This is a genomic window from Pseudomonas sp. GW822-FHT06B12 (genome assembly GCF_058799675.1).
Genome location: NZ_JBXALR010000007.1, coordinates 114,360 through 226,525 on the forward strand (window position 1 = coordinate 114,360; position 112,166 = coordinate 226,525).

The following is a 112,166-nucleotide window of genomic DNA, read 5'->3' on the forward strand; positions in this document are numbered from 1 at the left end:
CATGGGAAAAGAAGTCGAACCGGCGTGAGTCATCATCCAGATTGGTGCGCGGATCCGGCTTGAAGGCGTGGACCATGTCCGGGAATTTGATCGCATCGCGGATGAAAAAGGTCGGGAAGTTATTGCCGACCAGGTCCCAATTACCGTCTGCAGTGTAGAACTTGGTGGCAAAGCCTCGTGGGTCGCGCAGGGTTTCCGGGGAGTGGTTGCCGTGTACCACCGCGGAAAAACGCACAAACACTGGCGTCGTCTGGCCAGCGGCAAAGACTTTGGCCTTGGTCAGGTCGCTGAGGTCATCAGTCACGGTGAAACTACCGTGAGCACCCGTACCGCGGGCGTGTACAACCCGCTCCGGGATGCGTTCGCGGTCGAAGCGCTGGAGCTTCTGGATCAGTTGCACGTCCTGCAATAGCACCGGGCCAGTGGCCCCTGCGGTCTGTGAGTTCTGGTTGTCGCCCACGGCAGCGCCGTTATCGCGGGTCAAGGTCGTCGCGTGAACGGAGAACGACAGCAGGCTGGCGGTCAAGACGCCGAGTTTACGGCGATGGGGAAAAGCCTCTCGGATAATGGCGGTGGTCATGTCAATTCCTCTGATTTTGTGTAGCGCATCCAGGTGCGCCGAACAGAGGCTAGTGACCAGGCAGTCAAAACATAAATAGAAAGAACGCAATGCGTCGATTGAGAGTTTTTTCTGGTCTATCAGTGGGTTGGTGCGTATTCACGCGCGATTGATGGCACTTTGTAAACTATTTGCCAGTAAGCGGGTCGATAGCTGCGAGCGCTGTAAGCAGTTGTGTCGAGCACGACCCGACTTGCTGATTTACACTGCGCTCACCAACCTCATCTGTAACAAGGAATAACCTATGGGCGTGATAAGTGAGTTCAAGGCCTTCGCGGTCAAAGGTAATGTGGTCGACATGGCCGTCGGTATTATCATCGGCGCCGCGTTCGGCAAGATCGTTTCGTCGTTTGTCGGTGACGTCGTCATGCCGCCAATCGGCCTGCTGATCGGCGGGGTGGACTTCGCGGACCTGGCGGTCACGCTGAAAGCGGCGCAGGGCACTGTCCCGGCCGTGGTGCTGGCCTACGGTAAATTCATCCAGAGCATTATCGACTTCCTGATCGTCGCGTTCGCGATCTTCATGGGCGTGAAAGCCATCAACCGCCTGAAGCGTGAAGAGGCTGTGGCGCCAAGCCTGCCACCGGTTCCGACCAAGGAAGAAGAGCTGCTGAGCGAGATTCGCGACCTGCTCAAAGCGCAGAACAACAAGCCCTGAAGGCTGTACTGCGATAAAAAAACGGCGCCTTGATCAGGCGCCGTTTTTCATTACCAGTAGTTCTCGACGGCCACCTGGCCAGGTCGACGACTCAGGCTCAGTTGCATGTCGCGCTCTTTCAGCAGATTGCGCGTGTCATCGATCATCTGCGGGTTGCCGCAGAGCATTACTCGCGAATGCTCGGCCGTTATGGCGACGCCAGCCACCCGCTCCAGTTCACCATTCTTGATTAACTGGGTGATGCGCCCGCTCAATGCGTGCAGATGCTGCTCGCGGGTAACAGTGGCGATGAATTGCAGTTTATGGTGGTGCTCCGCCAGATAGTCGCGCGCTGCCAACTCGGCAATCAGCGCCTGATAAGCCAGCTCACGCGCTTCGCGCACGCTATACACCAGAATGATTCGCTCGAATTTCTCCCAGACCTCGAAGTCCTGCAGGATCGACAGAAACGGCGCGATACCAGTCCCCGTGGACAACAACCAGAGATCACGCCCATCGACAAAGCGATCAAGGGTCAAAAAGCCGAAGGCCTGACGGTCGACCATCAAGGTATCGCCCACCTCCAGACGACTCAGCTCGCTGGTAAATTCGCCACCCGGTACGACGATGGAAAAGAACTCAAGAAACTCGTCATGGGGTGAAGAGACCATGGAATAGGCGCGCCATACCGTGCTGCCATCGGGTCTGGTGACCCCCAAACGGGCAAATTGCCCGGCACGAAAACGAAAACCGGGATCTCGCGTTGTACGCAAGGTGAACAAGTTGGGCGTCAACGGCTGGACATAGAGCAGGGTTTGACGGGTGAACTTCTCTGCGCTGGCGGTCATGGGGCGCTCCATAGGTCTGGTCGTTCCAGTGTCCCGCAAAGCTGCGCGAAGAAACACCGTCGGTTTGTAGTGGCATTAATGAATGGAAAACTATTAACCAAAACGTTAAACGCTCGGACCGTTGCCCGAATAAAAAAATTTAACACGCTATAAATGACAGTCAAACCCTCGCGCTTTCTACAGAGACTGCCACTCTAAGAACCGGTTATTCATTTAACGGGCCACTCAAGAACAAAAAGATCACTTCATGCGAGTAAGACTTATCCTACAATCGTGACGCGTAAGCTTTGGATCCAATCGGCGTCCACCAAGCAACATAAAGGAGAGGGTTCTATGGATATCTGGAAGGAGGCCCAGCTCAAACAGCTGATTTATGAGTCAAGCATTGAAAATGCTTACAAGATCGCACTCGATTTCTTTAACAACCTTGGTTACGAATACTGCTCGTTTTCGATGTCTTCTCATGCGACAAGCCATTGTTTTAATGACATAAACCTTAATAACTACTCACATGACTGGAACACGCACTATGAACAAAACAACTACTACACGATAGATCCAATAGTGGCGCATTGCTGCCAATCAATGCTGCCCATTCTCTGGGACAGAGACACCTTCGCCAAGGTCCCCGAGCTCTGGCGCGCGCTCGCGGAGCAAGGCTTGCAGTACGGTTGGTCACAGCCGGTACATGACGTTAACAACCACAGCAGCAGCATGCTCAGCGTGGCCCGAAGTCATTGTCGAATCAGCGCTTATGAACTCTATGAAAACCTCGGTTACGCGACGTTCATCAGCCATAAGCTGCACACCCTCGCCACACAAAAGCTGACCAGCAAGAATCCGGGGTGCGTGAGTGTGACTCATTTATCGCCACGAGAAACGGAGGTGCTGAAGTGGTCTGCGGAAGGCAAGACCGCCCTGGACATCGGGATCATCCTCAATCTCAGCCCGCGTACGGTGAATTTCCACATTGGCAGCGCGATCAGAAAACTGGGCGTCACCAACAAGATTTCTGCCGTCGTGCATGCAGCAAAGAGTCATTTGATCTGAACCTCAACCAATACCACGGCGTGTCAGCGCTGAACACGAAGGAAAACCAGCGAGTAATCCAGCGGAAAAAAACGTACCATTTACGTCCCTCTGAGTGATGACGCGAGAGACCTCGCGACGAATTCCGCTCAGGCGGTCCCGCCAGCATTCAATACGTGCAGAACCGCGGGACACCCGTTGATTATCCAGAGTCCCCGCCTCATGCCCCTGCTCGAAAGTCCCTTCGCCCAACTTGACCTGATCCGCCAACCCGAACAGCAGAACGAACCGCTGCAAGCTTTCGATGCGGCCGACGAGTATCTGCTTGATCATCTGGCCGAACAGCAGCCTAACGCCGCTACCCGGGTTCTGGTGCTCAATGACAGTTTTGGTGCGCTGGCGGCGAGCCTCGTCGGCAAGGTTCAGGTCACGAGCAGCAGCGACTCCTTCCTCGCGATCCAGGCCCTCGAAAAGAATCTGGTACGCAATGGCCTTCCCTTTGATGCGGTGTCGGTGCTGCCCGCCAGCGCGCCTCTGGTCGGTCCGTTCGATTGGGTACTGATCCGTGTTCCCAAGACCCTGGCGTTGCTGGAAGAGCAATTGATCCGCCTGCAAACGCAACTGGCACCCGGCGCACAAGTGGTTGCCGCGGCCATGGTCAAACACCTGCCACGGGCTGCCGGTGATCTGCTGGAGCGCTACATCGGCCCGGTGCAAGCTTCGCTTGCGGTCAAGAAAGCCCGCTTGCTGATTGCCGCACCCGACGCCAGACAACCCGCGCAGTCGCCCTACCCGACTCGCTACAAACTCGACGAGCCGGCAATCGAGCTACTCAACCACGCCAACGTGTTCTGTCGCGAAGGTCTGGACATCGGCACCCGGGCATTTCTCCCTCATCTTCCGAAAAACCTCGGCAACGCGCGGGTCGCCGATCTGGGTTGCGGCAACGGTGTGTTGGCAATCGCCAGTGCCCTGCAAAACCCGCAAGCCCATTACACGCTGGTGGACGAGTCGTTCATGGCCGTGCAGTCCGCTGCCGAGAACTGGCAGGCAGCCCTCGGTGAGCGCGATGTCATCGTGCGCGCGGGCGATGGTCTGGCCGGGCAGGAAGCGCAATCGCTGGACGTGGTGCTGTGCAATCCACCCTTCCATCAGCAACAGGTGGTCGGTGATTTCCTCGCCTGGCGGATGTTCCAGCAAGCTCGCGAAGCGCTGGTGGTGGGCGGCGCGCTGTACATCGTCGGCAACCGTCATCTGGGTTATCACAGCAAACTGGCGCGCCTGTTCCGAGGTGTCGAACAGGTTGCGGCAACGCCCAAATTCGTGATCCTCAAAGCCCGTAAATAACGGCCAACGCCCAGGCAAAAAAAACCCTCCAGCGGAGGGTTATAAATCCGTGCCGCAAAGCACGGGATGGGATGTTCGGGTCGATCAGTGAGTGGTCAGGCCTGCAGCATTCATGAACATGCGCATCAGGCTGGCCACGACAAACAGCGCCAGTACGCTGCCGGTCCAGATCATTGCCAACCAGCCAAGACGCTGCCAGAGCGGCTTCTTTTCAGCCTGCTCGATTTCCTGCAAAGAGTGTTTATCCGCCATTGCCCGGGTCCTCGGTCTGGGTTTGATGGCGCCTTTCAAGGCGCCATCGCGAGCAAGCTTTGCTCCTACTAGTGGTAACCGTCTTCGTGGGTCACCTTGCCGCGGAACACGTAGTAGCTCCAGAAGGTGTAGCCCAGAATGAACGGGATGATGAACAAGGTGCCAACCAGCATGAAGCCCTGGCTTTGCGGCGGTGCGGCGGCGTCCCAGATCGAGATCGACGGCGGTACGATGTTCGGCCACAGGCTGATACCCAGACCGCTGTAACCGAGGAAGATCAGCACCAGGGTCAACAGGAACGGCGTGTAGTGAGCGTTACGGGCCACAGCGCGCAGTAAACCGTACATCGTCACCAGCACCAGGATCGGCACCGGCAGGAACCAGAACAGGTTCGGCAGGGTGAACCAGCGCGCAGCAATCTCGGCATGCGCCAGCGGGGTCCAGATGCTGACGATACCGGTCACCGCCAACACCACGAACGCCAGCGGTCGCGCCAGGTTGTGCATCTGCTCCTGCAACTTGCCTTCGGTTTTCATGATCAGCCAAGTGCAGCCGAGCAGCGCATAAGCGACGATCAGCGCCACGCCACAGAACAGCGAGAACGGTGTCAGCCAGTCCAGCGTGCCGCCAGCGAACTGCCGATTGACCACCGGTATGCCGTCGATAAACGCCCCCAGTGCCACGCCCTGAAAGAACGTCGCCGTCAGCGAGCCGCCGATGAAGCACTTGTCCCAGATGTGCCGCTTGTCGTCCTTGGCCTTGAAGCGGAACTCGAAGGCCACACCGCGGAAGATCAAGCCGATCAGCATCAGAATCAGCGGCAAGTACAACGCCGACAGCACCACCGAATACGCCAGCGGGAAGGCGCCGAACAACGCCGCGCCACCCAATACCAGCCAGGTTTCGTTACCGTCCCAGACCGGGGCGACGGTGTTCATCATCACGTCGCGGTCACGGTCGCCCTTGATGAAGGGGAAGAGAATGCCGATCCCCAGGTCAAAGCCATCCATGACCACGTACATCATGATGCCGAAGATGATGATCACGGCCCAGATCAGCGGAAGATCAATACCCATGACTCAATTCCCCTTGTTCAGGCTGTGGTTGTGATCACCGTTATCGTCGGCCGCGGAAAGCGGACGGGCCGGCGTACGTTGCTGACCAGGGCCACCGTGGCTCGTCTCGGCACCTTCGTTGATTTTCGGCCCTTTGCGCACCAGGCGCATCATGTAGCCCAGACCGACACCAAACAGCGAGAAATAGACCACGACGAACAGCGCCAGCGTAATGCTCATCTGCAAGAAACTGTGCATGGATGAAGCGTCGGCAGTGCGCATCAGCCCGTACACCACCCACGGCTGACGCCCGATTTCAGTGGTGAACCAACCGGCGAGTATCGCGATCAGGCCCGATGGCCCCATCCACAAGGCCAGGTAGAGGAACGCACGGTTCGAATACAGCCTGTCACGCTTGCGCAGCCACAGGCTCCACAGCCCGGTGAAGATCATCAGGAAGCCCAGCCCGACCATGATCCGGAACGACCAGAACACGATGGTCGAATTCGGCCGGTCTTCAGGGGCGAACTCCTTGAGCGCCGGAACCTGTTTGTCCAGCGAGTGAGTCAGGATCAGGCTGCCCAGGTAGGGAATCTCTACCGCGAATCTGGTCTTCTCGGCTTTCATGTCCGGCCAGCCGAACAGGATCAGCGGGGTTGGTTCATTGCCGACGTTTTCCCAGTGACCTTCGATCGCGGCGATTTTTGCCGGCTGATGCTCGAGCGTGTTGAGGCCGTGGAAGTCACCGATCACCGCCTGAATCGGCGCAACGATCAGGGCCATCCACATGGCCATCGACAGCATGGTGCGAATCGCCGGGTTATCACGGCCCCGCAACAGGTGCCAGGCGGCCGACGAGCCGACAAAGAATGCAGTGGCCACAAAGGCTGCCGTGGCCATGTGCATCAAGCGGTACGGGAACGACGGGTTGAAAATCACCGCCAGCCAGTCCACCGGAATCACCTGGCCGTTAACGATTTCGTAGCCCTGCGGGGTTTGCATCCAGCTGTTGGAGGCAAGAATCCAGAAGGTCGAGATCAGCGTGCCGATGGCCACCATGACGGTGGCGAAAAAGTGCAGCTTGCGCCCGACCTTGTTCCAGCCGAACAACATGACGCCGAGGAAACCGGCTTCGAGGAAGAATGCCGTGAGCACTTCATAGGTCAGCAACGGTCCGGTGACGGAACCGGCAAAATCCGAAAAGCGGCTCCAGTTGGTGCCAAACTGATAGGCCATGACCAATCCGGAGACCACGCCCATGCCGAAGTTGACGGCAAAGATCTTCGACCAGAAGTGGTACAGATCACGGTAGGTATCGTTGTGGGTCTTCAGCCACAAGCCTTCGAGCACCGCCAGGTAACTCGCCAGGCCGATGGTGATGGCCGGGAACAGGATGTGGAATGAGATGGTGAACGCGAACTGAATTCGGGCGAGATCAAGTGCCTCCAAACCGAACATAAGTCTTCCTCTGTCTGGTAATACGGCTGCTGGCTGGAAGCCTGCACCCACCGCCCCCACGGTTATGGAGTGTGGCGAATTCAAATTCGTTGTTTTTTACAACCATCGCAACGCAGGGAGTCTGGCCATCTGGCCGTCAGAGCAAATCCACCAAGGGTTTTGATCTGGATCAAGTAACGATGAAAGAGTAGTCCCATTTTCGCCGCCGGACTGTGTGGTCTTTTGCCGCGTGACAGGTTGCCTCAGCCCCTCCGTAGGAGCTGGCGAAGCCTGCGATCTTTTCAATCAGGCTATGGGAGCTGCCGACAAGCGAAGATCAAAAGATCGCAGCCTGCGGCAGCTCCTACCCTCCGACCTGCGCACCTTTAGTTACAACTTGGTGATAATCTCGGTTTTTCCTCGTTCAGACCTGCCCGCCGATGCCGACCCAAGCCCCGCTGTTGTTACGCCATCACCGGCCGTTCATTGCGTTCTGGCTGGCGCGGGTATTCACCGCCAGCGGTTTCCAGATGCTCACCGTGGCGATCGGCTGGAACCTCTACCAACTGACCGGCAATGTGCTGGACCTGGGGCTGGTCGGGCTGGTGGAGTTCGCGCCACGAGTGTTGTTCATGCTCCACACCGGGCATGTGGCGGACCGCTATGACCGGCGCAAGGTCGCGGCCATCTGCCAATCGTTGCAGGCGATGATCGCCCTCGCCCTGGCCATCGGCAGTGCTACCGAGCATGTCACCCGCGAGATGATCTTCATCCTCGCGTTCCTGCTCGGCGCCGCCCGCTCGTTCGAAATGCCGACCACCCAGGCGTTGCTGCCGACCATCGTCCCCAGTGCTCTGTTTCCGCGCGCGGTGGCGGCATCCCAGTCGGCGCAGCAATCGGCAACCATTGTCGCGCCAGCGTTGGGCGGTTTGCTGTATGCCTTCGGCAGCGTCTGGGTGTATGGCCCGACGGTGATTCTGTACCTCATCGCCTGCACCCTGATGCTCAACCTGCCCGCGCGGCAAACCCCGCTGAACAAGGGCAAGGCGACCCTCGATTCGTTGCTCGCCGGGATTCGCTTCATTCGCAGTCGCCCGGACATTCTCGGGGCGATCTCACTGGACCTGTTCGCGGTCTTGCTCGGTGGTGCCACCGCGCTGCTGCCGGTATTTGCCAGGGACATCCTGCTGACAGGTCCCTGGGGGCTGGGTCTGCTGCGCTCGGCGCCAGCGGTCGGGGCCTTGTTGATGTCGTTATGGCTGGCGCGATTTGCCGTGGAGCGCAACGTCGGACGCGTCATGTTCACGGCCGTCGGGGTGTTCGGCGTCGCGACCATCGCCTTCGGCCTGTCGACCTCGTTCTGGTTCTCGCTGGCGGTGCTGGTGGTGCTCGGCGCGGCAGACATGATCAGCATGGTGATCCGCGCGTCCTTCGTGCAACTGGAAACCCCGGACGAAATGCGCGGCCGGGTCAGCGCGGTGAACGGTTTGTTCATCGGCGCCTCGAACCAGTTGGGCGAGTTCGAGTCCGGCCTCACCGCCCACTGGTTCGGCACCGTACCGGCGGTGGTCATGGGCGGGATCGGTACGCTGCTGGTCACCGGGACCTGGATCAAACTGTTCCCGACCCTGGCCCAGCGCGACCGCATGCATGTACCGGTGGATGAGCCGAAAGCCTCAGCGGTATCCGCTACACCAGCAACTCCCCCGCCACCGCAGCCCTGACGGCCTTGCCACACAGTCGTTCAACCAGCATCAACGCAAACGCCAGGGCAGCGCTCGAACCTTGGGCGGTGATGCAGTTGCCGTCGACGACCACAGGTTGATCGACGAATGTGCAGCCGAGCAAATGATGGCTGGCCGCGGGAAGACAGGTCATGCGCCGCTGACGCAATACGCCAAAGTCTTGCAGCGCCAGCGCCGGTGACTCGGCGATAGCGGCAAACAGGCGCCCGGCGGCGGATTGATCCTTGACCAGCTGTAACAAGGGTTGATGAGCTGCCAGGCGCTGAGCGCCGACGGCACCGCCGGGTAGAACGACCAGATCGAACGGTTGCGCCAGCACATCGACCAGCATCGCGTCGGCGGTCAGTCGGGTGCCACGGGCGCAGGTGAGCATGCGCCGCGATTCGATGCTCGCCACCACCACTTCGACTTTCGCACGGCGTAACACGTCGATCAGTGTCACGCCTTGCAGGTCGTCGATACCTTCGGCAAGGGTAATCAGGGCTCTAAAGGTCATGGTCTGCGTCCACAGGGTGATCTTTAAAGCGTAGTCAGCTTTGCTGACAGATGTTCGAGCGGTGCTGTTACCCAATAAACGCTACTTGATGTACAGCTGCGTCGACATCGTATTGCCGGGAGCATTGATCGAGGTATTGCTGAAGGTGAACGTACCTTCCTGCTTACCCGCCAGATCAAAGACGTAGAGATTGCCGACGATCTTGCTGGCCATGCCGGAGCATTCCGTCAGATTGCCGTTGCCATAGGCGCAGACAGGGGTCCGTACGCCATCGACTTCAAATCCGTCCAGCGTTGCATTCGCCAGGCGGCCGTAGCCGATCTCCAGCACATAGATCTTGATGTTCGGTCCTGCGTGATCGCACTGCGTCTTCTCCTGCCCTGGCGCAATATTTTCAATGCCGCAGGACGTCGACTGGACCTTGAGGACCTTGACTTCACTCAACGGTGGTGCGGACGCCGCCATTGCGCTTTGCGCGCCGACCAACAAGGTGCCAAACAGGCCAAATGCCAGAATCATCCTGCTCTTTATAGAAGACATATTCCCTCCTGAAACCAGCGCGCAGTATGCCCCACTCCCCCAGACGACAAAACATCGGCGACGATCGCAGCCATAGCCGCACGCTGCTGGTATGATGCGCGGCTTTTTCCGACCGACAGAAAATACTCAGGCGCCTGGCACGGCCTGTGCTTTGCTGTTGAAGTCGATACATTCACGGCGCCGGGCGCGCCACGGGGAGCAGACATGCTGGAAAGGCTGTTTCAACTCAAGGCACACAACACTAACGTGCGTACCGAGATTCTTGCCGGTATCACGACCTTTTTGGCCATGGCCTACATTCTGTTCGTCAACCCGAGCATCCTCGGCGAGACCGGCATGGACAAGGGCGCGGTGTTTGTCGCAACGTGCCTGGCTGCGGCCATCGGCTCGACGACCATGGGCCTGATCGCCAACTACCCGATCGCGCTGGCACCGGGCATGGGCCTGAATGCCTTCTTCACCTACACCGTGGTTCTGCACATGGGCCACACCTGGCAAGTGGCGCTGGGTGCGGTGTTCATCTCGGCGGTCATGTTTTTCCTGTTGTCGATCTTTCGCATCCGCGAATGGATCATCAACAGCATCCCGCTGGCGTTGCGCTCAGCGATTGCCGCCGGTATCGGCCTGTTCCTGGCGCTGATCGCCCTGCACAACGCCGGTATCGTGGTCAGCAACCCGGCGACCATGGTTGGCCTCGGCGACCTGAAACAACCGGCACCGATCCTCGCGACTCTGGGTTTTGCACTGATCGTTGCCCTTGAAGCCCTGAAAGTGCGCGGTGCGGTACTGATCGGCATCCTGGCCGTGACCATCGTTTCCATCGCCCTGGGCTTCACACCGTTCGGCGGCGTGATGGCGATGCCACCTTCGCTGGCGCCGACCTTCCTGCAACTGGACATCAAGGGCGCGTTGGACATCGGTCTGGTCAGCGTGATTTTCGCTTTCCTGTTCGTCGATCTGTTCGACAACTCCGGCACCCTGATCGGCGTCGCCAAGCGCGCCGGCCTGATGGGCAAGGACGGCCACATGCCAAAAATGGGTCGTGCGCTGATCGCCGACAGCACCGCGGCCATGGCCGGTTCCCTGCTGGGCACTTCGACCACCACCAGTTACATCGAATCGGCGGCGGGCGTCAGCGCCGGCGGTCGTACCGGTCTGACGGCTGTAGTCGTGGCGATCCTGTTCCTGCTGGCGCTGTTCTTCGCACCGCTGGCCAGCAGCGTACCGGCGTTCGCCACCGCACCCGCCCTGCTGTTCGTCGCGGTACTGATGACCTCGGGCCTGGCGGAAATAGACTGGGACGACATCACTGTCGCCGCGCCTGTGGTGGTTACCGCGCTGGCCATGCCGTTCACTTACTCCATCGCCAACGGTATCGCGTTCGGTTTCATTTCCTGGACCGCGATCAAGTTGCTGTCCGGCCGTGGCCGTGAACTGAACTCGGCGTTGGTGATTCTGTCGATTCTGTTCGTGATCAAGTTGGGTTGGTTCAACGCATGACTTTCGATTCCCAGGCTTACACTGCTCAGCTCGAAGAAAAGGCCACGCGCTTGCGTGACCTGCTGGCGCCGTTCGATGCACCTGAACCTGCGGTGTTCGACTCGCCATTGAAGAACTTTCGCCTGCGCGCCGAATTCCGTCTGTGGCGCGAAGCCGGCGAGCGTCACTACGCGATGTTCTCCCAGGAAGACAAACGCACGCCGATCCTGATCGAAGAATTCCCGATCGCCAGCCTGCGCATCAACCAGTTGATGCCGCAGCTCAAGGCCGCCTGGCAAGCCAGCGCCGCCTTGAGCCACAAGCTGTTTCAGGTGGAGTTCCTGACCACCCTGGCCGGCGATGCGATGATCACCTTGTGTTATCACCGTCCGCTGGACGAGCACTGGCACACGGCGGCTTCAAAACTGGCCGCGGACCTGAATGTCAGCGTGATCGGTCGTTCCAAGGGCAAACGCGAAGTGATCGGCCATGATTATGTGGTCGAGAAACTTGAAGTCGGTGGTCGCACCTTCAGCTATCGCCAACCTGAAGGCGCGTTCACTCAGCCGAACGGCACGGTGAACCAGAAGATGCTCAACTGGGCGTACGACGCCCTGGGTGATCGTTCCGACGATTTGCTGGAGCTGTATTGCGGCAACGGTAACTTCACCCTGCCGCTGGCGACCCGCGTGCGCAAAGTGCTGGCTACCGAAATCAGCAAGACCTCGGTGAATGCGGCGCTGAGCAACCTCAGTGAAAACGCTGTGGATAACGTCACTCTGGTGCGGTTGTCTGCCGAAGAGCTGACCGAAGCGTTGAATGAAGTTCGCCCGTTCCGCCGTTTGCACGGCATTGATCTGAAGAGCTACGAGTTCGGTAGCGTATTCGTCGACCCGCCGCGCGCCGGCATGGACCCGGACACGTGCGAGCTGACCCGACGCTTCGAGAACATTCTGTACATCTCGTGCAACCCGGAGACGCTGGCGGCCAACATCGCCCAATTGCACGACACCCACCGCATCACCCGCTGCGCGATGTTCGATCAGTTCCCGTGGACGCACCACATGGAATCCGGGGTCTTGCTGACCCGGCGTTGATTGCACACGTTCAATACAAAACAGCCGTCTTGATGACGGCTTTTTTGTCGCTGATCAAAGCGCAATATCAACCTTGCGCGGACGCCCGCCTTTCTTGCCATTGGCACGGGCCGCCTGAGCCTTGGCGGCACTGCTCTGGCGGCCATTGCGGCTGGCGATCACCGAAGCGGCCATGTCCATCAACGGTTTGCTCGCCTGGATCATCCCGGCGATAGAGACCTGCAAGTCCTTGCCCTCATGACAGAGCGCCGTCCCGCCGAAACCGACCTTGAACGGCTCGAAGTCTGCCGCCTCGAAACCGTCGAACTCCGGGTAGTTCTTCACCGGCAACACCACAGCGCTACCATCCTCGAAGCCGATCGACAGACAGAGCTCCTGAAAACTCACACTGATCACATTCAACCCACGACGAGTCGCTTCGCCTCGCTCGATGGCCTCATCCAGAGCGGCCTCTGTCAGCGGTCGATCGAATTGCACTTTTGCCTGTATCGTTTTCATAGCTCTATCTCCACCCCCTCTGGCGCGCCTATCAGCTCCATCAGGGTTTTGTTGTCCTTGACCTCATAACGAGCCGAGGCGATCTGATAGGTCGTACTGGCGATCCGCTTCATCAGCACTACTTCATTGGTCTGCCAATCCCATAACTGATTGCGCAGACAGGTGGTCTGCAATTTCACCCACCAGATACTGCGAGCACGACGTAAATGGGCGGGCTGTTTCAGCGCCTGACGTAATCCCTCCAAAACAGCCAAAGGCGGGCGGCGCGAGTGCGGGAGGACATCCCAGAGCTCGACGCCGTTGTGCCAGAAACTGAAGATGAAACGCGCACTCCATGTGCCTGCATCCACATGCACGTGCGGTGGGCAGTGCTCGTCACGCAGCATGACCACCAGTGCCAGCCCTTTGTAGGTGCATATTTTCATGCTAACCCATCTGTTAGGTTATTGAACTCCGAAGACCCGACATTCCTTTGAGATTCCGACAACTGGCTGTATCCATGCCATCGGTCACTGCAACCTGAGACTAGCGTTCGAGATCACCGCAGGTCCGCAAACCACCGGGCAAAATGGTAAGCAATCCTTTCATTACACCCACAAAAGCCGTCACGAGGACGGCGATTTGGACAGCAATACTCATCCCTGCTGCTGTCGATACTCGGTGGTGGTCATGCCGGCATAACCCCAGTTATCGGTGTCGATTTCTTCGATCACAATGTGGGTCAAGTCTGGCCGTTTACCGAGGACCCGGTGCAAGGTGTCGGTGATTTCGGCAATGACCTGGGCTTTCTGTTCCTTGGTGGCACCGTCGCGGGTAATACGCACGCTTACGAAAGGCATGATGTTTCTCCAGTGATGTGATCAGGAAAATGCAGCCCAATGTTTACCACTTGCCAGCGCTCATTCCGCCATTGACCGCCAATACCTGACCGGTGGTGCTGCCGGTGCTGAACAAGGGTGGCACCTTCAAAATGAGTGTTAGAGGGCACTCGCTGTATTTATCCGACAGCATTTGATAAATACAGACTCAGACACTTCATTTGATCCCCGGTGTAATCAATCATGCAGCGACAGTTCGACGATCTTCAGCTGGGCAGCATCGAGCTGTTTTGTCTGGCGGCCGAAGCCGGCAGTTTTACCGCTGCGGCGTTGGTGGCCGGTGTGACCCCAGCAGCCGTCAGCCGTTCGGTGTCGCGCATGGAGGAGCGCCTGGGGGTGCGGCTGTTCGCCCGTACGACGCGCAGTGTGAAGTTGACCGACAGCGGACGCCGTTATTTCGAGCAATGCCGTCAGGCGGTGGCGCAACTGGTCGAGGCCCAACGCGAAGTGATGGGCCAGCAGCAAGCGCCGTCCGGCAAATTGCGTATCAGTATTCCCACCACTTACGCTCATCACCGCATCCTGCCGTTGCTACCGGCGTTTCGAGCGCGCTTCCCTGACGTGCAGGTCGAAGCACATATCAGCAATCGCAACATTGATTTCGTCGACGAAGGCTATGACCTGGCGATTCGCGTGCGTGCCATCCCCGACTCCGGGTTGATCGCCCGACACCTTGAAGACGCCGCACTCGTGGTGATCGCCAGCCCCGATTACCTGCAACGCGCAGGCACCCCGCAAACCCTCGACGATCTGCACCGGCACGAATGCATCCAGTTCGAATTGCCCAGCAGCGGTCGGCGCATTTCCTGGTTGTTCAACGACAACCGCAAGCAACTGGAGGTACTCGCCGAGAGCGGCTTCAGTTGCTCCGACGACGTATTGGGCGGCGTGACACTGGCCAGGCATGGCGCCGGGCTGTTTCAGACCTATCGCTTCATCGTCGAGAAAGAGCTGGCCGAGGGTTCACTGATTGAAGTGCTTCAGCCTTTTGGCGGGCGTTCGCGGCCCTTCACGTTGCTGTATCCGCAGAGTCGTCATGTGCCGCTTCGGTTACGGGCGTTTATTGATTTTCTGCTTGAACATCAGCCGCACTGGGCAGGATGACGACAGCGACTGTCCGATCATCGAACACTTATTTCAATCCTTTGAGCCTTGGCGCTCAGCTTCAATTGACCAAATTAACCAGCTAGTACAATTTATCTCCACAGGCGGGTCTTCCTCGACCTACGCCCACAATAACAATGGAGATCCCCCCTGATGGCCCCTATCGTTCTGGTGCTCAACGGCCCGAACCTGAACTTGCTCGGCACCCGTGAGCCGGCGACTTATGGTCACGAAACCCTGGCCGACATTTCGGCCTTGTGCGGTCGCGCCGCCGAGGAGTTCGGTCTGGCGGTGGAGTTTCGCCAGACCAACCACGAGGGCGAATTGCTCGACTGGATTCATTCGGCACGCAGTCGTTGTGCCGGGATCGTGATCAATCCGGCGGCCTGGACGCACACCTCGGTAGCAATTCGAGACGCGCTGATCGCCAGCGAGTTACCGGTAATCGAAGTGCACCTGTCCAATGTGCATGCGCGCGAACCGTTCCGTCATCACTCGTTCGTTTCGGCCATTGCCACCGCAGTGTTGTGCGGTTTTGGCAGCCACGGCTATCGCCTGGCGCTGGAGCATTTCAGCCATCGCTTGAAGGGATGAGCCACATGTCGCAGAACAACGCTGTACTCGCAGGACTGATCGGCGCCGGCATCCAGGCGTCCCGAACCCCTGCGCTGCATGAGCACGAGGGCGATGCCCAAGGCCTGCGCTACCTCTATCGGTTGATCGACCTCGATCAGCTGAAACTCGACAGCGGCGCCCTCCCCGACTTGCTGATGGCAGCCGAGCGGATGAACTTCACCGGCCTGAACGTCACCTTTCCGTGCAAACAGGCGATCATCCCGCTGCTCGATGAACTCTCGCCTGAAGCCCGAGGCATTGGCGCAGTGAACACCGTGGTGCTCAAGGATGGAAAACGCATTGGGCACAACACCGACTGCCTGGGTTTTGCCGAAGGTTTTCGGCGTGGCTTGAACGGCACCGCCCGCAAGCGTGTCGTCCAAATGGGTGCTGGCGGTGCCGGTGCCGCAGTCGCCCACGCGCTATTGAGCGAAGGCGTGCAGCAGCTGAGTATTTTCGACGTGGACAGCAGCCGCGCGCAAAGCCTTGCGAACAACCTCAACCAACATTTTGGCAGCGGCCGGGCTTGTGCCGGCAGCGATCTGCCGAGTGCGCTGGCGCAAGCGGATGGACTGGTGAACACCACGCCGATGGGCATGGCCAAACTGCCCGGCATGCCAGTGCCAGTGGAGTTGCTGCGGGCCGAGTTGTGGGTCGCGGAGATTGTTTACTTTCCACTGGAAACCGAATTGCTGCGCAACGCCAAAGCCTTGGGTTGCCGTACTCTGGATGGCGGCAACATGGCAGTGTTCCAGGCGGTGAAGGCCTTCGAACTGTTCAGCGGTGTGGTGCCGGATGCGCAGCGGATGCTCGCGCACTTTCAAAGCATGAATGGTTGAAGATCAAAAGATCGCAGCCTGCGGCAGCTCCTACAGGCGGCGGGGTGTCATGCCGTTCCGCAGCCCGTAGGCGCTGCCGCAGGCTGCGATCTTTTAATTACTGAATTACACCTGTAAATAACGCAACACGGACTCGCAGATCATCTGGCGATGACGTTGCTTGATCGTTTCGTCCGGCAAGTCGATCTGAAAAATCTCACCGAAGGTATGACGGTTCGACACCCGGTAAAAACAGAACGAACTGATCAGTAAATGCACGTCCAGCGGATCCAGCCCGCTGCGGAACACGCCCTCCTCGGCACCGCGACGCAGAATCACGCCCAGCGAATCAAGGATCGTATTGTTCATCGCCTTGATCGCTTCGGACTGCTTCACGTACTCCGCGTTGTGGATGTTCTCGATGCTGACAATGCGCACGAAATCGACGTTGCGGTCATGGTGATCGAAGGTGAACTCCACCAGCCGCCGAATCGCCTCGCGCGGTTCCAGCTCAGCCAGGTGCAAGCGACTTTCAGTGCTGCGGATGTCGCCGTAAAGCTTCTCCAGCACCTCGACGTAGAGCTGTTCCTTGCTACCGAAGTAGTAATAGATCATCCGCTTCGAGGTGTGGATACGCTCGGCGATCGCATCGACACGAGCGCCGGACAAACCCTGCTGAACGAACTCGACAATGGCTTCTTGAAGAATGTTCTCGCGGGTCTTTTCCGGGTTGTTCTTGCGACTCTTGCGCGGCTCGATCAAGGGTTCGTCGGGCGCGACGGTGAGTTCTGTGGTCATTCTCATTCCGGGCTCAAGGCCATCACTGCACAGCTGGCGATTATGGGCCGCACGCTGCAGTGAAGGAAGCTTCGCCACGGCCGTTTACCCCTGCGTTTACGATTCTCCTACAACTTGGCGTGACGCAAGCCGCCGCTGCGCGACTTTGCCATTGCCGCCAGACGCACCGCAACGTTGGCCGCGCCGTACCCCATGTAGCCGTTCTTGCGCTGGATGATTTCGAAGAAAAAGCGCCCTTCAAAGGGTTCGGTGTACACATGAAACAGCTCACCGCCCTGAGCGTCGCGGTCATACAGCACGTTGTAATAGGCGAGCTCGCTGAGGAACTCGTCATCGAAATCAAAGCGTGCGGCGAGGTCATCGTAATAGTTGAGCGGGATGTCCAGCAGCGGAACGCCGGCCGCTTTGGCGCGACTGACTTCAGCAAAAATATCGTCGCAGTCGAAGGCAATGTGGTGCACACCGGAACCGCGATAACTGGACAAGGCGTGAGAGATCGCAGTGTTGCGGTTCTCGGAAATGTTCAGCGGCAAACGGATCGAGCTGCAACGACTGCGCAGCGCGCGACTTTTCACCAGGCCGTAAGGATCAGGCAACACCACTTCATCGTCGGCCTCGAAATCCAGCAGGCTTTTGTAGAACAGCACCCAACTGTCGAGGCTGTCCGCCGGCAGCGCCATCGCCATGTGGTCGATCCTTTTGAGTCCGCCAGCGGAGGCCGCCACCGGCTGCAACCGGAAGTCGGTGCCATAGACATCAGCGTGCTCATCCACCAGATAAATCAGGCTACCATCCGGCGCACGGACCGCCGCCAGTTCCAGCTCATTGGGGCCAACCAGCCCGCGATAAGGTTGCCCCTTGTAGGCCACCGCTCGAGCCAGCGCGCTGGCGCTGTCTTTGACCCGCACCGCAGTCGCGCACAATGACGGCCCGTGCGCTTCGAAAAAGCTGTGAGCAAACGAATAGGGTTCAGAGTTGAGAATCAGATTGATATCGCCCTGACGCAGCAGCGTGACGTTCTTGGAGCGGTGCTCACCGGCCTTGACGAAACCCAGTCGCTCCAGCCAATGGGACAGCTTGGCGCCGAGACTTTCGTCCACCGCGAACTCAAGAAATTCGATGCCGTCGTATTCACTGGCCGGCGGCGTGGCGAACAGAATATCGAGATTAGGCGCAGGCATAGCGTGTTGCTGCTGCAACCGCGCTCGGGTCTTCTCTTCCAGATACAGCAAGGAACGCAGGCCATCTGCGGCGTTGGCGCGTGGCGGCGCGGCGCGGAATCCATCGTTGAAGATCTCCAGCGACAACGGCCCGGTGTAGCCGCTCTGGATGATTGGCGCGAGGAAACCCGGCAAGTCGAATTCGCCCTGTCCGGGGAAGCAGCGAAAATGTCGGCTCCACTCCAGCACGTCCATGGCCAGGATCGGCGCATCGGCCATTTGCACAAAGAAAATCTTCTCGCCGGGAATGTCCGCGATAGCCCGAGGATCGCCCTTGAGCGACAAGGTATGAAAGCTGTCCAGCAATACGCCCAGACTCGGATGGTCCGCCTGGCGGACGATATTCCAGACCTGTTGATAAGTGTTCACATGCCGGCCCCAGGCCAGCGCTTCATAACCGATCCGCAAGCCACGAGCCCCGGCGCGCTCGGCCAGCAGGCGCAGGTCGTCGACCAGAATCTGCTCATCGCCAATGCTGTCGACCGAGGCATTACTGCACACCAGCACCAGGTCGGTGCCCAGTTCCTGCATCAGGTCGAACTTGCGCTCGGCGCGTTCGAGGTTGCGCGGCAAGCGGTCGCGGCGACAGCCTTCGAAATCACGAAAGGGTTGGAACAGGGTGATGGCGATACCCAGGTCTGCGCACATCTGTTTGATTTCACGCGGGCTGCCGTCGTAGTACAGAAGGTCGTTCTCGAAGATTTCCACCCCATCGAAACCCGCGGCGGCGATGGCTTCGAGTTTTTCCGGCAAGGTACCGCTCAAGGAAACGGTGGCAATGGAACGCTGCATGTTTCGACTCCCGGTGGGATGGCTGATCTTGTTAGAGGCACAACACGGCTTTCCGTAGCAGCTGGCGAAGCCTGCGTTCGGCTGCAAAGCAGTCGTAAATCCTGAGTGCGCGGTCCTCCTGACTCACCGCATCGCCTGATTTCACGACTGCTGCGCAGCCGAACGCAGGCTTCTCCAGCTGCTACAAGGGATCGCGTTTAACTTGAGGCAAATTATTGGCTGCATGAATGATCAGAGCAATTCAAAGTGTACCAACCAGTTAGTTTACTGTGCGATTATCGAACACAATGGTTGTTGGTGAATTGACGATTTTTCGCTCGCTGCGCACCATCGACAGCACATTGAGTCCGGTCATGAATCACCGGTCGAAGTGACCAAAGACCCAGAACACACCATAAAAATTTCAAAAATCGGGTACACGCTCATGCTTGCATTCAACGCCTTGCTCCGTTGCTCTCTCCCTCACTCCCTGTGCCTGGCGCCCGACCGCCAACCGCCTTCAAACCTTTCTGGCGCCTGCGACCGAACCCGGCTCGCACGCTGAACAAGCGCTTTGGTTGACTCAGCCAACATTGAGCCAACACAAACACTCAGCCGATCAATCATTGATTTCACTCTGCGCACCTGCGCATCCCGACGATTGATCACGCGCCCATGAAGTCCCGACAAGCCTTGCTTGTCAGTTATTGAACGGATGGCACAGATGATTCCTTCTCAGAGTTCTCACACGGAAAGCGCCCACATGGCTCCGGCCATGGGTGTCGCTGCCGGCGGTATCGGCGACAAAATCCGCGGCGCCATGGCGGTCGGCAAAACCCGTTGGGGCATGCTGGCGCTGGTGTTTTTCGCCACCACCCTGAACTACATCGACCGCGCCGCACTGGGTGTCATGCAGCCGATTCTGGCCAAGGAAATGAGCTGGACGGCGATGGACTACGCCAACATCAACTTCTGGTTTCAGGTCGGCTATGCCGTCGGCTTCGTGCTGCAAGGCCGACTGATCGACCGGGTCGGCGTGAAGCGCGTGTTCTTCTGCGCGGTCTTGCTCTGGAGCCTGGCCACCGGTGCTCATGGTCTGGCAACCTCGGCCGCAGGCTTTATGGTTTGCCGCTTTATCCTCGGGCTGACTGAAGCCGCCAACTACCCGGCCTGCGTGAAAACCACCCGATTGTGGTTCCCTGCCGGTGAACGCGCCGTGGCCACTGGCATCTTCAACGCCGGGACCAACGTCGGCGCGATGTTCACGCCGATGCTGCTGCCGCTGATCCTCCACGTCTGGGGCTGGCAAGCCGCGTTCCTGTGCATGTCGGCGCTGGGCGGGATCTGGTTGCTGTTCTGGGGCCTGAAGTACTTCAACCCGGAAGATCACCCGTCGGTGAAACAATCGGAACTGGACTACATCCAGAAGGAAGTCGAACCGGAACAAACCCGCGTGCCGTTCTCTCGGATCCTGCGGATGCGTGGCACCTGGGCCTTCGCCCTCGCCTACTCGATTACGGCGCCGGTGTTCTGGTTCTACCTGTACTGGCTGCCACCGTTCCTCAACCAGCAATACAACCTGGGGATCAACGTCACGCAGATGGGTATCCCGCTGATCATCATCTACCTGACCGCCGACTTCGGCAGCGTCGGCGGCGGCATTCTGTCCTCGTTCCTGATCGGTCGCGGGATCAACCCGATCAAGGCGCGACTGATGTCGATGCTGCTGTTCGCCTGCTGCATCATCGGCGTGATCATGGCCGCCGGTTCCAGCAACCTGTGGGTCGCGGTGTTTGCCATCTCGCTGGCCATCGGTGCACACCAGGCCTGGACCGCAAACATCTGGAGCCTGGTGATGGACTACACGCCCAAGCACATGATGAGCACGGTGTTCGGTTTCGGCGGGATGTGCGCAGCCATTGGCGGGATGTTCATGACCCAACTGGTCGGACACATTCTGACCATCACCAATAACAACTACACCGTGCTGTTCACCATAATTCCGGCGATGTACTTCATCGCACTGATCTGGCTGTACTTCATGGCACCGCGCAAGATTCCGAACCTCGAAGACTGATCCAGCCTTCTCGCAGGCCTGATCCCAGGCCTGCGTTTTTTCCCCAGCTCAACGACGCCGCTGTTGCCAGGCCGCCGCCAGACCACTGAGGCAAATGATCGCGATACCAATCACCGTGGTCAGGCTCGGCGTGTGGGAAAACAGCAGCCAGCCGAGCAGTCCGGCAAACACGATCTGACAGTATCCAAAGGGTGCCAGCAGGGCCGGTGCGGCATGCCGAAACGCCTGAGTCAGCAGCAGATGCGCCGTCATCCCGCAGCTACCCAGCGCCACCATCAACAGGCCATGAGTCAAACTCGGCACTTGCCAGAACATCGGCACCAGCGCACTCATGACCAGGGTGTTGCACAAACCAGCGAAGAAGTTGCTGGTGGTCGGGCTGTCGATCTCGCTGAGTTTGCGCGTCAACAGTTGGTAAAAGCAGAAGAACAACGCCGAGCAGAACGGCAGCAATACCGCCGGAGTGAACAACTCGCCGCCGGGGTGGACGATGATCAACACGCCGATAAACCCGCACATCACCGCCAGCCATTGCCCGCGCGTCACCCGCTCACCGAGCAATGGCACCGACAATGCGGTCACCAACACCGGCGCAAGAAAGTTGACCGCCGTGGCTTCCGCCAACGGGATGAACAACAGGCCCGTGGTGAACAACAGACTGGTGCCAAGCAAGCACAACGCCCGCAGCAACTGCAGCAACGGGCGTTTCGTGCGCAGGACACGCAAGCCGGATTGCGGCAGAAAAATCCCGGCCATCAGTAGCGTGTGAACCAGATAACGCGCCCACACCACCATGATCACCGGATAGAAGCCCGACAGGTATTTCGACAAGGCGTCGTGAGTGGAAAACAGGAAGGTCGCGACAACGATCAGCAGGATACCTTTGAAGGGTTGATTGATACCGGAGAGCGGCGTGCTGAGCGTCATGGGGTATCCCTTGTGTCTTGCATCAAAGGTCAAAAAGCATCGCGCGCAAGGCACTATGGAATTCCAACAATCTAGAACTTGATTCCAGTTTTCTGAACAGTAAAAAACAAAAAGTGTTCGATCATCGCACAGCTTCTACAGGGGGATGACGATCAGCTGAACAGCTCCGAGGCCTGACTCGCCGACGACAGTTCCTGAGCAAACTGCAACAACAACGGCGCCAGCTCATGCAGTCGTGATTCGGGTAACCGCGCACTCGGCCCGGCGACACTGAGCACGCCCACCACCCGCCCATCCACCGGATGGCGCACCACGGCGGCGATTGCCGAGGTGCCGACCGCCGAGCTCTCTAGAACCCAGGCATAACCGTGTTCGCGAGCCAGCCGCAGGCGTTCGAGCAGTTCGATATTGGAACGTGGCGCATTCGGTCCAAGCTCCAGCGGTACGTCCGCCGCCTGCCGCTCCACCAGCGACAAGGCCTCGGCGTCGCTCAGACACGCCAGCCACGCGTGCCCGGACGCGGTGTAGAACAACGGCGCATCGCGGCCCATGTCCGGGTCATAGCGCAAACCTGAACGCGCGCCCTGAGACTTGGCAATCCAGGTCTGACGCTCGCCTTCAATCACGCCCAATCGCACCAGCTCTCCGGTCTCCCGGGCCAACCGATCCAGCACCGGCTGGACGATATCCGCGCCGCTACTCGACAGGTAACGAAAGCCCATGGCAACCAGTTTGGTCGACAGGTGATAACGCAAGTTGTCCGGGTTCTGTCGCACATAACCCAGCCGGATCAACTCGGCGAGCAAACGGTGCGTCGCACTTTTCGGGATCTCCAGCTGCTCGGCCAACACCTGCATCGGCAGACCTCGCGGATCGCTGGTAAGACTTTCCAGCACACTGAAGACACGTTCGATTTGACTGCCGGCCATGGTGGGATTCCAGACGAAATTTAGCCGATTCTAGAAGACAACCGAAAGAATGCGAAATGTGGAACTGCCGCGTTCAACGACTGCCGGCAAGGGAACCAAACATCCTGCGCGATGCCTGAGATGTTCGCCGAAGCTCGCCTGCAGCCATCGGTTTCGCAGCTGAATGCCATACTGCCTTTCATCCGTCATAGTCTGACGATCGGACTGGCGACTATCTCTCTCACCAGCAACACTCACCACCACGCGCAAACAGAGGACTCTCGCATGCTATGGAAAAAAGGCCGCCGTAGTCAGGCCAATCAATGCGACACCTTCGCGACGAAGAGTCTGTAAATGCACACGCGCTGGCTGCTGGTATTCGCTCTGTTTTTCGGCAGCGCCAACCTCCTGGCTGCCGAGCATGGGGTCAAGGTCATCAGCCCTGGTCGCTTGAACATGGGCAACTCTGAGTTGGCGGTTGGCGTGAGCCAGTCATCACCGCAGATTCAGCGCGTACTGATCGTGATTCACGGGCGCTTGCGCAACGCTGAAACCTACCGCCAGAGCGCGGAAAGAGCCGCTGAGCAGGCCGGACAAAGCACTACTACCCTGGTGATCGCACCGCAGTTTCTCAATGAGACTGACATCGCTCGCCATCAACTGCCCGACAGCCTGCTGCACTGGCGCGGTAATGACTGGATGGCCGGCGAACTGTCCACCGGGCCGAATCCGCTGAGTTCCTTTGCGGTGCTCGACAAGATTCTGGAGCGCCTGAGCGATCGCCAGCAGTTTCCAACCCTGAAGGAAATCGTCATCGCCGGCCACTCCGGTGGTGCGCAAGTGGTGCAACGGTATGCGTTGCTCGGGCACGATCAGCCAGCACTGCAAGCGGCGGGAATTAGTGTGCGCTACGTGATCGCCAACCCGTCTTCGTATGCGTATTTCGATGAGCAGCGACCGGGGCCGTTCAATGCCGCGCATTGCCCCGGTTTCAATGACTGGAAGTACGGACTGCTGAAACTGCCGGACTACGCCAACGGGCAAACGGCACAGCAACTTGAGCAAGGCTACGTCCAGCGCAACATCACTTACTTGCTGGGTCAGCGAGACACCAACCCTCATCATCCGGCACTGGATAGAAGTTGCGCCGCCGAAACACAAGGCGCGTATCGGCTGATTCGTGGGCACAACTATTTCGACTATCTACAGCAGCGCCATCCCGAAGGGCTGAATCAGCGGCTGATCGAAGTGCCCGGGGTCGGGCATAACGGGGACAAAATGTTCACCTCGCCCGAGGGGCAGAAGGCGTTGTTCCAGTAGTTAGAAATATGTCGCCTGGCAGGGCCCTATCGCGAGCAGGCTCGCTCCCACATTTGATCTTCATGCGATCCCGTGTGGGAGCGAGCCTGCTCGCGATAGCGGTTAACCAGACAACAAATCCCTTAAGCCGACAGCATCTGCCTCAGTTCCAAACAATCCTGCGCATGCCAGTCGGCCAACTCGGGCCACGGGTTATCCGGCAGATTCACCAGCACCGTCCGTGCGCCCGCCGCGCGCCCACAATCCAGGTCGAAGCGATAATCACCGACCATCACCAGTTCGCTCGGTGCCACATCCCAAGCCTCGGCCAGTTTCAACAGACCACCCGGATGAGGTTTGGGCGGCGCTTCATCACGGCCCAGCACATCCTCTACCGCAAAGCAGTCAGCCAGGCCGATCGCCTCAAGCGTGACATGGGCCAGCTCGCGAGCATTGCGCGTGAGAATGCCGAGGCGATAGCCGCGCCCGGCCAGCTCACGCACCAGTTCCACCGCGCCGGGTGCCGGTTTGGAGCCCAGCGCCAGGTCCCGTTCATGTTCCAGCAACCAGGCGTGTTTCGCCGCGGCTTCATCGGCCGGCAGAGCCGCGAGGTGGGTGAGGATGTCGTGTTCAGCGGGAATCGCCAGCGCCTGGCGAATCGCCACGAAATCGTGCACGGCAATGGTCAGCGTGCCGTCCATGTCGAACACCCAATGCCGCACCTCGGAGAGACTCATGCCCAATCCTTGCGATGACGGATCAGGCCTTCCTGAGTGACCGAAGCCACCAGTTTGCCTGCGCGGTTAAACACACTGCCACGGGAAAAACCACGGGAGTTACCGGCCCATGGGCTGTCCATGGCGTACAGCAGCCAGTCATCGGCACGCAGATCAGCATGGAACCACAGCGCGTGATCGAGGCTGGCGACTTGCATGTCTTTCTGCCAGACCGACTTGCCGTGCGGCAGCAAGGAGCTGGTCAGCAAACCAAAGTCAGAAGCGTAGGCCAGCAGGTATTTGTGCAGCGCCGGTGAGTCGGCCAATGCACCGTCGGCGCGAAACCAGACGTACTTGATCGGGTCGGCCGGTTGCGGGTTGTACGGGTCTGCTTCCATCACCGGGCGGAACTCGATCGGCTTGGGGCACAGCAGTTTTTCGCGCATGTGCTCCGGAATCAAATGCGCGCGTTGCTGGGTGAGTTCCAGCTCCGACGGCAGGTTTTCCGGGCCGACCACTTGCGGCATCGCGGTCTGGTGTTCGAAGCCTTCTTCGTCGTACTGGAAGGACGCGCTGCACGTGAAGATCGGGTTGCCCTTCTGGATCGCCGTCACACGGCGGGTGCTGAAGCTACCGCCATCGCGAACCCGATCCACCTGGTAGACCACCGGCAAACCGGCGTCGCCCGGACGCAGGAAATAACCATGCATCGAATGCACATGGCGCGCTTCTTCAACCGTCTGGCTGGCCGCGGAAAGGGACTGGCCCAACACCTGGCCGCCGAACAGCTGACGAAAACCCAGGTCCTGGCTGCGACCGCGAAACAGGTTTTCTTCGATCGGTTCCAAGGTCAGCAAGTCGACCAGATCATCCAACACATGGCTCATTCAGACTCTCCTCACACAGAGCAATGCCGCGCAGTCTTGGCTGCGGCGGTCGATTCAGATATTGGCCCGGGCCAACCATGAGCCCATTGTAAACATTTAGCCATGCAAGGTTTCCAACCATTGTTCACGGGTAATGCGGTACAGCACGTGGCGGCGCAACGGATCATCACGCCCGACCTTTGGGTGTTCGAAATCCGCCGAGGGGTCGTAATGCATGCCGATGGCCTGCATGACTTTCTGCGATGGCAGGTTGGCCTCGGTGGTAAACGCCACGACTTCGTCCAGCGCCAAACGATCAAAGCCGCAACGCAGAGCGGTCCAGGCCGCTTCACTGGCGTAACCCAAGCCCCAATGTTCGCGAGCCAGGCGCCAGCCGATTTCGGTGGCCGGCGTGAAAGAAGCCTCGAACCCGACCACCGCCAATCCGGTAAAACCGATGAATGCGCCGGTGTCCTTGCGCTCCAGCGCCCAGAAGCCGAAACCATGCTCAGCGAAATGACCACGGATTCGCCCGATCAATGCAGCGCTTTCCAGACGGCTCAAGGGTGCCGGAAAGTAGCGCATGACCTGCGGGTCCGCGCACATCGCCGCAAACGCCGGCAAATCGTCATCACGCCATTGGCGCATCAGCAGCCGCGCGCTCTCGAGTTGCAGTATCGGCTCCATCGTTCCCCTCCGTTTCCATGCAAACAAGTCTATATCGCTGGTAGGATCCTTCACTCATTCACTCCATGAAATCGCCATGTCGCTGCCGCTGATTTACCACGAAGACTACAGCCCCGAGTTCCCGGCGGAACATCGCTTTCCCATGGACAAATTCCGACTGCTGCGCGATCACCTGGTGGACAGCGGCCTGACCGATGATCAGCAATTGCTGCGCCCGGAAATCTGCCCGAACGAGATTCTCGCCCTCGCCCATGACCCTGCGTACATCGAACGTTACATGGGCGGCGAGTTATCCCGCGAAGACCAGCGGCGTCTCGGCCTGCCGTGGAACGAAGCGCTGGCCCGACGCACGGTGCGCGCGGTCGGCGGCTCATTGCTGGCCGCCGAGCAGGCACTGGAGCACGGCATGGCCTGTCATCTGGCCGGTGGCACCCATCACGCTCATTACGATCACCCGGCGGGTTTCTGCATCTTCAATGACCTGGCGGTGATCAGCCATTACTTGCTGGAAAGCGGCCGCGTCGGTCGGGTATTGATCTTCGACTGCGACGTGCACCAAGGCGATGGAACGGCACGAATACTGGAACATACCCCGGATGCAGTGACGGTTTCCCTGCACTGCGAAAAGAACTTTCCCGCACGCAAGGCCACAAGCGATTGGGACATCCCGCTGCCCATGGGCATGGGCGATCAGGACTACTTGAAAGTGGTCGATGACGCGCTGAATTACCTGCTGCCGCTCTATCAGCCCGATCTGGTGCTGTATGACGCTGGTGTCGATGTGCATAAAGACGACGCGCTGGGCTACCTGAAACTGACCGACGAAGGCGTCGCCGCCCGCGATGAAAGCGTATTACGCCATTGCCTGGGGCGCGATATTCCGGTGGTTGGGGTGATCGGCGGCGGCTACAGCAAGGACCGCCAGGCCCTGGCACGACGCCATGGCATCCTCCATCACAGCGCGCAACGGGTCTGGCAGTCATCAGGTTGTCACTGAGGTGTGGATGCTTTACCCACAATGCCTGTGGAACGGCCTGTGGATAACCTGAGTGAAAGGACCTGCAGCCCATGCTGCATATAGCCTACAAAGCCATGGTTATTTTTTGATCAGATTATTGAGTACACCCGGATCAAATGTGGGAGCGAGCTTGCTCGCGATGATGGCGACACCTCCAACAATGATGTAACTGACAGACCGCTATCGCGAGCAAGCTCGCTCCCACACTGTTTGCTGCTGATAGAATGCCCGCCCTATTCCGCCGAACCGCAGCTCACGCCATGACCCAGCCCTCCGCCAACCGCCCTCACCACGTTGCCATCATCGGCGGCGGCCCCGCCGGCCTGATGGCCGCCGAGGTACTGAGCCAGGCCGGGGTCAAGGTTGATCTGTACGACGGCATGCCCTCGGTGGGGCGAAAATTCCTGCTGGCCGGCGTCGGCGGCATGAACATCACCCACTCCGAAGCCTACCCGGCGTTTCTGGCGCGATATGCCGAGCGCGCCCCGCAAATCGCCCCGCTGCTGCGCGAATTCGGTGCCGAAGCCTTGTGCCAGTGGATTCATGGTTTGGGTATCGAAACCTTTATCGGCAGCTCTGGCCGGGTGTTTCCTACCGACATGAAGGCCGCCCCCCTGCTCCGCGCCTGGCTCAAACGCCTGCGCGATGCCGGCGTAGTTATCCACACCCGCCACCGTTGGCTGGGCTGGAATGCTGATGGCAGCCTGCGTATCGATAGCCCTGACGGTGAGAAGGCGATCAGCGCCGATGCACTGTTATTGGCGCTGGGTGGCGGCAGCTGGTCGCGTTTGGGCTCGGATGGCGCCTGGATGCTGCCGCTTGCGCAACGAGAGGTTGCCCTGGCGCCGCTGCAACCGAGCAATTGTGGTTTCGAGGTGAAGGCCTGGAGCGAGCTGATGGTCAGCAAATTTGCCGGGGCCCCGCTGAAAAATATCGCCATCGGTTTGAACGACGATGTGCCGCGGCTCGGTGAATGCGTGATCACTGCCACCGGCATCGAAGGCAGTTTGATTTACGCGTTGTCGGCGCCGATCCGTGAGGCCATCAATCAGACCGGCTCGGCAACCATTCACCTCGACCTGCTGCCCGGCAGGCCTGCGGATAAAATCCAGACTGCGCTGAGCAAACCCCGTGGTTCACGCTCCATGGCCAAACACCTGCACAGCCAACTCGGCCTCGACGGCGTCAAGGCTGCATTGCTGCGCGAACTGACACCGGCCGAATGCTTCACTGACCCGCTTTTGCTGGCCAACGCGATCAAGGCCTTGCCCCTGACGCTGGTCAACACCCGCCCATTGGACGAAGCCATCAGCAGCGCCGGTGGCGTGACGTTCGAAGCGATGAATGAAAACCTGATGCTCAAGCAATTGCCTGGCGTGTTTTGCGCCGGGGAAATGCTCGACTGGGAAGCGCCAACGGGCGGCTATCTGCTGACCGCGTGTTTTGCCAGTGGGCGAGCGGCGGGGTTGGGGATGGTGGAGTGGCTGCAGCGCCAGGCCTGAAGACCGGGTCGCGCCCTTCGCGAGCAAGCCCGCTCCCACATTTGATCTGAGTTGTACGCAAAATTTGCGTCAAATGAAAATCAGTGTGGGAGCGGGCTTGCTCGCGAAAGCGGTCTAACAGGCGCAGCGTCTAATCAAGGCTTACGCTTACGCGGCCCGGTATTGAACACCGGTACTTTTCGCACAGGCTTGATCGAAGGCTCCGGCGCCGAAGCATCACCGCTCTCCACCCATTTGCCCAGGTTGCGTTTGCCGCCACCGGAGACTTTTGGCTTCTTCGGCTTTTTAGGTTTCTTGACCACTTGGCCGCTGGCATCGGTGTCCGGCACGCGGTGTTCCGGTTCGAAGTCCTGCTCCATGTGACGGGTCAAGGTCTGACGCGTCAGCATCTCGATGGCCGACAGCTGATTCACCTCATCGGCACACACCAGCGAAATCGCCTCACCGGTCGCGCCCGCACGGCCGGTACGACCGATACGGTGGATGTAGTCCTCGGCGACGATCGGCAGGTCGAAGTTCACCACCAGCGGCAAGTCTTCGATATCCAGGCCACGGGCCGCGACGTCAGTGGCGACCAGAATCTGCACTTCACTGGCCTTGAAACGGTCCAGTGCGCGCTGGCGCGTGGCTTGTGGTTTGTCGCCGTGGATGCCGTCGGCATTCACGCTCAGACCCTGGAGCTTTTCCACCAACTGATCAACGCCGTTGCGGGTCTTGGCGAACACCAGCACCTGTTTCCAGCGATTTTTGCGCAGTAAGTGAATGAACAGCTCGGCCTTGCGCTTCTTGTCGACCGTGACCACCCACTGCTTGACGGTGTTGGCGGCAACGTTACGCGGGCTGACTTCGATGCTCAGCGGATCATTGAGCATTTTCCCGGCCAACTCGCGAATCGCATCGGAGAAGGTCGCGGAGAACAGCAGCGTCTGACGCTTTTTCGGCAGTGCCTTGTAAATGTTCGCCAGCTCTTCGGAGAAGCCCAGATCGAGCATGCGGTCGGCTTCGTCCAGCACCAGGGTTTGCAACTGGTTGAACTTCAGCGCGTTCTGGCGGAATAGATCCAGCAGACGGCCAGGCGTGGCCACCAGCAGATCGACGCCTTTGCGCAGCTTCATCATTTGCGGGTTGATGCTGACGCCGCCGTACACCGCGTAGGTGCTCAGCGGCAGGTTTTCAGCGTACTGACGCACGCTTTCATGCACCTGTTCGGCCAACTCGCGGGTTGGCACCAGGATCAGCGCACGTACCGAGTTACTGGTGACTTTCGGCCCTTCCATGGCCAGCAACTGCAACAGCGGCACGGCGAAACCGGCGGTCTTGCCGGTGCCGGTCTGGGCCGCAGCCATCAGGTCGCGACCGGCCAACACCGCCGGAATGGCTTGCGTCTGCACCGGGGTCGGGGTCTGGTAACCGAGCGTCTCAAGGGCGCGCAGCAAGGGTTCGATCAGGCCAAGAGTGGCGAAAGTCATGGGGATACCGTAGGAAAATCAGCGCGAGTGTGCAATGGCGCGCAGTTTACCCTAATTCACACGGGATTCTGTCGGCACCAAAGCGCCAGGCCGCTCAGGAGCACGTCGCCACTGCGGCAGACTGATCAACAGCACGGCACTGATGATCACCGCCATCGCCAAAGCCTCTTCGATACCGATGCTTTCGCCGGCGAAAACGATCCCCAACAATACCGCCACTGCCGGGTTGACGTAGGCATAACTGGTGGCCGCCGCCGGGCGGACGTTTTTCAGCAGGTACATATAGGCGTTGAAGGCGACGATCGAACCGAACACCACCAGGTACATCATTGCGACCCACCCCTCAAGCGGCGGCAAGCTTTGCAGCTGTTCGCCAGTCAGCGCGCTGCCGATCAACAACACCACGCCGCCGACAAGCATTTGCGCCGCGCTGGACATCGCGCCCTGAGGCAATGGCAAATGTTTGCTCCAAACCGAACCAAACGCCCAGGCTGCCGCCGCACCAATCAGCAGTACAGCCCCCAAAGGGCTCGATTGCAGATTGGAGCCCAGATTGAGCATGGCGATACCGATCAGCCCCAGCACAATCCCCGCCCATTCCAGACGGGTATTACGCGTGCCCCAGAAATACCCGCAGAGCAAGGTAAACAATGGCACCGTCGCCACCGCCAATGCCGCAACGCCAGAGGCCACGCCCGTGTGCTCGGCCATGCTGACCGCTCCGTTGCCAAAACTGAGCAGCAAAATCCCGATTATCCCCGCCGCCTTCCACTGCGGCCAGGTCGGCGCTGGCACACCGCGCCAGCGCAGGAAGGCGTACATCAGCGTACCGCCGACAATAAAACGAATGCCGCCAAGCATTAGCGGCGGCCAGTACTGCACACCGATGCGAATCACCAGGTAGGTCGACCCCCAGATCACGTACAGCGCGAAAAAGGCACCTATCAGCGGTAACGGGAAACGGCGTAGACCAGGCATGGGGACGCTCGAAGGCAGGACAAGAAGAGCGTTATTTTAGAAAGCCGACGGACGGAACTTAAGTTACAAAGCCGGTTTATAAGGCCAGTACACTTTTCAAAGCACCATTGAAAAACGCGTGCCGTTGGGGTAACTGGAGGGGAATGGCAAGTAGAAAACATGTGGGAGCGGGCTTGCTCGCGAAAGCGGTCTACCAGCCACCTCTGTTCTGGATGTACCGCCGTCTTCGCGAGCAAGCCCGCTCCCACATTGACCCTGCGGTGTCGTCAGAAGCCGCGATGACGCTTGAGGTGTTCGTTGATCTTCGCCGCCGGCACTTTCTGCAAACTGCACAGCAGATCGTGAGTCAACTCGCGCAACCCGTGTTTCTGCCGCAGCTCCTGCTCCAGATGCGCGGTGAGGTTGGCAGCCATTTCCGCATCGGCCATGGCCCGGTGAGCCTGGCCGGTGTGGGGCAATTGAGCGAATGTGGTGAGGGTGCCGAGTTTGTGGTTCGGCGCAGCCGGCATCAGGCGGCGGGCGAGTAACAGCGAGCAGGCAAAGTTCTGCAAGCGAGTGCGTTTGATCCGCCCAAGCTCAAAGTCCCAGAACTTCTGGTCGAAGGCGGCGTTGTGGGCCAGCAGTGGAGTGATGCCGACAAATTCGTTGACCTCGTTCATCACCTGCTCGGCCGAAGGCGCGGTGCGCAGCATTGCGTTGCTGATACCGGTCAGCTGTTCGATGAAGGCTGGTACTCGTACACCCGCATTCATCAGGCTTTGGTAACGCTCGACGATGCGTCCCTGTTCAAGAATCACCACGGCAATTTCCGTGGCCCGGCAGCTGCTGCTCGGGGAGATCCCGGTGGTTTCAAAGTCGATGACGGCTATGCGTTCCAAACCTGTTCCTTGCGTTCAATAATCAGTTTTTAAGCAGCAATGCGCCTTCGATCGGCACGTAGCGCGTAGCCGCGCGAATCAGCGAATTGGCGGTGAGCCCCGGCACGCCATAGGCAACCGCTTCAACCCCGTGTTTGGCGATGATCCGCTCCAGCAACATGTCGAAATCACCGTCACCCGAGGCCAGCACCACTTCGTCGACGTGATCGGCGGCGTCCATGATGTCGAGGGTGATGCCCACGTCCCAGTCGCCCTTGGCCGAGCCGTCGCTGCGCTGGATATAGGGCTTGAGCTTCACGATGAAACCGAGGTTGCGCAGGATCTGCTGGAATTGCTGCTGCTTGCTGTCGCCGCGATCGATGGCGTAGGCATAGGCCTCGACGATCTGCCCGCGCTGGCTGATGTCAGCCCACAGGGCGGCGTAGTTGAAGTGACAACCGTAGGCCTGGCGCACGGTGTAATAGAGGTTTTGGACATCGGCGAACACCGCGATCTTCTTCACCGCAAATCCTCATGGCGCGCACAAGCGCAGGCGATTGATCAGACCCAAGGTCCGAAAAGTCACCCAGTATGCCAGTCAGAAGGATTTTTCCGCGAATAATCAGTCCGGGGCGCAACAAGGCCCCGGACGAATGGCATATCAGACGAAGGAATCGTCGTCATCGCCAAACAACGATGAGCCGTCATCGCTGTCGTCGGCGTCTGCAAACCCGCCCCGGTCGTTGTTGCTCCAGGAATCGTTGTTGGCCAGACGCTGGTCGTCATTGCCGCTGTCATTCACTTGGGCCGGTTCTTCCTTGATGACCTCAACGATTTGCTGCGGTTGCTGATTGCTGTGGAACAGGCTGCTGATGCCTTCTGCCAGCATCACGCCACCGGCCACGCCGGCTGCGGTTTTCAAGGCACCACCGAGGAAACTGCTGCCGGCTGCCGGAGCCTGTTGCTGGGGTGCGGCGTAGTTCTGTTGTGGGGCACCAAAGTTCTGTTGCGGGGCAGCATAATTTTGTGGCGGTGGCGCAGAAGGTCGCGCCGGTTCACGCCAGCCGCCACTCGACGCTGGAGCGCTTTGGGTCGGTGCGGGCTGCGGATCACGGGAACCACCGAAGATGCTCGACAGGAAACCACCGCCGCTGTTGCTCGGCGCCGGTGCGGCGGCCTGGGCTTGGGCTTGTTGCAGCTCGGCTTGCAGTTGCTGGATTTGCTGGGTGAGCTGTTTGTTCTGCTCGTCGAGGCTCTTGATCGCCGCCTCTTGCACCAGAATCGCCTGAGTCATGAAATAGCCCGCCGCAGGCTGGCGGCTCAAATGTTCCTTGATCCGCGCTTCGGCCAAGGCATCGCGCGGGGCTGAATCCGTCTCGGCCTGTTGCAGCCGGGAAAACAGTCCATCGATCAGGGTTTGTTCTTCGCTGTTCATGGCGACCTCATAGATTGCCGGAAAATCATCGCCCTTTTCCCTTATGGAGAAGGTGCCCACTAGTTATGGGGCTGTTACCGATTGTTTCAATAGCCTTTACCGAACGTTTACGTTTGCTCGACTGCCGGTCGCATCGGTTACAGTGTCGACATATCTCGTAACCTGCGATAGCGACCGATGAATCCGTTAGACGTACTCCGCGACTCCCTGTATTTCTTCCAGCGCAACCTGGGCCGAATCGTGCCGCTGTGTCTGCCATTGGTCGTGCTCGAAGCGTTGCTTCAGCAACTGGTCGACCACTCCCAGGGGCCGGAGGCGTTTCCCGGCTATAGCGTGATCATCGGGCTACTGGTCTACCCCTTGTACACCGCCGCGCTGATCCTGTTTCTCGATGCCCGCAGCCGTGGTGAATCGCCGCGCACCCTGGACCTGCTCTCGGCTTCGCTCAGCCTGTGGCCGCGCTTCGCACTGCTGACGGCGCTCAACACCCTGCTGATTCTGGTGGGTTTGTCGCTGTATTTCCTGCCGGGCATATGGCTGATGGTGATGCTCGCCTTTGCTGAATACCTGCTGGTGCTGCGCAACATGCAACCACTGGAAGCCATCAGGGAAAGCATGCGCCTGGCCCGTGGCAATTTCCTGCGCATCCTGCTGTGCATTCTCTGCGTGATGGGCCCGTTATGGGTGCTCAAGGGCGCGAGCATGGCCATCTACCCGGAGCCGCAGAATCCGGCAGTTTTACTGATCATCGAAAGCACCCATAGCTTTCTGCAACTGTTCACCAGTGTGGTGCTGTTTCGTCTGTTCATGTTGATCAGCGACGCACCTGACAAATCTGAAGGAAGCGCCTGACAGCTCTACCCTTGGGGTCCGGCCCCGCCTCGGTTATGCTCGGGCTCAACTTTGTAACGCCATAAGCCGAGCCATGACCCGTCTACTGCGCTACACCCTGCTGGGCCTGCTGATTCTCATCGGCCTGCTGTTTTCCTTTCTCTACAGCCTGACCTGGCGCCCCGACGCCAAGGAGACATTGCCGGTCAGTTGCAGCACCCGCGCGCCGACGCTGGTGCCGGGACAGGCGTTGAAGGTGATGACCTGGAACGTCCAGTACCTGGCGGGCAAACGCTATGTGTTCTGGAATGACCTGGCCCAAGGCCCCGACGAAAGCCCGACCGCGGAAGACATGGCCTTCAGCCTCGATGAAGTGGCACGGGTGATCCGCGATGAGCAGCCGGACCTGGTCCTGCTGCAGGAACTGAATGACGGCGCCAAGGCCAGTGACTACCAAAACCAGCTCAAACTGCTCCAGGAACGCCTGGCCGACCTCTACCCCTGCAGCACACACGCCTTCGACTGGAAGGCCGACTTCGTTCCCGACGTGCACATTTTCGGTAGCGTTGGCCGACAATTGGCGACCTTGAGCCGCTTCCAGATCGAACATGCCGAACGCCTGCAACTGCCCGAAGCACCGGTCAACTTCATCAGCCGCCAGTTCCAGCCGAAAAATGCCCTGCTGATAAGTTACCTGCCGCTGCGCGACGGCGGGCAAATGGCGGTGCTCAATACTCACCTCGATCGGGCGGTGCAGCCTGATGAAACCCAGCAGACGAAGGTGACGGCAGTTGCCAAGGTACTCGACACGTATGAAGGCCGCGGCACGCCGTGGCTGATCGGCGGCGACTTCAACCTGTTGCCGCTGGGCCAGTATCAACGCCTCGCGCCCGAGCAGCGCACGCCCTACTCCGCCGACAGCGCACTGCATGTGCTGTGGGACAAATACCCGATGATCCCGACCAACAACGAGGCCAGCGGTGTCGATCGAGACCAGTGGTTGACCCATTACCCCAACGACCCCGGCCTCAACGGCCCGGATCGCACCGTCGACTACCTGTTCTACAGCCCACGGATCAAACGACTGGAAGCCGAGGTGCGGCAGGACGATACGCTGCGCATCTCCGATCACTTGCCGGTGATTGCACGGTTTCTGCTCCCGGCCGCCCCGTAACCTGATCGGCTGCCGATATCGGCCCCTACAAGCACTTATCCAGGAACTTCACCACCGTCCCCATGCAGCCGACCCGCTCCTCGACATGCGGCATATGGCTGGAGTTCTCGAACAACGCCCAACGAACATTCGGGATCTGCTCCAGGTAGGGTTTGACCACCGTCGGTGTTGCTTCATCGTAGCGACCCGAAATCACCAGCGTCGGCACGTTGATGTGGCGCAAGCGGTCGACAATGGTCCAGTCTTTCAGACTGCCGATGACATGAAATTCCGTCGGCCCGCTCATGGCATGGTAAACGGTGGGGTCGGCATCGACCTGGGCAAACGTACGCGCGACTTCCTCGGGCCAGGGAATGACGCGACACACATGGTTATCGTAAAAGACCCTCGAAGCTTCCTGATAGGCGGCCGCTTGAAAGGTTCCTGCTTGTTCGTGCTCAAGCAGTGTTTCATGCACACCGTCGGGCAGCAGTTTACGTAAACGGTTGGCCTCCTGAACCCAGACGCGCATATCCGAAGGAGAGTTGGCGACGATCAGGGCTCGTAAACCCGCAGGTTGCATGACGGCGTGTTCGCTGGCGAGCATACCGCCCCAGGATTGCCCAAGAAGCGCGTAATTGTCGCTGATTTGCAGATGATCCAGCAGATTGTCCAGTTCATCGAGAAAGAGCTGGACGTTCCAGAACGAAGGATCCTTGTCCGGCAGATGGGTCGAGTGACCATTCCCCAACTGATCGTAATGGATCACCGGATAGCCACCGGCAGCAACGTCCTTGTAGGCATCTACATAATCGTAGGTGCAGCCCGGGCCGCCGTGCAAAATCACCAGTGGCGTTCGACCACAGGACAGATCACCGGTGATGCGATACCAGGTCCGATAAGCGCCAAAGGGTGCAAAGCCTTCGCGTGTTCCAGTCAATTCCATTGTGTGCCGCCTCCCTGAAAACAGTACGACCACAATATCGGGACTCGGCCTTTCGAATAACTAGCTAAATAGATAGGTTTTGCTCTGCCTCAGTCATCGAGCAACCGATAGTGCACCGCCCGAACCACGGCCTGGACCCGATTCTTGGCGCCGAGCTTGTGCATCGCCGTGGTCAAGTGCAGCGTGACCGTGGCCATCGAGCGATTCAGTTGCGTGGCAATTTCGGTAGCCGTCAGCCCTTCAGCCGCCCATTTAAGGCACTCGCGTTCACGTTTGGTCAGGTGGATCGGTGGCGTGTGAGCCTCCTTGCCAAGCAACGGATAGGCCGCTTCCTGCAAGGCATGGGAAATCAGGCTGAAATCCGCCAGGGTCTGCCGGGCATCGCGCAGGACGCTGATGCTGCTACCGGTACGCAGACCCGTCAAAGAGGCAAAACCGCCTCTGGGCAGATGAATCGGGACCGACACCCCGCAGGTCATCTGCGAGTCTTCCAGATAATTCACCACGGGGGCATGACACTGACCGATGACCGGCTCCAGCAGGGTGTCAGTCCCGGGTTTGTAGGACCAGACAAAAGGTGAAACACAATTGAGTGCTACCTGCTGAACAGGGTCGATCTGGTAGTAACCCTCTGTACACCAACGCGTCTGCCAATCGGCTGGAGTGTTACGCAGTTTGAGCACCGAGGGAGTGATCAACTTGCCTTCATGGTCCAGCGGCACCGGGCTGTAGTCGTACACCAGGGCATCAAAACCCAGCTCCTCGGCCAGTAGCAAGGCGTTGTCCATCTGCTCATCCAGGCTCTTGCCCGACAACAGGCGGGGATTGAGGTCAGACAGTCTGGTCTGCATCCATTGCGCTCCTTAAGTAATTTCAATCCTGAAATTCAGCACGTAGAATGCCACGCCTCGGCGAGGGACTGCCAGATCAAACCTATAACAAATACTAGCTTTTGGGCGTGTGACTTACTCAGTAAGGTTGAGTCATTTGGCCAGCACCCGAGCCGGCCAGCAACATACAGGGAGAGTTGCGATGTGGCGTGAAATCGAACCGGACCATCGGTATAACGTCGAGGTCGATGGCCACAATCTGGTGGTTTACAGCTTTGGCGAGGGTGATGAAGTCCTGCTGTGCCTCAATGGCGGCCCGGGGCTTCCCTGCGACTATCTGCGTGACGCCCATGGCTGGCTCAAGGACAAGGGGCTGCGGGTTGTCGCCTTCGACCAGCTTGGCACCGGCGCCTCGGACAGACCCGAAGACCCGTCCCTGTGGGACATCACCCGTTATGTCGCTGAAGTGGAATCCGTCCGGCAGGCCCTCGACCTGGGCCGGGTGCACTTGATGGGGCACTCCTGGGGCGGCTGGCTGGGGATTGAATATGCCATTCACCACCCGCAGGCGCTGAAAACCCTGATTCTGGAAAACACGGTAGGCGATATCCCGCACCTGTCTCAGGAACTGGAGCGTCTGCGTGGCGCCCTGGGCAGCGAAACCGTGGCCATGATGCAACGCCATGAAGCCCTGGGCACGCTCGATCACCCGCAATACCAGGCCGCCATCACCCTCCTCAACTACCGTCACGTCTGCCGCCTCGACGAGTGGCCGGCACCGGTTACGCGTTCTCTGGGCGACTGGAACATGGGGCCGTACACGACCATGCAGGGGCCAAACGAGTTTCTCTACCTCGGCAACCTGAAAAACTGGAACCGTCTCCAGGAAATGAGCGATTTCACAATGCCGGTGCTGATCACCACCGGCCAGCACGACGAACTGACACCGGCCTGTGCAATGCGCATGAAATTGGCGCTCAAGGACGCCCAATTGCATGTGTTCCCCAACAGCAGCCATATGCCGTTCTACGAAGAACCCCAGGCCTATTTTCCGGTGTTGCTGGATTTCCTCCAGCGGCACCGAGGTTAGTCGATGAATCTGTCGCGTTACCGCTTCATCCTGTCACGGCCCCTGCAACTATTGCCGGTGCTGTTCGGCATCAGCCTCATCACGTTTGTGCTGGTGCGCTCGATTCCCGGCGATCCGGCGCGCGCGCTGCTCGGCTCGCGCAGTACGCCGGAGGGGCTGATCAGGATTCGCGCTCAGTTCGGCCTCGATCAGCCGTTGTGGATGCAGTATTTCTACTTCCTGAAAAACCTCTTCAACGGCGACCTGGGCCAGTCGCTGCTCTACAAAGTCGACGCCTTGAAGCTGATCAGTACGCGAATCGAACCCACGCTGTTTCTGGTGCTTGGCAGCGTGCTGCTGGCGTTGTTGATCGCCGTGCCCCTGGCCACCGTTGCTGCCCGCAACAAGGGTGGCTGGGGCGACAATCTGATCCGCCTGTTTACCACCGCCGGCCTCGGCATGCCGGCGTTCTGGCTGGGGATCATGTTGATCCTGCTGTTCAGCGTGCAGTTGGGCTGGTTCCCGGTTTCCGGCTACGGCCGCAGTTGGCTGGACAAACTTCACCACATGGTCCTGCCCTGTCTGACCATTGCCCTGGCGTTATCGGCGGTGCTGGTGCGCAATCTGCGGGCGAGCATGCTGATGGAGCTGCAAGCCGACCACGTCACGGCGGCCCGAGCTCGCGGCCTGTCTGAAGACGCGGTGTTTCGTCGACACGTGCTACCCAACTCGCTGGTACCCGCGGTCAACTTGCTGGCGGTGAACATCGGCTGGCTGATCAGCGGCACGGTGGTCATCGAGAGCTTGTTCGCCATTCCCGGAATCGGCCAGTTGCTGGTCCGTGGCATCTTCACCCGTGACTACATGGTGGTCCAGGGCGTGGCGATGGTGCTGGCCTGCGCCACCGTCGCAGTGAATTTTCTCGCCGATGTGGTCACAGTAGCGATCGATCCCCGGGTGAAAATCCGATGAGCAGTCAGGCTGCAATTACCCCCCGCCTGAACCTCGGTTTCGGTTTACGCAACCGTCGTTTGGCAATGGGCCTGGGGTTGGCAATCCTGCTCGGCTGGCTGCTGCTGGCGATCTTCGCGCCCTGGATCGCGCCCTTCGATCCAATCGCCCAGAACACTGATATCCGCCTGCTGGGGCCCAGCCTGGCCCACCCGTTCGGTACCGACAATTTTGGCCGTGACGTATTGTCTCGAGTGATCTGGGCAGCCCGCGTCGACTTGCAGCTGGCGGTCATCGGGGTGATCTTCCCGTTTTTGATCGGCACCGGTGTCGGGGCCTTGTCCGGCTACATCGGCGGGCGTTTCGACACCGTCTGCATGCGTCTGATCGATATCATCCTGGCCTTCCCGTTCCTGGTGTTGATGCTGGCGATCATGGCGATCCTCGGCCCCGGCCTGATGAGTTTCTATATCGCCATGGCACTGGTGGGCTGGGTGTCCTATGCACGGTTGATCCGCTCGCAGATCCTGATCCTCAAGGAAAGCGATTTTGCCCTGGCCGCCAAAAGTCTGGGCTTCGGCCATGGGCGCATTCTGTTTCGTCATTTGCTGCCGAACGCAATGTTCGGCTCAATCGTTTTTTCCATGTCCGATGCGGTGCTGGTGCTGCTCAACGGAGCAGCGGTCAGCTACCTCGGCCTGGGGGTTCAACCGCCGACCGCCGAGTGGGGCACGATGGTCGCCGAAGGCCAGAGCTTCATCACTTCCGCCTGGTGGATCTGCACCTTCCCGGGGCTGGCGATCGTCACTCTGGCCATGGGCTTCAGCCTGCTGGCCGACGCTGTCGCCGAACATCTGGGTGAGCGCTCATGAGTACGCCCGTGTTGAAGGTCGAGGAGTTGAGCGTCATTGCCCGTAACGGCGAGCACGAGGTGACGCTGGTGGATCGCCTGTCGTTCGACCTGGCTGAAGGTGAAGTCCTTGGGCTGGTGGGTGAGAGCGGCTCCGGCAAAACCATGGCTTGTCGCGGTTTGATGCGGCTGCTGCCGTCACCGAACCTGCGAGTCGAAGGCGTAACGGTGCAGTTGGCCGGGGAAAACCTGCTGCGCCTGGACGAGGCTGGCATGCGGCGCATGCGCGGGCGTCAGCTGGGAATGATTTTCCAGAACCCCGGCAGCCATCTCGACCCGTTGATGCGCATCGGCGAGCAGATTGGCGAAGGTATTCGTCTGCATCAGGGCGCCAGCAAGCGTGAAGCCCGTGCTCAGGCCATCGAGGTGCTGCGTCAGGTGGGCATTCCCGATCCGCAGCGCCGGGTCGACAGTTACCCTCACGAATTTTCCGGCGGCATGCGCCAGCGAGCGATGATTGCCGTGGCCCTGGGCTGCAACCCGAAAGTCCTGATCGCCGACGAACCGACCACCGCCCTCGACGTCACGGTGCAAGCGCAGATCCTGCGCCTGCTGCTTGATCTGCGCGACCAGCGGGGCTTGTCGATCATCATGATCACCCATGACCTGGGGGTCGTTGCCCAGACCTGCGACTCGATTGCAGTGATGTACGCCGGACGCTTGTGCGAGCACGGCAATAAACACGAGGTGCTGGCCTATCCACGCCACCCTTACACCGCTGGATTGATCGACTGTCAGCCGGCCACCAGTCACGGTCACGCATTGCTCAAAACCATTGCCGGGCAACCGCCCCTGCTCGACGCCCTGCCTCATGGGTGTCGCTTCAATCCACGCTGCCAGCAAACCGGCAGCCAATGCACAACATTGATGCCGGGCTTGCAGCCGGTCACCCATGGACACCGCATCGCTTGCCATTACCCCTTGGTCGCCGGAGGCCGCTCATGACGTTGCTCAACGTCAAGGATCTGCAGGTGCGTTTCGCCGCTGCGGGCAGTGGTCTGCTGGGCATGAACCGGCAATGGCTGACAGCGGTCAACGGTGTTTCGCTGACGCTCTCGGCCGGTGAAACACTCGGGCTGGTCGGCGAGTCGGGCAGCGGTAAAAGCAGCCTGGGACGGGCGATCCTGCACCTCAATGAGATTTTCGCCGGGCAGGTGCTGTTCGATGGTGTCGACATGGCCCACGCCGGGAAGATCGACATCCAGAGGCTGCGCCATGAGACGGCGATGGTTTTCCAGGATCCTTATGCGGCTCTCAACCCACGCCTGAGTATCGGCCAGACCCTCGCGGAAGTGCTCCGGGTCCAACGCAAGGTGCCGGAACCGCTGATTGCCGCCCGCGTCGACGAGCTGCTGACGCTGGTCGGTCTGCGCCCGGAGTTGGCCACCCGCAAACCACGCGCCTTGAGTGGCGGGCAATGCCAGCGTGTCGGAATCGCCCGGGCGCTGGCCGTGGAGCCGCGCTTGATCGTCGCCGATGAGTGCGTGGCCGCACTGGACGTGTCCATCCAGGGGCAGATCATCAACCTGCTGCTGGAGCTGCGCCAGCGCATGAACCTGGCGATTGTGTTCATCGCCCATGATCTGGCGATCGTTCGCCGGCTCTGTGATCGAGTGGCGGTGATGTACCTGGGCAAAATCGTCGAAGAAGGACCGGTGGAAGAAGTGTTCCGCTCCCCGCGACATCCCTATACCGCCGCACTGATCCAGTCGATTCCGGAAATCGACCCGACCCGCGCGCTACCCCGCGACCCTTTGCCCGGTGAACCGCCCAGCCCTTTGCAGCTGCCATCCGGATGCGCCTTTCACCCGCGCTGTCGCTACGTTCGCCCCACCTGTAGCCAGGCGGCGCCCCCTACACGTCAACTCGAAGGACGCCGTTACGACTGTGTGCTCGAGGAACCGCTGCTTTAAAAAAACCGAAACACTCATCAAGAAGGAGTTTGACCATGAGATCCAGGCATTTGACATTGCTTGCCGCAGCCACCTTGACCGCTTGCACCCTTGCCAGCGGTATTGCTCAGGCGGCGGGTGTACTGACCATCGGTTGCCGTGAAGAAAGCACCACGTTCGACCCGATCAAGAGCGCGCAAAACCGTGATACCTGGGTGTTTTCCAATGTCTACGACACGCTGATCCGGGTCAACAAGGCCGGCAGCAAAATGGAGCCCGGCCTGGCTGAAAGCTGGAAGGTCTCCGACGATGGCCTGACCTACACGTTCAAACTGCGCTCGGCGAAATTCTCCGACGGCTCACCGATTACGGCCGATGATGCGGCATTCAGCCTGCTGCGTATTCGCGATAACAAGGCCTCGCTGTGGAGCGATGCGTACAAGCTGATCGACACGGCGAAAGCGGCCGATCCGCATACGCTGGTGGTCACCCTGACAACCCCTTCGGTACCGTTCCTCTCACAACTGGCCTCGCCGACCGTGTCGATTCTCTCGCAACAGGCCATGACCCGCATGGGCGAGGATGCCTACGCTCAGGAACCGGTGGTGTCAGGGGCATTTTTTGTCAAGGAGTGGCTACGCGGCGATCGCGTGAAGCTGGAGAAGAACCCGCACTTCTGGCAGGCCGACAAGGTCAGCCTGGACGGCGTGGAGTGGATTTCCATTCCGGACGACAATACCCGGATGCTCAAGGTGCAGGCAGGTGAACTCGACTCGGCGATTTTCGTACCGTTTTCGCGAGTCGATACGTTGCGCAAGGACCCTGGCGTGACTATCCATGCCGACCCTTCCACGCGCGAAGATCACCTGCTGATCAACCATGAGCACGGACTGCTGGCCAAACCGGAAGTGCGTCAGGCGCTGGACATGGCGATCAACAAGAAATCGCTGGTTGATACCGTCACCTTCGGCCATGGTCAGGAGGCTTACTCCTACATCCCCAAGGGCGCGCTTTACCACTACGCCGACAACCTGAAGCGCCCATTTGACCCGGTGAAAGCCAAGCAGATGCTGACTGATGCCGGCGCCGTGGGCATGAAGCTGAACTACGTGGTCAATGCCGGCAACGAAGCCGATGAACAGATTGCCGTGCTGGTTCAGCAACAACTGGCGGCAGTCGGCGTTTCCGCCACCCTGCAAAAAGTCGACCCGACCCAGAGCTGGCAGATGCTGGTCGACGGTGATTACGACCTGTCCGTGATGTACTGGACCAACGACATCCTCGACCCGGACCAGAAGACCACGTTCGTTCTGGGCCACGACACCAACATGAACTACATGACCCGCTACAGGAACGACAAGGTCAAGAATCTGGTGGCGGCTGGCAGGGTTGAAACAGACCCGATCAAACGTGAACAGATGTACGTCGACTTGCAGAAGATCGCCAAGAATGACGTCAACTGGATCGACCTTTACTACAGCCCGTACATCAACATTTCGCGCAAGAACATCGAAAACTTCCAGCAAAATCCACTGGGACGTTTCTCGCTCGAGGAGACCGTGAAGAACTAAGGAGCGGTTGCCGGTGATTGCACGGTTTCTGCTTCCGGCTGCCCCGTAGATCTGCGGTGATCGGAAAGAGATCGCAGCCTCCTGCAGCTCCTACGGATGTTCGTGATCTCTGTAGGAGCTGCCGAAGGTTCGGGCCGCGTTCGGACGATCTTTTGACCTTCAGCCTTTGCGAGGTTTGGCCCGCGCCGTGGCCTCGGCCACCAGCGGGTCATCCGGCCAATAATGTTTCGGGTAGCGCCCCTTGAGGTCCTTCTTCACCTCGGCATAAGTACTACGCCAGAAGTTCGCCAGATCCTGGGTGACCTGCACCGGCCGCCGCGCGGGTGACAGCAAATGCAGCTTGACCACCTGCCGGCCACCGGCAATGCGTGGGGTTTCGGCCAAGCCGAACAACTCCTGCAAACGCACCGCGAGAATCGGCGGCTGCTCGCTGTAATCCAGACGAATCGACGAACCGGAAGGCACGCTCAGATGATGCGGCGCCTGTTCATCGAGCCGTTGTGGCAAGGGCCATGGCAGCAGGTTATGCACAAAGCTCGACACGTCCAGGTTGGCGAAATGACTGAGTCGCGAAACCCGCCCCAGGTACGGCATCAACCAATGCTCCAGGCTGGCCAGCAACGCCGCATCGCTGACATCCGGCCACTCACTCTCGCCCTGCTTGCTCAGATCCAGCTGACGCAGCAATGCCACTCGCGCCTGCCACTGACGCAACTCCGGGGTCCATGGCAACAGCTCAAGTCCTTTACGGCGGACCAGATTGACCAACGCCTGGCTGCGTGCCGTTTCATCGAGGCCGGTCAGCGGCTCGCGGCTGAGCACCAACTCGCCGACCTTGCGCTGACGCTCGGCCCGCAGCACGCCTTCACGTTCGTCCCAATCGAGCTGATCGACGCAACGCACCTGCTCTGCCAATACCGAATCGAACAACGCCGGATCAAAATCCGCCGCCAGATAAATCCGTTCTTCGCGCTGCCCCTGACGGCTGCCCAGATCGGCGATCACCAGCCAGGGTTGCTTCATCAGGCTGTCGGCCTCGGCGAACAACGCTGCGCGACCGTTGGCCAGCCGATATTCAGCACCACCGGCCCGCCGCTGTTGGGCGACGCGGTCCGGATAGGCCAACGCCAGCAACGCGCCGAGCCAACGCGGATGCTCCGGATCGCTGACCGGCGACTCGGCTTTGCCGCGCAGATAACCACGATATTGCCGGGCCAATTGTCGTGCCCGCTGCACGCCACCTTGAGCACCCCGCGCCGCCCGTTCTTCGCCAGATAAAAGCACCAGACGACTGTGCAAATCCGCACCGGCACCGCGCAAAATATCCCGCTCACCGAGCAATGCAGCGACGTCGCAGGCCATGTTCGCCAGCCCCAACGCTTGCCCACGCAGTAACAGATGCGCGATGCGCGGATGGGCCGGGAGTTCGGCCATGGCCTGACCGTGGCGAGTGAGCTTCCAGTCTTCAGCGGACGAACCTTCCAACGCGCCAAGGCGTTCGAGCAAGTCCTGCGCCTGTGCATAAGCCGCCGCCGGAGGTACATCGAGCCAGACCAACTGCCCAGGCATAACGCCCCAACGTCCGAGCTGCAAGGCCAGCCCGGCAAGGTCCGCCGAGAGAATTTCCGGGCTGGCATAGGCCGCCAGTTGTTCATGCTGATCCTGCGACCACAGCCGATAACACACACCCGGTTCCAGCCTTCCCGCCCGGCCGGCACGCTGAGTGGCGCTGGCGCGGGAGATGCGTTGGGTATCGAGGCGGGTCATGCCGCTGCCGGGGTCGAAGCGCGGCACTCGCGCCAACCCGGCGTCGATGACCACGCGCACGCCATTGATGGTCAAACTGGTTTCGGCGATGTTGGTGGCCAGCACCACTTTGCGTTGGCCGGGTGGCGCTGGATCGATGGCCGCACGTTGCGCCGCCAGATCGAGTTCGCCATGCAACGGGCAGAGCAGCACCTCAGTACGCTCGCCCAATGCATCGGCCAACTGCTGATGCACGCGGCGGATTTCCGCTTGCCCGGGAAGGAATACCAGCAGACTGCCGGTTTCGTCGTTCAAGGCTTCGAGAATGGTCTGCACCAGTCGCGGCTCGATGAATTCGCCCGGCTGAAACGGCCGGCCCCAGCGCATCGTCACCGGGTACATGCGACCTTCGCTGCGCAGGATCGGCGCGTCATTCAGCAGGCCGGCCAGACGCTCGCCTTCGAGGGTTGCCGACATCAACAGAATCTTCAGCGGCTGCTCATCACGAAACAGCTCACGGCCATTCAGGCTCAGGGCCAGCGCGAGGTCGGCATCGAGACTACGCTCGTGGTATTCGTCGAAGATCAGCAGGCCCACGCCTTCAAGCGCCGGGTCCTCCTGCAAGCGGCGCGTGAGGATGCCTTCGGTGACCACTTCAATGCGCGTATTCGGCCCGACTTTACTGTCGAGGCGAATCCGGTATCCGACTGTTTCACCGACTTTCTCGCCGAGTTCGCTGGCCAACCGTTCGGCCGCCGCCCGCGCTGCCAGCCGACGCGGTTCAAGCATGAGGATGGTTTGCCCGGCCAGCCATGGCTCATTCAACATCGCCAATGGCACGCGGGTGGTTTTACCGGCGCCGGGTGGTGCTTCGAGCACGGCTTCGTGGCGTGTCGCCAAGGCTTCACGCAGCGCGGGTAAAACTTCATCAATTGGCAAAGAAATCATGCTGGCTCCAAAACAGAGGCACGAGTATAACGGCGAACTGCCTGGCGTTAATCACGGTCCTAATTCATACCGACGACGTTTCGTTTAATGTTTGCTCAGGAGATTTACCATGCGTGCTCCGTTTCGCCTGATTGGCGGTGTACTGGTTGCAACCCTGCTGACCCAAGTGACCGCTTGCGGTTCGATTTTCTACCCGGATCGCCGTGGCCAGATCGACGGCAAGATCGACCCGGCGATTGCCGCGCTCGACGCCGTGGGCCTGCTGTTCTACATCATCCCCGGACTGGTCGCGTTCGCCGTGGACTTCACCACCGGCGCGATTTACTTCGAACCCGGCAAGACCGCGCAAGTGGCGCCGGAGAAACTCAAACAAGCCATCGATGCCGACGGCAAGGTCGATAATCACAAGTTGCAGGTTATTCTCGAAAGCGAGCTGGGCCGCAGCCTTCCACTGGATGACCCGCGCCTGATCCAGCACAAGGGCAGTGCTCAGCAACTGGCCATGTTCGGTCTGCAACCCGCTGCTTGATGCTCAACACCGAGGAAACGCTCCACCTATGACCAGCAGCCCGGAACACGCTCGCCTGTTACGCCTCGCCACCCGCGCCTCGGTGGCGGTGGCAAGTACCCTGATTGTCGCCAAGGCCATTGCCTGGTGGCTGAGCGGATCGGTGAGCATGCTCGCCGGGCTGACAGACTCGGCACTCGACGGCGTGACGTCGCTGCTCAATCTGTTGGCGGTGCATTACGCGTTGCGCCCGGCCGATGACGATCACCGCTACGGGCACGGCAAGGCGGAATCCTTGTCGGGCATGGCCCAGGCACTGTTCATCGGTGGCAGCGCGGTGTTGATCGCGTATCAGGCCTTTGAGCGCCTGAAACACCCGGAACCGGTGGGCGCGCCGTGGATCAGCATTGGCGTGATTATCTTTTCCCTCGTCCTGACCCTGGCGCTGCTGATGCTGCAACACCGGGTAATCCGCGAAACCGGCTCCAACGCGGTGCGCGCCGACTCGCTGCATTACCGTTCCGACATGATGCTCAACGGCAGCATCCTGGTGGCGTTGGTACTGGCCGGTTTTGGCTGGCATCAAGTCGATGCCTGGTTCGGTCTGGGGATCGCCGTCTACATTCTGTGGAGCGCGATTCAAATCGCCCGGGAAAGTTTTGCGGTGTTGATGGATGAAGAACTGCCGCCAGACGTCAGCCAGCACATGCTCGAACTGGCCTGCGGCGTGCCCGGCGTACTCGGTGCCCACGACTTGCGCACACGGATCTCCGGCAGTCACTGGTTCGTGCAATTGCACCTGGAGTTGCCGGGAGAGCTGACGCTGTCAGTCGCGCACGGCATCAGCGATCAAGCGGCGGACGCCATTCACGCCGTTTACCCGCGAGCCGAAGTGCTGGTGCACGCCGACCCGCAGGAAGTGGTGAAGGCCGCCCAGGTTCAGTAAGTGACCTGATAACCGCGTGAGACCAGGCAATTGCCCTCGGCCTGACGGTAAGTCTGTACCACTTGGGGTGCCGGCTGATAGGTCACGGTCCGTGGATCAAAGCCACTCTGCTGGACCGCCCAACGATAGCAATCGTAGCCGTCCTGAGTGACCTGCTCGGGTGGCTGCCCATTAGCCGGATAAGCCACCACGTCATAGTCATTGCTGGTCGGTTGCGGCTGCGGGTTGCCTACCGGCGGCTCAACCACGACGTAGTCCTGAGTGCTCTCCTCGTAGGCGTAGTAAGCGCCTGCTGCCAGAAACATCAGCGCACCACCGATCCACACCTCCTGAGCGTAATCGGGCAGATACCGCACACGGATCCCGCGAGGCGGTTCGACCACCACATAGCGCGGCCCTTGCGGGCGATACCAATAACCACCGGAGTAGAAATAATCCTGCCCACGGTACGGCACACGGTCGTGGCGCTCAGGGAAGCGGTCGATCATTTGACCTGGCCGATACCGCGGACCATCACCCCAGCCGTTGCCATGCCCTTCCGGACGTCCCGCCCAGCGACGGTCATCCCGATGGTCATCGTGACCACCGGCCTGCCAACGCTGGTTGTAATCGTTGCGCCGCGGAATGTCCTGATAGTAGCCACGCTGTGGCTCCTGGGTCTGGCGAACAGTGTCCGGACGGCCCTGGATCGGCAGGTTGTTCGCAGGCGCAGGTCGGCCTTGAATCTGGTCATTGGCGTCGTGTCGCTGACGGTTCTGCCAGTCGCCTCCCTGATTCTGACCGTTGTGTTCGAACTGCCGGCTGTTGTTGCCGCGAATGATTTCAGGCTGCGGACGTGGCTGGTTATTTTGGGGACGTGGCTGGTTGTACTCGACGCGAGGTTGATTGTTTTGCGGGTGCTGCTGGTTGTTTTCCACGCGAGGCGGATTGTTTTCGGGGCGCGGTTGATTGTTCCCCTGATGACCTTCACCGCCACGCTCGTGCTGACCACCACCATTGTTGTGTTGCTGTTGTCGTTGCTGTTCCTGAAGCTGCTCCTGCGCCCCCTGACCTTCTGCCAGCGATGGCGCGCTGACACTGACACACAACACACCAACACCTGCCATACGCCAGATGCGCGACTTCATGCTATTCCTCACTACGGTGGTGACCTATACATAAGACTGAAAAAGCACAGGCCGGTTCTGCAACAGGTTATCAGTCGCCAGACTTATTTCTTGATTTACGCACAATAAAAAAGGGAGACCCGTCGGCCTCCCCTTGAGAACTTCGTCCGTGCTCGACGCTTTTGACGCCGGCTCACCTCACTCCGTCTTCTGGACAGTGTGTAGCCCGGGGGCCAACTCAACCCCTGTTGGGGGTGGTGGCCGCGGCTGGCCTGATTCGGCGGGCCGCTGTGGACTGTTTGTCCGGGCAGTGATTCTGGTGATAAGAATAGGCTTGGGGCGGCGACAGAGGATTGCGAAGATTGCTCAAATAAACATGACTTGCGCAATTTTTCATCACGGATAGATAATCTACCGCAATAGTTAAGACAAAGGCCTGATTCATGAGCAAACTCGACCGATACGACTTGAGCATTTTGGCGGAATTGCAGCGCGACGCGCGCATCTCCAATCAGGAGCTGGCCGAACGCATCGGCCTGTCGCCATCGCCTTGTTCGCGGCGGGTCAAGCAGCTCGAAGACGACGGCTACATCACCCGTCAGGTGGCCCTGCTCGACCGCAAGAAGCTCGGCCTGAGCCTGACCGCCTACGTATTGATCGGCATGGACCGTCACACGCCCGAACGTTTCGAGAACTTCGAAGCCGCCATCCGCACCCTGCCGCAAGTGCTCGAATGCAGCCTGGTGACCGGAATGGACGCCGACTATCAGCTCAAGGTGGTGGTGCCGGACATGGACCACTACCAGAAACTGCTGCTCGGCCACCTGACCCGCATCGAAGGCGTGACCAGCGTGCGCTCAAGCTTTGTGCTGAATCAGGTACTCAACAGCACCGAATTGCCGTTGACCCACCTGCGTAGCTAAGTACGCCATCGCGAGCAGGCTCGCTCCCACAGTTGATCTCGGATGCTCACAAATAATGTGTTCACTGAAGATCCAATGTGGGAGCGAGCCTGCTCGCGATGGGGCCGGCACAGGCGACGAACAACTGCGGCAGACCGACGCACGTCAATGCACCGCCAATATCCATAGGCGTATACTTCACTGGCCTTTTTTGCCCCGCACGCGCTGGAGATAGTCGATGGATCCTGCAGTATTTGAAGAGTGGATGATGACCGGTCTGGTGAGCATCCTGATCATTTTCATGGGTTTCATCGTCTGGGATCTGGCGAAAAAATCCAAGGCCGGGCGCTTTGGCTCGTTCATCCTGTTCTTTGTGCTGGGCTTGGGCGTGGCGGCGTTCATCATCAAAAGCGTGGTGATCGGCCTGATCGAATCCGGCGCTCTATAAGCGCGCCGGCACTTCTTTCCACTGGCCCTGATCGAGACCTTCAATCGTCCAGTCGCCGATTCGCACCCGCACCAGACGCAGTGTCGGCAAGCCTACCGCAGCAGTCATGCGCCGCACCTGACGATTACGTCCTTCACGAATCACCAATTCCAGCCAACTGGTCGGCACGCTTTTGCGAAAGCGCACGGGCGGGTTACGCGGCCATAGCGCAGGTTCTTCAAGCTGCCGCGCCTGCGCCGGCAAGGTCATGCCGTCATTCAACTCGACGCCCTCGCGCAGACGCTGCAATTGCTCGGCGCTCGGCTCGCCTTCCACTTGCACCCAATAGGTCTTGGCCAACTTGTGCTTCGGGTCGGCGATACGCGCTTGAAGCTGACCGTCGTTGGTCAGTAGCAGCAAGCCTTCGCTGTCACGGTCCAGCCGTCCTGCCGGGTAGATTCCGGGAATCTCGATAAAGTCCTTGAGCGTCGCCCGCCCTTCACCGTCGCTGAACTGCGTCAGTACATCGAAGGGTTTGTTGAACAGAATCAGTTTCGGCTCGGCCGGCGGTGCTTTGGCAACACGTCGCGGAGCTGAAGAGGATTGCGCAGGTTTCACGCCGGGGTGGCGGGAAGCGGGACGAGGAGGACGCGGCATGGCAAAAACAACATCTAACGGTCAGGACCGACAATGCTAGTGGCCTGACCGTTAAATAACCACCCTCCAATCAGCGGAACGGTGGTTCGTCGAAGCTGCGCAGTTTGCGCGAGTGCAACGAATTGAGCTCGGTACGCAACAGATCTACCGCAGCGATGCCGATCTTCAAGTGCTGGCTGACCGCACGCTCATAGAACGCGTTGGCCGAGCCCGGCAACTTGATTTCACTGTGCAACGGTTTGTCCGAAACACACAGCAAGGTGCCGTATGGCACACGCAAACGGTAGCCTTGCGCAGCGATGGTGCCGCTTTCCATGTCCACGGCAACCGCACGAGACAAGTTGATCAACGGTCGTTCCTGAGCCCAGCGTAGTTCCCAGTTACGGTCGTCGTAGGTCAGCACGGTGCCGGTGCGCAGACGTTTTTTCAGGTCATCGCCCTTTTCGCCGGTGACGTTGGCTGCCGCTTGCTGCAAGGCCATCTGCACTTCGGCCAGGGCCGGAATCGGAATGTTCGGTGGCACTACCCGGTCGAGAATCCCGTCGCGGCGCATGTAAGCGTGAGCCAGCACGTAGTCGCCGATGGTCTGCGACTGCCGCAGGCCGCCGCAGTGACCGATCATCAACCAGCAATGCGGACGCAATACAGCCAAGTGGTCAGTGATGTTCTTCGCGTTGGACGGGCCGACGCCAATGTTGACCAGGGTTACGCCGTGGCCGTCAGACGCCTGCAGGTGATAGGCCGGCATCTGATAACGGTGCCAGACCACGCCTGCGGCAATGGCCGACGCTTCGCCGTGATCCATGCTCTTTTCAATGATCACGTTGCCCGGCAAGACCATGCGCACGAAGCGCGGATCGGTGCGCAGTTGCTCCAGACCATGGGTGATGAACTGGTCGACATAACGGTGGTAGTTGGTCAGCAGGATCCACGGCTGCACATGGCGCCAGTCGCTGCCGGTGTAGTGCACCAGACGGCGCAGGGAGAAATCCACCCGTGCGGCGTCGAACAACGCCAACGGCAGCGGATCGGTGTTTTCCCAATCGTACAAACCATCGGCGATGCCATCGGTGGCGGCCGACAAATCGGTACTCGGGAATACCCGCGCCAGCACCGCAGCGGTGACGCCGGAGCCAGCCAGTTCATCGCCCTGCTCGACCACGTACGGGTACGGAATATTCTGCTCACTGACGCCCACTTCCACCGTTACGGTGAAGTCGTGCATCAGCGGCACCAGTTGCTCCAGCAAATACTTACGAAAAGCCGCCGGATGGGTGACGGTGACGCTGTAGGTCCCCGGCAACTGAACCTTGGCATATGCGCGGGTGGTTTGCGGGACTTCGCCCTGGCAAAGGTAGGTCAGACGTAATTCTGGATAACGAAACATCGCACGTTGTTCAGCGTCGGGCTCGACGCGGTCTTTCAGATAACGCTTGAGTGCCTGACTCAACGCAGTGGTGGCCCGCTCGTGCAGAGCGGCAAGCCGATCCACGGCTTGTTCGGCGGTTTGAACGACAATAAAGGCTTCGGTCACGATCAGCTTCCTGTGTTCTGGCTTGCAGGCCTTCATCTTGCCTGCATCGCCGCTTCACGGGAACCATTGCGTGTTGGCTATACACCATTGCTGATGCACTGGAATACCCTGTGGGAGCGAGCCTGCTCGCGATAGCGGTGTAACAGCCAGCATCAATGTTGAATGTTAATTCGTCATCGCGAGCAGGCTCGCTCCCACAGGGGATGATGGTGTTCAGAAACCTTGCGGAGTCGACCGCGCGACAATCGCTTCCACATCCAGCCCGCGCGGCAAGGTGCCATAGACCCGACCGGCCGTTCCCAACCGACTGGCAATGAAGGCATCGCTAACGCTGGCGTTGCCGGCCTCCAGCAATAGTTTGGCCTGCAAGCCCAAAGCAATGTCTTCGGTCAGTTGTCGAGCGCGATACTGAATGTCATCGGTATCCTTGAACGCCGCCTGCAACTGGCGGATGTGTGCGGCCAGGCGCTTGTCGCCATGACCATCGCCCAGTTCGCTGAACAACACATCCAGCACACCCGGTTCTTTCGACAGCGCTCGCAACACGTCAAGGCACTGAACGTTGCCGGAACCTTCCCACGTCGAGTTCACCGGAGCCTCACGGTACAGGCGCGGCAAGATGCTGTCTTCGACGTAACCTGCACCGCCCATGCATTCGGCGGCTTCGTTGATCATGGCCGGCGCACGTTTGCAGATCCAGTATTTGCCCACCGCCGTCACCAGTCGGGCGAATTTGGCTTCCTGAGTGTCATCAAGGTGATCCAGCACCCGGCCCATGCGCAGGCTCAACGCCAGCGCGGCTTCGCTTTCGAGCGCCAGGTCGGCGAGCACGTTTTGCATCAACGGTTGTTCACTGAGCAATTTGCCGCCAACCATCCGGTGGGCGCTGTGATGGCTGGCCTGGGTCAATGCCTGACGCATCAGGGCGCTGGAGCCGACCATGCAATCAAAACGGGTCATGGCCACCATCTCGATAATGGTCGGTACACCGCGCCCTTCTTCGCCGATCATCCACGCCAACGCGCCACGGAACTCGACTTCGCTGGACGCATTGGAGCAATTGCCCAGTTTATTTTTCAGCCGCTGAATGTAGAACTGGTTGCGCGTGTCATCCGGGCGATGGCGCGGCAACAGGAAACAGGTCAGGCCCTTGTCGGTTTGCGCCAGGGTCAGAAAGGCGTCGCACATCGGCGCCGAGCAGAACCATTTGTGCCCCACCAGTTCATAGGCCTGGCCCGGCCCCGCAGCGCCAACCGGGTAAGCCTTGGTGGTGTTGGCCCGAACGTCGGTGCCGCCCTGTTTCTCGGTCATCGCCATGCCGATGGTGACACCCGCCTTGTGGGCCATGCCGACATTGCGCGGGTCATAGTCGGTGGCGAGAATTTTCGGCAGCCACTGCTTGGCGATGTCCGGTTGCAGGCGCAATGCCGGGACGCTGGCGAAGGTCATGGTCAGCGGGCAGCCGCTGCCGGCTTCGGCCTGGCTGTGCAGGTAGCTCATGGCCGCGCGGGCAACATGGGCGCCGGACTGCGGATCGGTCCAGGGCAACGAGGTCAAACCATGCTCGACCGCCGTGCGCATCAGTTCATGGTAAGCCGGGTGAAATTCCACCAGATCGATGCGGTGACCGTAGCGATCATGGCTGGCGAACACCGGCTTGTTCTGGTTGGCCAGGAACCCGGCTTCCATCAACGGACCACCGGCCAAAGCACCATACGCGTCGATCCGCGCATCAGCCCAACCCGCCCCGAAACGCCGCGCCCACTCTTGCAACGGCAGGTCGATGCGATAGAGGTTGGTCCCGTCCAGCGACGGCGGCTGATTGGTGACTTCGTGGGTTTCGGCGAACTGATGCAGGTTCATGGCGGGGCCTCCTTGGGTCAGCTAAGACCTTCAGTTAAGCACCGCCTCCCCAGCGAACAAAGTGGCATATACGCCTAAATATCGGCGCTTTCACCTTGTTTAGGGCAAAGCACCCGACGATAAAGCGCCGCTTGCAACTCTTCGAATTTCACCGGTTTGCTGAGGTAATCGGTCAATCCCCGCTCAAGATCCAGGCCCTGTGCCGAGACCACCGCAGCCAGCACCGGTAACCCGGCGTAACCTGGCAGTGCACGGATCTGGCTGTCGACCGACAGTCCGTCGAGCAGCGGTAACGGACAGTCGATCAACACCGCATCGAACGGCTCTCGACGCAGAAACTCCAGCGCCGCCTGACCGCTGTCGGCGCTGCGAACCCGGTAGCCGAGTTTGAGCAACATGCCACGCACCACCAACTGATTGATGCTGTTGTCGTCGACCAGCAACACTGTGCAGTCCTGCGGCGCGCGCAAGCGGATGCTAGCGTCAGCCTGCTGCGATTGACTGGCGAGCGGTTGCACATTCACCACGTCGAACTCGACATCGAGCTGAAAACGGCTGCCGCGTCCAGGCTCGGAACGGTGGGTCAAACGCCCGCCAAGCAGCTCGACCAATTGCCGACAAATCGCCAGGCCGACACCCAACCCGCCGTATTCGCGAGTCATCGAACCGTCGAGCTGGAAGAAGCGTTGATACAGCGTGGCTTCACCCAAATCGGTGAAACCGATGCCGGTGTCGATCACTGCGAAAGACAGCGCCAGACGCCCCTCTTCGGCAAACTTGCCATTCACCCGAAAGGCCAACCCGCCAACCCGGGTGAACTTGATCGCGTTATCCAGCAAGCACTCCAGACTTTGCGCCAGCTTGGCGCTGTCACCGTACAGACGGTCAGGTAGCCCGGGGGCCAGATCAACCTTGAAGTCCAGCGCCTTGCTCGCAGCATTGGCGGTGAACTGCTGCTGCAAGGTTTCGACCACCGAACGCAAGCTGAATGCTTCGGGGTACACCTTGAGTCGACCGGCCTGCAATTCGGTCAGGGTCAGAATGCCGTTGACCATGCGCATCATGTCCCGCGCCGAACCGGCGGCGGTCTGTTGATACTGCTCAAGCTCCGGGTCGAGTTCGACGGTCTGCATCAACTCCAGCGAACCGATCACGCCATTCATCGGCGTACGCAGTTCGTGGGTCAGCGTCGCGAGGAATTCATCCTTGAGCTGGTTACTGCGGGCCAGTTGCTGGTTCAACACTTCGAGTTTCTGCCCGGCGTCGAACAGCGTCTGCGCCTGCTGCTCGCGCATGGCGTTGATCCGGTCGGCCAGGGCCAGCGACAGCAACGCGACTTCAATCGCCGAGCCGATCTGGCTGGCATACATGGTCAGGAACACGTTGGGCAGATAGCCGAGCACCATCATCGTATTGACGACGCCGCCGAGCAGAAACGCCGACCAGGCAATGATGAAGTAGCGCGCTACCCGCAGACCGCGCCACCAGGCGAAAATCCCCGCCGCGAAAATCACCACGGTAAAGATCAACGCCAATGCCGTCGCCAGGCGCAGCGCCAACGCATAGCTGGTCATCAGAGACAGCCCGACCACCACCGCACTGCAGGCAATCAGCACCCACAGCAGGCGATCGAGCCAGCGACTGTAGCTGGCCATCTGCAGGAAGCTGCGGGCGAACTGGCTACCGAACAGTGCGGCGCAACCAATGAAAAACGGCGTCGAGGCGTTGGCCCACCATGGGTTGTTCGGCCAGAAATATTCGACCGCCGCACCGTTGACCGACAATTGGTAGAGGCCGAACGAGGCGATATAGAAGATGTAATAGAGGTAACTGGTGTCACGCACACTCAGGTAGATGAACAGGTTGTAGACCACCATCCCCAGCAGTACGCCGTAAATCAGACCGAGCACGTAGAGGCGCAAGGGCTGGTCTTCCAGATAGGCGGTACTCGACCAGAGTGTCAGCGGGGCCTGGATCGAGCCCTGACTTTGCAGCCGCAGGTAGACAGTCTTCTGCTCATTCGGCGCGAAATCCAGATTGAACAGGTAGTTGTTTTGCCGGATCTGCCGACTGGCGAAGGGCAAGGTATCGCCGGTACGACTGGCCAATCGATAACCGCCGGCACTGTCCGGCAGATAGAGATCGATATGATCCATGGGCGGATAGGCCAACTCCAGCAGCCAGGTGCGTTGAGCATTCGGGTTGCTCGGGCGGTAGTGCAGATCGACTTTCAGCCAGAACGCCGAATGCGAATAACCGGCGTTCAGCGTGTCTTTGTCGTGGGTCTTGAAGTGACCGGCCGCGGCTTGCGCGCGGACATCGGTGATGGATGCAGAGCCGGCGACATCTTCGTACACCTGCATGGCTCGTCCCAAGGGGAGGCTTTGGGTGAGCTCATCAAAATCGGCTGCGGCCGCCAACATCGGCAAGCTCAACAGCAACATCAGCAAATAGCGCATAAAGCCCCAGCGTGGCCAGTCCGGTTGTGTCAGGAAGCCCCCCATTCCCTTTGAGTAGACGTAAAACCGGCATTACCTGTTATTGGTTTGGATCCACTCTAGCATAGCCGTTGATGGCCATTGAACACCATTGAAAAATTTAGTCTAAAGGCTCTAGAACGGGCCTTTCAGAGCAATGCACAGAACCAGACTTATTGAGTCGGTCAGATTGTGACAATGCCAACAAGGTTGATGCGCACCTGTGGCGAGGGAGCTTGCTCCCGCTCGGCTGCGTAGCAGTCGTAAAGTCAGCCGACGCGGTCTAACTGAAAGATTGTTTTGGGGCGGCTTCGCCGCCCAGCGGGAGCAAGCTCCCTCGCCACAATGTATCGGCAGAACAGGTTGGCACAGCAACCGAAAAAAGATGTTTGGTGGTAAGCTCGCGCACCATGAATATCTACAGCTCTCGCCCCGTTGTCCTCTGTCTCTCCGGCCACGACCCAAGTGGTGGCGCCGGCTTGCAGGCAGATATCGAAGCCCTGCTCGCTCAGGGTTGTCATGCAGCCCCCGCAGTTACCGCGCTGACCGTGCAAGACACGGTCAACGTCAGCGACTTCCGCGTTCTCGACCGTGAGTGGGTGTTGGCACAAGCCAATGCCGTGCTCAACGACTCGACGGTCGCGGCGGTCAAGCTGGGCATGCTCGGCTCACTGGAAATGGTCGACACCGTCGTCGAACTGCTTCAGGCGCACCCGCATTTGCCGGTGGTCTGTGACCCGGTGCTGCGCGCCGGCGGGGGCGGACGTCTGGGCAAGGATGAAGTGGGCTACGCCATGCGCGAGCGCCTGCTGCCACTGGCGATCATCGCCACCCCTAACCTCCCTGAAGCGCGCATCCTCGCCGAACTGCCCGAAGGCACGGCCGATGAATGCGCAGAAAAACTCCTGCCGTACGTCAAACACCTGCTGATCACCGGCGGTCATGGCGACGAACACGAAGTCCATAATCGCCTGTACAGCCGCGACGGTAGCCGCCAGACCTACACTTGCCAGCGTCTGCCCGGCAGTTATCACGGTTCAGGCTGCACCTTGGCCAGCGCTCTGGCCGGACGTCTGGCCCAGGGCGAACACCTCGCCAGCGCGGTGCAGTCGGCGCTCAATTACACCTGGCGCACCCTGCGAGACGCCGAACAGCTGGGCAAAGGCCAGTTTGTGCCACGCCGTCTGCCGCTGGACTTTTGCTCGTAACGCCATGAGGCTTGCCCGATGAAATTACGTGGCCTGTACGCCATTACCGACAGCCAACTGCTGGCCGGCAAGTTCCTGCCTTACGTGGAGGCTGCGCTGGACGGCGGCGTCACGCTGCTGCAGTACCGCGACAAAAGCAGCGACGAGGCCCGCCGACTGCGTGAGGCCGAGGCCCTGCATGACCTGTGCGGACGCTACAAGACCCAGCTGATCATCAATGACGACGCCGAACTGGCTGCGCGCCTGGGCGTCGGCGTACACCTGGGGCAGACCGATGGCCCGTTGACCCCGGCCCGCGCGCTGCTGGGTCGCCAGGCGATCATCGGTTCGACCTGCCACGCGCAACTCGAACTCGCCGAACAAGCGGCAAAAGAAGGCGCCAGCTACGTCGCCTTCGGCCGCTTCTTCAACTCCAACACCAAGCCCGGCGCACCTGCATGCAGTCTCGAACTGCTCGACCAGGCCCGCAGCAAACTGCACCTGCCGATTTGCGCGATCGGTGGCATTACCCTGGACAACGCCGCCCCGCTGGTGACCCACGGGGTCGATCTGCTGGCCGTGGTTCACGGGCTATTTGGTGCCGACACGCCTCAAGAAGTGACGCGCCGTGCTCGCGCCTTCAATGACCTGTTCAATTTCTGACTTCTTAAAGAGCCCGATCATGTCTCGTTCCGAAACCCTGTTTGCCAATGCCCAGAAACACATTCCCGGCGGCGTGAACTCGCCTGTACGTGCCTTCAAGAGCGTCGGCGGCACGCCGTTGTTCTTCAAGCACGCCGAAGGCGCCTATGTCACGGACGAAGACGACAAGCGTTATGTCGACTACGTCGGTTCCTGGGGCCCGATGATTCTCGGCCACAGCCACCCGGACGTGCTGGACGCGGTGCGCAAGCAGCTTGAACACGGCCTGTCCTACGGCGCGCCGACCGCGATGGAAACCGAGATGGCCGACCTGGTCTGCTCGATCGTGCCGTCGATGGAAATGGTGCGCATGGTCAGCTCCGGCACCGAAGCGACCATGAGCGCGATTCGTCTGGCCCGTGGCTTCACCGGCCGCGACAGCATCATCAAGTTCGAAGGTTGCTACCACGGTCACTCCGACAGCCTGCTGGTGAAAGCCGGTTCCGGCCTGCTGACCCAAGGCGTGCCGAGCTCCGCCGGGGTTCCTGCCGCCTTCGCCAAACACACGCTGACGCTGCCATTCAACGACATCGACGCCGTTGAAAAAATGCTCGCCGAAGTTGGCCAGGAAGTGGCGTGCATCATCGTCGAGCCAGTGGCAGGCAACATGAACTGCGTGCCACCGGCGCCAGGTTTCCTCGAAGGCCTGCGCACCCTGTGTGACAAACACGGCGTGGTGCTGATTTTCGACGAAGTGATGACCGGTTTCCGTGTTGCCCTCGGTGGCGCCCAGGCGTACTACGGCGTGACCCCGGACCTGAGCACCTTCGGCAAGATCATCGGTGGCGGCATGCCCGTCGGCTGCTTCGGCGGCAAACGCGAAATCATGTCGCACATCGCACCGCTGGGCCCGGTTTACCAGGCTGGCACTCTGTCGGGTAACCCGCTGGCCATGGCCGCTGGCCTGACCACCCTGCGCCTGATCAGCCGCCCTGGCTTCCACGCCGAACTCAGCGAGTACACCAGTCGCCTGCTCGATGGCCTGCAACAGCGTGCCGACGCGGCCGGCATCCCGTTCGTGACCACCCAGGCCGGCGGCATGTTTGGCCTGTACTTCAGCGGCGCCGACGACATCGTGACCTTCGATGACGTGATGGCCAGTGATGCCAACCTGTTCAAGCGCTTCTTCCACCTGATGCTCGAAGGTGGCGTATATCTGGCACCGAGTGCCTTCGAAGCCGGTTTTACCTCGATCGCTCACGGCGAAGCCGAGCTGAAACTGACGCTGGACGCCGCTGAACGCGCGTTCGCCGCATTGAAGTAAGCAGCGATAGACGCTGACGTCGACGATTGTCGACGTCAGCTTTATCCCACATGCCTACCTTATTTCTTGCGCGACACCGGTAAATCCTTCCAAAAGCGGCAGATATAATCCCCGCGCGGCAGAAAAACGAGTAAAGACTTTGTAAGGTGGGTCCTGCTTATTTCATAATGCGCGCTTATTGGATCCCTCGACGGGTCCGCGCGCCCTTCAGAGGTAAGTCGATTCCCATGAACCGCACCGGCCGCGCCCTTGCACTGGGCTGCCTGTTGCTCCTTCAGCCCCTGCTCGCGCATGCACAAGCAGGCGGCAACTCGTTGTTGATCCCAGCGATGGGTCGTTGCACCCTCAATACCCAGCCTGAAGACCTGAAGGAGGCGCTCGCCGCCTGCCAGAAAGCGTCGGACGCCGGGGATGCGGAAGCGCAATACGAGTTGGGCGAGTTCTACTACGAGGGCAAAAACACGCCGCGCGACCTCAAACAAGCCCTGAGCTACTTCGAAAAAGCCTCTCTGCAAGGCCACGCTCAGGCGCAATTCAAACTTGGCACCATGTTCTTCCACGGCGAAGGCGTGCCGGCCAATAACGTTCAGGCGTATATCGTGCTGAAAATGGCCGCGGTCAACGGCGCAGAAGATGCGCTGGACACCGCCGACGAAGTCGCCGAGCACATGCAACGCGATGAACTGGAAGTCGCCACCCAGGTACTGGGGCAAATTTTCCGTAAATACCTGATGGAACTGCAAAGCGCGGACGGGCGTACACCGTTTTCGCCATTACCCTAAGTTCTGCACTGACTTGACTGGCCCCATCGCGAGCAAGCTCGCTCCCACAATTGAACGCGTTCTTGTTTAGAGACTCGGTCTACTGTGGGAGCGAGCTTGCTCGCGATGGGGACAACTCGGTCTAGAGCTTACTTCTCAGGCATCGGCATCGGAAACGGCATGACATTGCCGACCGCACCACGGGCTTCGCTGATTTTCGGGGTGCCCATGCGCTCGACTTCGTCAATGCGCACAATCGAATGCATCGGCACAAAACTGCGCACCACACCTTCGAACTGAGCCTTTAGCTTCTCTTCGCTCGGATCGACGACCACTTGTGTGCGCTCGCCAAAGACGAACTCTTCCACTTCCAGGAAGCCCCACAGATCACTTTGATAGATCTGCTTGGCGTACATTTCGAACACCTGGCCCTGGTTGAGGAAAATCACCTTGTAGATTGGAGCTTCACGTTTGGTCATGGTGGGCGGGTAACACATCGAGGGATAAAAATGAGGGCGCGAACTATAGCATAGCCGCTGGACGCACGATGGTAGGAACCGGGGGACTTGTTCCCTATAATGCGCGGTTCTTTGAATCACGTGATGATCCCGTCCATGGCCAAGAAGCTTTACATCGAAACCCACGGTTGCCAGATGAACGAGTACGACAGCTCGCGCATGGTCGATCTGCTGGGCGAACATCAGGCCCTGGAAGTGACGGCGCGCGCCGAAGATGCGGATGTCATCCTGCTCAACACCTGCTCGATTCGCGAACGCGCCCAGGACCGGGTGTACTCCCAGCTTGGCCGCTGGCGCGAACTGAAACTCGCCAACCCGGACATGGTCATCGCCGTCGGCGGTTGCGTGGCCAGCCAGGAAGGCGCGGCAATCCGCGACCGGGCCCCGTATGTCGACGTGGTTTTCGGCCCGCAGACCCTGCACCGCTTGCCGGAAATGATCGACGCCGCACGCCTGACCAAGCTGCCGCAAGTCGACGTCTCGTTCCCGGAAATCGAAAAATTCGACCACCTGCCCGAACCGCGCATCGACGGTCCAAGCGCCTATGTGTCGGTGATGGAAGGTTGCAGCAAGTACTGCACGTTCTGCGTAGTGCCGTATACCCGCGGTGAAGAAGTCAGCCGACCGTTCGACGACGTGATCGCCGAGATCATTCACCTGGCCGAGAACGGCGTGCGTGAAGTCACCCTGCTGGGGCAGAACGTCAACGGCTACCGTGGCCTGACCCACGATGGGCGCCTGGCCGATCTGGCCGAGCTGATCCGCGTGGTGGCGGCCGTCGATGGCATCGACCGCATTCGCTACACCACATCGCACCCGCTGGAGTTCTCCGACAGCCTGATCCAGGCCCACGCCGATGTGCCGGAACTGGTCAAACACCTGCATTTGCCGGTGCAGTCGGGCTCTGACCGAATTCTTGCAGCCATGAAGCGCAACCACACGGCGCTTGAATACAAGTCGAAGCTGCGCAAGCTGCGGGCTGCCGTGCCGGGTATCTGCATCAGCTCGGACTTCATCGTCGGCTTCCCTGGTGAGACCGAAAAAGACTTCGAACAAACCATGAAGCTGATTGAAGACGTCGGTTTCGACTTCTCCTACTCGTTCGTCTACAGCCAGCGCCCGGGCACCCCGGCTGCCGACCTGGCCGACGAAACCCCGGAAGAGTTGAAAAAAGAGCGCCTGAACGCCCTGCAACATCGCCTCAATCAGCAGGGTTTCGAGATCAGCCGACAAATGGTCGGTTCGACCCAGCGGATCCTGGTGACCGATTACTCGAAAAAAGATCCCGGCGAACTGCAAGGCCGGACCGAGAATAATCGAATCGTAAACTTCCGCTGCGACAATCCAACCTTGATCGGCCAGTTCGCAGACGTGCACATCGACGCCGCACAGCCGCACTCGCTGCGCGGTTCGTTGATTCAATAACACCACATACCACTGTGGGAGCGAGCCTGCTCGCGATGGCGCCAGGTCAGACGGCTTAGATGTTGAATGTCAGACCGTCATCGCGAGCAGGCTCGCTCCCACAGGGTTGGTGTTTGACGCTGCGTTATTTAAGAGCTTTCGCACGTAGCTTGCTGGCGTTATCCTTGATTTATCTTTATTGCCCCAGGGCGGCTAAAAACAACCTTGAACGCACCCATAGAACCACATCGCTTCATCCTCGAGCCCTTTGAGGCTCACCGCTTCGCCAATCTGTGCGGGCAATTCGACGAGCATTTGCGCTTGATCGAGCAGCGCCTGGCGATCGTGATCCGCAATCGCGGCAATCAGTTCGAATTGATCGGCGAACCCAAGCACACCACCTCCGCGGAAAACCTTCTGCGCCGCCTCTACCGCGAAACCAAGGGTAGCGAGCTGTCGCCAGACACGGTCCACCTGTTCCTGCAGGAATCGGCCGTGGAAGAAATGGACAACCATTCGCCCGCCGAACACTCCGTCGCCCTGCGCACCAAAAAAGGCATGATTCGCCCTCGCGGCTTGAATCAGCTGCGCTACGTGAAGGAAATCCTGGCCAACGACATCAATTTCGGCATCGGCCCGGCCGGTACCGGCAAGACCTATCTGGCCGTTGCCTGCGCAGTCGATGCGCTGGAGCGCGAGCAGATCCGCCGCATCCTGCTGGTGCGTCCAGCGGTCGAGGCCGGCGAGAAACTCGGCTTCCTGCCCGGCGACCTGTCTCAAAAAATCGACCCGTACCTGCGCCCGCTGTATGACGCGCTGTACGAAATGCTCGGCTTTGAACACGTCGCCAAGCTGATCGAGCGTCAGGTCATCGAAGTCGCGCCACTGGCCTACATGCGTGGCCGTACGCTGAACAACAGCTTCATCATCCTCGACGAAAGCCAGAACACCACCGTCGAACAGATGAAAATGTTCCTGACGCGGATTGGTTTCGGCTCGACGGCAGTCATCACCGGTGACATCACCCAGATCGACCTGCCGAAGGGCACCAAGTCCGGGTTGATTCATGTGATCGACGTGCTCAAGGAAGTACCGGGCATCAGTTTTACCCACTTCAAGCCCAAAGACGTCGTGCGCCACCCGCTGGTGCAGCGCATTGTCGAAGCCTACGAGCGCTTCGAAAATCGCCTGATCGACGAGCCTGCGACGCTTTCCGCTGAAAAGGGCAACCGCCACGATGCTTGAGCTTGATCTGCAACTGGCGACCGAAGCGCCTGCTCCCTGTGAAGCCGAATTCCGTCAATGGTGCGAACTGGCCCTGCGCCAGCGCACTGCCGACTCCGAATTGACCATTCGCCTGGTCGACGAGGAAGAAGCTCGCGAGCTGAACTACACCTGGCGTCAAAAGGATTACGCGACTAACGTCCTGTCGTTCCCTGCCGACGTGCCCGATGAATTGCTGGACATCCCTTTACTGGGCGATCTGGTGATTTGCGTGGCCGTGGTCGAGCGCGAGGCTGCCGAACAAGGCAAGGAATTGAAGGCCCATTGGGCGCATCTGGTCATTCACGGCTGCTTGCATCTGCTTGGTTACGACCATATAGATGACGACGAAGCCGAAGAAATGGAAGCACTGGAACGAACGTTGCTTGCAGAGTTGGGTCATCCTGACCCTTATGCGGACGACGAAACCGAAACATCCCCTATCGTTACAACAAAGGATTCAGAGTAATCGCTATGAGCGAAGATCGATCGAGCAACGGGCAAAAGTCCTGGCTGGGTAAACTCACCCAGGCTTTTGCCCACGAGCCGAAAAACCGTCAGGAGCTGCTGGAGCTTCTGCGTGATGCCCATCAAAACAAATTGCTGGACAGCGAAGCGCTGGCCATCGTCGAAGGCGCCATCCAGGTGGCTGACCTGCAAGTACGCGACATCATGGTCCCGCGCTCGCAAATGGTCAGCATCAAGGCGACCCAGACACCCCGCGAGTTCCTCCCGGCCGTTGTTGATTCCGCGCACTCGCGTTATCCGGTGATCGGCGAGAGCCACGACGACGTCATGGGCGTGTTGCTGGCCAAGGACTTGCTGCCGCTGATCCTCAGGGAGAACGGCGACAGCTTCAACATCAAGGATCTGCTGCGTCCGGCCACTTTCGTGCCCGAGTCCAAGCGCCTGAACGTGTTGCTGCGCGAGTTCCGCGCCAACCATAACCACATGGCCATCGTCATCGACGAATACGGCGGTGTGGCGGGCCTGGTCACCATCGAAGACGTGCTGGAACAAATCGTCGGCGACATCGAAGACGAGCACGACGTCGAAGAAGACAGCTACATCAAGCCACTGCCCAGCGGCGACTTCCTGATCAAGGCCCTGACACCGATCGAGAACTTCAACGAGTTCTTCGACAGCGAGTTCTCCGACGATGAGTTCGACACCGTTGGCGGTCTGGTGATGAGCGCGTTCGGGCACTTGCCAAAACGCAACGAAATCACTGAAATCGGCGCCTATCGCTTCCGCATTCTGAACGCCGACAGCCGGCGCATTCACTTGCTGCGCTTGACCCCTATAGCCCGTTAAGGACTGACATGCGTTGGATCACCCGCCCCGGCTGGCCCGGTAACCTGCTGGCCGTGGCGGCCGGTGCACTCACGACCCTGGCGCTGGCGCCGTTCGATATCTGGCCGCTGGCATTGCTCGCGGTCGGCTTTTTCTACGCAGGTCTTCGCGAACTGACGCCTCGTCAGGCCTTGGGCCGTGGCTGGTGCTTCGGTTTCGGCCTGTTTGGCGCCGGCACCAGCTGGATCTACTACAGCATTCACAACTTTGGCGGTGCTTCGGTGCTGCTGGCCGGGTTGCTGATGCTGGCGTTCACCGCTGCGATTGCCTGGTTCTTCGCCCTGCCGGCCTGGCTCTGGGCGCGCTGGTTGCGCCGTAACGAAGCGCCATTGGCCGACGCCTTGGCTTTCGCCGCGTTATGGTTGGCGCAGGAAGCCTTCCGAGGCTGGTTCCTCACGGGTTTCCCATGGCTCTATTCCGGTTACAGCCAGCTCGACGGCCCGCTCGCCGGATTGGCGCCATTGGGCGGCATGTGGCTGATTTCCTTCTCGCTCGCCCTTACCGCCGCGCTGCTGTACAACCTGCCGCGCCTGATCAAGACCGGACGCAAAGCCTTTATCGTCGCAGGCCTGCTGTTGCTGGCCGCGCCGTGGGTCATCGGCCTGTCGCTCAAGGGCCACGCCTGGACCAGCCCATCCGGTAATCCACTCAGCGTGGCGGCGATTCAGGGCAACGTCGAACAAAGCATGAAGTGGGACCCCGCGCAGCTCAATGCGCAGCTGGCGCTGTACCGCGACATGAGCTTCAGTTCCAAGCGCGTCGACCTGCTGATCTGGCCGGAAACCGCGGTCCCGGTACTCAAGGAGTCCGCCGAGGGCTACCTGAACATGATGGGCAGCTTTGCCGCCGAACGTAATTCGGCGCTGATTACCGGGGTGCCTATTCGTGAGGAAGTGCACCACGAGAAGCGTTTCTATAACGGCATCACGGTGGTAGGCCAAGGCGAAGGCACCTACCTCAAGCAAAAACTGGTGCCATTTGGCGAATACGTGCCGCTGCAAGATCTGCTGCGAGGGCTGATCGCGTTCTTTGACCTGCCAATGTCGGACTTCGCTCGCGGCTCGTCCGATCAAACGCTGCTGCAAGCCAAGGGTTACCAGATTGCTCCCTTCATCTGCTACGAAGTCGTTTACCCGGAATTTGCCGCCGGCCTTTCGGCACGCAGTGATTTGCTGCTGACCATCAGCAACGACACCTGGTTCGGCACCTCCATCGGCCCGTTGCAACACTTGCAGATGGCACAGATGCGCGCGCTGGAGGCCGGTCGCTGGATGATTCGTGCGACCAACAACGGCGTCACCGGATTGATCGACCCCTTCGGCAAGATCACCGTGCAGATCCCGCAATTCGAACGCGGCATTCTCTACGGCGAAGTGGTGCCGATGCACAACCTGACACCCTACCTGCAATGGCGTTCGTGGCCGCTGGTCATCCTTTGCCTGCTGCTGTTTGGCTGGGCATTGCTGGCAAGCCGGATCGCCAAGACGGTTTAAGCACCACCCATTAAAAGATCGCAGCCTGCGGCAGCTCCTACGGTGGATTGCAATTACCCTGTAGGAGCTGCCGCAGGCTGCGATCTTTTGACTCTCAGCGGTAAAAGATCGAATACCCGATCTGCCCCACCGCCTCGTTCAGCAACTGACCCGATCGCCAGATCGATTTGAACGTCGGCATCCAGCCGCCCAGCGGCTCGGCGTTGTCGGTGCCTAAAAAGCCCACCGGTGCCGGCACCACGGTGAAACCCGACCGCTCGAAACTCCAGACGCTGCGCGGCATATGCCAGGCTTGCGTCACCACCACGACCCGCTTCAACCCCAAAGGCTCCAGCATTTCGGCGGTGAATTGGGCGTTTTCCCACGTGGTGAGACTGCGCCCTTCCTGCCAACGAACCGTGACACCAAAATCATCCTGCAACGAATCGGCCATCATCTTTGCTTCGGTCGGTGGCGTGCCGTAATGCAGACCACCACTGGTCAGCACGGGCAAACCCGACGCCTTGGCCAGCCGTGCCGCATAACGCTCACGCTCCAGCGCCACGCCGGTCGGTTGATCGGAGCCCCAGGCAAGGTCACCACGTTCGCGTCCCGCCCCCAGCACCACGATCACATCCGCGCGCTCGGCCAGGGTCGCCCATTCGCTACGGACCAGCGCTGGTTCACGCTCAAGAGCCTTGGCGCCCCACTGAACGACGACCGGCAAACTCATCAACCAGAATCCACCCAGACCCAAGGCAAAACACAGCCCTGCAAGGCGCGGTCTTGAGCGGCGCAACCACCAGGCGAGCGCAAGCAACAGCAAGAAAATACCGGGCGGCAGCAGAAGTTGTTTAACGAAATAACGAAAAGGCATCGAGCATCTCCAAAGATGCCCGAAGCCTAAGTGGGTTGAAGCAAAGCGACAACTAAGATGGAAGACCTTTTATTCAAAAAGCCATCATGGGTGACTTCATGCGCCCGCACAGGGCAACAAACACTTGCCTGATCACTTACTTGACCCGCAGGGACCGGACCTTTACCGCGTCTCTGCCGGGTAGCTTGTCTTTCAACCAGATAATTTTGGCCGAACGAGGGGCGTCCTTGTGCTTCACTGCTTCTGACAAGCATCCTTGCGCCTCGCATTCACTACGGTCCAGATAAGCCTTGATCAGTTCGAACTCTGCACGGCTCAATCCGCGAAGTTCCAGCTCAACCGGACGCTCATCGCGCAACCGGCCCGCTGTCTTTACGGCATCCAGGGCTAGCCCCAGGCGCTCTATCAGCTTCTCGTACAACTCTGGCTTAGTTACTTTTCGTTGTGACTCAACCATCCCTCACCTCATTGAAGATAAGACTCACTCCCCAACTAGAGCTTAGCTTCGCTGTGCAATCCGTTCTGGTGCCGCGACCAACGGCCCTCGGGCCTGTTGACATTGGGTGGCGAGCGGCGTGGCCTTGCGCCACGCGGGCATCCGTCGCGGCCACCACCCAACCTCAACAGACCCTGCGCGCGCAATCAGGGTTTCCCTCGGTAGAGCGCGGTCATGTATGCTACGGCGCTTCCTGTAACTCCACTTCCAGCTCGGCTGGGCATCGAAAACGCCACTTTTGGCGTCATCAGCGTCCAGCGTTGCATTGAAGAGGATTAGGCCACCCCTATTCAGTTCAAAAGTAGCCATGCACGAACAATATCAGCCCCGTGAAATCGAAGCCGCCGCCCAGTCGTTCTGGGACGAGCAAAAGTCCTTTGAAGTCAGTGAACAGCCAGGCAAGGAGACTTTCTACTGCCTGTCGATGTTCCCTTACCCCAGCGGCAAGCTACACATGGGGCACGTGCGCAACTACACCATCGGCGACGTGATCTCCCGCTATCAGCGCATGCAAGGCAAAAACGTCCTGCAACCCATGGGTTGGGACGCTTTCGGCATGCCAGCGGAAAACGCCGCGATGAAGAACAACGTCGCGCCGGCCAAATGGACCTACGAAAACATCGCCTACATGAAAACCCAGCTGCGCAGCCTGGGTCTGGCGGTCGACTGGTCGCGCGAAGTCACCACCTGCAAGCCTGATTACTACCGCTGGGAACAATGGCTGTTCACTCGCCTGTTCGAAAAAGGCGTGATCTACCGTAAAAACGGCACCGTGAACTGGGACCCGGTCGACCAGACCGTTCTGGCCAACGAGCAGGTGATCGACGGGCGCGGCTGGCGCTCCGGCGCGCTGATCGAAAAACGCGAAATCCCGATGTACTACTTCAAGATCACCGCCTACGCGGATGAACTGCTGGAGAGTCTCGACGACCTGCCGGGCTGGCCCGAGCAAGTCAAAACCATGCAGCGCAACTGGATTGGCAAATCCCGCGGCATGGAAGTGCAGTTCCCGTACAACGTCGACTCGATCGGCGAAGCGGGCACACTGAAAGTCTTCACTACCCGTCCGGATACCCTGATGGGCGCAACCTATGTTGCCGTGGCTGCCGAGCACCATCTGGCGACCCTGGCCGCACAGAACAACCCTGAGCTGCAAGCGTTCATCGCGCAATGCAAAGGCGGTAGCGTGGCCGAAGCCGACGTTGCCACCCAGGAGAAAAAAGGCCTGCCGACCTCGCTGTTCGTCGAGCACCCGCTGACCGGCGAAAAACTGCCGGTATGGGTCGCCAACTACGTGCTGATGCACTACGGCGATGGCGCGGTCATGGCGGTACCGGCGCACGACGAGCGTGATTTCGAGTTCGCCACCAAGTACGACCTGCCGATCAAGTCCGTGGTGCGCACCAGCGCAGGCGACGAGAACCCGGCTCCGTGGCAGGACGCCTATGGCGAATACGGCACGCTGATCAATTCCGGTGAATTCGACGGTCTGGACTTCGCTGGCGCGTTCGACGCCATGGAAGTCGCCCTGATCAAGAAAAATCTCGGCGCCTCGCGCACCCAGTTCCGCCTGCGCGACTGGGGTATCAGCCGTCAGCGCTACTGGGGTTGCCCGATCCCGATCATCCACTGCGATACCTGCGGTGACGTGCCGGTGCCGGAAGATCAACTGCCTGTCGTGCTGCCGGAAGACGTCGTGCCCGATGGCGCCGGTTCGCCATTGGCGCGCATGCCCGAGTTCTACGAATGCGCTTGCCCGAAATGCGGTGCGCCTGCCAAGCGTGAAACCGACACCATGGACACCTTTGTCGAGTCCTCCTGGTACTACGCCCGTTATGCCTCGCCGCATTACGAAGGCGGCCTGGTAGACCCGGCCGCGGCCAACCACTGGTTGCCGGTCGATCAGTACATCGGCGGTATCGAACACGCGATCCTGCACCTGCTTTATGCGCGCTTCTTCCACAAACTGATGCGCGACGAAGGTCTGGTCAGCTCCAACGAGCCGTTCAAGAACCTGCTGACCCAGGGCATGGTGATCGCCGAGACTTACTATCGTCGTGAAGCCAACGGCGCTTATACCTGGTTCAACCCGGCGGACGTCGAACTGGAGCGCGACAGCAAGGCCAAGATCATTGGCGCCAAGCTGATCAGCGATGGCCTGCCCGTCGAAATCGGCGGCACCGAGAAGATGGCCAAGTCGAAGAACAATGGCGTTGACCCGCAGTCGATGATCGACCAGTACGGTGCCGACACCTGCCGCCTGTTCATGATGTTTGCCTCGCCACCGGATATGAGCCTGGAATGGTCCGACTCCGGCGTCGAAGGCTCGCACCGTTTCCTCAAGCGCGTCTGGCGCCTGGCTCAGGCCCACGTTGGTCAGGGCCTGCCGGGCAAGCTGGACATCGGCACACTGAACGATGAGCAGAAAGCCATTCGTCGCTCGATTCACCTGGCGATCAAGCAAGCCAGCCAGGATGTCGGCCAGCATCACAAATTCAACACCGCCATCGCCCAGGTGATGACGCTGATGAACGTGCTGGAAAAAGCCCCGCAAGGTACCGAACAGGATCGCGCGCTGATTCACGAAGGCCTGGAAACCATTACCCTGTTGCTGGCGCCCATTACGCCGCACATCAGCCATGAACTGTGGCATCAACTGGGTCACACCGATCCGGTGATCGATGCCGGCTGGCCGGTTCTGGACGACAGCGCACTGGTTCAGGACAGCCTGCAACTGGTTATTCAGGTCAACGGCAAGCTGCGCGGCCAGATCGAAATGCCGGCCAGTGCCAGCCGCGAAGAAGTTGAAGCTGCCGCACGGGCCAATGAAAACGTGCTGCGCTTCGTCGATGGCCTGACTATTCGTAAAGTGATTGTAGTGCCCGGAAAACTGGTCAATATCGTCGCTAGCTAATTGGATCAGGCGCCAGATCGTGCATCTGGCGCCGAATAGAACCTTTCGGGTCGCACCGTCGGCCCACATGGTTTCAAGGGGAACAACAAGATGATCAAACGCAATTTGCTGGTGATGGGCCTCGCTGTACTGTTGAGCGCCTGCGGCTTCCAGCTGCGCGGTACCGGCACCACCGAACTGGCGATCAAGGAACTGGACCTGAGCGCACGTAACGCCTATGGCGAAACCGTGACGTTGATGCGCCAGGTGCTGGAAAGCAGCGGCGTCAAAGTCTATGCCGGAGCACCTTACAAGCTGGTATTCACTGACGAACAGGAAAGCCAGCGCAGCCTCAGCTACTCCGGCGGCGGCCATTCGGCCGAGTATGAGCTGACCAACGTGCTGAACTATCAAATCGTGGGCCACAACAACCTGTCCCTGCTCGATGACAAACTGAAGGTGCAGAAGGTCTACATGCACGACGGTAGCAACCTGACAGGCTCTGACCAGGAAGCAGCCGAAGTGCGCAAGGAAATGCGTCGTGATCTGGTGCAACGCATGATTCTGCGCCTGCAACAGCTCACTCCGGCTCAGCTTGAGCAATTGCAGCAAACCGCTGACGCTCGTGCCAAGGCAGAAGCCGCCGCATTGGACGCAGCACGTAAAGCTGAAGCGAACACTCCGCGTCAGTCACCGATGCAAGTGCCGACCGAGTAAGTCGTACGGGGCGTTCCGGCGCCCCGTTCGCCCCGCCTTATGAAACTAGCCCCCGCCCAGCTCGGCAAACACCTGCAAGGCGCCCTTGCGCCCGTTTACATCATCAGTGGCGATGACCCACTGCTGTGTCAGGAAGCTGCCGACGCCATCCGCTCTGCTGCCCGCCAGCAAGGTTTTGACGAACGCCAGGTGTTCAGCGCAGATGCCAGTTTCGATTGGGGTACGCTGCTGCAAGCCGGCGCCAGCATGTCGTTGTTCGCTGAAAAACGCGTGCTGGAGTTGCGTTTGCCATCCGGTAAACCCGGCGACAAAGGCGCCGCCGCGCTGATGGAATATTGCTCGCGTCCGGCCGAAGACACCTTGTTGCTGATCAGCCTGCCAAAGCTTGACGGCAGCGCGCAAAAAACCAAGTGGGGCAAGGCGCTGGTCGAAGGCCCTCAGACCCAGTTCGTGCAAATCTGGCCGGTGGATGCCAACCAGCTGCCGCAATGGATTCGTCAGCGTCTGTCCCAGGCCGGCCTCGCCGCCAGCCAGGACGCCGTCGAACTGATCGCCGCACGCGTGGAAGGCAACCTGCTGGCGGCCGCCCAGGAAATCGAAAAGCTCAAGCTGATGGCCGAAGGTGGTCAGATAACGGTCGAAACCGTACAAGCGGCGGTCGCCGACAGTGCGCGCTTCGATGTTTTCGGGCTGACCGATGCCATACTTAACGGTGAAGCCGCCCACGCGCTGCGCATGCTGGAAGGCTTGCGCGGCGAAGGCGTCGAACCACCGGTGATTCTTTGGGCACTGGCCCGGGAGCTTCGGCTACTGGCCAACCTGTCGCTGCAATACAGCCAGGGCGTACCGCTGGACAAGGCCTTCAGCCAGGCCCGACCGCCCATCTGGGACAAGCGCAAGCCCCTGATGAGCAAAGCCCTGCAACGCCATTCGGCGCAGCGCTGGGCGCAACTGCTGCTCGATGCCCAGCGGATCGACGCACAAATCAAGGGTCAGGCCGCAGGTTCGCCGTGGATGAGCCTCAGTCGTTTGTCATTGTTGATGGCCGGCCAGCGCCTGGCGTTGCCCGCAGAGTAAATCTTTGGACCGTATAACGGCCATCGCGAGCAAGCTCGCTCCCACAGGGATAGTGCAAACTCTTGTGGGAGCGAGCTTGCTCGCGATGACGGCTGAATGGTCCTACACATCGTAGGGCTAGACAGAACCCCGACTTCGGCCGATGATCTGCCGCGCGAAAACCACTCAACGAGAGAAACGCCCATGAGCAAACACAAGCGGCCCAACAAGGCCAAATCCATCGTCGCCCAGCCACTGTTCCGCAGCCGTCAGGAACAACCCGGCAAGGGCAAAGGCAGCTACCGCCGCGAAGCCTTCCAGTCTAAAAGCTGGGAGGCTTCTTACTTTCTGGCGGCATAAAGCTTCAACATAACCCCGCTCCCCCTTGGCATGATAAGGTCTGCACCTGATTTGTATTCTCTGGACCTGTGCATGCCCCTTTGTCTTTCCCGTCGTTGGCACCTGCGCCAACTGATTGCTGCTTCCAGCCTTGTTCTGCTTGTCGCCTGCGCGGAAAAACCCACCGCTGCCGACGCGCAACCGCTTCAGACCGCCCCCGTAGCAACCGCCCCGGCCATCATTCCTCCGGTAGTGCCCGATGGCGACAACCTCGATATCCAGCCGACCCAGACGTTCGACGAATGGGAAGCCGGTTTTCGCAAGGATGCCCTCGCCGCCGGTATCCGCCCGGATGTATTCGACCGCGCCTTTGCCGGCGTCACGCCAGACATGAGCGTGATCCGCGCCGACCGCAGCCAACCGGAGTTCACCCGTCCGGTGTGGGAGTACCTCGATAGCGCGCTGTCTGCCGCGCGCGTGCGCAAAGGCCAGGCACTGCTGAGCCAATACGCCGACACCTTGACTACCATCGAGCAGCGCTATGGCGTTGATCGCCAGGCACTCGTTGCGGTCTGGGGCATGGAAAGCAACTTTGGCAGTTTCCAGGGCGACAAATCGGTGATCCGCTCGCTGGCGACCCTGGCCTACGAAGGCCGCCGCCCAGACTTCGCCCACGCACAATTGCTGGCCGCGCTGCAAATTCTGCAACAAGGTGATATCACGCCCGAGAAGATGCTCGGTTCCTGGGCCGGCGCCATGGGCCAGACCCAATTCATCCCGACCACCTACCTCACCCACGCGGTAGATTTTGATGGCACCGGTCGCCGCGATATCTGGGGCAGCCCGACTGACGCATTGGCCTCCACCGCCCATTACCTGCAAAGCTCCGGCTGGCAAAAAGGCCAGCCCTGGGGCTTCGAAGTGCAACTGGCGAGCGGTTTCGACTACTCGCTGGCTGACGGTTCGATTCGCAAAAGCGTTTCCGAGTGGATGCAACTGGGTTTGAAACTGCCGAACGGCGCCAGGATTGCACCCGGCTCCGAGCAACTGTCAGCCGCCCTGCTGCTGCCAGCCGGTTATCGCGGCCCGGCCTTTCTGATCTTCGACAACTTCCGCGCGGTCCTCAAGTACAACAATTCGTCGTCCTATGCATTGGCGGTAAATCTGTTGTCCGAGCGCTTCACCGGAGCGGGTCTGATCAGCGGCGAATGGCCGAAGGATGACCTTCCGTTGAGCCGTTCCGAGCGAATCGAACTACAGAGTTTGCTGAGTGCCAACAACTATGACGCGGGTAATGCCGACGGGATCATCGGCGCCAACACCCGCAAGGCTATTCGCAGCGCCCAGCAGTCGTTTGGCTGGCCAGCAGATGGCTACCCGACGCACAAGTTGCTGGAAGGTTTGCGTAACCGCTAGTCAGCCGTATGGCGGATGCCGCCTTCGCGAGCAAGCTCGCTCCCACAGGTGACCGAGTTCCTTCATGGAAATACGGCCGAATGTGGGAGCGAGCTTGCTCGCGATGACTGACTATCAGGCAACCAGGATCTAACGCCTGAACACCACATCCTGCTCCAGCCACAGCTCCTTGCTCCCCGCATCCAGCCTCACCAACGCCCCCATCGGCAGCGTCAGGTTCGGGTCGCAATGACCACTGCGCCAGCCAGCGAGCACAGGAATGCGCAACGGCTCGAAGGTTTGCTTGAGCAACGTCGCCAATGCATCGCTGTCCACTCCTGCCACATCCCCCACCAGAATCCCACGCAGCATGTTCAGCTTGCCAGCCAGGCGCAGATGGGTCAGCAACCGGTCGATGCGATACAACGGCTCGTTGATGTCCTCGATGAACAGAATGATCCCGTCGGCATCGATTTCGAAAGGCGTGCCCAGGGTCGCGGCAATCATCGACAGATTACCGCCCAGCAAACGCCCATGAGCGATGCCTGGCTCGATCGTGACCAAAGGGTACGCCACCGGGTGCGCCAACAGGCTTCCAGCGCTCAACTGGCCCCTGAGCAGGCCGAACAACGAAGACTCAGTAGGTTGTTGCTTGTTCCCCAGCAGGTCGGCGTTGAGCATCGGCCCGTGAAAGGTCACGAACCCCGCATAACGGCTGATGGCCAGGTGCAGTGCAGTAATGTCGCTGTAGCCGACAAACGGCTTGGCATTGCGTCGCAGCAGTTCGAAGTCGATCCGGTCCAGCAAGCGCGGGCTGCCGTAACCGCCGCGCAGACAGATAATGGCATCGATGGCCGGATCGCTAAACGCATCATGCAGATCCGCCAGGCGAACGTCGTCACTGCCGGCAAGGTAGCCATCGCTCTCAAGGACGCCCGGGAAGATCCGCAGTGAATACCCCCGCGAACGCATCCATTGAAAAGCCTTTTCGGTATCCAGTGCCGCCGGTCCAGCCGGCGCAATCACGCCGATCAGCCCTTCGGCGGGTAATGCCGGAACCAGCGCGTGTTCAGAAACTAGAGGGGTCGAGCGAGTGGTCATCCGTGATTCTCCCTGTGTGAATGCTTCAACACACAGTAGTCAGGAACGGGGATAAACAGAAGAGGATCAGTTGCCCCGCAGAGTGCAGGAAAAAACTGAACGTGACGTGGCACTGAGGCCAACGCCCGAAAACTAAAATGCCCGCAAGGCGTGAGCCTTGCGGGCATTGCGGGTCAGGACGACATCAATTCGGCCTTGACCAGTTTCGCCTGCTCGTCGGCGTGATACGAGGAACGTACCAGCGGGCCGGAGGCGACGTTCTTGAAGCCCATCTTGTAACCTTCCTCGGCGAACCAGGCGAAGGTGTCCGGGTGCACGAAACGCTGCACCGGCAAGTGACTGCGCGACGGTTGCAGGTACTGACCCAGGGTCAGCATGTCGATGTCGTGTTCGCGCATGCGCTTCATGACTTCGATGACTTCTTCGTCGGTTTCGCCCAGACCCAGCATCAAACCGGACTTGGTCGGAATGTGCGGCATCATCTGCTTGAATTTCTGCAGCAGGGTCAGCGACCACTGGTAGTCCGAACCCGGACGCGCAGCCTTGTACAGGCGCGGCACGGTTTCCAGGTTGTGGTTGAACACATCCGGCGGCTCGGCGGCGGTGATGGCCAGCGCCACGTCCATCCGGCCACGGTAGTCCGGGACCAGGGTCTCGAGTTGCACGTTCGGCGACAGCTTGCGGATTTCACGGATGCAATCGGCAAAGTGCTGGGCACCGCCGTCACGCAGGTCATCGCGGTCTACCGAGGTGATCACCACGTACTTCAGTTTCAGGTCGGCGATGGCGATGGCCAGGCTTTCCGGCTCGTTGACATCCAATGGCTTCGGACGACCGTGGCCAACATCGCAGAACGGGCAGCGACGGGTGCAGATGTCGCCCATGATCATGAAGGTCGCGGTGCCACCGGAGAAGCATTCGCCGAGGTTCGGGCAGGAAGCTTCTTCGCAAACGCTGTGCAGCTTGTGTTTGCGCAGCAGGGCCTTGATACGGTCGACTTCCGGGGAAACCGGGATGCGCACGCGAATCCAGTCAGGCTTTTTCGGCAATTCGGTGGTCGGAATGATCTTCACCGGGATACGCGCTACCTTTTCGGCGCCGCGCAGCTTTACGCCAGCTTCCACTTTGGCACGCGGGGCCGGGCGCTCGGTAACATCCAGCGTCGGGATCATGGTTTGCACAGCGTCTTGCGCAGTAGTCATATCAGTCGATTCCGCCCGTTAGGGTCGTCTGCTCAGCATAGTCGAGGTGTTTGACGAGCTGCGCACGCAGCCGGGCACTTACCTCGGCAAATTCAATCGGTCCGGTGTGATCGCGCAGCTGGGTCATGGCCAGCCCGGCGTATCCACAGGGGTTAATCCGGCGAAACGGCTCCAGGTCCATATCCACGTTCAAGGCCAGGCCATGAAAGGAGCAACCGTGGCGGATCCGCAGACCCAGTGAAGCGATTTTTGCACCGTTGACGTAGACGCCCGGCGCATCGGGCTTGGCCACAGCGGTGACGCCGTAGCTGGCCAGCAGCTCGATCAGGCACTGCTCCATCCGGCTGACCAGATCGCGCACGCCGAAACCCAGCTTGCGTACGTCCAGCAGCAGATAAGCCACCAACTGACCCGGGCCGTGGTAAGTCACTTGACCACCACGGTCGACCTGCACCACCGGAATATCGCCGGGAAGCAGTAGATGCTCAGCCTTGCCGGCCTGGCCCTGGGTGAAAACCGGCGGGTGCTCGACCAGCCAGATCTCATCGGCGCGGTCGCTGCCACGCTCGTTGGTGAACCGTTGCATGGCATGCCAGACCGGCTCGTAAGCCAGCTGGCCGAGCTCGCGAAAGCCAAGCGGTTCGGACATCACAACACCATGTGCACGAAACCGGTGGCCCGCAACTCGCTGTTGATGTCGTACAGCTGCTCTTGACCGGTAGCAATGATGTGCAACTGGATGGTCGTGTACTTGCCATTGGTACTCTGACGCTCGGCCAGGGTCTTGTGGTCTACGGTGGCGTGCTTCTCAAGGATCGCGATGATCTTGTCCTTGAAGCCCACACCGGTGTCGCCGATCACCTTGATCGGGTAATCCGCGCAGGGGAATTCGATCTTTGGCGCCTTTACTTCTGTGTCTGTCATGGCGTAACGGCCTCGTAAGCCGTGGCAACGGACATGGCCCCGCTCCGGATCGGGACGGGACCATGCAGGTCCACACTAAATTCAGTTGAACAAGCCGTAGAAGAATAGACGGATGCTATCCCACATGCGGCGGAAGATACCACCTTCGTCGACCGCGTCCAGAGCGATCAGGTTGGCGCTGTGCACCACCTTGTCGTCCAGCTTCACTTCGACTTTACCAATCACGTCGCCCTTGGCGATCGGTGCGACCAGTTGCGGGTTCATGGTCATGCTGGCAGCGAGCTTTTTCAGCTGGCCTTTTGGCAAGGTCATGGTCAGGTCTTCAGCCAGGCCGGCTTTGACCTGATGGGTGGTGCCCTTCCAGACTGGAGCCTGAGCCAGCTCGGCGCCTTTCTGATAGAAGGTCTGGGTTTCGAAGAAGCGGAAACCGTAGGTCAGCAGCTTTTGGGTTTCAGCGGCGCGAGCGCTTTCGCTGTTGGTGCCGAACACCACGGCGATCAGGCGCATGCCGTCACGTACCGCCGAGGACACCATGCAATAGCCGGCTTCTTCGGTGTGACCGGTTTTCAGACCGTCAACGGTCTTGTCACGCCACAGCAGCAGGTTGCGGTTCGGTTGCTTGATGCCGTTCCAGAAGAACTCTTTCTGCGAGTAGATCGCATAGTGAGCCGGGTCTTCGTGGATGATCGCGCGCGCCAGAACGGCCATGTCGTGAGCCGTGGAATAGTGCTCAGGGTTTGGCAGACCGGTCGGGTTCATGAAGTGACTGTTGGCCATGCCCAGATCGGCAACGGTCTTGTTCATGAGATCGGCGAACGCGTCTTCGCTGCCGGCGATGTGCTCGGAGAGCGCGACACTGGCGTCGTTGCCCGACTGGATGATGATGCCGTGCAGCAGGTCGCTGACCGTTACCTGCGAACCCACCTTGATGAACATCCGCGAACCGCCGGTACGCCAGGCGTTTTCGCTGACGGTCACCGGATCGTTTTCACCGATCTGGCCGCGACGGATTTCCAGGGTCGCAATGTACGCCGTCATCAGCTTGGTCAAGCTGGCTGGCGGCAGACGCTGGTCACCGTTGTTCTCGACCAGCACGTTGCCGCTGCTGGCGTCCATGAGCACGTAGGCTTTAGCGGCCAGTTGCGGTGGCGACGGCATCATCTCGGCCGCAAAAGCGGCGGGCGAGAGGAGCAGCGGGACTAGCAGGCACAGGCGTTTGGCAAAGGTGGTGATGTTCATCCGTCTCTCGAAATCGCTAATGGAAACTGCCCTGAGGGCAAAACTAATCAGACAATCATTCAGGCAGAACCTGACGATTGTCGCGTGTTCAGTTGTTCACTCTCTAACCCTTGCCGGGCTTTTGTTGTTCGACGAGCCAACAACTCAGGTTCGCCCCCCAAACCGCAAGCGAACCTTGAATCAGGAATTACTTATTCGGCAGTCACCAGGCTCGGCGAACCGAGATTGGCCAGACGCACGCTGTTTTGCACTTGGGTGATTTCACCCTGCGAACCGATTGGCCCCAGGCGAACCCGATGCAGCGTCTGTTGATTGCGCACGATCGAGCTGATGAACACCGGAGCGCTCACCATCCCGCTCAGCTTCGATCTCAGGAGTTCTGCAGCGTCCGGGTTGGCGAACGCGCCCACCTGCAGATACTGGCCAGAGGCTGGTACAGAAGCGTTTTTTTTTGTATCGATCTGCACCGGCACAACGGCCGCGGCGTGTTGCTGCGGCGGTGGCGTCCATTGCTCGACGGTGCCGGCCGAAGCCGTAATCACCGGTGCGCTATTTTGCGCGACTTGTGGCTCATTGAGCATCAACGGTGCTGGCCGGCCTTTTGCCGCCCACCACTCTTGCGGGTCGATGCCTTCAACCTTGACCCGTGCAGTACCAATCTCGGCATACCCGAGTTTCTTGGCTGCCGCGTAGGACAAGTCGATGATGCGATCCGAATAGAACGGCCCACGGTCGTTGACCCGCAGGATCACGCTCTTGTTGTTGTCCAGGTTGGTCACCCGAACGTAACTCGGTAACGGTAGAGTCTTGTGTGCGGCACTCATGCCGTACAGGTCATACACTTCACCGTTGGCGGTGTTCTGACCATGAAACTTGGTGCCGTACCAGGACGCCGTGCCCGAAGCGACATAGCGCTTGGATTCGGCCAGCGGAAAGTAGGTCTTGCCCAGCACGGTATACGGGTTGGCCTTGTACGGGCCGGTGTGCAGGGTCGGCGTGGCGTCGGGAATGCGCGAGATGTCCACATCCCACCACGGCGCACCGTCTTTATGGGCACGGTTGATATCCAGGCCCGGCGTAGCGCGTACCGCGGTCGTGTATTTCTGTTGCGGCGCACGGCTGGTCGAACAGCTGACCACGAGCAACGACAAAGCGGCGAAAGCCAGCAGCTTCAGGGGTTTGCGGATTGGCGATGCCAGCATTACTTGACGCCCCGTGCTTGGACCAGCATTTCAGACAACTGATGTACCGCCATGGCGTACATCACGCTGCGGTTATAACGCGTAATCGCGTAAAAATTCTTCAGACCCATCCAGTATTCTGGACCATTGTCACCTTCCAGGCGGAAAGCGGTGACCGGCATATCATCGCGCAGCGCATCATGACTCGACCAGCCCAACGCCCGCAACTCCCCGACGGTTTTCGTCGGCTCGATACCGGTGGTCAAACCGTCGTCGACCTGATCGCCGCGCACATCGGCCCGGCTGACCACCGGTTGACCGGCCTCCCAGCCGTGACGCTTGAAATAGCTGGCAACGCTGCCGATGGCATCGTCCGGGTTGGTCCAGATGTTGATGTGGCCATTACCGTCGAAATCCACCGCATAGGCACGAAAACTGCTCGGCATGAACTGCGGCAAACCCATCGCACCGGCGTACGAGCCCTTGAGCGTCAGCGGGTCGAGCTGCTCTTCGCGGGCCAGCAGCAGGAACTCGCGCAATTCCTTACGGAAAAACTCAGCACGTGGAGGGTAGTCGAAACTGAGGGTCGACAAGGCGTCGATCACCCGATAATTGCCGGTATTTCGGCCGAAAAAGGTTTCAACGCCGATGATCGAGACGATTACCTGAGCCGGAACACCGTATTCCTGCTCGGCGCGGGCCAGCGCCGCTTCGTGTTGACGCCAGAAGTCCACGCCCCGGGCTATCCGCGCATCGGTCAGGAACATCGGGCGATATTCCTTCCATTGCTTGACCCGCTCGGCAGGTTTGGAGATCGCGTCGAGAATCGATTGTTTGCGCTCGGCTTCGCGGAACACGCCCATCAGCTGTTCGCCAGCGAAACCATAGTCGCGGGTCATTTCACCGACGAATTCAGCCACTTGGGGCGAGCCTTCATAATCGCCGGCCAGCGCTTCCTGCGCTGCACCAAGGATGCTTACCAGGCTGACCCACGGAGCGTATCGAGTCGCCCAGCCACGCATTACTTGCATTGAAATCTTCACCTTATTCAAACCTGTGCGATCCACTTACGATGGGTATGGATCGACATCAAAACCCCAAACGCTGACAGCAGCGTCACCAGCGAAGTTCCGCCGTAGCTAATGAACGGCAACGGCACCCCCACCACCGGCAATAGGCCACTGACCATACCGATGTTGACGAAAACGTAAACAAAAAACGTCATGGTCAGGCTGCCGGCCAGCAATTTGCCGAACAATGTCTGCGCCTGAGCGGTAATCACCAGCCCACGGCCAATCAACAGCAGGTAAATCAGCAGCAAGGCGCAAATACCCACCAGACCGAACTCTTCGCCCATCACCGCGATGATGAAATCGGTGTGGCTTTCCGGCAGGAAGTCCAGGTGCGACTGGGTGCCCAGCAGCCAGCCCTTGCCAAACACACCGCCGGAACCGATGGCGGCCTTGGACTGAATGATGTTCCAGCCAGTGCCAAGCGGATCGCTCTCAGGGTCGAGGAAAGTCAGGATCCGCTGCTTCTGATAGTCATGCATGATGAAGAACCACATGGCGACGGCCACCGGCACGGCCGCAGCGACCACGCTGAGGATCCAGCGCCAGCGCAGGCCACCCATGAACAGCACGAACGCACCGCCGGCCAGAATCAGCAGCGAAGTGCCGAGGTCCGGCTGACGGACGATCAATATGAACGGCAACCCAATCAGGAACAGACTGACCCCGACGTGCTTGAGTTGTGGCGGCAACGTGCGCTTGGACAGGTACCAGGCAATGGTTGCCGGCATCAGGATCTTCATGAATTCCGAGGGCTGGAAGCGAATCACCCCGGGAATGTTGATCCAGCGCGTGGCGCCCATGGCGTTGTGGCCCATCACGTCCACCACCACCAGCAAGATCACCCCGAGCACATAACCCAGCGGCACCCAACGCGCCATGAAGCGCGGTTCGAACTGGGCGATGACGATCATCGACACCAGGCCGATGCCGAACGACGTCGCTTGTTTGGCCAGCAGGTCCCAGCTCTTGCCACTGGCCGAATACAGCACGAACAGGCTGCCGGCCGCGAGGATCAGCAGCAGGATCAGCAAGGGACCGTCGATGTGCATGCGTTGCAACAGCGTCGCGCGGCGACGCATCACATCCTCACTGGAGAGGATGCGATCAAAATTACTCTTCACGGGCCGTAGCCTCCGCGCTGATAGGGCTGTCGAACTCGGGTTTGAGTCGGCCGTCCGAGCCCAGGAGCCAGGCATCCATGACTTGCCGCACCACTGGCGCCGCGACACCGGAACCGGACTCACCGTTCTCGACCATCACCGCCACGGTGATTTTCGGGTTGTCGGCCGGCGCAAAGCCGACGAACAAGGCGTGGTCGCGGTGGCGCTCCTGAACCTTGGAGCGGTCGTACTTCTCGCCCTGCTTGATCGCGACCACCTGGGCGGTACCCGACTTACCGGCAATCCGGTATTGCGAGCCGATCGCCGCCTTACGCGCGGTACCGCGGGCACCGTGCATCACTTGTTGCATGCCGTGGTTGACCTTGGTCCAGTCCGACGCATCACGCAGAACGATGTCCGGCATCGGATTCGGGTCCAACGGTTTCTCGCCTTCGATGGTTTTGGCCAGGTGCGGACGGTTCCACTTGCCCTTGTTGGCGACCAGCGCGGTGGCCTGGGCCAACTGCAACGGGGTGGACTGCATGTAGCCCTGGCCAATCCCCAGAATCAGCGTTTCACCCGGGAACCAGGCCTGACGGCGGGTTGCGCGTTTCCACTCGCGGGACGGCATCAGTCCCGGCGACTCTTCGAACATGTCCAGCGAGACCTTCTGGCCGATGCCGAACTTGCCCATGTACGCCGACAACCGATCAATCCCCAGCTTGTGCGCCAGGTCATAGAAGTAGGTGTCGTTGGAACGCATGATCGCCGTGTCCAGATCCACATAGCCGTCGCCGGTGCGGTTCCAGTTACGGTATTTGTGATCGTAGTTGGGCAGCATGTAGTAACCGGGGTCGAAAACCCGGGTCGAAGCGGTCACTACGCCTGAGTCCAGCCCGGCAATCGCCACGGCCGGCTTGATGGTCGAACCCGGTGGATACAGACCGCGCAGCACGCGGTTGAACAGTGGCCGGTCGATCGAGTCACGCAACTCGGCATAGGCCTTGAAGCTGATGCCGGTCACGAACAGGTTCGGGTCGAAACTCGGCTGACTGACCATCGCCAGCACTTCGCCGGTGTTCGGGTCCAGCGCCACCACCGCACCCCGGCGCCCGCCCAATGCGGTTTCGGCGGCTTCCTGCAATTTGATGTCCAGGCTCAGGACAATGTCCTTGCCAGGAATCGGATCGGTACGCTTGAGCACCCGCAGCACGCGGCCACGGGCGTTGGTCTCGACTTCTTCGTAACCAACCTGACCGTGCAATTCAGGCTCGTAGAAGCGTTCGATGCCGGTTTTGCCAATTTGATGGGTGCCGCTGTAAGCCACCGGATCCAGACTCTTGAGCTCTTTTTCGTTGATCCGCCCCATATAACCGACCGAGTGCGCAAAATGCGCGCCCTGCGGATAGTGACGCACCAGCTGCGCAACTACTTCGACGCCCGGCAGGCGGAACTGATTCACCGCGATCCGGGCGATTTGCTCTTCCGTCAGCTCGAACAGGATCGGCACCGGCTCAAACGGTCGGCGCCCCTGCTTCATGCGTTTTTCGAAGACCACCCGGTCTTCGGGCGTCAGTTGCAGCACTTCAACGATCACATCGAGCACTTGCTTCCAGTCACCCGAACGCTCGCGGGTCATGCTCAGGCTGAAGCTGGGCCGGTTATCGGCCACCACCACACCATTACGGTCGTAGATCAGGCCGCGAGTCGGCGGAATCGGCTGAACGTGGACGCGGTTGTTTTCCGACAGCGTCGAGTGGTATTCGTACTGAATCACTTGCAGGAAATACAACCGCGCGATCAGCACGCCGATCAGCGTGACCACCGCAATTGCCCCGAACACGACCCGGCCGCGCACCAGACGGGCGTCTTTCTCGTGGTCCTTGATGCGGATCGGCTGAGACATGAGGGCGCTGAACTACTTGTGGTAAGGGTGCCCGGACAGCACTGTCCAGGCGCGATACAGCTGTTCACCAATCAGAATCCGCACCAGCGGGTGCGGCAAGGTCAGTGGCGACAGCGACCAGCGCTGATCAGCCCGTGCACAGACTTCCGGCGCCAGCCCTTCGGGGCCGCCGACCATGAAATTCACCGTGCGCGAGTCCAGTCGCCAGCGGTCCAGTTCGACCGCCAGTTGCTCGGTGCTCCAGGGTTTGCCATGAACTTCGAGGGTAACGATGCGCTCGTTCGGGCCGACCTTTGCCAGCATGGCTTCGCCTTCCTGGCGGATGAAGCGCGCCACGTCAGCGTTCTTGCCACGGGTGTTGAGCGGTATTTCCACCAGTTCCAGCGCCAGCTCGGAAGGAAGACGCTTGGCATATTCATGCCAGCCTTCTTCCACCCATTTGGGCATGCGTGAACCGACGGCGATCAGACGCAGTCGCACAGCGAACCCTTATTGCTGGTCTTTGTTGAGCTTGGTGAAATGCTCGTGACCGACTTCAGGGCTGTGATGCTTGCCATCGGTGGCACGGCTCAGTTCGGCACCTTCCCACAGACGCTCCAGGTCGTAGAACTGGCGGGCCGAGGCGGTCATCATGTGTACGATGACATCGTCCATGTCCAGCAGCACCCAGTCACTGTCGCCCTTGCCTTCTTCACCCAGCGGCTTGACGCCCTGGGCCTTGACCGCCTCGCGGACCTTATCCAGCATCGCGCCGATCTGGCGGTTGGAAGTACCTGTCGCGATGATCATGAAGTCAGTGATGCTCTGCTTTTCACGAACGTCGATCACCAGAATGTCCTGGGCCTTGACGTCTTCCAGGGCCGCTACGGCGACCTTGACCAGCTCTTCGCCAAGGAGAGGCAAGCCGGTTACAGCCGTTTCTGGCAGCGGGGCGCTTTTGAATGTGCCTTTGCGCTTTACTTTAGTTACGTCTTTGTTCGTCATATAAAACTCGTTTTGCTCGTATGTTCGGGCGCTTCGGTACACGCGTTCACGTGTTTTGAAGCGCGCCTTTTTCAGTTCGACGCACGGTAAAGTCCGTGCGCATCGATGTAGGCCAGGACCGCGTCGGGCACCAGGAAACGTACCGACTTACCGCTGGCCAGCAGTTGACGGATCTGGGTGGCGGATACCGCGAGCGGCGTCTGCCAGACGAATGCAATCTGTCCGCTCGGCCCTTTGAGGGCCAACGGGTCGCTCACCGAGCGCGCTGCCAGCAGGTTGCGCAAGGCATCCGGCGGTTCGCTGTCGGCATCCGGGCGTTGCAGCACCAGGATGTGGCAATGCTGGAGCAACTCTTCCCAGCGGTGCCAAGTGGGCAGGCCGCAAAATGCGTCCCAGCCCAAAAGTAGAAACAACTGGTCGTCAGCGGCGAGTTCCGCGCGCATCAGCTCCAGGGTATCGATGGTGTAGGACGGCTTGTCGCGCTTGAGCTCGCGGTCGTCCACCACCAATGGGGCCACACCGGCCACCGCGCATTCGACCATCGCCAGACGGTCCTGCGCCGAGACCTGCGGCGTGTCCCGATGCGGCGGCCTGGCGCTAGGCGTCAGGCGCAACTCGTCGAGGGTCAGTTCCTCAGCCACTTCCAGTGCACCGCGCAAATGGCCGACGTGCACCGGGTCGAAGGTCCCGCCCAGGACGCCAATGCGCCGAGGGCCGGGTTCGCTGGCAGTCACTGCGGCGCTCTGGCCGAGATCGCCCAAGTCAGACCGGCTCCTGGCCGCGCAACTGGCCATCACCGACCACGATGTACTTCTCGCAGGTCAGACCTTCGAGGCCCACCGGGCCGCGGGCGTGCAGCTTATCAGTAGAAATGCCAATCTCGGCACCCAATCCGTATTCGAAGCCATCGGCGAAGCACGTCGGCGCGTTGATCATCACCGAAGCCGAATCGACTTCAGTCACGAAACGCCGGGTTTCACCCTGGTGTTCACTGACGATCGAGTCAGTGTGGTGCGAGCCGTAATGGTTGATGTGCTCGATCGCCTGGTCCAGGCCGTCGACCACCAGGATCGACAGAATCGGCGCCAAGTATTCGGTGCTCCAGTCTTCTTCAGTCGCGGCCACGACGTCGATGATCGCCTGGGTGCGTTCGCAACCGCGCAGTTCGACGCCTTTTTCGCGGAACTGTTCAGCCATCGCCGGCAGGAATTCCTTGGCGACCGCTTGATCGACCAACAGGGTTTCCATGGCGCCGCAGATGCCGTAACGGTAAGTCTTGGCGTTGAACGCAATGCGCTGGGCTTTCGGCAACTCGGCGTGGGCACTGACATACACGTGGCAGATGCCGTCCAGGTGCTTGATCACCGGCACGCGAGCGTCGCGGCTGACCCGTTCGATCAGGCCCTTGCCGCCGCGCGGTACGATCACGTCGACGTACTCGGGCATGGTGATCAGTGCGCCAACAGCGGCGCGGTCGGTGGTTTCGACCACTTGCACCACCGCAGCCGGCAAACCGGCTTCAGCCAGACCGCGCTGAATGCAGGCGGCAATGGCACGGTTGGAATGAATGGCCTCGGAACCACCGCGCAGGATGGTTGCGTTGCCCGACTTCAGGCACAGGCTCGCGGCATCGATGGTCACGTTCGGCCGCGACTCATAGATGATCCCGACCACGCCCAGAGGCACGCGCATCTTGCCGACCTGAATACCCGACGGCCGGTAACTCATGTCGCGGATCGCGCCGACCGGGTCGGGCAGCGCTGCTACCTGACGCAAACCGACGATCATGCCGTCGATGCGTGCGGGGGTCAGGGCCAGACGTTCGAGCATGGCCGGCTCAAGCCCATTGGCCCGGCCAGCGGCCAGGTCAAGTTCATTGGCGGCGGTCAACTCGGCGCGAGCGTTATCCAAAGCGTTGGCGGCAGCCAGCAGGGCGCGGTTTTTCTGCCCGGTACTGGCACGGCCGATCACGCGGGAAGCGTCGCGGGCAGCGCGACCCAAACGGGTCATGTAGTCAAGAACGGACTCAGTCATGGTCTCTGTGGTCTTGGCAAAGAGGAAAGCGGCAGATTATAGCTGTCGCGCGCTCCTACTAACAGCAGTGACGGGCGGATGGTCGAAATGGGCAGTGTTCAGCCTCGATTAAGTCCGCAGTTGTTATCATTCCGTCATATTTACCTGATCTCTTCGGCCGCCATGTCTATTTTGACCGCAGCGAAACTGCCAAAAGCCCTGCCCGACAGCTTTTTCAACCGTGATGCGCAGCTGCTTGCCTGTGAATTGCTGGGCAAAGTGATCCGCCATCGGGTCGGTGATCTGTGGCTTTCGGCGCGGATTATCGAGACCGAAGCCTATTACTGCGAAGAAAAAGGCAGCCACGCCTCCCTCGGCTACACAGAAAAACGTAAGGCTTTGTTTCTGGATGGCGGCCACATCTATATGTATTACGCCCGCGGCGGTGATTCGCTGAACTTCAGTGCCCATGGGCCGGGTAATGCGGTGCTGATCAAATCGGCCTACCCCTGGGTCGATGAAATCTCCGGCCCGGCGAGCCTGGCGCAGATGCTGCTGAACAATCCCGACGCCAGCGGACGACCGCGCCCCTCGCAGAAGCTCTGCGCTGGACAGACGTTGCTGTGCAAGGCGCTGGGGCTGAAAGTGCCGACCTGGGATGCCAAGCGCTTCGATCATGAAGTGCTGCTTGTCGAAGACGTTGGCACACCACCCGCGCATGTCATCCAGACCACACGCCTGGGCATTCCCCATGGCCGCGACGAACACCTGATGTACCGCTTCGTCGACAGCGCCTACGCGCCCTACTGCACCCGGAACCCTCTGCGACGCGGCCAGGTCGAAGATCGCGACTATTTCTTGCTTCCGTGAGTACTGCTGCGGTTAGCAGCAAAAACACCCACTGTGGGAGCGAGCTTGCTCGCGATAGCGGACTGACAGCTGACACTGATGTCGGCTGTCATGCCCCCATCGCGAGCAAGCTCGCTCCCACAGTTCATCTGATGATCTGATGGAGTTGTTTTTATGGGCCCATGGCTCGATAGCCTGACCGTCTGGTTGACGGTAAATCCGCAATGGCTGGCGGTGGCGGTATTCATAGTGGCCTGCGTTGAGTGCCTGGCAATTGTCGGGTTGATCGTGCCCGGCATAGTGTTGCTGTTTGCCATCACGGTGTTGGCCGGCAGCGGCGCGCTGTCGCTGGGCGAAACGCTGCTGCTGGGCTTCCTCGGCGGCGTGTTCGGCGATCTGCTGTCGTATTTCCTGGGCCGACACTTCCACCAGAACATTCGGCGCTTGCCGGGGCTGCGCCACCATCCGGAATGGATCAGCGGCGCCGAAAGCTATTTCCAGCGCTATGGCATCGCGAGCTTATTGGTCGGGCGCTTTATCGGCCCGTTGCGCCCGATGCTGCCCATGGTTGCCGGGATGTTCGACATGCCGTTCCCGCGTTTCTTTGCGGTCAGTTTGCTGGCGGGTGCCGGCTGGTCAGTAGCCTATCTGCTGCCGGGCTGGGCCACGGGTGCGGCAATTCGCCTGCCGCTGCCCGAAGGTTTCTGGCCACAGGCCGGGCTGGTGGTCGGCAGCATCGCGGTGCTGGTGGGTCTGAGCATCAACAGCAGCGTGCGCGCTCATCGCCAGGCCACTGCACTGATCGCCGGCCTTAGCCTGGTGATACTCGGTGGGCTGTTTATTGGCTACCCACATCTGAACGCCTTCGATCAGGGCTTGATGACGCTGGTACAGGAGCACCGCAGCTCGCTGCTGGATGAAGTCGCGGTGATGCTCACCCAGCTCGGCGAATTCAAAAACATGTTGGTGATCAGCGCCGCGCTGACGATCCTGCTGCTGGTCACGCGGCAATGGCGACACATGCTCTTCGCGGGTAGCACGCTGCTGATCACCGCGCTGGCGAACACCGGAACCAAGAACCTGTTCGCCCGGATGCGCCCGGAAGTACTGACCGATCCGCTGACCAGCTACAGCATGCCCAGTGGTCATTCGTCAGGTTCGTTTGCGTTGTTCCTGACCCTGGCGGTACTGGCCGGCCGAGGCCAGCCAACACGCATGCGCCTGACCTGGCTGCTGCTCGGCTGCTTGCCGGCTGCGTCCATCGCCATGTCGCGGGTTTATCTCGGCGCGCACTGGCCAACCGATGTACTGGCCGGCGCCATGCTGGCCGCCTGCGTGTGTGCCGCCAGCCTGAACCTGACCCAGCGCCAGACACCTCTGAGCCCGATGCCGGCCAAGGCCTGGTGGCTGGTCTTGACAGTGCTGGCAGCATTGTTCGGGTTCTTCGCGCTGTGGCATTTGCCTCAAATGATGTTGCGGTATGCGTATTAGCTAAAGCAAAAGATCGCAGCCTGCGATCTTTTAGCGGACGTCAGGCAAACAATTCACCCTGCAACTCATCCAGCAACGCCTGAATCGCATCCAGGCGCTGTTGCGGGTCGTCGAGTTGCAGCAGGTCGATCTTGTCCAGCTCGGAAAATGGCAGCAGATACGCCAACTGATTCGCCAGCGATTGCTGGCCCGTGGCTTCGGTGCCCATGTTCAGTGCCTCGACCATCGGGTGTTCGGCCAGCGCCTTGAGCAAGGCAATGAGGTCGGCGTCTTCATCCTGCAAGGGTTGCTCAGGCAGATCATCCAGCCACTCAACATCGGCGACGGTCAGTTGGTCGCGCTGGACCTCGGTGCGCAGCACATGAAAGCGTCGCCCTCCCTGAACCCGAATGCCCAGCAGGCCGTTGTCCTGCTGTTTGAAATCGGTGATCAATGCTTCGCAGCCGACCAGTGCATACCCTTCGGGCGCGACACCCACTTCATCGCCATCCAGAATGCACACCACACCAAAGCCTGCGCCCTGTTTCATGCAGCGGCCGATCATGTCCAGGTAGCGCGCCTCGAAGATTTGCAAATCGAGGATGCAACCGGGAAACAACACTGTGTTCAGCGGGAAAAGCGCCAGGCTCATAGAGATTTCCTTAAACCACCATCGACACCGCCAACGGCAGGAATACCGCCGTGGCCACACCCATCAGGCTCATCGCCAACGCGGCAAATGCACCGCACTCTTCATTTTCCTGCATCGCCACCGCCGTGCCGACGGCATGAGCCGTCATGCCTAGCGCCATGCCCCGAGCTTCAGGACTATGGACCCCCAGGCGCGTCAAAAGACTCGGGCCGAAAATCGCTCCAATCACCCCGGTGATCAACACGAACACCGCCGCCAGCGCCGCCACTCCGCCGATCTGTTCGGCCACCAGCATGGCAATCGGCGAGGTCACCGATTTGGGTGCCATGGTCATCAGAATCATGTGCTCGGCGCCAAACCACCAACCCAGCAACACGCCCATGCCGGTGGCAACCACTCCCCCTATCACCAGCGTAGTAAAAATCGGCCAGAACAGCTGCCGAATCCGTCGCAGGTTCAGGTACAGCGGCACCGCCAGCGCAACGGTTGCCGGTCCCAGCAGGATACTGAGGATCTCGGTGCTTCTGCGGTACTCGGCGTACGTCAGCCCACACGCGAGCAACACACCGATCACCAGCAGCATCGACACCAGCACTGGCTGCAGGAAGATCCAGCGGGTTTTCTCGAACGCTGCCAGTACCAATTGATACGCACCCAAAGTAATACCGATACCGAACAGCGGGTGGTGAATCACTGCCGTCAAAGCGCCGTGCCAATCGAAGACCATTACGACTCCTCCGAGCGATTAGCGTGGCGCTTGATCAGCCGTTGCATCAGCACTCCGGCGAAGGCCATGGACAACAGTAGCGACAACACCAGTGCCCCCACGATGGCCCAGAAGTCCGCGGCAATATCGGCGGCGTAAACCATCACGCCCACCGCCGGCGGCACCAGCAGCAACGGCAAATAACGCAGCAGGCTGCCAGCCGCCAGATTCAGTGGCTCAGCCACTTCGCCGCGAACGACCAGAAATCCCAGCAGCAACAGCAGGCCGATAATCGGTCCCGGCAGCACCGGCAAAAACAAATGGTTGAGGGCCGTGCCAAGCAATTGAAACAGCACCAGCCAGGTCAGGCCGCGTAACAACATCCGTGATCTCCAGCAAAACTCGTCCCCCCACAAGCGGGCCGGACATTATAAGCATGGCACTTGCTATGCATGGGTATTCGCCAAAGGTATGGATGCTTGACCGGAACAAATCACCATGATGATCTAAGGTGGTTGTTCAGGGAGCAAATTCCCACCCTAAAAAACTAAAAAACCGATGAACCCAAGGAGAGTCTCAATGCCCTATGTTCCCGTTGCAGAGCTCAAAGATTATGTCGGCAAGGAACTTGGACGTTCCGAGTGGCTCACGATCGATCAGGACCGCATCAACCTGTTCGCTGAAGCCACAGGCGATTATCAGTTCATCCACGTTGACCCGGTAAAAGCCGCACAAACCCCGTTTGGCAGCACGATCGCCCACGGCTTCCTGTCGCTGTCGCTGATCCCGAAACTGATGGAGGACATCCTGGTCATGCCGCAGGGTTTGAAGATGGTGGTCAACTACGGCCTGGACAGCGTGCGTTTCATTCAACCGGTGAAGGTCGACTCCAGAGTCCGGCTCAAGGTCGAACTGTCTGAAGTCACCGAGAAAAAACCCGGCCAATGGCTGCTCAAGGCCACCGCCACCCTGGAAATCGAAGGTCAGGAAAAACCGGCGTACATCGCTGAACCGCTGTCGCTGGCGTTCGTGTAACCCCTCGCTCGATGCGAAACAGCTATCTGCTGTTTCGCACAGCTCTATATATCAGACACATAGCTGCGGCATACTCCCTCGCCTAATTGCCCGGATCCCGCTATGCGCTCACTTGTACCCCTTGCTCTGACCCTGTTGCTCACCGCGTGTGGTGATGGCGAATCGCTGTTGCCGCCTGACGCACGCCTGCCGGATGGCGGCCGCTATCGGGGAGATCTGGTCAACGGGTTGCTGCAAGGCCAGGGCCGGATCGACTACCCCAATGGCAGTTGGTACGCCGGTCAGTTCGACAAGGGCCAGTGGCACGGTCAGGGCGAATGGCACGGCAGCAACGGCGAGGTCTACCGTGGAGAATTCCAGCAGGGGCTGTTCCATGGCCAGGGCACGCTGACGACCAGTGGCAGCAGTTACACCGGCGGTTTCAAACTCGGTCGGCGCGACGGTGAAGGCACCCTCAAAGAAGACGGCATGACCTACCGCGGCGAGTTCAAGGCCGATCAATATTCTGGCCTCGGTCGTCTCGAACTTGAGGACGGCAGCCAGTATCAGGGCCAGTTCGCCAATGGCAAACCCAACGGTGAAGGACAGCGCGGCGATGCCAGCGGCAATCAGTTCACCGGTAATTTCGTCGACGGCCAGCTGGAAGGCAACGGCACTTTCAGCAGTGCCGAGGGCGACAGCTACGTCGGTGGTTTCAAACAGAATCAGCTGAACGGTAAAGGCCGCTACGAGAACGCCGACGGCGACGTGTGGGTCGGCCAGTTCAAGGAAGGCGCGCTGAACGGTAAAGGCGAATTGATTGGTGCCGATAACAGCCACTACATCGGCCAATTCAGTGATTGGCGTTTCACCGGTCAGGGTCGTTTGAACCTGGCTGACGGCAGCTTTTACATCGGTGAGTTCGACAGCGACAGCTATCAGGGTCACGGCACGCTGGTGCTGACTGATGGCACGGTGCAAAGCGGCGACTGGATCAATGGCCTGCGTGTACGCGATGCCAATGGCAAATTGCTGCCGGACACCCTCGAATTGGGTTTGCTGGCGCAAGGGCGTCTGCTCGAAGAAGCGCTGGCCAATGTGCCCGCCTCGACCCCGGCAATCGAGCTGTACACCCTGACCCTGGGCGGCGACGGCAAGCAGAGTGTGTTTCTGCGCGAGTCCGACTACGTCAGCAACATGCTCGCCAGCCGCTTCGGCGCTTATGGCCAGATCCGCCTGGTCAACCATCGCGATCATCTCGGCGACCGGGCAATGGCTACCCGCGAGAACCTGCGCCGCGCCGCTCTGACTCTGGCCGAACGCAGCGGGCCGGAAGATCTGGTGTTCATCTACCTGACCAGCCACGGCACTCACGAACATGAACTGGTGCTCGACCAACCGCGTCTGGAGCTGGCTGACTTGCCGGCCGACGAATTGGCCGCAGTGCTCGCACCGCTGAAAAACCGCGACAAGATCATCGTGATTTCCGCGTGCTACTCCGGCGGCTTCATCCCGGCACTCAAGGACGAACGCACGCTGATCATGACCGCCTCGCGCGCCGACCGAGTGTCGTTCGGTTGCTCGGAAGAGGCCGACTTCACCTATTTCGGCGACGCGTTGTTCGTCCAGGCACTAAATCAGACCGACGATCTGGAGCAGGCGTTCAAACTGGCCAAGGCCACGGTCGCCGAGCGCGAACTGGCGGACAATTTCGAGGCCTCGGAGCCACAGATCTGGGCGCCAAAAGGGGTTTTGGCGCACTGGCAATTACTGCGCAAGCAGCAAGCACGCAAAGCACTACAAAGTGCTGCTTTAAACAGCAAGGAAGCAAAGAGCAACTAAGCTGAACAGTATCAAGGGGGAAACATTATGTACTTGACGCCTCAGCATGTATTGCTCGCTGGAGCCACCGGCCTGACCGGTGAACACTTACTCGATCGGCTGCTCAACGAGCCGACCATCAGCCGCGTACTGGCACCGTCACGCCGACCACTGGCTGAGCATCCGCATCTGGAAAACCCGGTCGGCGATCCGGCTGTATTTCTCCCACAACTCAGCGGCCGCGTCGACATTGCCTACTGCTGCCTGGGCACGACGATCAAACAGGCCGGCTCCGAACAAGCCTTTCGCGCAGTCGATCTGGACATGGTCGTGGCGTTCGCCAAACGTGCACGGGAAATGGGCGCACGGCACTTGATCGTGATCAGCGCCCTGGGGGCCGATCGGAGATCCTCGATTTTCTACAACCGGGTGAAGGGCGAGATGGAATACGCATTGCGCGCACAGAACTGGCCGCAACTGACCATTTGCCGGCCTTCCCTGCTGCTGGGCGATCGGCTTGAGCCGCGACTCGCCGAACAACTGGCCGGACCACTGTCCAAACTGATTCCCGGCAAATACCGTGGTATCGAAGCCTGCCAACTGGCCCGCGCCATGTGGCGCCTGGCACTGGAAGAGCAGGATGGTTTACGGATTGTCGAGTCTGACGAATTGCGCAAGCTGGGCAAGTAACAAGCCACCGATCGTTCCCACGCTCCCGCGTGGGAATGCAGCCCGTGACGCTCCGCGTCACATCCAGGAGCGGACGCAGAGCGTCCATTGAGGCATTCCCACGCAGAGCATGGGAACGATCGGCGAACTACAACCCGCCCGTCGCCTGAAACCCCACACCCAACACTGTCAACACCGACAGCGGCAACAGCAGCGTGTCGAGCAGTGCGCTGGCCGGCAGGTCGATGCCGGGGTAACTCGGTGCTTCGGCGCCAAAGCGGTCCTTGGCACAGCAACCACCGTCCAGCGCATACAGATCAAGACGCATGCCCGAGTACACCACCGGTGCACCGGGCTTGGCCGCATCCAATGTGCGTGCGGTGGCACAGCCGCCCAATTGCAGGGCGAGCAGCAGACTCAATAACTTATTCATCGCTGCTCAAGTGGTGCTCGCCCCAACGCGGCAGCATGTCTTGCGGGATGTTCAACAGATTGAGAATCCGCGCCACGACAAAATCCACCAGATCATCGATGGTCTGCGGCTGGTGATAGAAGCCCGGCGAGGCCGGCAGAATAGTTACGCCCATGTTCGACAGCTTGAGCATGTTTTCCAGGTGAATGCTTGAATAGGGCGCCTCGCGTGGCACCAGGATCAATTGCCGACGCTCTTTCAACGTCACGTCGGCGGCGCGTTCGATCAGGTTGTTGCAGGCGCCTGTGGCGATTGCCGACAAGGTCCCGGTCGAGCACGGCACCACCACCATCGCGGCCGGCGAGCCGGAGCCCGAGGCCACTGGCGACATCCAGTCTTCCTTGCCATACACCCGAATCTGCCCGGCAGCCGCGCCGGTGTATTCAGTGAGAAAGGCCTGCATCGTCTGCGGCTTCGACGGCAGCGTGACGTCGGTCTCGGTGGCCATCACCAACTGCGCCGCCTTGGAAATCAGGAAGTGCACCTCGCGGTCTTCGCGCACCAGACAATCGAGCAGGCGCAAACCGTACTGGGCGCCGGAAGCGCCGGTCATGGCCAGCGTGATGCGATCCGGACCGTTGCTCATTTAAGCGCCTCGGCCAATTTGCCGTGCAGGCCGCCGAAGCCACCGTTGCTCATGATCACCACGTGGGTGCCGGGTTTGGCCTGGTGCTTCACCTGCTCGATGATGCCGTCCAGCGAGTCGCAGACCATCGACGGCACGGTGCACAGCGCAGCAACGGCGGGCAAGTCCCAGCCGAGGTTGGCCGGTGCATACCAGACAACCTGATCGGCATCGACCACGCTTTGTGGCAAACCGTCACGGTGCGCGCCGAGCTTCATCGAGTTGGAACGCGGCTCGATAATCGCGATCAACGGTGCGTCGCCGATGCGTTTGCGCAGACCGTCGAGGGTGGTCGCGATGGCGGTCGGGTGGTGAGCGAAGTCGTCATAGATCGTGACGCCGTGAACTTCAGCGACTTTTTCCATGCGCCGCTTGACGCTCTTGAACGCGCTTAACGCAGCAATGCCCATACTCGGAACCACGCCCACATGACGCGCGGCCGCCAGAGTGGCCAAGGCGTTGGCGACGTTATGCTGGCCGGTCATGTCCCACTCGACCACGCCTTGGGCGACGCCTTCGAACATCACTTCGAACTTCGAGCCGTCTTCGCTGAGCAACTTGACCTGCCACTGCCCGCCCGCACCGGTGGTTTGCACCGGGGTCCAGCAGCCCATGTCGATAACGCGCTGCAATGCAGGTTCGGTGGTCGGGTGGATCACCAGACCTTCACTCGGGATGGTCCGCACCAAGTGGTGGAACTGTCGCTCGATGGCCGGCAGATCGGGGAAGATGTCAGCGTGATCGAACTCAAGGTTATTGAGGATCGCGGTACGCGGACGGTAGTGAACGAATTTCGAACGCTTGTCGAAGAAGGCGCTGTCATATTCATCGGCTTCGATCACGAAGAACGGCGTGTCGCCCAGACGCGCCGACACCGAGAAGTTCTGCGGTACGCCGCCAATCAAAAAGCCCGGGCTCATGCCTGCGTGCTCCAGCACCCAGGCGAGCATGCTGCTGGTGGTGGTTTTGCCATGGGTGCCGGCAACCGCCAACACCCAGCGACCTTGCAACACGTGGTCGGCCAGCCATTGCGGACCGGAGACGTACGGCAGGCCTTTGTTCAATACGTATTCGACCGCAGGGTTGCCGCGCGACATGGCATTGCCGATCACCACCAGATCCGGGGCCGGATCGAGTTGGGCAGGATCATAGCCTTGCGTCAGCTCGATGCCCTGCGCCTGTAACTGAGTGCTCATCGGCGGGTAGACGTTGGCATCGGAGCCAGTCACGTGATGGCCCAGCTCTTTGGCCAGAACCGCCATCGAACCCATGAAAGTGCCGCAAATACCCAGAATATGAATGTGCATAGTCAACCTCGTAAAACATCGAGGCAGGTTAGCGTAGGGTGGGAAAAATCGCACCTTGTGTTTCGGACTTGCAAACGCCATCGCGAGCAAGCTCGCTCCCACACCGGCTCGTCTGTGTACACAAAATATGTGAACACACCTGATCAAATGTGGGAGCGAGCTTGCTCGCGATTGGCCACGACGCGGTTTAACGGGCGATACCGTGCTTGCGCAGCTTTCTATAAAGCGTATTACGGCTGACGCCCAGTTGTTCAGCGGTATGGGTCATGTGCCAACGTTGCTGCTCCAGGGCATTGAGCAAGGCCAGGCGTTCGGCATCGTCCAACGGATACTCTGACACCTCGTCCGTCTGCACCAGCGCAAGTACCGGCCGCCCCTGGCGAATCATCACCGGCAAATCCTCAACCCCGATCCGCCCGTCTTCACACAACGCCGCCAAAGTCCGCAACACGTTGCGCAACTGCCGCACGTTGCCCGGCCAAGCGAAGTCGAGCAGCGCCTGCCTGGCCGCAGCATCAATCAGCACCGCCTCCCCACCCGCCTCTTCAGCCAGTAAAAAGTCGAGCAACTGGGATTTGTCGCTGCGTTCGCGCAAGGCCGGCAAGGCGATTTCCAGACCATTGAGGCGGTAGTACAAATCCTCGCGGAAGCTGCCGTCCTGCACGCGCTCAAGCAAATTACGGTGAGTGGCGCTGATGATCCTTACATCGACCGACAGCGGCTCGCCACCGATGGGCACCACCTGTCGATCTTCCAGCACTCTTAATAGTCGGGTTTGCAACGCCAACGGCATGTCACCGATTTCGTCGAGAAACAGCGTGCCGCCATCGGCCTGCTGCAACTTGCCGCGCATGCCCTCTTTGCGCGCACCGGTGAAACTGCCACCGCGATAACCGAACAGTTCACTCTCGATCAGGCTTTCCGGGATCGCCGCGCAATTGAGCGCAACGAAGGCTTTTTCTGCACGCTGACTGGCCTGATGCACAGCTTTGGCGAAAGCCTCTTTACCCGAGCCGGTTTCACCGTTGATCAGCAGCGGCACATCGCGTTCGAAGACCCGCAAGGCTTTGCGGAAGTCATTCTGCAGCCCTTCATCCCCAAGACAAATGCCTGAAAGAGCCGGGCGCTCGGCAATGACCGGCTTTTGCAGAACCGGGGTCGGCACGCTGCGCGGCTGGCCGCGCAACAGCGCAAACAACACCCGCCCGTCACGGGTGCGCAGTGGCCAACTGGCGCTGGCATTGACGCTCGCCCGCCCCAGCAGTTCGTCCAGCGAGCAATCGAAAAACGCCTCGACCGGTTTGCCCAGCAACCCGCCGCGAATATGCCCCAGCAGGTTCAACGCACTCTGATTGACCGCACTGATGCGCCCTTCTCCGTCGAACGCCAACAGCCCTTCGCTGAATAGCCCGACCGACTCGGCCTGCAAGTGAAAGCGCAGCAGCCATTGATTGTCGAAGTAACGCAGGAAGTAGCAGCTCTCGATCATCTTCGCCGAGAGATTGACCAGCGCCATGGTGTGAAACTGGCTCTGACGCGAGACATCGTGGCGCGCTGACGAGACGTCGAGCACCGCCAGCAGTTCGCCGTGCGGATCGAACACCGGGCTCGCCGAACAGGTCAGCCCGGTATGACGGCCCCGAAAATGCTCATCCTGGTGGATGGTCAGCGACTGCCGCTCCACCAGGCAGGTGCCGATGCCGTTGGTGCCTTCGCAGGCTTCACTCCAGTCGGCACCGAGCCAGAGACCGGCGCGCTCGAAAATCTTCCGTTCGGCAGGCGCGGTGACACAGTTGAGGATCACCCCACGCGCATCGGTCAACAGCACCGCGTGGCCGGCACCGGAAAGTTGTTGATGCAGGCTGGTCATTTCACCGCCGGCAATTTGCAGGACTTGCTGCAAGCGTTCGCGACTCTCAAGCACACGACCGTGCTCAAGCACCGTCGGCGCCATGGTCAGGGCCGGGTCGAGGTGATAGTCCTCAAGACAACGCAGCCAGGAACGGGCGATGGACGGATCGCTGCCCGGACCCTGCAAATGGGATTTGCCTTGGGTCACGGTCAAGACTTGCTGGGCATGGCGACTCAAATGGTTGCTGTGCATTTCTTATTATTCTCCCCGAAAGGTGTACACGACCCCTGTAGGAGCTGCCGAAGGCTGCGATCTTTTGACTTTGATTTTTCAAGATCAACAGATCGCAGCCTTCGGCAGCTCCTACGGTCCATCGCAGGCACTGAGCATCCTCCAGCATCGAGCGCATTGCAATGCTGGCCTGACCGCCAGGTCACAGGCTGTGCCACAAGCGGTACAAACTGTCACAGGCGTTGTACCGCCTCTGTCACAGCCCCAGTTTCGGCAACTCTCAAAAAAACCGTAAGCCCTTGATTTACCTGACCTGTAAAGCACTGGCCCGACCTTTGCTCTACGCTTATCAAGCGCTCAAAGCGCGTACTCCCTTATAAGCACAAAAGCCAAGGAGATACTCACCATGCGTTACGCTCACCCAGGTACTGAAGGCGCTATCGTTTCGTTCAAGAGTAAATACGGCAACTACATCGGCGGCGAGTTCGTCGCGCCTGTCAAAGGTCAGTACTTCACCAACACCTCGCCGGTCAACGGCCAACCGATTGCCGAATTCCCCCGCTCCACGGCCGAAGACATCGAAAAAGCCCTGGACGCTGCCCACGCAGCTGCCGATGCCTGGGGCAGCACGTCTGCTCAGGCACGCTCACTGGTGCTGCTGAAAATAGCCGACCGCATCGAACAAAACCTCGAAGTCCTGGCGATCACCGAAAGCTGGGACAACGGCAAAGCCGTGCGTGAAACCCTCAACGCCGACATTCCGCTGGCCGCTGACCATTTCCGCTACTTCGCTGGCTGCCTGCGCGCCCAGGAAGGCAGCGCCGCGGAAATCGACGGCAACACCGTGGCTTACCACATTCACGAACCACTGGGCGTGGTCGGGCAGATCATCCCGTGGAACTTCCCGATCCTGATGGCTGCCTGGAAACTCGCTCCAGCCCTGGCCGCCGGTAACTGCGTGGTGCTCAAACCCGCCGAGCAAACCCCGCTGGGCATTACCGTGCTGCTGGAACTGATCGGCGACCTGCTGCCGCCCGGCGTACTGAACGTGGTGCAAGGTTTCGGCAAAGAAGCCGGTGAAGCCCTGGCCACCAGCAAACGCATCGCCAAAATTGCCTTCACCGGCTCGACTCCGGTCGGCTCGCACATCATGAAATGCGCCGCCGAAAACATCATCCCGTCCACCGTGGAACTGGGCGGCAAATCGCCGAACATCTTCTTCGCCGACATCATGCAAGCCGAACCGACCTTCATCGAGAAAGCCGCCGAAGGCCTGGTGCTGGCGTTCTTCAACCAGGGCGAAGTCTGCACCTGCCCGTCCCGCGCACTGGTGCAAGAGTCGATCTACGACGACTTCATGAAAGTGGTGATGAAGAAAGTCCTGCAAATCAAACGTGGCGACCCGCTGGACACCGACACCATGGTCGGCGCCCAGGCGTCCGAGCAGCAATTCGACAAGATCCTCTCCTACCTGGAAATCGCCAAAAGCGAAGGCGCCGAACTGCTGACCGGCGGCAAGGTGGAAAAACTCGAGGGCAACCTGGCGACCGGCTATTACATCCAGCCGACCCTGCTCAAGGGCACCAACAAAATGCGTGTATTCCAGGAAGAAATCTTTGGCCCGGTGGTGAGCATCACCACCTTCAAGGACGAAGCCGAAGCCCTGGCGATTGCCAACGACACCGAGTTCGGCCTCGGCGCCGGCCTCTGGACCCGCGACATCAACCGCGCCTACCGCATGGGCCGCGCGATCAAGGCCGGTCGCGTCTGGACCAACTGCTATCACCTGTACCCGGCCCACGCCGCGTTCGGTGGTTACAAGAAATCCGGCGTCGGTCGTGAAACCCACAAAATGATGCTCGACCACTACCAGCAAACCAAAAACCTGCTGGTGAGCTACGACATCAATCCACTGGGCTTCTTCTAAAAACGAGGGCGACGCCGATATTTCTGTGTCGCCCTTCAAATGGCTATCGCGAGCAATCGAGCGTCGACCGGCTGCTCCCACAAGGTTTGTGGTGAATCCACCAGTCTGGTCTGACACAAGTCCACTGTGGGAGCGAGCTTGCTCGCGATGGCGTCCTAACTGACACACCGAATATCGCCCTGCCGCTCTGGCATGGGCTTTGCGTGCCCGCTCGACAGATTAACCGCTGCGTGAACAGCGTCTATCCACCCAAACCGCCGTACCCGAAAGTCCAACAGATCAAACAATAAAAAAGACAGAGAGGACTTATGACTTCTTCAACAACGCTCAAACCCACACTCGGCACCCTGCACCTGTGGGGCATTGCCGTCGGCCTGGTGATTTCCGGCGAATACTTCGGCTGGAGTTACGGCTGGGGCACCGCAGGCACCCTGGGTTTTCTCGTCACCGCGCTGATGGTGGCGACGATGTATACCTGCTTCATCTTCAGTTTTACCGAGCTGACCACCGCCATTCCCCACGCTGGCGGGCCTTTTGCCTACAGCCGACGGGCCTTTGGTGAAAAAGGCGGTTTGATCGCCGGGATCGCCACGCTGATCGAGTTCGTCTTTGCACCACCGGCCATTGCGATGGCCATCGGCGCCTACCTGAACGTGCAATACCCGGATCTGGACCCGAAAATCGCCGCAGTCGGCGCCTATTTCGTGTTCATGGGCCTGAACATCCTTGGCGTCAGCATTGCCGCGACCTTTGAACTGGTGGTGACTGTGCTGGCGGTGGCCGAATTGCTGGTGTTCATGGGCGTGGTTGCACCGGGCTTCAGCTTCAGCAACTTCGTGCTCAACGGCTGGGCGGGTTCGAGCGAGTTCACGATGGGCTCGATCCCCGGGATGTTTGCGGCGATACCGTTTGCTATCTGGTTCTTCCTCGCGATCGAAGGCGCGGCCATGGCTGCCGAAGAAGCCAAGGACCCGAAACGGACGATTCCCAAGGCTTACGTCAGCGGAATTCTGACCCTGGTGTTCCTGGCGATTGGCGTGATGGTCATGGCTGGCGGCGTGGGTGACTGGCGGACCCTGGCAAACATCAACGACCCGCTGCCACAGGCGATGAAAGCCGTAGTGGGCAACAACTCCAGCTGGATGCACATGCTGGTGTGGATCGGTCTGTTCGGTCTGGTGGCGAGCTTCCACGGGATCATCCTCGGCTACTCGCGGCAGTTCTTCGCCCTGGCTCGCGCCGGTTACCTGCCTCGCGGTCTGGCCAAGCTCTCGCGCTTCCAGACCCCACACCGGGCGATTCTGGCCGGCGGCGTGATTGGCATCGCGGCGATCTACAGCGATGGTCTGGTCAACCTGCAAGGCATGACCCTGACCGCGGCAATGATCACCATGTCGGTGTTCGGCGCTATCGTGATGTACATCATCAGCATGCTCAGCCTGTTCAAACTGCGCAAAACCGAGCCGCTGCTGGAACGCACCTTCCGCGCCCCGGGCTATCCGATCGTGCCAGGCATTGCGCTGTTCCTGGCGGTGGTCTGCCTGGTGGCGATGGCCTGGTTCAATACCTTGATCGGGATGATTTTCCTCGGCTTCATGGTGGCAGGCTTCATCTACTTCCAGTTGACCGCCAAACAGCGCTTCGACGCACCAGCGGATGCGATGCTCACCGGTATATAACGTGCACCTGCGCCGGGCCGTTTTCCCGGCGCATGCATTATTGAAGTGCACTGAGATCCAGTGTGGGAGCGAGCTTGCTCGCGATAGCGGTCTGACATCCGGCATATGTGCTGAATGACACACCGTATTCGCGAGCAAGCTCGCTCCCACAGGGGGTCAGCGGTGTATTTGAGTCACTTATAGAATCAAGAGGACACCGCTCATGGCTGCATTTGCCCATACCGTCGGCGCCCGGACCTACCGTTTCGACGGTCTCAAGGAAGTCATGGCCAAGGCCAGCCCCGCGCGCTCCGGGGATTTTCTGGCCGGCGTCGCCGCCCTGAACGATGGCGAACGGGTTGCCGCGCAAATGACCCTGGCTGAGATCCCGCTCAAGCATTTCCTGCAAGAAGTGCTGATCCCTTACGAATCCGACGAAGTCACCCGACTGATCATCGACACCCACGACGCCAGCGCCTTTACGGCCGTCAGCCACCTGACCGTCGGTGGTTTTCGCGACTGGCTGCTCAGCGATGCGGCCGACGAACACAGCCTGCGCGCCCTCGCCCCCGGCCTGACCCCGGAAATGGCCGCCGCCGTATCGAAGATCATGCGCGTGCAGGACCTGGTGCTGGTGGCACAGAAAATCCGCGTGGTGACCCAATTTCGCGGCACCATGGGCCTGCGCGGTCGCCTGTCGACCCGTCTGCAACCCAACCACCCCACCGACGAACCGGCCGGCATCGCCGCGAGCATCCTCGACGGTCTGCTCTACGGTAACGGCGACGCGATGATCGGTATCAACCCGGCCACCGACAGCATCGCCTCGATCTGCGCCATGCTGGAAATGCTCGACGCGGTGATCCAGCGCTACGAAATCCCGACCCAAGCCTGCGTACTGACCCACGTCACCACCTCAATCGAGGCGATCAATCGTGGTGTGCCGTTGGATCTGGTGTTCCAGTCGATCGCCGGAACCGAAGCGGCCAACGCCAGTTTCGGTATCAGCCTGAGCGTGCTGCAGGAAGGTTATGAAGCCGGTTTGAGCCTCAATCGCGGCACGCTGGGGCAAAACCTGATGTACTTCGAAACCGGCCAGGGCAGCGCACTGTCGGCCAACGCCCACCACGGCATCGACCAGCAAACCTGTGAAACCCGTGCCTATGCGGTGGCGCGGCATTTCAAGCCGTTTCTGGTGAACACCGTGGTCGGCTTCATCGGCCCGGAATACCTCTACAACGGCAAACAGATCATCCGCGCCGGCCTTGAAGACCACTTCTGCGGCAAATTGCTCGGCGTGCCGATGGGCTGCGACATCTGCTACACCAACCACGCCGAAGCCGACCAGGACGACATGGACACCCTGCTGACACTGCTGGGCGTGGCCGGGATCAACTTCATCATGGGCATCCCGGGTTCCGACGACATCATGCTCAATTACCAGACCACGTCGTTCCACGACGCACTCTACGCGCGCCAGACCCTGGGCCTGAAGCCGGCGCCGGAGTTCGAGAGGTGGCTGGCGAAAATGGGTATCTTCACCCAAGGTGACGGCAAGATTCACTTCGGCAACAACCTGCCGCCGGCCTTCCGCCAGGCCATGGCGCAACTGGGATGAGTAATCTGCTGATGGATAAACCAACCGTCGACCCGCAAAACCCCTGGCTGGGACTGCGCCGCCTGACCCCGGCACGCATCGCGCTGGGTCGTACCGGCACCAGTATGCCGACCGGCGCGCAACTGGATTTCCAGTACGCCCACGCCGAGGCCCGCGATGCCGTGCACCTGCCCTTCGACCATGCCGGGCTCAGCCAGCAACTGGCCGAGCGCGGACGCGACAGTCTGCTGCTGCACAGCGCCGCCAGCGATCGACACAGCTATCTGCAACGGCCAGACCTGGGTCGCAAGCTGAGTGACCCGTCCGCGCAAAAACTGCGCGAACACGCGTTGGCCAACCCGGGTGGCGTTGATTTGGCGATAGTTGTGGCCGACGGCCTGTCGGCGCTGGCGGTGCATCGGCACACCTTGCCGTTTCTGGCGCGCATGGAAGAACAGACCCACGCCGAAGGCTGGTCGTTGTCGCCAGTGATTCTGGTGGAACAGGGGCGCGTCGCCGTGGCCGACGAAATCGGCGAATTGCTCGGCGCTAAAATGGTCGTGATCCTGATCGGCGAACGCCCTGGCCTCAGCTCGCCAGACAGTCTCGGCTTGTATTTCACCTATAATCCAAAGGTCGGCCTGACGGACGCCTATCGCAACTGTATTTCCAATGTTCGGCTCGAAGGTCTGAGCTATGGCATGGCGGCACACCGTTTGCTGTACTTGATGCGCGAAGCCTGTCGACGGCAGCTGTCAGGGGTCAACCTGAAGGACGAAGCCCAGGTCCAGACTATTGGGTCGAAAGATGACGCTGATATGAAAGGAAATTTCCTACTGAGTCCGCCGGATGACTGAGCCGTATTGGAATTGCGTTTTTGATCCGCTTTCAGGCAGAGTCGACGAACGGCTGCCCGAGTAGTGAACCGATTGCCGTCGTATCCACTGGAAACTGCCGCTCTATCTATTTGAAGTTGAGGCCTAGCATGCGGATTACTCAAGCAACCCTCGAGCACCTGGACCTTCTGACGCCCTTGTTCGTCAAATACCGCGAGTTTTATGGCTCGCTGCCTTACCCAGACTCGTCCCGGGCCTTTCTGGAAAAGCGCCTGCGTCGCAAGGAGTCGGTGATCTATCTGGCCCTGCCCGATGATGACGACAACAAATTGCTGGGTTTTTGTCAGCTGTACCCAAGCTTTTCATCCCTGTCGCTCAAGCGCGTGTGGATCCTCAACGATATCTACGTCGCCGAAGACGCCCGCCGCCAACTGGTCGCCGACAACCTGATGCGCACCGCAAAGAAAATGGCCAAGGAAACCCAGGCTGTCCGTATGCGCGTGTCCACCAGCAGCGACAACGAAATAGCGCAAAAAACCTACGAATCCATCGGTTTTCGCGAAGACACCGAGTTCAAGAACTACATTTTGCCGATCAGCGAAGAGCTCTGATCCAGACTCTGTGGGAGCGAGCTTGCTCGCGATAGCATCGCCTCGGTATGACTGACACACCGAAGCGTCTGAATCGCGAGCAAGCTCGCTCCCACAAGGTTCAGTGCGGAACCGCCGATCCGACTTGGAAATCCCTCGCTACAAACTCGACACGCTTTTCACCTTTCAGTCCGTATAATCCGGAGCCTCACAGGCTGTAAGAATAACTCCACGGTCCTGTAGCCCAATTTTCCAAAATATTTGCACAGGCCTGCTGAGTCGGGCCGTTACCACAGGTGCCCACCATGGATTTCAACCCGATCGACCTAATCCTGCATCTCGACGTCTACCTCGACATGCTGGTGAACAACTACGGGCCATGGATTTACGCCATCCTGTTCATGGTGATTTTCTGCGAAACCGGCCTGGTAGTAATGCCTTTCCTGCCGGGCGATTCGTTGCTCTTCATCGCAGGCGCAGTAGCGGCCGGTGGCGGCATGGACCCGGTACTGCTGGGCGGCTTGCTGATGCTGGCGGCGATTCTCGGTGACAGCACCAACTACCTCGTCGGGCGAACCGCCGGCGAAAAGTTGTTCAGCAATCCGAACTCGAAGATCTTCCGTCGCGACTACCTGCAACAAACCCATGACTTCTATGACAAGCATGGTGGCAAGACCGTGACCCTGGCGCGTTTCCTGCCGATCATCCGGACCTTCGCACCGTTCGTCGCCGGCGTCGGCAAAATGCCTTACCCGCGCTTCTTCGCCTTCAGCGTGTTCGGCACCATCCTCTGGGTCGGTGGCCTGGTTACCCTGGGTTATTTCTTCGGTAACGTGCCATTCATCAAGAAGAACCTGTCGCTGCTGGTGGTGGGCATCATCCTGCTGTCGCTGCTGCCGATGATCATTAGCCTGATCCGCAATCGCCTGGCCAACGCGAGCTCCAAAGCCGAGTCGCGCTGAGCGTCCATGTGGTTCCTGAATGCCTGGCGCCGCCAGCGCACGCTGGCCAAACACCCCGTTGCCGATGAAACCTGGCAGCGGGTGCGCCAACACCTGAGTTTTCTCGACGGCCTCAGCGAGGCCGAAGATCAGTGGCTGCGCGAGGCCGCCGTGCTCTTCCTGCAAGACAAACACCTGACCTGCCTGCCCGGCGTTGAACTGCACCAGGAACAACGCCTGCTGCTTGCCGCGCAGGCGCAGTTGCCGCTGTTGCACCTGGGCGACCTGAACTGGTATCAGGGTTTCCACGAAATCGTGCTCTACCCCGACGACTTTCTCAGCCCGCAGCGCCATCGCGATGCCAGCGGCGTCGAGCATGAGTGGAACGGCGAGCACAGCGGCGAAGCCTGGCAACAGGGCCCGATCATTCTGGCCTGGCCGGGCGTGATGGCCAGCGGTGGCTGGGAAGGCTACAACCTGGTGATCCACGAACTGGCGCACAAACTCGACATGCTCAACGGCAACGCCAACGGTTTGCCGCCGCTGCACAGCGACATGCGCGTCAGCGACTGGGCGAAGGTCATGCAACATGCCTACGACGACCTCAATCGCCAACTGGATCGCCACCCGCACGCCGACACTTCGATCGACCCTTACGCAGCGGAAAATCCGGCCGAATTCTTCGCCGTCACCAGCGAATACTTCTTCAGCGCCCCGGATTTACTGCACGCAACTTATCCACAGGTCTATCAGCAACTGCAGCTGTTTTACCGCCAGGACCCACTGGCCAGGCTTATGCGACTGCATGCCGAACATCCGGCTTATCAGGCACACGACTAAGGTCTAGACGACCTCTGGTACGTGGCACTGGCGGCGGAATATGCCTATAATCGCCGCCACTTTTTGGTCAATCCGGCCAAGTCATTTGGCCACTTACGGGGGCACCGCCCAATGAGCTACAGCAAGATTCCGGCTGGCAAAGACCTGCCGAACGACATCTACGTCGCGATCGAGATTCCGGCCAACCATGCGCCGATCAAATACGAAATCGACAAAGACAGCGATTGCCTGTTCGTTGACCGTTTCATGGCCACCCCAATGTTCTACCCGGCCAACTACGGTTACATCCCGAACACCCTCGCGGACGACGGTGATCCCCTCGACGTGCTGGTCGTGACCCCTTACCCGGTTGCTCCAGGTTCGGTGATCCGCGCGCGTCCAGTCGGCATCCTGAACATGACCGACGACGGCGGCGGCGACGCTAAAGTCATCGCAGTTCCACACGACAAGCTGTCCCAGCTGTACGTCGACGTGAAGGAATACACCGACCTGCCACCGCTGCTGATTCAGCAGATCGAGCACTTCTTTGCGAACTACAAAGATCTCGAAAAAGGCAAATGGGTGAAGATCGAAGGCTGGGACGGCGCAGATGCCGCTCGCGCCGCGATCATGAAGTCGGTTGCTGCCTATAAAGGCTGAGAAGCAGCGGTAAGCTTCTAGCGGCAAGCTTCAAGAGAAACCCCGGTTATCCGGGGTTTTTTTATGAGTGTTAAAACACCAAGATAAACAGAGCGTTTAATGAAACAAAGTCTAACGTTTAGACATGTTTAATATGAACTAACAATATCCTGCACTACAGCAGAATATTCCCGCGAAGATTGATCCGGTTGTTTATTTAATCCCGCGCCTCCGGCCCGTAAACTCCGTTTATGAAAAAGCACAAATGCGGCCCACGCTTCAAAGCGCTCCTGAAAGCGGTGAACATCACCCCGACGGCATTCGCGGCTTTCTGCAACGTCGAGCCCCAGCACGTGAACAACTGGTACATCCGCGGCGTTCCCTACCCGCGGATGGACGAAATCGCCCGCCTGTTGAGCGTCAACAGCCTATGGTTGCTCAACGGCGAAGGCCCCATGCACCCGGGTCAGAACCAACTTGCCGATCAGACCGGCAATGTTTTCGACGCACAAGAAACACGCGGCGTGTACATCGTGAACGTCGATTCGGCCGATATAGAAATCCCGCTGTATAAAGAAGTCCCCACAGCCCCCGGCGCCAGCGATACCCAGGTCGCCGAAATACCCGGCGAGTTCATCCGCCTGCCGCGACACTACCTGGAAAGCCTGGAAGTCGAACCGGCCCAAGCCATCTGCGTGCCGATGGTCGGCGACAGCATGTCGGAGAAAATCGAAGACGGCTCAACCCTGGCCATCGACCGCAGCCTGACCCAGGTCGTCGACGGCCAGATCTACGCCCTCGAACACGCCGGCATGCTACGCATCAAATACCTGCATCGCCTCCCCTCCGGCGCCCTGCGACTGCGCAGCCACAACAGCAGCGGCTACCCCGACGAAATCTTCAGCGCCAAAGAGATCGAAGCACAGAACATCGAAATCCTCGGCTGGGTCTTCTGGTGGTCCACGCTGAACAAGCGACGGCCACCGGTGCCGTTCTGTTGACCACCGGACAAGCCCAAAAAGATCGCAGCCTTCGGCAGCTCCTACAGATCCGGCGCACACCTGATCAATCGTAGGAGCTGACGAAGGCTGCGATCCTGGCTATCTCTGCCCAACAAAGTACTTGGGTAATGAAGAAAAACTGATCGCTCCCCATTCACCGATCAGCCCCGTAATCGCTCTGGATAGCACTTCAAGCTGGGAATTCCCCAAAAAAATCAGTATGCTGCGCCCCACATTTGCATCGACCCGCCTACGCCGGTCCGATCGCACCGACAAGGCAGATGACTTTCTCGCCAAGTCCCACAGCCGGACGCAAGATCCGGGTGTACGTTTTGAAGGCTGGTACGGTTTACCAAAAATAAACCAAGCCAGTCCCCGAGAAGCCGGCCACAAGCCGGCTTTTTAATGTCTGCAGGAAAGTCGTCATTAGAGGTGTTTCACTACATGGAACCAGGGCAATTGGGCAGCAGGCTGCTGCCCAAATTGACCATCCGGGCAATGCTGGGCGAAGAAGGCCATGTACTTGAGGTTACGACTGGAGAAGCCACGAACCTCAGGGAAAGCATCCGTTAGATCGCAGGCCAGGCGCTCGATGACTTTAGCGCCCCAACCTTGGGACTCCTGCCGCTGCCGAATCTCGCCCCCGATGCGGTGATAGAGCTGAACCAGCTCGGCATTGACCGCCAGTGCTGCCCGTTGCCGGGCATGGGTGATGTCACCTTTCAGTTGGGCTAGCCAAACGGCGTAGCCCTCGGGTAGTGCGGGGGGCGAGATTTTGGTCATGCACACGCCTCCTCGACCAGTTCCTCGGCTTCGGGTAGGCGGAGTTGGCCAGAGATCAGGCGGGGGAGCAGGGTGTCGCGGAGTTGGGTTAGGGTTTGGGCTTGCAGACGGTTTGCATAGACCCGCTCGAAAATGGGAGATGGCCGCCCAATCAAGCATTTCACTCGGTCTTATAGCTCGGGGGGCGTCTACTTGTTTTCCTTGGCCACCCACTGCGTACCTCGTGCAGTCAATCGGTACTTCTGTGCCGGACTGCGCGGAGAGTCGGGATGAGTCATTTCGATCAGTCCGGCGGCCAATGCGGGGTTCAGGTAGTTGTTGCGGAAGGTCGGGCGGTGCGCCAGTCGCAAGTGCTGCATCAGCTCCCCCGCTTTGAGGGCAACGCTACCGGCCATTACTTGAAGCAGCCGGGCTACTTGGTCGCTAGCTTGATCGCTTACTTGATCGCTTGCCGGGTCGGCCTGCGATGTATCCAGCAAGGCCTGTTGCAACGCCTGCAACATAAACTCCACAAATGGTGTGGCCTCAGCCTGTTGATCGGCTGCGGCCAGGGCAGCGTAATAGGTGTCCTGTTGCTCGCGAATCACTGTCTCCACCGGTAGCCAGGCCAGTACGGGACGCCACTGGCTGAGTATCAACGTTTGCCATAAGCGCCCCATGCGCCCATTGCCATCGGCGAACGGATGGATGAACTCGAATTCATAGTGGAATACACAGCTGGCAATCAGTGGATGCAGGTCGGTACCGGACAGCCAGCCGAGCAGATCGTCCACCAACGTTGGCACACGGCTGGGCGGCGGGGCCATATGCACCAGCGTTTCCCCCCGGTAGATGCCTACCCCACCACGGCGGAACTGCCCGGCGTCGTCAATCAATCCGTGCATCAGCAGGTCATGGGCTTCCAGCAGATGCTCCCGGGACGCAGGCTGCCAACCGGGCATCGCCTCATAGGCCGCAAAAGCATTACGCACCTCCTGAATCTCACGCGGCAGGCCTAATACCCGCCTGCCGTCCAGCACCGCAGTGACCTGTTCGACACTCAGGGTGTTGTTCTCAATGGCCAGCGAGGCCTGGATAGTGCGAATACGATTGCCCCGACGCAACTGTGGCGTCAGTGTCACCTCATGCCGTTCCGACAGTCGTCCAACCTGCTCGCTGATCTCGGCGACCAAAGCGAGCATGGACGGGGTCAGAGTTAACGGTGGCTGGTAGCGATTCATGGGCTATCCGCTTCCCTAGGTTGCGCGAATGAAAAAACGCTGATTATCGGGCATGTGAGCACTCTCGGGGGATTAACCTTCTGGTCACGCCAATACGCTATGGCATTTTCGGGTCCTCTGCAGCCGGAAATTGAAGCCTGACTCCACCGCATCAGCCCCTATACAGTTTCTTGACTGCCCCTCCCCAAAGCGCTCAACCTATCCGGCGCCTGAACGGGCTTGGCGGATGCCCCACGCCTCGCCCAATCCCATCGAGTCTGTAAGGACACAACCATGAGAAAGTGGCTTTCCCTGCTGTTCGCCGCCGCGGTTTTTCATCCCCTCGTTGCCTTCGCCGACTGCGCCAGCTCCCCCAAGCCGGTGGCCGAAGCTTTCTATAACGGGTACCTGCAAAGTTTCAGCGATGAAAAAGATCCGCTGACCGATGATATTGCGCAGATGAAGCAGTACGTTTCGGACGATCTGATCGACAAGATCAAAAAGCAGATAGCCAGCCCGGACGGGCTGGAAGAGGACTATTTCATCAAGGCTCAAGACTACATGGAAGAATGGCTCACCCACATCAAGGTCAGTGAGCCACTCGTGCAGGGAGCCTCAGCCAAGGAGCAGGTGACATTGGGCAATACGCCCGATACAACCCAGATCGTTGATGTGCTGCTGGTCAAGAACAATGGCTGCTGGAAGATCAATGACGTGCTGTCCACTGCGGATCAGAGTGATTGAGTGATGGCCGATCGTTTCTTCTGAATCGCCAGGCGCACTGACGAGCTACTGGACG

General features: G+C 59.8%; 110 protein-coding genes (1 of these 110 only partly in view). 55 read left to right on the forward strand and 55 right to left on the reverse strand.

All coding sequences use genetic code 11. The features are described from left to right. Window positions 1-580, reverse strand: the 5' portion of a protein-coding gene (gene katB / locus AC1RKH_RS17340; protein ID WP_493063615.1) for a catalase KatB. It extends 962 nt beyond the left edge of the window; 580 of the gene's 1,542 nt are visible here — the first part of the coding sequence; its start codon is at window positions 578-580; its stop codon lies beyond the left edge, outside the window. Window positions 581-863: 283 nt separating this feature from the next. Here katB and mscL point away from each other — a divergent pair, with 283 nt between their 5' ends. Further along, window positions 864-1,277 (forward strand): large-conductance mechanosensitive channel protein MscL, encoded by a 414-nt coding sequence (gene mscL / locus AC1RKH_RS17345; RefSeq protein ID WP_216743452.1) that lies wholly within the window; start codon window positions 864-866, stop codon window positions 1,275-1,277. Window positions 1,278-1,327: 50 nt separating this feature from the next. Here mscL and AC1RKH_RS17350 read toward each other — a convergent pair whose 3' ends face one another. Beyond that, window positions 1,328-2,104, reverse strand: coding sequence for a ferredoxin--NADP reductase (locus tag AC1RKH_RS17350; protein ID WP_493063614.1), 777 nt, complete (start codon window positions 2,102-2,104; stop codon window positions 1,328-1,330). A 333-nt stretch (window positions 2,105-2,437) separates the two neighbouring features. Here AC1RKH_RS17350 and AC1RKH_RS17355 point away from each other — a divergent pair, with 333 nt between their 5' ends. Both AC1RKH_RS17355 and AC1RKH_RS17360 read left to right on the forward strand, forming a co-directional pair. Next, on the forward strand, window positions 2,438-3,154 hold the full coding sequence (locus tag AC1RKH_RS17355) for an autoinducer binding domain-containing protein (protein WP_493063613.1): 717 nt from the start codon (window positions 2,438-2,440) through the stop codon (window positions 3,152-3,154). Between the two features lie 201 nt (window positions 3,155-3,355). Next, entirely contained in the window at window positions 3,356-4,480 is a 1,125-nt protein-coding gene (locus tag AC1RKH_RS17360) for a methyltransferase (protein WP_493063612.1), read from the forward strand. An 84-nt stretch (window positions 4,481-4,564) separates the two neighbouring features. On the opposite strand, the gene AC1RKH_RS17365 is transcribed toward AC1RKH_RS17360, so the two are convergent. The 3 genes from AC1RKH_RS17365 to AC1RKH_RS17375 all read right to left on the reverse strand — a co-directional run bounded on the left by AC1RKH_RS17365 (window position 4,565) and on the right by AC1RKH_RS17375 (window position 7,245). Beyond that, window positions 4,565-4,732: a DUF2474 domain-containing protein gene (locus tag AC1RKH_RS17365; protein ID WP_123583190.1), complete on the reverse strand. Its 168-nt coding sequence runs from the start codon at window positions 4,730-4,732 to the stop codon at window positions 4,565-4,567. Window positions 4,733-4,800: 68 nt separating this feature from the next. Next, a complete protein-coding gene (gene cydB, locus AC1RKH_RS17370) occupies window positions 4,801-5,808 on the reverse strand; it encodes a cytochrome d ubiquinol oxidase subunit II (protein ID WP_123423562.1) in 1,008 nt (335 codons plus the stop codon). A 3-nt stretch (window positions 5,809-5,811) separates the two neighbouring features. Then, entirely contained in the window at window positions 5,812-7,245 is a 1,434-nt protein-coding gene (locus AC1RKH_RS17375; protein ID WP_493063611.1) for a cytochrome ubiquinol oxidase subunit I, read from the reverse strand. Window positions 7,246-7,664: 419 nt separating this feature from the next. Between AC1RKH_RS17375 and AC1RKH_RS17380 the strand changes: the two genes are divergently transcribed. Beyond that, window positions 7,665-8,948: an MFS transporter gene (locus tag AC1RKH_RS17380; RefSeq protein WP_493063610.1), complete on the forward strand. Its 1,284-nt coding sequence runs from the start codon at window positions 7,665-7,667 to the stop codon at window positions 8,946-8,948. Here the strand turns inward: AC1RKH_RS17380 and AC1RKH_RS17385 are convergent. Next, window positions 8,914-9,465 carry a DJ-1 family glyoxalase III gene (locus AC1RKH_RS17385; RefSeq protein WP_401122495.1) on the reverse strand — a complete coding sequence of 184 codons (552 nt, stop codon included), beginning with the start codon at window positions 9,463-9,465 and terminating at the stop codon, window positions 8,914-8,916. The two genes, AC1RKH_RS17380 and AC1RKH_RS17385, sit on opposite strands and share 35 nt — an antisense overlap. A gap of 81 nt (window positions 9,466-9,546) precedes the next feature. After that, the gene (locus AC1RKH_RS17390; RefSeq protein WP_493063609.1) at window positions 9,547-10,005 is read right to left on the reverse strand and encodes a DUF4879 domain-containing protein; all 459 of its coding nucleotides are present in this window, start codon (window positions 10,003-10,005) and stop codon (window positions 9,547-9,549) included. 204 nt (window positions 10,006-10,209) lie between these two features. Here AC1RKH_RS17390 and AC1RKH_RS17395 point away from each other — a divergent pair, with 204 nt between their 5' ends. Both AC1RKH_RS17395 and trmA read left to right on the forward strand, forming a co-directional pair. Next, window positions 10,210-11,505, forward strand: a complete 1,296-nt coding sequence (locus tag AC1RKH_RS17395) for an NCS2 family permease (protein ID WP_123423557.1) — start codon at window positions 10,210-10,212, stop codon at window positions 11,503-11,505. Next, on the forward strand, window positions 11,502-12,581 hold the full coding sequence (gene trmA, locus AC1RKH_RS17400; RefSeq protein ID WP_493063608.1) for a tRNA (uridine(54)-C5)-methyltransferase TrmA: 1,080 nt from the start codon (window positions 11,502-11,504) through the stop codon (window positions 12,579-12,581). Before AC1RKH_RS17395 ends, trmA begins: the two co-directional genes overlap by 4 nt. A gap of 54 nt (window positions 12,582-12,635) precedes the next feature. On the opposite strand, the gene AC1RKH_RS17405 is transcribed toward trmA, so the two are convergent. The 3 genes from AC1RKH_RS17405 to AC1RKH_RS17415 form a co-directional block, all read right to left on the reverse strand. After that, the gene (locus tag AC1RKH_RS17405; protein ID WP_493063607.1) at window positions 12,636-13,079 is read right to left on the reverse strand and encodes a DUF2442 domain-containing protein; all 444 of its coding nucleotides are present in this window, start codon (window positions 13,077-13,079) and stop codon (window positions 12,636-12,638) included. Then, on the reverse strand, window positions 13,076-13,504 hold the full coding sequence (locus tag AC1RKH_RS17410) for a DUF4160 domain-containing protein (RefSeq protein WP_493063606.1): 429 nt from the start codon (window positions 13,502-13,504) through the stop codon (window positions 13,076-13,078). Before AC1RKH_RS17410 ends, AC1RKH_RS17405 begins: the two co-directional genes overlap by 4 nt. 210 nt (window positions 13,505-13,714) lie before the next feature. Continuing rightward, entirely contained in the window at window positions 13,715-13,918 is a 204-nt protein-coding gene (locus AC1RKH_RS17415) for a tautomerase family protein (RefSeq protein ID WP_123423555.1), read from the reverse strand. Window positions 13,919-14,140: 222 nt separating this feature from the next. On the opposite strand from AC1RKH_RS17415, the gene AC1RKH_RS17420 reads away from it, so the two are divergent. The 3 genes from AC1RKH_RS17420 (at window position 14,141) to AC1RKH_RS17430 (ending at window position 16,515) form a co-directional block, all read left to right on the forward strand. Next, entirely contained in the window at window positions 14,141-15,061 is a 921-nt protein-coding gene (locus AC1RKH_RS17420) for a LysR family transcriptional regulator (protein ID WP_493063605.1), read from the forward strand. Between the two features lie 153 nt (window positions 15,062-15,214). After that, the gene (gene aroQ, locus AC1RKH_RS17425) at window positions 15,215-15,655 is read left to right on the forward strand and encodes a type II 3-dehydroquinate dehydratase (RefSeq protein WP_493063604.1); all 441 of its coding nucleotides are present in this window, start codon (window positions 15,215-15,217) and stop codon (window positions 15,653-15,655) included. A gap of 5 nt (window positions 15,656-15,660) precedes the next feature. Beyond that, window positions 15,661-16,515, forward strand: a complete 855-nt coding sequence (locus AC1RKH_RS17430) for a shikimate dehydrogenase (RefSeq protein WP_493063603.1) — start codon at window positions 15,661-15,663, stop codon at window positions 16,513-16,515. A gap of 105 nt (window positions 16,516-16,620) precedes the next feature. Here the strand turns inward: AC1RKH_RS17430 and AC1RKH_RS17435 are convergent, their stop codons facing one another. Both AC1RKH_RS17435 and quiC read right to left on the reverse strand, forming a co-directional pair. Then, window positions 16,621-17,298 (reverse strand): TetR/AcrR family transcriptional regulator, encoded by a 678-nt coding sequence (locus AC1RKH_RS17435; protein ID WP_493063602.1) that lies wholly within the window; start codon window positions 17,296-17,298, stop codon window positions 16,621-16,623. A 101-nt stretch (window positions 17,299-17,399) separates the two neighbouring features. Further along, the gene (gene quiC, locus AC1RKH_RS17440; RefSeq protein WP_493063601.1) at window positions 17,400-19,304 is read right to left on the reverse strand and encodes a 3-dehydroshikimate dehydratase QuiC; all 1,905 of its coding nucleotides are present in this window, start codon (window positions 19,302-19,304) and stop codon (window positions 17,400-17,402) included. A 742-nt stretch (window positions 19,305-20,046) separates the two neighbouring features. Here quiC and AC1RKH_RS17445 point away from each other — a divergent pair. Beyond that, window positions 20,047-21,360, forward strand: coding sequence for an MFS transporter (locus AC1RKH_RS17445; protein WP_493063600.1), 1,314 nt, complete (start codon window positions 20,047-20,049; stop codon window positions 21,358-21,360). Window positions 21,361-21,408: 48 nt separating this feature from the next. On the opposite strand, the gene AC1RKH_RS17450 is transcribed toward AC1RKH_RS17445, so the two are convergent. Then, window positions 21,409-22,287 carry a DMT family transporter gene (locus AC1RKH_RS17450; protein WP_493063599.1) on the reverse strand — a complete coding sequence of 293 codons (879 nt, stop codon included), beginning with the start codon at window positions 22,285-22,287 and terminating at the stop codon, window positions 21,409-21,411. Window positions 22,288-22,439: 152 nt separating this feature from the next. Further along, a complete protein-coding gene (locus tag AC1RKH_RS17455; protein ID WP_493063598.1) occupies window positions 22,440-23,216 on the reverse strand; it encodes an IclR family transcriptional regulator in 777 nt (258 codons plus the stop codon). Window positions 23,217-23,549: 333 nt separating this feature from the next. Here AC1RKH_RS17455 and AC1RKH_RS17460 point away from each other — a divergent pair, with 333 nt between their 5' ends. Beyond that, window positions 23,550-24,515 carry an alpha/beta hydrolase gene (locus tag AC1RKH_RS17460; RefSeq protein ID WP_493063597.1) on the forward strand — a complete coding sequence of 322 codons (966 nt, stop codon included), beginning with the start codon at window positions 23,550-23,552 and terminating at the stop codon, window positions 24,513-24,515. A 122-nt stretch (window positions 24,516-24,637) separates the two neighbouring features. On the opposite strand, the gene AC1RKH_RS17465 is transcribed toward AC1RKH_RS17460, so the two are convergent. The 3 genes from AC1RKH_RS17465 to AC1RKH_RS17475 all read right to left on the reverse strand — a co-directional run bounded on the left by AC1RKH_RS17465 (window position 24,638) and on the right by AC1RKH_RS17475 (window position 26,763). Further along, the gene (locus tag AC1RKH_RS17465) at window positions 24,638-25,231 is read right to left on the reverse strand and encodes an HAD family hydrolase (protein WP_123423544.1); all 594 of its coding nucleotides are present in this window, start codon (window positions 25,229-25,231) and stop codon (window positions 24,638-24,640) included. Continuing rightward, complete coding sequence (tesB, locus tag AC1RKH_RS17470) at window positions 25,228-26,097, reverse strand: acyl-CoA thioesterase II (protein ID WP_493063596.1); 870 nt, start codon at window positions 26,095-26,097, stop codon at window positions 25,228-25,230. Before tesB ends, AC1RKH_RS17465 begins: the two co-directional genes overlap by 4 nt. 96 nt (window positions 26,098-26,193) lie before the next feature. After that, window positions 26,194-26,763, reverse strand: coding sequence for a GNAT family N-acetyltransferase (locus tag AC1RKH_RS17475; protein ID WP_493063595.1), 570 nt, complete (start codon window positions 26,761-26,763; stop codon window positions 26,194-26,196). Window positions 26,764-26,839: 76 nt separating this feature from the next. Between AC1RKH_RS17475 and AC1RKH_RS17480 the strand changes: the two genes are divergently transcribed. Continuing rightward, window positions 26,840-27,760, forward strand: a complete 921-nt coding sequence (locus tag AC1RKH_RS17480) for a histone deacetylase family protein (RefSeq protein ID WP_493063594.1) — start codon at window positions 26,840-26,842, stop codon at window positions 27,758-27,760. A 281-nt stretch (window positions 27,761-28,041) separates the two neighbouring features. Continuing rightward, complete coding sequence (locus AC1RKH_RS17485) at window positions 28,042-29,283, forward strand: TIGR03862 family flavoprotein (RefSeq protein WP_493063593.1); 1,242 nt, start codon at window positions 28,042-28,044, stop codon at window positions 29,281-29,283. Window positions 29,284-29,417: 134 nt separating this feature from the next. Here AC1RKH_RS17485 and rhlE1 read toward each other — a convergent pair whose 3' ends face one another. From rhlE1 to AC1RKH_RS17510, 5 genes are all read right to left on the reverse strand, one after another. Continuing rightward, the gene (gene rhlE1 / locus AC1RKH_RS17490) at window positions 29,418-30,752 is read right to left on the reverse strand and encodes an RNA helicase RhlE1 (RefSeq protein ID WP_019691560.1); all 1,335 of its coding nucleotides are present in this window, start codon (window positions 30,750-30,752) and stop codon (window positions 29,418-29,420) included. Between the two features lie 51 nt (window positions 30,753-30,803). Next, window positions 30,804-31,730, reverse strand: a complete 927-nt coding sequence (gene yedA / locus AC1RKH_RS17495) for a drug/metabolite exporter YedA (RefSeq protein ID WP_493063592.1) — start codon at window positions 31,728-31,730, stop codon at window positions 30,804-30,806. Between the two features lie 266 nt (window positions 31,731-31,996). Then, window positions 31,997-32,608 carry a 3'-5' exonuclease gene (locus AC1RKH_RS17500; RefSeq protein ID WP_493063591.1) on the reverse strand — a complete coding sequence of 204 codons (612 nt, stop codon included), beginning with the start codon at window positions 32,606-32,608 and terminating at the stop codon, window positions 31,997-31,999. A gap of 22 nt (window positions 32,609-32,630) precedes the next feature. Continuing rightward, a complete protein-coding gene (locus tag AC1RKH_RS17505) occupies window positions 32,631-33,110 on the reverse strand; it encodes a LabA-like NYN domain-containing protein (RefSeq protein ID WP_123423538.1) in 480 nt (159 codons plus the stop codon). Window positions 33,111-33,248: 138 nt separating this feature from the next. Then, a complete protein-coding gene (locus tag AC1RKH_RS17510) occupies window positions 33,249-34,022 on the reverse strand; it encodes a DUF2076 domain-containing protein (RefSeq protein ID WP_493063590.1) in 774 nt (257 codons plus the stop codon). A gap of 177 nt (window positions 34,023-34,199) precedes the next feature. Here AC1RKH_RS17510 and AC1RKH_RS17515 point away from each other — a divergent pair, with 177 nt between their 5' ends. Both AC1RKH_RS17515 and AC1RKH_RS17520 read left to right on the forward strand, forming a co-directional pair. After that, window positions 34,200-34,874 (forward strand): YciC family protein, encoded by a 675-nt coding sequence (locus AC1RKH_RS17515; RefSeq protein ID WP_493063589.1) that lies wholly within the window; start codon window positions 34,200-34,202, stop codon window positions 34,872-34,874. 73 nt (window positions 34,875-34,947) lie between these two features. Further along, on the forward strand, window positions 34,948-36,027 hold the full coding sequence (locus AC1RKH_RS17520; protein WP_493063588.1) for an endonuclease/exonuclease/phosphatase family protein: 1,080 nt from the start codon (window positions 34,948-34,950) through the stop codon (window positions 36,025-36,027). Between the two features lie 25 nt (window positions 36,028-36,052). On the opposite strand, the gene AC1RKH_RS17525 is transcribed toward AC1RKH_RS17520, so the two are convergent. Then, window positions 36,053-36,952: a proline iminopeptidase-family hydrolase gene (locus tag AC1RKH_RS17525; RefSeq protein WP_123423534.1), complete on the reverse strand. Its 900-nt coding sequence runs from the start codon at window positions 36,950-36,952 to the stop codon at window positions 36,053-36,055. A gap of 89 nt (window positions 36,953-37,041) precedes the next feature. Further along, window positions 37,042-37,803 carry a LuxR family transcriptional regulator gene (locus AC1RKH_RS17530; protein ID WP_493063587.1) on the reverse strand — a complete coding sequence of 254 codons (762 nt, stop codon included), beginning with the start codon at window positions 37,801-37,803 and terminating at the stop codon, window positions 37,042-37,044. Between the two features lie 181 nt (window positions 37,804-37,984). Here AC1RKH_RS17530 and AC1RKH_RS17535 point away from each other — a divergent pair, with 181 nt between their 5' ends. Genes AC1RKH_RS17535 through AC1RKH_RS17560 form a run of 6 tightly spaced genes read left to right on the forward strand, consistent with a single transcriptional unit; the run spans window position 37,985 to window position 44,175 of the window. Further along, window positions 37,985-38,872, forward strand: coding sequence for a proline iminopeptidase-family hydrolase (locus AC1RKH_RS17535; protein ID WP_493063586.1), 888 nt, complete (start codon window positions 37,985-37,987; stop codon window positions 38,870-38,872). A 3-nt stretch (window positions 38,873-38,875) separates the two neighbouring features. Beyond that, window positions 38,876-39,823 carry an ABC transporter permease gene (locus tag AC1RKH_RS17540; protein ID WP_493063585.1) on the forward strand — a complete coding sequence of 316 codons (948 nt, stop codon included), beginning with the start codon at window positions 38,876-38,878 and terminating at the stop codon, window positions 39,821-39,823. Then, the gene (locus tag AC1RKH_RS17545) at window positions 39,820-40,674 is read left to right on the forward strand and encodes an ABC transporter permease (protein WP_493063584.1); all 855 of its coding nucleotides are present in this window, start codon (window positions 39,820-39,822) and stop codon (window positions 40,672-40,674) included. Before AC1RKH_RS17540 ends, AC1RKH_RS17545 begins: the two co-directional genes overlap by 4 nt. Then, window positions 40,671-41,657: an ABC transporter ATP-binding protein gene (locus tag AC1RKH_RS17550; RefSeq protein WP_493063583.1), complete on the forward strand. Its 987-nt coding sequence runs from the start codon at window positions 40,671-40,673 to the stop codon at window positions 41,655-41,657. Before AC1RKH_RS17545 ends, AC1RKH_RS17550 begins: the two co-directional genes overlap by 4 nt. Next, complete coding sequence (locus AC1RKH_RS17555) at window positions 41,654-42,625, forward strand: ABC transporter ATP-binding protein (RefSeq protein WP_493063582.1); 972 nt, start codon at window positions 41,654-41,656, stop codon at window positions 42,623-42,625. The genes AC1RKH_RS17550 and AC1RKH_RS17555 overlap by 4 nt, the downstream gene beginning before the upstream one ends. Window positions 42,626-42,660: 35 nt before the next feature. After that, the gene (locus tag AC1RKH_RS17560; protein ID WP_493063581.1) at window positions 42,661-44,175 is read left to right on the forward strand and encodes an ABC transporter substrate-binding protein; all 1,515 of its coding nucleotides are present in this window, start codon (window positions 42,661-42,663) and stop codon (window positions 44,173-44,175) included. Window positions 44,176-44,334: 159 nt separating this feature from the next. On the opposite strand, the gene hrpB is transcribed toward AC1RKH_RS17560, so the two are convergent. After that, a complete protein-coding gene (hrpB, locus tag AC1RKH_RS17565; RefSeq protein WP_493063580.1) occupies window positions 44,335-46,869 on the reverse strand; it encodes an ATP-dependent helicase HrpB in 2,535 nt (844 codons plus the stop codon). A gap of 109 nt (window positions 46,870-46,978) precedes the next feature. Here hrpB and AC1RKH_RS17570 point away from each other — a divergent pair, with 109 nt between their 5' ends. After that, on the forward strand, window positions 46,979-47,398 hold the full coding sequence (locus AC1RKH_RS17570) for a polyribonucleotide nucleotidyltransferase (protein WP_493063579.1): 420 nt from the start codon (window positions 46,979-46,981) through the stop codon (window positions 47,396-47,398). Window positions 47,399-47,426: 28 nt separating this feature from the next. Then, on the forward strand, window positions 47,427-48,323 hold the full coding sequence (locus AC1RKH_RS17575; protein WP_493063578.1) for a cation diffusion facilitator family transporter: 897 nt from the start codon (window positions 47,427-47,429) through the stop codon (window positions 48,321-48,323). On the opposite strand, the gene AC1RKH_RS17580 is transcribed toward AC1RKH_RS17575, so the two are convergent. Beyond that, the gene (locus AC1RKH_RS17580) at window positions 48,317-49,450 is read right to left on the reverse strand and encodes a DUF6515 family protein (protein ID WP_493063577.1); all 1,134 of its coding nucleotides are present in this window, start codon (window positions 49,448-49,450) and stop codon (window positions 48,317-48,319) included. The genes AC1RKH_RS17575 and AC1RKH_RS17580 overlap by 7 nt on opposite strands. A 422-nt stretch (window positions 49,451-49,872) precedes the next feature. Between AC1RKH_RS17580 and AC1RKH_RS17585 the strand changes: the two genes are divergently transcribed. Both AC1RKH_RS17585 and AC1RKH_RS17590 read left to right on the forward strand, forming a co-directional pair. After that, window positions 49,873-50,352, forward strand: coding sequence for an Lrp/AsnC family transcriptional regulator (locus tag AC1RKH_RS17585; RefSeq protein WP_427528659.1), 480 nt, complete (start codon window positions 49,873-49,875; stop codon window positions 50,350-50,352). Window positions 50,353-50,569: 217 nt separating this feature from the next. Continuing rightward, a complete protein-coding gene (locus AC1RKH_RS17590) occupies window positions 50,570-50,779 on the forward strand; it encodes a DUF2788 domain-containing protein (protein WP_003228500.1) in 210 nt (69 codons plus the stop codon). Here the strand turns inward: AC1RKH_RS17590 and AC1RKH_RS17595 are convergent. From AC1RKH_RS17595 to AC1RKH_RS17610, 4 genes are all read right to left on the reverse strand, one after another. Further along, window positions 50,774-51,415, reverse strand: a complete 642-nt coding sequence (locus tag AC1RKH_RS17595; RefSeq protein WP_493063576.1) for a pseudouridine synthase — start codon at window positions 51,413-51,415, stop codon at window positions 50,774-50,776. The genes AC1RKH_RS17590 and AC1RKH_RS17595 overlap by 6 nt on opposite strands. 70 nt (window positions 51,416-51,485) lie before the next feature. Continuing rightward, window positions 51,486-52,985: an AMP nucleosidase gene (gene amn / locus AC1RKH_RS17600; protein WP_185015274.1), complete on the reverse strand. Its 1,500-nt coding sequence runs from the start codon at window positions 52,983-52,985 to the stop codon at window positions 51,486-51,488. Between the two features lie 177 nt (window positions 52,986-53,162). After that, window positions 53,163-54,812 carry an acyl-CoA dehydrogenase family protein gene (locus tag AC1RKH_RS17605; protein WP_493063575.1) on the reverse strand — a complete coding sequence of 550 codons (1,650 nt, stop codon included), beginning with the start codon at window positions 54,810-54,812 and terminating at the stop codon, window positions 53,163-53,165. A gap of 74 nt (window positions 54,813-54,886) precedes the next feature. After that, entirely contained in the window at window positions 54,887-57,271 is a 2,385-nt protein-coding gene (locus tag AC1RKH_RS17610) for a 7TM diverse intracellular signaling domain-containing protein (protein WP_493063574.1), read from the reverse strand. Between the two features lie 428 nt (window positions 57,272-57,699). Here AC1RKH_RS17610 and AC1RKH_RS17615 point away from each other — a divergent pair, with 428 nt between their 5' ends. The 4 genes from AC1RKH_RS17615 (at window position 57,700) to AC1RKH_RS17630 (ending at window position 61,224) form a co-directional block, all read left to right on the forward strand. After that, window positions 57,700-58,497, forward strand: coding sequence for a hydroxymethylpyrimidine/phosphomethylpyrimidine kinase (locus tag AC1RKH_RS17615; protein ID WP_123423520.1), 798 nt, complete (start codon window positions 57,700-57,702; stop codon window positions 58,495-58,497). Between the two features lie 18 nt (window positions 58,498-58,515). Further along, window positions 58,516-59,139 (forward strand): thiamine phosphate synthase, encoded by a 624-nt coding sequence (gene thiE / locus AC1RKH_RS17620; protein ID WP_493063573.1) that lies wholly within the window; start codon window positions 58,516-58,518, stop codon window positions 59,137-59,139. Window positions 59,140-59,158: 19 nt separating this feature from the next. Then, a complete protein-coding gene (gene hemL / locus AC1RKH_RS17625) occupies window positions 59,159-60,442 on the forward strand; it encodes a glutamate-1-semialdehyde 2,1-aminomutase (protein ID WP_493063572.1) in 1,284 nt (427 codons plus the stop codon). A 227-nt stretch (window positions 60,443-60,669) separates the two neighbouring features. Continuing rightward, entirely contained in the window at window positions 60,670-61,224 is a 555-nt protein-coding gene (locus AC1RKH_RS17630) for a tetratricopeptide repeat protein (protein ID WP_123423517.1), read from the forward strand. A 128-nt stretch (window positions 61,225-61,352) separates the two neighbouring features. Here AC1RKH_RS17630 and AC1RKH_RS17635 read toward each other — a convergent pair whose 3' ends face one another. Continuing rightward, window positions 61,353-61,682: a DUF1820 family protein gene (locus AC1RKH_RS17635; RefSeq protein ID WP_008052403.1), complete on the reverse strand. Its 330-nt coding sequence runs from the start codon at window positions 61,680-61,682 to the stop codon at window positions 61,353-61,355. A 135-nt stretch (window positions 61,683-61,817) separates the two neighbouring features. Between AC1RKH_RS17635 and miaB the strand changes: the two genes are divergently transcribed. The 5 genes from miaB (at window position 61,818) to lnt (ending at window position 67,234) form a co-directional block, all read left to right on the forward strand. After that, complete coding sequence (gene miaB, locus AC1RKH_RS17640) at window positions 61,818-63,146, forward strand: tRNA (N6-isopentenyl adenosine(37)-C2)-methylthiotransferase MiaB (RefSeq protein ID WP_493063571.1); 1,329 nt, start codon at window positions 61,818-61,820, stop codon at window positions 63,144-63,146. 204 nt (window positions 63,147-63,350) lie between these two features. Beyond that, the gene (locus AC1RKH_RS17645) at window positions 63,351-64,370 is read left to right on the forward strand and encodes a PhoH family protein (RefSeq protein ID WP_401123925.1); all 1,020 of its coding nucleotides are present in this window, start codon (window positions 63,351-63,353) and stop codon (window positions 64,368-64,370) included. Beyond that, a complete protein-coding gene (gene ybeY / locus AC1RKH_RS17650) occupies window positions 64,363-64,857 on the forward strand; it encodes an rRNA maturation RNase YbeY (protein WP_123423514.1) in 495 nt (164 codons plus the stop codon). The genes AC1RKH_RS17645 and ybeY overlap by 8 nt, the downstream gene beginning before the upstream one ends. Before the next feature lie 5 nt (window positions 64,858-64,862). Then, entirely contained in the window at window positions 64,863-65,702 is an 840-nt protein-coding gene (locus AC1RKH_RS17655) for a CorC family transporter (protein WP_046815833.1), read from the forward strand. 8 nt (window positions 65,703-65,710) lie between these two features. Continuing rightward, a complete protein-coding gene (gene lnt / locus AC1RKH_RS17660) occupies window positions 65,711-67,234 on the forward strand; it encodes an apolipoprotein N-acyltransferase (protein ID WP_493063570.1) in 1,524 nt (507 codons plus the stop codon). Window positions 67,235-67,328: 94 nt separating this feature from the next. Here the strand turns inward: lnt and AC1RKH_RS17665 are convergent, their stop codons facing one another. Continuing rightward, complete coding sequence (locus tag AC1RKH_RS17665; protein WP_493184048.1) at window positions 67,329-68,090, reverse strand: YdcF family protein; 762 nt, start codon at window positions 68,088-68,090, stop codon at window positions 67,329-67,331. 136 nt (window positions 68,091-68,226) lie between these two features. Then, complete coding sequence (locus AC1RKH_RS17670; protein WP_123423511.1) at window positions 68,227-68,547, reverse strand: hypothetical protein; 321 nt, start codon at window positions 68,545-68,547, stop codon at window positions 68,227-68,229. Between the two features lie 346 nt (window positions 68,548-68,893). Between AC1RKH_RS17670 and leuS the strand changes: the two genes are divergently transcribed. The 5 genes from leuS (at window position 68,894) to AC1RKH_RS17695 (ending at window position 75,007) form a co-directional block, all read left to right on the forward strand. After that, window positions 68,894-71,500, forward strand: a complete 2,607-nt coding sequence (leuS, locus tag AC1RKH_RS17675) for a leucine--tRNA ligase (RefSeq protein WP_493063568.1) — start codon at window positions 68,894-68,896, stop codon at window positions 71,498-71,500. 90 nt (window positions 71,501-71,590) lie between these two features. Then, window positions 71,591-72,196 (forward strand): LPS-assembly lipoprotein LptE, encoded by a 606-nt coding sequence (locus AC1RKH_RS17680; protein WP_493063567.1) that lies wholly within the window; start codon window positions 71,591-71,593, stop codon window positions 72,194-72,196. A 39-nt stretch (window positions 72,197-72,235) separates the two neighbouring features. After that, window positions 72,236-73,273: a DNA polymerase III subunit delta gene (holA, locus tag AC1RKH_RS17685; protein ID WP_493063566.1), complete on the forward strand. Its 1,038-nt coding sequence runs from the start codon at window positions 72,236-72,238 to the stop codon at window positions 73,271-73,273. Between the two features lie 183 nt (window positions 73,274-73,456). Further along, complete coding sequence (arfA, locus tag AC1RKH_RS17690; RefSeq protein WP_019693801.1) at window positions 73,457-73,612, forward strand: alternative ribosome rescue factor ArfA; 156 nt, start codon at window positions 73,457-73,459, stop codon at window positions 73,610-73,612. A gap of 72 nt (window positions 73,613-73,684) precedes the next feature. After that, a complete protein-coding gene (locus AC1RKH_RS17695; RefSeq protein ID WP_493063565.1) occupies window positions 73,685-75,007 on the forward strand; it encodes a lytic murein transglycosylase in 1,323 nt (440 codons plus the stop codon). Between the two features lie 129 nt (window positions 75,008-75,136). On the opposite strand, the gene AC1RKH_RS17700 is transcribed toward AC1RKH_RS17695, so the two are convergent. The 13 genes from AC1RKH_RS17700 to AC1RKH_RS17760 form a co-directional block, all read right to left on the reverse strand. Beyond that, on the reverse strand, window positions 75,137-76,087 hold the full coding sequence (locus AC1RKH_RS17700; protein WP_493063564.1) for a S66 peptidase family protein: 951 nt from the start codon (window positions 76,085-76,087) through the stop codon (window positions 75,137-75,139). Window positions 76,088-76,260: 173 nt separating this feature from the next. Then, on the reverse strand, window positions 76,261-77,259 hold the full coding sequence (gene lipA / locus AC1RKH_RS17705) for a lipoyl synthase (RefSeq protein WP_162491279.1): 999 nt from the start codon (window positions 77,257-77,259) through the stop codon (window positions 76,261-76,263). Between the two features lie 31 nt (window positions 77,260-77,290). Then, a complete protein-coding gene (gene lipB, locus AC1RKH_RS17710; protein WP_123423505.1) occupies window positions 77,291-77,938 on the reverse strand; it encodes a lipoyl(octanoyl) transferase LipB in 648 nt (215 codons plus the stop codon). Continuing rightward, window positions 77,938-78,213, reverse strand: coding sequence for a DUF493 domain-containing protein (locus AC1RKH_RS17715; protein WP_008152827.1), 276 nt, complete (start codon window positions 78,211-78,213; stop codon window positions 77,938-77,940). The genes lipB and AC1RKH_RS17715 overlap by 1 nt, the downstream gene beginning before the upstream one ends. Window positions 78,214-78,294: 81 nt before the next feature. Next, entirely contained in the window at window positions 78,295-79,452 is a 1,158-nt protein-coding gene (locus tag AC1RKH_RS17720) for a D-alanyl-D-alanine carboxypeptidase family protein (protein ID WP_123423504.1), read from the reverse strand. A gap of 191 nt (window positions 79,453-79,643) precedes the next feature. Then, window positions 79,644-80,654, reverse strand: coding sequence for a septal ring lytic transglycosylase RlpA family protein (locus AC1RKH_RS17725; RefSeq protein ID WP_493063563.1), 1,011 nt, complete (start codon window positions 80,652-80,654; stop codon window positions 79,644-79,646). Next, window positions 80,654-81,664, reverse strand: a complete 1,011-nt coding sequence (gene mltB / locus AC1RKH_RS17730) for a lytic murein transglycosylase B (RefSeq protein WP_123423502.1) — start codon at window positions 81,662-81,664, stop codon at window positions 80,654-80,656. Before mltB ends, AC1RKH_RS17725 begins: the two co-directional genes overlap by 1 nt. Window positions 81,665-81,681: 17 nt before the next feature. Further along, on the reverse strand, window positions 81,682-82,785 hold the full coding sequence (rodA, locus tag AC1RKH_RS17735) for a rod shape-determining protein RodA (protein ID WP_123423501.1): 1,104 nt from the start codon (window positions 82,783-82,785) through the stop codon (window positions 81,682-81,684). A 31-nt stretch (window positions 82,786-82,816) separates the two neighbouring features. Then, a complete protein-coding gene (gene mrdA, locus AC1RKH_RS17740; RefSeq protein WP_493063562.1) occupies window positions 82,817-84,712 on the reverse strand; it encodes a penicillin-binding protein 2 in 1,896 nt (631 codons plus the stop codon). Between the two features lie 12 nt (window positions 84,713-84,724). Next, window positions 84,725-85,192, reverse strand: coding sequence for a 23S rRNA (pseudouridine(1915)-N(3))-methyltransferase RlmH (gene rlmH, locus AC1RKH_RS17745; RefSeq protein ID WP_003185785.1), 468 nt, complete (start codon window positions 85,190-85,192; stop codon window positions 84,725-84,727). Window positions 85,193-85,201: 9 nt separating this feature from the next. Continuing rightward, complete coding sequence (gene rsfS, locus AC1RKH_RS17750) at window positions 85,202-85,696, reverse strand: ribosome silencing factor (RefSeq protein WP_123423499.1); 495 nt, start codon at window positions 85,694-85,696, stop codon at window positions 85,202-85,204. A gap of 71 nt (window positions 85,697-85,767) precedes the next feature. Continuing rightward, a complete protein-coding gene (nadD, locus tag AC1RKH_RS17755) occupies window positions 85,768-86,490 on the reverse strand; it encodes a nicotinate-nucleotide adenylyltransferase (protein ID WP_259740203.1) in 723 nt (240 codons plus the stop codon). After that, the gene (locus AC1RKH_RS17760; protein ID WP_493063561.1) at window positions 86,459-87,730 is read right to left on the reverse strand and encodes a glutamate-5-semialdehyde dehydrogenase; all 1,272 of its coding nucleotides are present in this window, start codon (window positions 87,728-87,730) and stop codon (window positions 86,459-86,461) included. The genes nadD and AC1RKH_RS17760 overlap by 32 nt, the downstream gene beginning before the upstream one ends. 162 nt (window positions 87,731-87,892) lie before the next feature. On the opposite strand from AC1RKH_RS17760, the gene AC1RKH_RS17765 reads away from it, so the two are divergent. Then, window positions 87,893-88,579, forward strand: coding sequence for a DNA-3-methyladenine glycosylase (locus tag AC1RKH_RS17765; RefSeq protein WP_493063560.1), 687 nt, complete (start codon window positions 87,893-87,895; stop codon window positions 88,577-88,579). Between the two features lie 153 nt (window positions 88,580-88,732). After that, window positions 88,733-90,049 carry a bifunctional DedA family/phosphatase PAP2 family protein gene (locus AC1RKH_RS17770; protein ID WP_493063559.1) on the forward strand — a complete coding sequence of 439 codons (1,317 nt, stop codon included), beginning with the start codon at window positions 88,733-88,735 and terminating at the stop codon, window positions 90,047-90,049. Window positions 90,050-90,089: 40 nt separating this feature from the next. Here AC1RKH_RS17770 and AC1RKH_RS17775 read toward each other — a convergent pair whose 3' ends face one another. From AC1RKH_RS17775 to AC1RKH_RS17785, 3 genes are read right to left on the reverse strand one after another with little or no spacing between them, the layout of a single operon-like run. After that, a complete protein-coding gene (locus AC1RKH_RS17775; protein ID WP_493063558.1) occupies window positions 90,090-90,680 on the reverse strand; it encodes an LON peptidase substrate-binding domain-containing protein in 591 nt (196 codons plus the stop codon). A 10-nt stretch (window positions 90,681-90,690) separates the two neighbouring features. After that, window positions 90,691-91,407, reverse strand: a complete 717-nt coding sequence (locus tag AC1RKH_RS17780; RefSeq protein ID WP_493063557.1) for an LrgB family protein — start codon at window positions 91,405-91,407, stop codon at window positions 90,691-90,693. Beyond that, complete coding sequence (locus tag AC1RKH_RS17785) at window positions 91,407-91,769, reverse strand: CidA/LrgA family protein (protein ID WP_493063556.1); 363 nt, start codon at window positions 91,767-91,769, stop codon at window positions 91,407-91,409. The genes AC1RKH_RS17780 and AC1RKH_RS17785 overlap by 1 nt, the downstream gene beginning before the upstream one ends. Window positions 91,770-91,965: 196 nt before the next feature. Between AC1RKH_RS17785 and AC1RKH_RS17790 the strand changes: the two genes are divergently transcribed. The 3 genes from AC1RKH_RS17790 to AC1RKH_RS17800 all read left to right on the forward strand — a co-directional run bounded on the left by AC1RKH_RS17790 (window position 91,966) and on the right by AC1RKH_RS17800 (window position 94,911). Beyond that, window positions 91,966-92,421 (forward strand): MaoC family dehydratase, encoded by a 456-nt coding sequence (locus AC1RKH_RS17790; RefSeq protein ID WP_123423489.1) that lies wholly within the window; start codon window positions 91,966-91,968, stop codon window positions 92,419-92,421. A 102-nt stretch (window positions 92,422-92,523) separates the two neighbouring features. Further along, window positions 92,524-94,242, forward strand: coding sequence for a C13 family peptidase (locus AC1RKH_RS17795; RefSeq protein ID WP_493063555.1), 1,719 nt, complete (start codon window positions 92,524-92,526; stop codon window positions 94,240-94,242). 27 nt (window positions 94,243-94,269) lie between these two features. Beyond that, window positions 94,270-94,911, forward strand: a complete 642-nt coding sequence (locus tag AC1RKH_RS17800) for an oxidoreductase (protein WP_493063554.1) — start codon at window positions 94,270-94,272, stop codon at window positions 94,909-94,911. Window positions 94,912-95,038: 127 nt separating this feature from the next. On the opposite strand, the gene AC1RKH_RS17805 is transcribed toward AC1RKH_RS17800, so the two are convergent. The 4 genes from AC1RKH_RS17805 to AC1RKH_RS17820 form a co-directional block, all read right to left on the reverse strand. Next, window positions 95,039-95,323 (reverse strand): YceK/YidQ family lipoprotein, encoded by a 285-nt coding sequence (locus tag AC1RKH_RS17805; RefSeq protein WP_123584516.1) that lies wholly within the window; start codon window positions 95,321-95,323, stop codon window positions 95,039-95,041. Further along, complete coding sequence (gene ubiX / locus AC1RKH_RS17810) at window positions 95,316-95,948, reverse strand: flavin prenyltransferase UbiX (protein WP_123423485.1); 633 nt, start codon at window positions 95,946-95,948, stop codon at window positions 95,316-95,318. Before ubiX ends, AC1RKH_RS17805 begins: the two co-directional genes overlap by 8 nt. Beyond that, window positions 95,945-97,294, reverse strand: a complete 1,350-nt coding sequence (gene mpl, locus AC1RKH_RS17815; RefSeq protein WP_493063553.1) for a UDP-N-acetylmuramate:L-alanyl-gamma-D-glutamyl-meso-diaminopimelate ligase — start codon at window positions 97,292-97,294, stop codon at window positions 95,945-95,947. The genes ubiX and mpl overlap by 4 nt, the downstream gene beginning before the upstream one ends. 187 nt (window positions 97,295-97,481) lie before the next feature. Continuing rightward, complete coding sequence (locus tag AC1RKH_RS17820) at window positions 97,482-99,398, reverse strand: sigma-54-dependent Fis family transcriptional regulator (RefSeq protein ID WP_493063552.1); 1,917 nt, start codon at window positions 99,396-99,398, stop codon at window positions 97,482-97,484. A gap of 385 nt (window positions 99,399-99,783) precedes the next feature. Here AC1RKH_RS17820 and exaC point away from each other — a divergent pair, with 385 nt between their 5' ends. The 10 genes from exaC (at window position 99,784) to AC1RKH_RS17870 (ending at window position 109,791) form a co-directional block, all read left to right on the forward strand. Beyond that, window positions 99,784-101,304 carry an acetaldehyde dehydrogenase ExaC gene (gene exaC / locus AC1RKH_RS17825; RefSeq protein WP_493063551.1) on the forward strand — a complete coding sequence of 507 codons (1,521 nt, stop codon included), beginning with the start codon at window positions 99,784-99,786 and terminating at the stop codon, window positions 101,302-101,304. A 308-nt stretch (window positions 101,305-101,612) separates the two neighbouring features. Then, window positions 101,613-102,983: an ethanolamine permease gene (eat, locus tag AC1RKH_RS17830; RefSeq protein WP_493063550.1), complete on the forward strand. Its 1,371-nt coding sequence runs from the start codon at window positions 101,613-101,615 to the stop codon at window positions 102,981-102,983. 202 nt (window positions 102,984-103,185) lie between these two features. Beyond that, window positions 103,186-104,580, forward strand: a complete 1,395-nt coding sequence (locus AC1RKH_RS17835) for an ethanolamine ammonia-lyase subunit EutB (protein WP_493063549.1) — start codon at window positions 103,186-103,188, stop codon at window positions 104,578-104,580. Between the two features lie 11 nt (window positions 104,581-104,591). Continuing rightward, window positions 104,592-105,416: an ethanolamine ammonia-lyase subunit EutC gene (gene eutC, locus AC1RKH_RS17840; RefSeq protein ID WP_493063619.1), complete on the forward strand. Its 825-nt coding sequence runs from the start codon at window positions 104,592-104,594 to the stop codon at window positions 105,414-105,416. Between the two features lie 128 nt (window positions 105,417-105,544). Continuing rightward, window positions 105,545-106,006 carry a GNAT family N-acetyltransferase gene (locus tag AC1RKH_RS17845; protein WP_493063548.1) on the forward strand — a complete coding sequence of 154 codons (462 nt, stop codon included), beginning with the start codon at window positions 105,545-105,547 and terminating at the stop codon, window positions 106,004-106,006. Window positions 106,007-106,290: 284 nt separating this feature from the next. Then, complete coding sequence (locus AC1RKH_RS17850) at window positions 106,291-106,947, forward strand: DedA family protein (protein ID WP_123423477.1); 657 nt, start codon at window positions 106,291-106,293, stop codon at window positions 106,945-106,947. 6 nt (window positions 106,948-106,953) lie between these two features. Next, window positions 106,954-107,766 carry a M90 family metallopeptidase gene (locus AC1RKH_RS17855; RefSeq protein WP_493063547.1) on the forward strand — a complete coding sequence of 271 codons (813 nt, stop codon included), beginning with the start codon at window positions 106,954-106,956 and terminating at the stop codon, window positions 107,764-107,766. A 111-nt stretch (window positions 107,767-107,877) separates the two neighbouring features. After that, complete coding sequence (gene ppa / locus AC1RKH_RS17860; RefSeq protein ID WP_123423475.1) at window positions 107,878-108,405, forward strand: inorganic diphosphatase; 528 nt, start codon at window positions 107,878-107,880, stop codon at window positions 108,403-108,405. A gap of 230 nt (window positions 108,406-108,635) precedes the next feature. Beyond that, on the forward strand, window positions 108,636-109,385 hold the full coding sequence (locus AC1RKH_RS17865; protein WP_493063546.1) for a S24 family peptidase: 750 nt from the start codon (window positions 108,636-108,638) through the stop codon (window positions 109,383-109,385). Between the two features lie 121 nt (window positions 109,386-109,506). Further along, window positions 109,507-109,791: a hypothetical protein gene (locus AC1RKH_RS17870; RefSeq protein WP_493063545.1), complete on the forward strand. Its 285-nt coding sequence runs from the start codon at window positions 109,507-109,509 to the stop codon at window positions 109,789-109,791. A gap of 20 nt (window positions 109,792-109,811) precedes the next feature. On the opposite strand, the gene AC1RKH_RS17875 is transcribed toward AC1RKH_RS17870, so the two are convergent. Then, window positions 109,812-110,168 carry a DUF1016 N-terminal domain-containing protein gene (locus AC1RKH_RS17875; RefSeq protein WP_493063544.1) on the reverse strand — a complete coding sequence of 119 codons (357 nt, stop codon included), beginning with the start codon at window positions 110,166-110,168 and terminating at the stop codon, window positions 109,812-109,814. A 188-nt stretch (window positions 110,169-110,356) separates the two neighbouring features. After that, window positions 110,357-111,388, reverse strand: a complete 1,032-nt coding sequence (locus AC1RKH_RS17880) for a Fic family protein (protein ID WP_493063543.1) — start codon at window positions 111,386-111,388, stop codon at window positions 110,357-110,359. Between the two features lie 273 nt (window positions 111,389-111,661). Here AC1RKH_RS17880 and AC1RKH_RS17885 point away from each other — a divergent pair, with 273 nt between their 5' ends. Beyond that, the gene (locus tag AC1RKH_RS17885; RefSeq protein ID WP_493063542.1) at window positions 111,662-112,111 is read left to right on the forward strand and encodes a DUF3828 domain-containing protein; all 450 of its coding nucleotides are present in this window, start codon (window positions 111,662-111,664) and stop codon (window positions 112,109-112,111) included. Window positions 112,112-112,166: the final 55 nt, after the last annotated feature.

Excerpts from the sequence above, each read along its gene's own strand:
- mscL (WP_216743452.1), top strand. The coding sequence starts at position 864 with ATGGGCGTGATAAGTGAGTTCAAGGCCTTCGCGGTCAAAGGTAATGTG.
- AC1RKH_RS17350 (WP_493063614.1), bottom strand. The coding sequence starts at position 2,104 with ATGACCGCCAGCGCAGAGAAGTTCACCCGTCAAACCCTGCTCTATGTC.
- AC1RKH_RS17355 (WP_493063613.1), top strand. The coding sequence starts at position 2,438 with ATGGATATCTGGAAGGAGGCCCAGCTCAAACAGCTGATTTATGAGTCA.
- AC1RKH_RS17360 (WP_493063612.1), top strand. The coding sequence starts at position 3,356 with ATGCCCCTGCTCGAAAGTCCCTTCGCCCAACTTGACCTGATCCGCCAA.
- AC1RKH_RS17365 (WP_123583190.1), bottom strand. The coding sequence starts at position 4,732 with ATGGCGGATAAACACTCTTTGCAGGAAATCGAGCAGGCTGAAAAGAAG.
- cydB (WP_123423562.1), bottom strand. The coding sequence starts at position 5,808 with ATGGGTATTGATCTTCCGCTGATCTGGGCCGTGATCATCATCTTCGGC.
- AC1RKH_RS17375 (WP_493063611.1), bottom strand. The coding sequence starts at position 7,245 with ATGTTCGGTTTGGAGGCACTTGATCTCGCCCGAATTCAGTTCGCGTTC.
- AC1RKH_RS17380 (WP_493063610.1), top strand. The coding sequence starts at position 7,665 with ATGCCGACCCAAGCCCCGCTGTTGTTACGCCATCACCGGCCGTTCATT.
- AC1RKH_RS17385 (WP_401122495.1), bottom strand. The coding sequence starts at position 9,465 with ATGACCTTTAGAGCCCTGATTACCCTTGCCGAAGGTATCGACGACCTG.
- AC1RKH_RS17390 (WP_493063609.1), bottom strand. The coding sequence starts at position 10,005 with ATGTCTTCTATAAAGAGCAGGATGATTCTGGCATTTGGCCTGTTTGGC.
- AC1RKH_RS17395 (WP_123423557.1), top strand. The coding sequence starts at position 10,210 with ATGCTGGAAAGGCTGTTTCAACTCAAGGCACACAACACTAACGTGCGT.
- trmA (WP_493063608.1), top strand. The coding sequence starts at position 11,502 with ATGACTTTCGATTCCCAGGCTTACACTGCTCAGCTCGAAGAAAAGGCC.
- AC1RKH_RS17405 (WP_493063607.1), bottom strand. The coding sequence starts at position 13,079 with ATGAAAACGATACAGGCAAAAGTGCAATTCGATCGACCGCTGACAGAG.
- AC1RKH_RS17410 (WP_493063606.1), bottom strand. The coding sequence starts at position 13,504 with ATGAAAATATGCACCTACAAAGGGCTGGCACTGGTGGTCATGCTGCGT.
- AC1RKH_RS17415 (WP_123423555.1), bottom strand. The coding sequence starts at position 13,918 with ATGCCTTTCGTAAGCGTGCGTATTACCCGCGACGGTGCCACCAAGGAA.
- AC1RKH_RS17420 (WP_493063605.1), top strand. The coding sequence starts at position 14,141 with ATGCAGCGACAGTTCGACGATCTTCAGCTGGGCAGCATCGAGCTGTTT.
- aroQ (WP_493063604.1), top strand. The coding sequence starts at position 15,215 with ATGGCCCCTATCGTTCTGGTGCTCAACGGCCCGAACCTGAACTTGCTC.
- AC1RKH_RS17430 (WP_493063603.1), top strand. The coding sequence starts at position 15,661 with ATGTCGCAGAACAACGCTGTACTCGCAGGACTGATCGGCGCCGGCATC.
- AC1RKH_RS17435 (WP_493063602.1), bottom strand. The coding sequence starts at position 17,298 with ATGAGAATGACCACAGAACTCACCGTCGCGCCCGACGAACCCTTGATC.
- quiC (WP_493063601.1), bottom strand. The coding sequence starts at position 19,304 with ATGCAGCGTTCCATTGCCACCGTTTCCTTGAGCGGTACCTTGCCGGAA.
- AC1RKH_RS17445 (WP_493063600.1), top strand. The coding sequence starts at position 20,047 with ATGGCTCCGGCCATGGGTGTCGCTGCCGGCGGTATCGGCGACAAAATC.
- AC1RKH_RS17450 (WP_493063599.1), bottom strand. The coding sequence starts at position 22,287 with ATGACGCTCAGCACGCCGCTCTCCGGTATCAATCAACCCTTCAAAGGT.
- AC1RKH_RS17455 (WP_493063598.1), bottom strand. The coding sequence starts at position 23,216 with ATGGCCGGCAGTCAAATCGAACGTGTCTTCAGTGTGCTGGAAAGTCTT.
- AC1RKH_RS17460 (WP_493063597.1), top strand. The coding sequence starts at position 23,550 with ATGCACACGCGCTGGCTGCTGGTATTCGCTCTGTTTTTCGGCAGCGCC.
- AC1RKH_RS17465 (WP_123423544.1), bottom strand. The coding sequence starts at position 25,231 with ATGAGTCTCTCCGAGGTGCGGCATTGGGTGTTCGACATGGACGGCACG.
- tesB (WP_493063596.1), bottom strand. The coding sequence starts at position 26,097 with ATGAGCCATGTGTTGGATGATCTGGTCGACTTGCTGACCTTGGAACCG.
- AC1RKH_RS17475 (WP_493063595.1), bottom strand. The coding sequence starts at position 26,763 with ATGGAGCCGATACTGCAACTCGAGAGCGCGCGGCTGCTGATGCGCCAA.
- AC1RKH_RS17480 (WP_493063594.1), top strand. The coding sequence starts at position 26,840 with ATGTCGCTGCCGCTGATTTACCACGAAGACTACAGCCCCGAGTTCCCG.
- AC1RKH_RS17485 (WP_493063593.1), top strand. The coding sequence starts at position 28,042 with ATGACCCAGCCCTCCGCCAACCGCCCTCACCACGTTGCCATCATCGGC.
- rhlE1 (WP_019691560.1), bottom strand. The coding sequence starts at position 30,752 with ATGACTTTCGCCACTCTTGGCCTGATCGAACCCTTGCTGCGCGCCCTT.
- yedA (WP_493063592.1), bottom strand. The coding sequence starts at position 31,730 with ATGCCTGGTCTACGCCGTTTCCCGTTACCGCTGATAGGTGCCTTTTTC.
- AC1RKH_RS17510 (WP_493063590.1), bottom strand. The coding sequence starts at position 34,022 with ATGAACAGCGAAGAACAAACCCTGATCGATGGACTGTTTTCCCGGCTG.
- AC1RKH_RS17515 (WP_493063589.1), top strand. The coding sequence starts at position 34,200 with ATGAATCCGTTAGACGTACTCCGCGACTCCCTGTATTTCTTCCAGCGC.
- AC1RKH_RS17520 (WP_493063588.1), top strand. The coding sequence starts at position 34,948 with ATGACCCGTCTACTGCGCTACACCCTGCTGGGCCTGCTGATTCTCATC.
- AC1RKH_RS17525 (WP_123423534.1), bottom strand. The coding sequence starts at position 36,952 with ATGGAATTGACTGGAACACGCGAAGGCTTTGCACCCTTTGGCGCTTAT.
- AC1RKH_RS17530 (WP_493063587.1), bottom strand. The coding sequence starts at position 37,803 with ATGCAGACCAGACTGTCTGACCTCAATCCCCGCCTGTTGTCGGGCAAG.
- AC1RKH_RS17535 (WP_493063586.1), top strand. The coding sequence starts at position 37,985 with ATGTGGCGTGAAATCGAACCGGACCATCGGTATAACGTCGAGGTCGAT.
- AC1RKH_RS17540 (WP_493063585.1), top strand. The coding sequence starts at position 38,876 with ATGAATCTGTCGCGTTACCGCTTCATCCTGTCACGGCCCCTGCAACTA.
- AC1RKH_RS17545 (WP_493063584.1), top strand. The coding sequence starts at position 39,820 with ATGAGCAGTCAGGCTGCAATTACCCCCCGCCTGAACCTCGGTTTCGGT.
- AC1RKH_RS17550 (WP_493063583.1), top strand. The coding sequence starts at position 40,671 with ATGAGTACGCCCGTGTTGAAGGTCGAGGAGTTGAGCGTCATTGCCCGT.
- AC1RKH_RS17555 (WP_493063582.1), top strand. The coding sequence starts at position 41,654 with ATGACGTTGCTCAACGTCAAGGATCTGCAGGTGCGTTTCGCCGCTGCG.
- AC1RKH_RS17560 (WP_493063581.1), top strand. The coding sequence starts at position 42,661 with ATGAGATCCAGGCATTTGACATTGCTTGCCGCAGCCACCTTGACCGCT.
- hrpB (WP_493063580.1), bottom strand. The coding sequence starts at position 46,869 with ATGATTTCTTTGCCAATTGATGAAGTTTTACCCGCGCTGCGTGAAGCC.
- AC1RKH_RS17570 (WP_493063579.1), top strand. The coding sequence starts at position 46,979 with ATGCGTGCTCCGTTTCGCCTGATTGGCGGTGTACTGGTTGCAACCCTG.
- AC1RKH_RS17575 (WP_493063578.1), top strand. The coding sequence starts at position 47,427 with ATGACCAGCAGCCCGGAACACGCTCGCCTGTTACGCCTCGCCACCCGC.
- AC1RKH_RS17580 (WP_493063577.1), bottom strand. The coding sequence starts at position 49,450 with ATGAAGTCGCGCATCTGGCGTATGGCAGGTGTTGGTGTGTTGTGTGTC.
- AC1RKH_RS17585 (WP_427528659.1), top strand. The coding sequence starts at position 49,873 with ATGAGCAAACTCGACCGATACGACTTGAGCATTTTGGCGGAATTGCAG.
- AC1RKH_RS17590 (WP_003228500.1), top strand. The coding sequence starts at position 50,570 with ATGGATCCTGCAGTATTTGAAGAGTGGATGATGACCGGTCTGGTGAGC.
- AC1RKH_RS17595 (WP_493063576.1), bottom strand. The coding sequence starts at position 51,415 with ATGCCGCGTCCTCCTCGTCCCGCTTCCCGCCACCCCGGCGTGAAACCT.
- amn (WP_185015274.1), bottom strand. The coding sequence starts at position 52,985 with ATGAAGGCCTGCAAGCCAGAACACAGGAAGCTGATCGTGACCGAAGCC.
- AC1RKH_RS17605 (WP_493063575.1), bottom strand. The coding sequence starts at position 54,812 with ATGAACCTGCATCAGTTCGCCGAAACCCACGAAGTCACCAATCAGCCG.
- AC1RKH_RS17610 (WP_493063574.1), bottom strand. The coding sequence starts at position 57,271 with ATGCGCTATTTGCTGATGTTGCTGTTGAGCTTGCCGATGTTGGCGGCC.
- AC1RKH_RS17615 (WP_123423520.1), top strand. The coding sequence starts at position 57,700 with ATGAATATCTACAGCTCTCGCCCCGTTGTCCTCTGTCTCTCCGGCCAC.
- thiE (WP_493063573.1), top strand. The coding sequence starts at position 58,516 with ATGAAATTACGTGGCCTGTACGCCATTACCGACAGCCAACTGCTGGCC.
- hemL (WP_493063572.1), top strand. The coding sequence starts at position 59,159 with ATGTCTCGTTCCGAAACCCTGTTTGCCAATGCCCAGAAACACATTCCC.
- AC1RKH_RS17630 (WP_123423517.1), top strand. The coding sequence starts at position 60,670 with ATGAACCGCACCGGCCGCGCCCTTGCACTGGGCTGCCTGTTGCTCCTT.
- AC1RKH_RS17635 (WP_008052403.1), bottom strand. The coding sequence starts at position 61,682 with ATGACCAAACGTGAAGCTCCAATCTACAAGGTGATTTTCCTCAACCAG.
- miaB (WP_493063571.1), top strand. The coding sequence starts at position 61,818 with ATGGCCAAGAAGCTTTACATCGAAACCCACGGTTGCCAGATGAACGAG.
- ybeY (WP_123423514.1), top strand. The coding sequence starts at position 64,363 with ATGCTTGAGCTTGATCTGCAACTGGCGACCGAAGCGCCTGCTCCCTGT.
- AC1RKH_RS17655 (WP_046815833.1), top strand. The coding sequence starts at position 64,863 with ATGAGCGAAGATCGATCGAGCAACGGGCAAAAGTCCTGGCTGGGTAAA.
- lnt (WP_493063570.1), top strand. The coding sequence starts at position 65,711 with ATGCGTTGGATCACCCGCCCCGGCTGGCCCGGTAACCTGCTGGCCGTG.
- AC1RKH_RS17665 (WP_493184048.1), bottom strand. The coding sequence starts at position 68,090 with ATGCCTTTTCGTTATTTCGTTAAACAACTTCTGCTGCCGCCCGGTATT.
- AC1RKH_RS17670 (WP_123423511.1), bottom strand. The coding sequence starts at position 68,547 with ATGGTTGAGTCACAACGAAAAGTAACTAAGCCAGAGTTGTACGAGAAG.
- leuS (WP_493063568.1), top strand. The coding sequence starts at position 68,894 with ATGCACGAACAATATCAGCCCCGTGAAATCGAAGCCGCCGCCCAGTCG.
- AC1RKH_RS17680 (WP_493063567.1), top strand. The coding sequence starts at position 71,591 with ATGATCAAACGCAATTTGCTGGTGATGGGCCTCGCTGTACTGTTGAGC.
- holA (WP_493063566.1), top strand. The coding sequence starts at position 72,236 with ATGAAACTAGCCCCCGCCCAGCTCGGCAAACACCTGCAAGGCGCCCTT.
- arfA (WP_019693801.1), top strand. The coding sequence starts at position 73,457 with ATGAGCAAACACAAGCGGCCCAACAAGGCCAAATCCATCGTCGCCCAG.
- AC1RKH_RS17695 (WP_493063565.1), top strand. The coding sequence starts at position 73,685 with ATGCCCCTTTGTCTTTCCCGTCGTTGGCACCTGCGCCAACTGATTGCT.
- AC1RKH_RS17700 (WP_493063564.1), bottom strand. The coding sequence starts at position 76,087 with ATGACCACTCGCTCGACCCCTCTAGTTTCTGAACACGCGCTGGTTCCG.
- lipA (WP_162491279.1), bottom strand. The coding sequence starts at position 77,259 with ATGATCCCGACGCTGGATGTTACCGAGCGCCCGGCCCCGCGTGCCAAA.
- lipB (WP_123423505.1), bottom strand. The coding sequence starts at position 77,938 with ATGTCCGAACCGCTTGGCTTTCGCGAGCTCGGCCAGCTGGCTTACGAG.
- AC1RKH_RS17715 (WP_008152827.1), bottom strand. The coding sequence starts at position 78,213 with ATGACAGACACAGAAGTAAAGGCGCCAAAGATCGAATTCCCCTGCGCG.
- AC1RKH_RS17720 (WP_123423504.1), bottom strand. The coding sequence starts at position 79,452 with ATGAACATCACCACCTTTGCCAAACGCCTGTGCCTGCTAGTCCCGCTG.
- AC1RKH_RS17725 (WP_493063563.1), bottom strand. The coding sequence starts at position 80,654 with ATGCTGGCATCGCCAATCCGCAAACCCCTGAAGCTGCTGGCTTTCGCC.
- mltB (WP_123423502.1), bottom strand. The coding sequence starts at position 81,664 with ATGCAAGTAATGCGTGGCTGGGCGACTCGATACGCTCCGTGGGTCAGC.
- rodA (WP_123423501.1), bottom strand. The coding sequence starts at position 82,785 with ATGCGTCGCCGCGCGACGCTGTTGCAACGCATGCACATCGACGGTCCC.
- mrdA (WP_493063562.1), bottom strand. The coding sequence starts at position 84,712 with ATGTCTCAGCCGATCCGCATCAAGGACCACGAGAAAGACGCCCGTCTG.
- rsfS (WP_123423499.1), bottom strand. The coding sequence starts at position 85,696 with ATGACGAACAAAGACGTAACTAAAGTAAAGCGCAAAGGCACATTCAAA.
- nadD (WP_259740203.1), bottom strand. The coding sequence starts at position 86,490 with ATGGCCAGTTGCGCGGCCAGGAGCCGGTCTGACTTGGGCGATCTCGGC.
- AC1RKH_RS17760 (WP_493063561.1), bottom strand. The coding sequence starts at position 87,730 with ATGACTGAGTCCGTTCTTGACTACATGACCCGTTTGGGTCGCGCTGCC.
- AC1RKH_RS17765 (WP_493063560.1), top strand. The coding sequence starts at position 87,893 with ATGTCTATTTTGACCGCAGCGAAACTGCCAAAAGCCCTGCCCGACAGC.
- AC1RKH_RS17770 (WP_493063559.1), top strand. The coding sequence starts at position 88,733 with ATGGGCCCATGGCTCGATAGCCTGACCGTCTGGTTGACGGTAAATCCG.
- AC1RKH_RS17775 (WP_493063558.1), bottom strand. The coding sequence starts at position 90,680 with ATGAGCCTGGCGCTTTTCCCGCTGAACACAGTGTTGTTTCCCGGTTGC.
- AC1RKH_RS17780 (WP_493063557.1), bottom strand. The coding sequence starts at position 91,407 with ATGGTCTTCGATTGGCACGGCGCTTTGACGGCAGTGATTCACCACCCG.
- AC1RKH_RS17785 (WP_493063556.1), bottom strand. The coding sequence starts at position 91,769 with ATGTTGTTACGCGGCCTGACCTGGCTGGTGCTGTTTCAATTGCTTGGC.
- AC1RKH_RS17790 (WP_123423489.1), top strand. The coding sequence starts at position 91,966 with ATGCCCTATGTTCCCGTTGCAGAGCTCAAAGATTATGTCGGCAAGGAA.
- AC1RKH_RS17795 (WP_493063555.1), top strand. The coding sequence starts at position 92,524 with ATGCGCTCACTTGTACCCCTTGCTCTGACCCTGTTGCTCACCGCGTGT.
- AC1RKH_RS17800 (WP_493063554.1), top strand. The coding sequence starts at position 94,270 with ATGTACTTGACGCCTCAGCATGTATTGCTCGCTGGAGCCACCGGCCTG.
- AC1RKH_RS17805 (WP_123584516.1), bottom strand. The coding sequence starts at position 95,323 with ATGAATAAGTTATTGAGTCTGCTGCTCGCCCTGCAATTGGGCGGCTGT.
- ubiX (WP_123423485.1), bottom strand. The coding sequence starts at position 95,948 with ATGAGCAACGGTCCGGATCGCATCACGCTGGCCATGACCGGCGCTTCC.
- mpl (WP_493063553.1), bottom strand. The coding sequence starts at position 97,294 with ATGCACATTCATATTCTGGGTATTTGCGGCACTTTCATGGGTTCGATG.
- AC1RKH_RS17820 (WP_493063552.1), bottom strand. The coding sequence starts at position 99,398 with ATGCACAGCAACCATTTGAGTCGCCATGCCCAGCAAGTCTTGACCGTG.
- exaC (WP_493063551.1), top strand. The coding sequence starts at position 99,784 with ATGCGTTACGCTCACCCAGGTACTGAAGGCGCTATCGTTTCGTTCAAG.
- eat (WP_493063550.1), top strand. The coding sequence starts at position 101,613 with ATGACTTCTTCAACAACGCTCAAACCCACACTCGGCACCCTGCACCTG.
- AC1RKH_RS17835 (WP_493063549.1), top strand. The coding sequence starts at position 103,186 with ATGGCTGCATTTGCCCATACCGTCGGCGCCCGGACCTACCGTTTCGAC.
- eutC (WP_493063619.1), top strand. The coding sequence starts at position 104,592 with ATGGATAAACCAACCGTCGACCCGCAAAACCCCTGGCTGGGACTGCGC.
- AC1RKH_RS17845 (WP_493063548.1), top strand. The coding sequence starts at position 105,545 with ATGCGGATTACTCAAGCAACCCTCGAGCACCTGGACCTTCTGACGCCC.
- AC1RKH_RS17850 (WP_123423477.1), top strand. The coding sequence starts at position 106,291 with ATGGATTTCAACCCGATCGACCTAATCCTGCATCTCGACGTCTACCTC.
- AC1RKH_RS17855 (WP_493063547.1), top strand. The coding sequence starts at position 106,954 with ATGTGGTTCCTGAATGCCTGGCGCCGCCAGCGCACGCTGGCCAAACAC.
- ppa (WP_123423475.1), top strand. The coding sequence starts at position 107,878 with ATGAGCTACAGCAAGATTCCGGCTGGCAAAGACCTGCCGAACGACATC.
- AC1RKH_RS17865 (WP_493063546.1), top strand. The coding sequence starts at position 108,636 with ATGAAAAAGCACAAATGCGGCCCACGCTTCAAAGCGCTCCTGAAAGCG.
- AC1RKH_RS17875 (WP_493063544.1), bottom strand. The coding sequence starts at position 110,168 with ATGACCAAAATCTCGCCCCCCGCACTACCCGAGGGCTACGCCGTTTGG.
- AC1RKH_RS17880 (WP_493063543.1), bottom strand. The coding sequence starts at position 111,388 with ATGAATCGCTACCAGCCACCGTTAACTCTGACCCCGTCCATGCTCGCT.
- AC1RKH_RS17885 (WP_493063542.1), top strand. The coding sequence starts at position 111,662 with ATGAGAAAGTGGCTTTCCCTGCTGTTCGCCGCCGCGGTTTTTCATCCC.